Origin of the sequence: Nostoc sp. T09 (assembly GCF_002154695.1) — a bacterium.
In the GTDB taxonomy this organism is placed as follows: Bacteria; Cyanobacteriota; Cyanobacteriia; order Cyanobacteriales; family Nostocaceae; genus Aulosira.
This window is the reverse complement of record NZ_MTAV01000002.1, coordinates 288357-393020: the sequence shown is the minus strand read 5'-3', so window position 1 is coordinate 393020 and position 104664 is coordinate 288357. Positions and strand designations below refer to the sequence as shown.

88 protein-coding genes and 1 pseudogene (1 of these 89 cut by a window edge) are annotated in these 104664 nt (G+C 41.2%); 46 read left to right on the top strand and 43 right to left on the bottom strand.

What is annotated here, in order from left to right:
- Together BV372_RS35860 and BV372_RS02045 are read left to right on the top strand one after the other, a co-directional pair.
- Nucleotides 1-298: hypothetical protein (locus tag BV372_RS35860; RefSeq protein WP_179197942.1), on the top strand; the 298-nt coding region annotated here is incomplete at its 5' end.
- 366 nt (nucleotides 299-664) lie between these two features.
- The gene (locus BV372_RS02045; protein WP_306298937.1) at nucleotides 665-934 is read left to right on the top strand and encodes a DUF760 domain-containing protein; all 270 of its coding nucleotides are present in this window, start codon (nucleotides 665-667) and stop codon (nucleotides 932-934) included.
- A gap of 83 nt (nucleotides 935-1017) precedes the next feature.
- Here BV372_RS02045 and BV372_RS02040 read toward each other — a convergent pair whose 3' ends face one another.
- The 4 genes from BV372_RS02040 to pilM all read right to left on the bottom strand — a co-directional run bounded on the left by BV372_RS02040 (nucleotide 1018) and on the right by pilM (nucleotide 6373).
- Nucleotides 1018-3447, bottom strand: a complete 2430-nt coding sequence (locus BV372_RS02040) for a type IV pilus secretin family protein (protein ID WP_086682435.1) — start codon at nucleotides 3445-3447, stop codon at nucleotides 1018-1020.
- A 286-nt stretch (nucleotides 3448-3733) separates the two neighbouring features.
- Nucleotides 3734-4501, bottom strand: coding sequence for a pilus assembly protein PilO (locus BV372_RS02035; protein ID WP_086682432.1), 768 nt, complete (start codon nucleotides 4499-4501; stop codon nucleotides 3734-3736).
- A complete protein-coding gene (locus BV372_RS02030; RefSeq protein ID WP_086682427.1) occupies nucleotides 4498-5262 on the bottom strand; it encodes a PilN domain-containing protein in 765 nt (254 codons plus the stop codon). Before BV372_RS02030 ends, BV372_RS02035 begins: the two co-directional genes overlap by 4 nt.
- Before the next feature lie 4 nt (nucleotides 5263-5266).
- The gene (gene pilM, locus BV372_RS02025) at nucleotides 5267-6373 is read right to left on the bottom strand and encodes a type IV pilus assembly protein PilM (protein WP_086682424.1); all 1107 of its coding nucleotides are present in this window, start codon (nucleotides 6371-6373) and stop codon (nucleotides 5267-5269) included.
- A gap of 141 nt (nucleotides 6374-6514) precedes the next feature.
- On the opposite strand from pilM, the gene BV372_RS02020 reads away from it, so the two are divergent.
- On the top strand, nucleotides 6515-7813 hold the full coding sequence (locus BV372_RS02020) for a sugar ABC transporter substrate-binding protein (protein ID WP_086682422.1): 1299 nt from the start codon (nucleotides 6515-6517) through the stop codon (nucleotides 7811-7813).
- A gap of 584 nt (nucleotides 7814-8397) precedes the next feature.
- Here BV372_RS02020 and BV372_RS02015 read toward each other — a convergent pair.
- The 3 genes from BV372_RS02015 to BV372_RS02005 form a co-directional block, all read right to left on the bottom strand.
- Nucleotides 8398-9651, bottom strand: a complete 1254-nt coding sequence (locus BV372_RS02015) for a folylpolyglutamate synthase/dihydrofolate synthase family protein (RefSeq protein ID WP_086682419.1) — start codon at nucleotides 9649-9651, stop codon at nucleotides 8398-8400.
- 165 nt (nucleotides 9652-9816) lie between these two features.
- Entirely contained in the window at nucleotides 9817-9942 is a 126-nt protein-coding gene (locus tag BV372_RS02010) for a photosystem II protein Y (protein ID WP_086682415.1), read from the bottom strand.
- A 282-nt stretch (nucleotides 9943-10224) separates the two neighbouring features.
- Nucleotides 10225-10755 (bottom strand): gamma carbonic anhydrase family protein, encoded by a 531-nt coding sequence (locus BV372_RS02005; RefSeq protein WP_086682411.1) that lies wholly within the window; start codon nucleotides 10753-10755, stop codon nucleotides 10225-10227.
- Between the two features lie 239 nt (nucleotides 10756-10994).
- Between BV372_RS02005 and BV372_RS01995 the strand changes: the two genes are divergently transcribed.
- From BV372_RS01995 to map, 5 genes are all read left to right on the top strand, one after another.
- A complete protein-coding gene (locus tag BV372_RS01995) occupies nucleotides 10995-11510 on the top strand; it encodes a TIGR02652 family protein (protein ID WP_086682408.1) in 516 nt (171 codons plus the stop codon).
- A gap of 122 nt (nucleotides 11511-11632) precedes the next feature.
- Nucleotides 11633-12058 carry a VOC family protein gene (locus BV372_RS01990; protein ID WP_086682505.1) on the top strand — a complete coding sequence of 142 codons (426 nt, stop codon included), beginning with the start codon at nucleotides 11633-11635 and terminating at the stop codon, nucleotides 12056-12058.
- 143 nt (nucleotides 12059-12201) lie between these two features.
- The gene (locus tag BV372_RS01985; protein ID WP_086682404.1) at nucleotides 12202-15099 is read left to right on the top strand and encodes a pitrilysin family protein; all 2898 of its coding nucleotides are present in this window, start codon (nucleotides 12202-12204) and stop codon (nucleotides 15097-15099) included.
- A gap of 207 nt (nucleotides 15100-15306) precedes the next feature.
- Nucleotides 15307-15726 (top strand): cupredoxin domain-containing protein, encoded by a 420-nt coding sequence (locus BV372_RS01980; RefSeq protein ID WP_373270735.1) that lies wholly within the window; start codon nucleotides 15307-15309, stop codon nucleotides 15724-15726.
- Between the two features lie 237 nt (nucleotides 15727-15963).
- Entirely contained in the window at nucleotides 15964-16791 is an 828-nt protein-coding gene (gene map, locus BV372_RS01975) for a type I methionyl aminopeptidase (RefSeq protein WP_086682397.1), read from the top strand.
- A 72-nt stretch (nucleotides 16792-16863) separates the two neighbouring features.
- On the opposite strand, the gene BV372_RS01970 is transcribed toward map, so the two are convergent.
- Nucleotides 16864-18966: an amylo-alpha-1,6-glucosidase gene (locus tag BV372_RS01970; RefSeq protein WP_086682394.1), complete on the bottom strand. Its 2103-nt coding sequence runs from the start codon at nucleotides 18964-18966 to the stop codon at nucleotides 16864-16866.
- A gap of 193 nt (nucleotides 18967-19159) precedes the next feature.
- On the opposite strand from BV372_RS01970, the gene BV372_RS01965 reads away from it, so the two are divergent.
- The 4 genes from BV372_RS01965 (at nucleotide 19160) to BV372_RS01950 (ending at nucleotide 22136) form a co-directional block, all read left to right on the top strand.
- Nucleotides 19160-19771: a peroxiredoxin gene (locus tag BV372_RS01965; RefSeq protein WP_086682391.1), complete on the top strand. Its 612-nt coding sequence runs from the start codon at nucleotides 19160-19162 to the stop codon at nucleotides 19769-19771.
- Between the two features lie 260 nt (nucleotides 19772-20031).
- Nucleotides 20032-20580, top strand: coding sequence for a redoxin domain-containing protein (locus tag BV372_RS01960; protein WP_086682502.1), 549 nt, complete (start codon nucleotides 20032-20034; stop codon nucleotides 20578-20580).
- Nucleotides 20581-20782: 202 nt separating this feature from the next.
- Nucleotides 20783-21439, top strand: coding sequence for a glutathione S-transferase family protein (locus tag BV372_RS01955; protein WP_086682388.1), 657 nt, complete (start codon nucleotides 20783-20785; stop codon nucleotides 21437-21439).
- Between the two features lie 40 nt (nucleotides 21440-21479).
- A complete protein-coding gene (locus BV372_RS01950; protein ID WP_086682384.1) occupies nucleotides 21480-22136 on the top strand; it encodes a glutathione S-transferase family protein in 657 nt (218 codons plus the stop codon).
- 160 nt (nucleotides 22137-22296) lie between these two features.
- Here the strand turns inward: BV372_RS01950 and BV372_RS01945 are convergent, their stop codons facing one another.
- The 4 genes from BV372_RS01945 to BV372_RS01930 all read right to left on the bottom strand — a co-directional run bounded on the left by BV372_RS01945 (nucleotide 22297) and on the right by BV372_RS01930 (nucleotide 26182).
- Nucleotides 22297-23289: a DnaJ C-terminal domain-containing protein gene (locus BV372_RS01945; RefSeq protein ID WP_086682381.1), complete on the bottom strand. Its 993-nt coding sequence runs from the start codon at nucleotides 23287-23289 to the stop codon at nucleotides 22297-22299.
- A 259-nt stretch (nucleotides 23290-23548) separates the two neighbouring features.
- Entirely contained in the window at nucleotides 23549-24118 is a 570-nt protein-coding gene (locus BV372_RS01940; protein ID WP_086682378.1) for an AAA family ATPase, read from the bottom strand.
- A 34-nt stretch (nucleotides 24119-24152) separates the two neighbouring features.
- The gene (locus tag BV372_RS01935) at nucleotides 24153-25442 is read right to left on the bottom strand and encodes a glucose-1-phosphate adenylyltransferase (protein WP_086682375.1); all 1290 of its coding nucleotides are present in this window, start codon (nucleotides 25440-25442) and stop codon (nucleotides 24153-24155) included.
- Nucleotides 25443-25882: 440 nt separating this feature from the next.
- Nucleotides 25883-26182 carry a hypothetical protein gene (locus tag BV372_RS01930; RefSeq protein WP_086682372.1) on the bottom strand — a complete coding sequence of 100 codons (300 nt, stop codon included), beginning with the start codon at nucleotides 26180-26182 and terminating at the stop codon, nucleotides 25883-25885.
- Between the two features lie 206 nt (nucleotides 26183-26388).
- Between BV372_RS01930 and BV372_RS01925 the strand changes: the two genes are divergently transcribed.
- The 5 genes from BV372_RS01925 to BV372_RS01905 all read left to right on the top strand — a co-directional run bounded on the left by BV372_RS01925 (nucleotide 26389) and on the right by BV372_RS01905 (nucleotide 30099).
- Complete coding sequence (locus BV372_RS01925; RefSeq protein WP_086682369.1) at nucleotides 26389-27264, top strand: sugar kinase; 876 nt, start codon at nucleotides 26389-26391, stop codon at nucleotides 27262-27264.
- A 29-nt stretch (nucleotides 27265-27293) separates the two neighbouring features.
- On the top strand, nucleotides 27294-28157 hold the full coding sequence (locus tag BV372_RS01920) for a 3'(2'),5'-bisphosphate nucleotidase CysQ (protein ID WP_086682366.1): 864 nt from the start codon (nucleotides 27294-27296) through the stop codon (nucleotides 28155-28157).
- 333 nt (nucleotides 28158-28490) lie between these two features.
- On the top strand, nucleotides 28491-28796 hold the full coding sequence (locus BV372_RS01915) for an RNA-binding protein (RefSeq protein ID WP_086682363.1): 306 nt from the start codon (nucleotides 28491-28493) through the stop codon (nucleotides 28794-28796).
- A gap of 104 nt (nucleotides 28797-28900) precedes the next feature.
- On the top strand, nucleotides 28901-29095 hold the full coding sequence (rpsU, locus tag BV372_RS01910; protein WP_086682360.1) for a 30S ribosomal protein S21: 195 nt from the start codon (nucleotides 28901-28903) through the stop codon (nucleotides 29093-29095).
- Nucleotides 29096-29361: 266 nt separating this feature from the next.
- Entirely contained in the window at nucleotides 29362-30099 is a 738-nt protein-coding gene (locus BV372_RS01905; RefSeq protein WP_086682358.1) for a hypothetical protein, read from the top strand.
- Nucleotides 30100-30117: 18 nt separating this feature from the next.
- On the opposite strand, the gene BV372_RS01900 is transcribed toward BV372_RS01905, so the two are convergent.
- The 4 genes from BV372_RS01900 to BV372_RS01885 form a co-directional block, all read right to left on the bottom strand.
- The gene (locus tag BV372_RS01900; protein WP_086682355.1) at nucleotides 30118-30645 is read right to left on the bottom strand and encodes a phosphatase PAP2 family protein; all 528 of its coding nucleotides are present in this window, start codon (nucleotides 30643-30645) and stop codon (nucleotides 30118-30120) included.
- A 228-nt stretch (nucleotides 30646-30873) separates the two neighbouring features.
- The gene (locus BV372_RS01895) at nucleotides 30874-31761 is read right to left on the bottom strand and encodes a hypothetical protein (RefSeq protein ID WP_086682352.1); all 888 of its coding nucleotides are present in this window, start codon (nucleotides 31759-31761) and stop codon (nucleotides 30874-30876) included.
- 48 nt (nucleotides 31762-31809) lie between these two features.
- A complete protein-coding gene (locus BV372_RS01890; RefSeq protein WP_086682349.1) occupies nucleotides 31810-32319 on the bottom strand; it encodes a hypothetical protein in 510 nt (169 codons plus the stop codon).
- A 156-nt stretch (nucleotides 32320-32475) separates the two neighbouring features.
- The gene (locus tag BV372_RS01885) at nucleotides 32476-33129 is read right to left on the bottom strand and encodes a class I SAM-dependent methyltransferase (RefSeq protein WP_086682346.1); all 654 of its coding nucleotides are present in this window, start codon (nucleotides 33127-33129) and stop codon (nucleotides 32476-32478) included.
- Nucleotides 33130-33282: 153 nt separating this feature from the next.
- On the opposite strand from BV372_RS01885, the gene BV372_RS01880 reads away from it, so the two are divergent.
- From BV372_RS01880 to BV372_RS01860, 5 genes are all read left to right on the top strand, one after another.
- Nucleotides 33283-34953, top strand: coding sequence for a glycosyltransferase family 39 protein (locus BV372_RS01880; RefSeq protein ID WP_086682343.1), 1671 nt, complete (start codon nucleotides 33283-33285; stop codon nucleotides 34951-34953).
- A 78-nt stretch (nucleotides 34954-35031) separates the two neighbouring features.
- The gene (locus BV372_RS01875) at nucleotides 35032-35499 is read left to right on the top strand and encodes a MarR family winged helix-turn-helix transcriptional regulator (RefSeq protein ID WP_086682340.1); all 468 of its coding nucleotides are present in this window, start codon (nucleotides 35032-35034) and stop codon (nucleotides 35497-35499) included.
- A 196-nt stretch (nucleotides 35500-35695) separates the two neighbouring features.
- Nucleotides 35696-37204: an HlyD family secretion protein gene (locus BV372_RS01870; RefSeq protein WP_086682337.1), complete on the top strand. Its 1509-nt coding sequence runs from the start codon at nucleotides 35696-35698 to the stop codon at nucleotides 37202-37204.
- 130 nt (nucleotides 37205-37334) lie between these two features.
- Nucleotides 37335-38594, top strand: coding sequence for an MFS transporter (locus BV372_RS01865; protein WP_086682334.1), 1260 nt, complete (start codon nucleotides 37335-37337; stop codon nucleotides 38592-38594).
- Nucleotides 38595-38827: 233 nt separating this feature from the next.
- Entirely contained in the window at nucleotides 38828-40414 is a 1587-nt protein-coding gene (locus BV372_RS01860; RefSeq protein WP_086682330.1) for a DHA2 family efflux MFS transporter permease subunit, read from the top strand.
- A 133-nt stretch (nucleotides 40415-40547) separates the two neighbouring features.
- Here the strand turns inward: BV372_RS01860 and BV372_RS01855 are convergent, their stop codons facing one another.
- The 4 genes from BV372_RS01855 to BV372_RS01840 all read right to left on the bottom strand — a co-directional run bounded on the left by BV372_RS01855 (nucleotide 40548) and on the right by BV372_RS01840 (nucleotide 45221).
- Entirely contained in the window at nucleotides 40548-41492 is a 945-nt protein-coding gene (locus BV372_RS01855; protein WP_086682327.1) for a GDP-L-fucose synthase, read from the bottom strand.
- Between the two features lie 23 nt (nucleotides 41493-41515).
- Nucleotides 41516-42595, bottom strand: coding sequence for a GDP-mannose 4,6-dehydratase (gmd, locus tag BV372_RS01850; protein WP_086682324.1), 1080 nt, complete (start codon nucleotides 42593-42595; stop codon nucleotides 41516-41518).
- Between the two features lie 613 nt (nucleotides 42596-43208).
- The gene (locus BV372_RS01845) at nucleotides 43209-43967 is read right to left on the bottom strand and encodes a sugar transferase (RefSeq protein WP_086682321.1); all 759 of its coding nucleotides are present in this window, start codon (nucleotides 43965-43967) and stop codon (nucleotides 43209-43211) included.
- A gap of 111 nt (nucleotides 43968-44078) precedes the next feature.
- Nucleotides 44079-45221 carry a glycosyltransferase gene (locus BV372_RS01840; RefSeq protein ID WP_086682318.1) on the bottom strand — a complete coding sequence of 381 codons (1143 nt, stop codon included), beginning with the start codon at nucleotides 45219-45221 and terminating at the stop codon, nucleotides 44079-44081.
- A gap of 272 nt (nucleotides 45222-45493) precedes the next feature.
- Here BV372_RS01840 and BV372_RS01835 point away from each other — a divergent pair, with 272 nt between their 5' ends.
- The 6 genes from BV372_RS01835 (at nucleotide 45494) to BV372_RS01810 (ending at nucleotide 50862) form a co-directional block, all read left to right on the top strand.
- Nucleotides 45494-46432, top strand: a complete 939-nt coding sequence (locus BV372_RS01835) for an NAD-dependent epimerase/dehydratase family protein (protein WP_086682315.1) — start codon at nucleotides 45494-45496, stop codon at nucleotides 46430-46432.
- A 104-nt stretch (nucleotides 46433-46536) separates the two neighbouring features.
- On the top strand, nucleotides 46537-47607 hold the full coding sequence (gene rfbB, locus BV372_RS01830) for a dTDP-glucose 4,6-dehydratase (protein ID WP_086682312.1): 1071 nt from the start codon (nucleotides 46537-46539) through the stop codon (nucleotides 47605-47607).
- A gap of 84 nt (nucleotides 47608-47691) precedes the next feature.
- On the top strand, nucleotides 47692-48678 hold the full coding sequence (gene rfbA / locus BV372_RS01825; RefSeq protein WP_086682499.1) for a glucose-1-phosphate thymidylyltransferase RfbA: 987 nt from the start codon (nucleotides 47692-47694) through the stop codon (nucleotides 48676-48678).
- 79 nt (nucleotides 48679-48757) lie between these two features.
- The gene (gene rfbC / locus BV372_RS01820) at nucleotides 48758-49303 is read left to right on the top strand and encodes a dTDP-4-dehydrorhamnose 3,5-epimerase (RefSeq protein WP_086682496.1); all 546 of its coding nucleotides are present in this window, start codon (nucleotides 48758-48760) and stop codon (nucleotides 49301-49303) included.
- Nucleotides 49300-50208, top strand: coding sequence for a dTDP-4-dehydrorhamnose reductase (rfbD, locus tag BV372_RS01815; RefSeq protein ID WP_086682309.1), 909 nt, complete (start codon nucleotides 49300-49302; stop codon nucleotides 50206-50208). The genes rfbC and rfbD overlap by 4 nt, the downstream gene beginning before the upstream one ends.
- Before the next feature lie 87 nt (nucleotides 50209-50295).
- Entirely contained in the window at nucleotides 50296-50862 is a 567-nt protein-coding gene (locus BV372_RS01810) for a YdcF family protein (protein ID WP_086682307.1), read from the top strand.
- 21 nt (nucleotides 50863-50883) lie between these two features.
- Here the strand turns inward: BV372_RS01810 and BV372_RS01805 are convergent, their stop codons facing one another.
- From BV372_RS01805 to BV372_RS01745, 13 genes and pseudogenes are all read right to left on the bottom strand, one after another.
- Nucleotides 50884-52986 carry a right-handed parallel beta-helix repeat-containing protein gene (locus BV372_RS01805; protein WP_086682304.1) on the bottom strand — a complete coding sequence of 701 codons (2103 nt, stop codon included), beginning with the start codon at nucleotides 52984-52986 and terminating at the stop codon, nucleotides 50884-50886.
- A gap of 208 nt (nucleotides 52987-53194) precedes the next feature.
- Nucleotides 53195-54439, bottom strand: coding sequence for a glycosyltransferase family 4 protein (locus BV372_RS01800; protein ID WP_086682301.1), 1245 nt, complete (start codon nucleotides 54437-54439; stop codon nucleotides 53195-53197).
- Nucleotides 54440-54485: 46 nt separating this feature from the next.
- Nucleotides 54486-55217 (bottom strand): glycosyltransferase family 2 protein, encoded by a 732-nt coding sequence (locus tag BV372_RS01795; protein ID WP_086682298.1) that lies wholly within the window; start codon nucleotides 55215-55217, stop codon nucleotides 54486-54488.
- A gap of 7 nt (nucleotides 55218-55224) precedes the next feature.
- Nucleotides 55225-56586 (bottom strand): O-antigen polymerase, encoded by a 1362-nt coding sequence (locus BV372_RS01790; protein ID WP_086682295.1) that lies wholly within the window; start codon nucleotides 56584-56586, stop codon nucleotides 55225-55227.
- Between the two features lie 17 nt (nucleotides 56587-56603).
- On the bottom strand, nucleotides 56604-57506 hold the full coding sequence (locus tag BV372_RS01785; protein WP_086682292.1) for a glycosyltransferase: 903 nt from the start codon (nucleotides 57504-57506) through the stop codon (nucleotides 56604-56606).
- Complete coding sequence (locus BV372_RS01780; RefSeq protein ID WP_086682289.1) at nucleotides 57475-58290, bottom strand: glycosyltransferase family 2 protein; 816 nt, start codon at nucleotides 58288-58290, stop codon at nucleotides 57475-57477. The genes BV372_RS01785 and BV372_RS01780 overlap by 32 nt, the downstream gene beginning before the upstream one ends.
- Before the next feature lie 70 nt (nucleotides 58291-58360).
- Entirely contained in the window at nucleotides 58361-59143 is a 783-nt protein-coding gene (locus tag BV372_RS01775) for a methyltransferase domain-containing protein (RefSeq protein WP_218776663.1), read from the bottom strand.
- Nucleotides 59144-59337: 194 nt separating this feature from the next.
- Nucleotides 59338-60498, bottom strand: coding sequence for a glycosyltransferase family 1 protein (locus BV372_RS01770; protein WP_086682286.1), 1161 nt, complete (start codon nucleotides 60496-60498; stop codon nucleotides 59338-59340).
- The gene (locus BV372_RS01765) at nucleotides 60495-61427 is read right to left on the bottom strand and encodes an NAD(P)-dependent oxidoreductase (protein WP_086682283.1); all 933 of its coding nucleotides are present in this window, start codon (nucleotides 61425-61427) and stop codon (nucleotides 60495-60497) included. Before BV372_RS01765 ends, BV372_RS01770 begins: the two co-directional genes overlap by 4 nt.
- A 79-nt stretch (nucleotides 61428-61506) precedes the next feature.
- A complete protein-coding gene (locus BV372_RS01760) occupies nucleotides 61507-62352 on the bottom strand; it encodes a class I SAM-dependent methyltransferase (protein ID WP_086682280.1) in 846 nt (281 codons plus the stop codon).
- Nucleotides 62348-62509, bottom strand: a pseudogene (locus tag BV372_RS38285) (DapH/DapD/GlmU-related protein); the annotation flags it as partial. The gene BV372_RS01760 and the pseudogene BV372_RS38285, both read right to left, overlap by 5 nt.
- A gap of 427 nt (nucleotides 62510-62936) precedes the next feature.
- Entirely contained in the window at nucleotides 62937-64298 is a 1362-nt protein-coding gene (locus BV372_RS01750; RefSeq protein ID WP_086682274.1) for an oligosaccharide flippase family protein, read from the bottom strand.
- 158 nt (nucleotides 64299-64456) lie between these two features.
- Nucleotides 64457-66652 (bottom strand): GumC family protein, encoded by a 2196-nt coding sequence (locus tag BV372_RS01745; protein WP_086682270.1) that lies wholly within the window; start codon nucleotides 66650-66652, stop codon nucleotides 64457-64459.
- A gap of 714 nt (nucleotides 66653-67366) precedes the next feature.
- On the opposite strand from BV372_RS01745, the gene BV372_RS01740 reads away from it, so the two are divergent.
- On the top strand, nucleotides 67367-68785 hold the full coding sequence (locus tag BV372_RS01740) for a sugar transferase (RefSeq protein ID WP_086682267.1): 1419 nt from the start codon (nucleotides 67367-67369) through the stop codon (nucleotides 68783-68785).
- The gene (gene galE, locus BV372_RS01735; RefSeq protein WP_086682265.1) at nucleotides 68782-69858 is read left to right on the top strand and encodes a UDP-glucose 4-epimerase GalE; all 1077 of its coding nucleotides are present in this window, start codon (nucleotides 68782-68784) and stop codon (nucleotides 69856-69858) included. Before BV372_RS01740 ends, galE begins: the two co-directional genes overlap by 4 nt.
- A gap of 34 nt (nucleotides 69859-69892) precedes the next feature.
- Here the strand turns inward: galE and pgsA are convergent, their stop codons facing one another.
- Nucleotides 69893-70399, bottom strand: a complete 507-nt coding sequence (gene pgsA, locus BV372_RS01730; protein WP_086682261.1) for a CDP-diacylglycerol--glycerol-3-phosphate 3-phosphatidyltransferase — start codon at nucleotides 70397-70399, stop codon at nucleotides 69893-69895.
- 38 nt (nucleotides 70400-70437) lie between these two features.
- Nucleotides 70438-71193, bottom strand: a complete 756-nt coding sequence (locus tag BV372_RS01725) for an ATP-grasp domain-containing protein (protein ID WP_086682258.1) — start codon at nucleotides 71191-71193, stop codon at nucleotides 70438-70440.
- A gap of 214 nt (nucleotides 71194-71407) precedes the next feature.
- Between BV372_RS01725 and BV372_RS01720 the strand changes: the two genes are divergently transcribed.
- From BV372_RS01720 to BV372_RS01695, 6 genes are all read left to right on the top strand, one after another.
- Complete coding sequence (locus BV372_RS01720) at nucleotides 71408-72844, top strand: aspartate ammonia-lyase (RefSeq protein ID WP_086682255.1); 1437 nt, start codon at nucleotides 71408-71410, stop codon at nucleotides 72842-72844.
- A 72-nt stretch (nucleotides 72845-72916) separates the two neighbouring features.
- A complete protein-coding gene (locus BV372_RS01715; protein ID WP_086682252.1) occupies nucleotides 72917-73888 on the top strand; it encodes a DUF362 domain-containing protein in 972 nt (323 codons plus the stop codon).
- An 877-nt stretch (nucleotides 73889-74765) separates the two neighbouring features.
- Complete coding sequence (locus tag BV372_RS01710; protein WP_086682249.1) at nucleotides 74766-74951, top strand: hypothetical protein; 186 nt, start codon at nucleotides 74766-74768, stop codon at nucleotides 74949-74951.
- A 390-nt stretch (nucleotides 74952-75341) separates the two neighbouring features.
- Nucleotides 75342-75854, top strand: a complete 513-nt coding sequence (locus BV372_RS01705) for an inorganic diphosphatase (RefSeq protein ID WP_086682246.1) — start codon at nucleotides 75342-75344, stop codon at nucleotides 75852-75854.
- 223 nt (nucleotides 75855-76077) lie between these two features.
- Nucleotides 76078-76461, top strand: a complete 384-nt coding sequence (gene panD / locus BV372_RS01700) for an aspartate 1-decarboxylase (protein ID WP_086682243.1) — start codon at nucleotides 76078-76080, stop codon at nucleotides 76459-76461.
- Nucleotides 76462-76473: 12 nt separating this feature from the next.
- A complete protein-coding gene (locus BV372_RS01695; RefSeq protein ID WP_086682240.1) occupies nucleotides 76474-77376 on the top strand; it encodes an MBL fold metallo-hydrolase in 903 nt (300 codons plus the stop codon).
- A 147-nt stretch (nucleotides 77377-77523) separates the two neighbouring features.
- On the opposite strand, the gene BV372_RS01690 is transcribed toward BV372_RS01695, so the two are convergent.
- From BV372_RS01690 to BV372_RS01670, 5 genes are all read right to left on the bottom strand, one after another.
- The gene (locus BV372_RS01690) at nucleotides 77524-78594 is read right to left on the bottom strand and encodes an anthranilate phosphoribosyltransferase family protein (protein WP_086682237.1); all 1071 of its coding nucleotides are present in this window, start codon (nucleotides 78592-78594) and stop codon (nucleotides 77524-77526) included.
- A 241-nt stretch (nucleotides 78595-78835) separates the two neighbouring features.
- Nucleotides 78836-79783, bottom strand: coding sequence for a LysR family transcriptional regulator (locus tag BV372_RS01685; protein ID WP_086682231.1), 948 nt, complete (start codon nucleotides 79781-79783; stop codon nucleotides 78836-78838).
- A gap of 234 nt (nucleotides 79784-80017) precedes the next feature.
- Nucleotides 80018-83926 (bottom strand): PAS domain S-box protein, encoded by a 3909-nt coding sequence (locus tag BV372_RS01680; protein ID WP_086682228.1) that lies wholly within the window; start codon nucleotides 83924-83926, stop codon nucleotides 80018-80020.
- A 536-nt stretch (nucleotides 83927-84462) separates the two neighbouring features.
- The gene (locus BV372_RS01675; protein WP_086682224.1) at nucleotides 84463-85764 is read right to left on the bottom strand and encodes a HEAT repeat domain-containing protein; all 1302 of its coding nucleotides are present in this window, start codon (nucleotides 85762-85764) and stop codon (nucleotides 84463-84465) included.
- Between the two features lie 327 nt (nucleotides 85765-86091).
- The gene (locus BV372_RS01670) at nucleotides 86092-86517 is read right to left on the bottom strand and encodes a ubiquinol-cytochrome c reductase iron-sulfur subunit (RefSeq protein ID WP_086682221.1); all 426 of its coding nucleotides are present in this window, start codon (nucleotides 86515-86517) and stop codon (nucleotides 86092-86094) included.
- A gap of 410 nt (nucleotides 86518-86927) precedes the next feature.
- Here BV372_RS01670 and BV372_RS01665 point away from each other — a divergent pair, with 410 nt between their 5' ends.
- From BV372_RS01665 to BV372_RS01615, 10 genes are all read left to right on the top strand, one after another.
- Nucleotides 86928-88496 (top strand): ferredoxin--nitrite reductase, encoded by a 1569-nt coding sequence (locus BV372_RS01665; RefSeq protein ID WP_086682218.1) that lies wholly within the window; start codon nucleotides 86928-86930, stop codon nucleotides 88494-88496.
- Nucleotides 88497-88555: 59 nt separating this feature from the next.
- Nucleotides 88556-89881 (top strand): CmpA/NrtA family ABC transporter substrate-binding protein, encoded by a 1326-nt coding sequence (locus BV372_RS01660; RefSeq protein ID WP_086682490.1) that lies wholly within the window; start codon nucleotides 88556-88558, stop codon nucleotides 89879-89881.
- Between the two features lie 58 nt (nucleotides 89882-89939).
- Nucleotides 89940-90779 (top strand): nitrate ABC transporter permease, encoded by an 840-nt coding sequence (ntrB, locus tag BV372_RS01655; protein WP_086682214.1) that lies wholly within the window; start codon nucleotides 89940-89942, stop codon nucleotides 90777-90779.
- Between the two features lie 139 nt (nucleotides 90780-90918).
- The gene (locus BV372_RS01650; RefSeq protein ID WP_086682211.1) at nucleotides 90919-92907 is read left to right on the top strand and encodes a nitrate ABC transporter ATP-binding protein; all 1989 of its coding nucleotides are present in this window, start codon (nucleotides 90919-90921) and stop codon (nucleotides 92905-92907) included.
- A gap of 110 nt (nucleotides 92908-93017) precedes the next feature.
- A complete protein-coding gene (locus BV372_RS01645) occupies nucleotides 93018-93857 on the top strand; it encodes a nitrate ABC transporter ATP-binding protein (RefSeq protein WP_086682208.1) in 840 nt (279 codons plus the stop codon).
- Nucleotides 93858-94162: 305 nt separating this feature from the next.
- Nucleotides 94163-95665: a NarK family nitrate/nitrite MFS transporter gene (locus tag BV372_RS01640; protein WP_086682205.1), complete on the top strand. Its 1503-nt coding sequence runs from the start codon at nucleotides 94163-94165 to the stop codon at nucleotides 95663-95665.
- A gap of 143 nt (nucleotides 95666-95808) precedes the next feature.
- Nucleotides 95809-98013: a molybdopterin oxidoreductase family protein gene (locus BV372_RS01635; protein ID WP_086682202.1), complete on the top strand. Its 2205-nt coding sequence runs from the start codon at nucleotides 95809-95811 to the stop codon at nucleotides 98011-98013.
- A gap of 156 nt (nucleotides 98014-98169) precedes the next feature.
- Nucleotides 98170-98622: a phosphate-starvation-inducible PsiE family protein gene (locus tag BV372_RS01630; protein WP_086682199.1), complete on the top strand. Its 453-nt coding sequence runs from the start codon at nucleotides 98170-98172 to the stop codon at nucleotides 98620-98622.
- Nucleotides 98623-98708: 86 nt separating this feature from the next.
- Complete coding sequence (locus tag BV372_RS01625) at nucleotides 98709-99161, top strand: nitrate reductase associated protein (RefSeq protein ID WP_086682487.1); 453 nt, start codon at nucleotides 98709-98711, stop codon at nucleotides 99159-99161.
- Nucleotides 99162-99878: 717 nt separating this feature from the next.
- Nucleotides 99879-101246: a PrsW family glutamic-type intramembrane protease gene (locus BV372_RS01615; protein WP_086682194.1), complete on the top strand. Its 1368-nt coding sequence runs from the start codon at nucleotides 99879-99881 to the stop codon at nucleotides 101244-101246.
- A gap of 269 nt (nucleotides 101247-101515) precedes the next feature.
- On the opposite strand, the gene BV372_RS01610 is transcribed toward BV372_RS01615, so the two are convergent.
- The 3 genes from BV372_RS01610 to BV372_RS01600 form a co-directional block, all read right to left on the bottom strand.
- Nucleotides 101516-102154 carry a hypothetical protein gene (locus BV372_RS01610; protein WP_086682191.1) on the bottom strand — a complete coding sequence of 213 codons (639 nt, stop codon included), beginning with the start codon at nucleotides 102152-102154 and terminating at the stop codon, nucleotides 101516-101518.
- A gap of 238 nt (nucleotides 102155-102392) precedes the next feature.
- Nucleotides 102393-103973 carry a CHAT domain-containing protein gene (locus BV372_RS01605; RefSeq protein WP_086682484.1) on the bottom strand — a complete coding sequence of 527 codons (1581 nt, stop codon included), beginning with the start codon at nucleotides 103971-103973 and terminating at the stop codon, nucleotides 102393-102395.
- A 201-nt stretch (nucleotides 103974-104174) separates the two neighbouring features.
- Nucleotides 104175-104664, bottom strand: the 3' portion of a protein-coding gene (locus tag BV372_RS01600) for a caspase family protein (protein WP_086682188.1). It continues 1682 nt past the right edge of the window; 490 of the gene's 2172 nt are visible here — the last part of the coding sequence; its start codon lies off the right edge, out of view; the stop codon is at nucleotides 104175-104177.

Sequence of the window (104664 nt, the reverse complement as noted above, 5' to 3'; positions counted from 1 at the left end):
CCCACACTCCCCCATCCCACCTAACGTTCGGATTTTGGCATTACTGAATCGGTGTTCTAGGGGTTATCGCAGAGTACCCCTACGGGGAACGCCAGTTCACGCTAGTCGCTACCCTGCGGGAAGCCGCTTCCGGCGTCTACAAGTCTGGCGACCGAACGCGTCGGCTCCTTTATGCCGACGGCACTTCCTACAAGTCGGGGAACCCGCCCAACGGAGTGCTTCGGGAAACCCGTCCACCGGACTGGCTCACCGCTACGCTAACATCAAGCAGTGCCTTGTCTTGGCGGTTCGATTTTAATCCCGACTGATCAAATGCCTAGGCGTAGCTCGTCGTAGACATCGCCCAGATATTTTGACTATCAAACCCCAAACTTGACTCCGTACATAGACTGTTAACGACAAACTGCTACGTGTTTAAACACAACTCACTTGTTAAGAACAAATTTTTTTAAATTGTTACTGAAATCTTCAAATAATTGCATTATCTCAAACGCTTTAGTAGAAGAAATCCCGCATTTAAAGTTCGGTTTCACTGACTTATGCTGCAATCATTAGCCCGATAAATTTATTGATAAGTAAAGCGCGAGCTAAAGTCAAAGCCATGAGTAACCTTTCCCATCGCCACTAAGATTATTTTGAATCTGAAGCAACGAACAGCAATAATTTGTGGCAATACGTACAATCTCTAAGCCCTGAAAAGGTTGCCCAACTTTCTCAACCTTCTTCACCTGAGATATTGCAGTTAATTCAACGTGCTATTGTTGGGATCTTGGGTAACTTGCCCCATGACAGATATCAGTCCGTAATTACCACCAGCCGCGATGAACTAGGCAGACTTTTAGGTTCTGCAATGGTAGACGGCTATTTCCTACGCAATGTCGAACAGCGACTAGAAATGGAAAAGTCATTACAACTTACAGGTGTTCAATTCTAAAACACTGAACAGTCGTAATGCTGGAACTAGTATTGGTTTAATAGAGATGAGAGAGCAGTAAGTCCCTCATCTCCCTGATCTTTTTACCGCTTGCCAGAAGGCTGCCAACCGCGACGCTCAAGAACTTGCCGCACCTCTGGGCTGGGATTATAGTTATAGCCATAGGAAGAGCGTTCTGAGTCATCCATAATTTGAGGTGTGAGCAATACAATTACCTCTCTGCGTTCATTGCTTCTATTTGTCTTTCTAAACAGCGAACCGATTAAAGGAATATCACCCAAGATAGGAATCTTAGAAACACTTGTTCGGTCTTGGTCTTGAATAATACCTGAGAGAATCAGCGTTTGACCATCTCGCAAGCGAATCATTCCAGAAGCAAGAGAGCGTTCAGACACTAAAATGATTTGTCCATTTCCTGTATTTTCTGCGGCTGTAGGTGCGCTGACAGTCGGAGCAACCGATAGAGAAACAAAGCCATTGTCATCAATCCGGTCAATTTTCACATTCAAGGTTAAGCCAACTTTTTGTTTTTCTATTTGTCTCTCTGTCCTAGAGCCACCCGAAGTATCCGTTGTTTGAATAGTGATGTTCCCTACCACTTCTTGAGTTAGGTTGACAAGAGCTTGCTGGCCTTCTTGCACAATTAACGTTGGATCGGTCAAAATCTTGGCATTGCCATTTGTTACTTGAGCCTGCAAACTAGCGAGTAATCGTTTGGGGAATTGGTATAAAGAGGGAAGAGATGCAACAGCTGTACCGAGAGTACCTCGTGAGACACTCGATGTACCATCAGCATTCCGCGTCACAATGGTATCCGTTGCTGGAGTAATATTAGAGAAACCTGGTTGTAGCGGATTGCTATTAGTAGGAGCAACAGGTTGATAAAAGGTTCCACTTCCCGGATTTTGGGTTACCGTGCTTGTACCATCTGGGTTTACTACTACAACACCTGGAGTAGTTCCGGGAATACTTACGCTGCTATTTGGATCAAGGAAAGGAGAGCCTGTAACTGGATTCTGAATAACTGGTGTACTAGTCACGCTACCTGCCGCTTCAGAAGCAGTAGCAGGTCTAGAGCCACCAAAATTCAGAGATGCTGCACCACCATCATTAGCAAAGAAGTTGTTCCCTACCCCAAAAGAAAAACTAGTGTTGTAATCCTGGGTTCCTGTAAGATTAACATCAACAATTTTGACGTTAACCACCACTTGACGACGGCGGATATCAAGCTGAGTCAGTTGAGCCATCGCAATATCAATTAGCCTCGGAGAACCAATCAAGGTAACGGAATTAGTACGCTCATCTCCTAATGCCTGTAAACCTCTAAGTAAGGGGTTAGAGTCTTTAAAATCAACCCGTTGAGTTTCTAGTTTGGTTTCTGTAGTTGTCTGAGTTTGGGTGACTGCGGCTGTTGAATTACCCACGGGTACAGCACTGACGCTGGTAACAAGTCGTTCCCGGCTAATGGCACTTTCTGCTCCCAAACCGACTAAAAAGTTGAGTGCGACTCCCACGGTTACCTGATTAAGTCGTAGGCTACGCATCACCGTATCACGCGTAGAAGTAGGCAGTTTCGATCCCACAAAAACGGTGCGACCACTACGGTTTGCTTCTAAACCACTCAAGCGCAAGACGTAATTAAACACATCTTGTACTGGTTCGTTTTCTATATCTAGGGAGATGGTTTGAGAGATTGCTTGTCCATTAGCAGCAGTACCACCTCCTGCTCCCTCTCCTCCAACATAAGCTAGGTTAAGCCCAGCAGCACGGGCTAGTAGTGATAAAACCTCCCGCACTGGTGCATCTCGCAGCACTAAGCGAGGGACACGTTCCTGAGTTGCTAGGTCAATGGTACTGGGAGAAGCATCAGTGTTGGAGATGGCAATATCTCCCACTGGTGGGGCCACAGCTCTAGGCAAGAAAGGTGGTCCCTGGTTCGGAGGTTGACCTGGACCAGCCGGTAATGCAGGTTTGCCGTCAATCGTGACTTCCGGGTTGGGGAGGAGAACATCTGGTTTTGTACTAGGTTGCGATGGGGCCGGAGTAGATGGGGTTGTTGCTATTGGTATTGGTGCTGTCGGTGTTGGTGTTGATGCTGTGGTACCTGCGGATGGGCTAAAGCCGAGAGTAATACCATTTTGCTGCCGTACCACAGGTTGATTGCTAGGGGCATTATTGCTTCCAGTTACCACCACCCGGATGCTATTGGCATCAAGCTGAAGAATTTCAACGGAGGCAATTCCCGAAGTCGGGTTGTCTTTGCGGAAATTATTGCCTTGTGGTAAACGTAGTTGAGTATTAATAAGATCTGTAACTAAAGCTTTGCCTCTTTTAGTTGTGAAAACTTGCGGGCGCGAGCCTGAAGATGTTTTCAAAACAAGATTAATTCCACCATTCACTGGATTTAGCTGTACGTCAGTAATTTGGGTAGTGTCTGCCCAAACTGGTTGCGCTGCCAAAAAGACAAAAGCGGCGGTACCCAATAATAAACTATTACCGTGAAGCTGTTTCACAGTTCATTCCTCACCTGATAAAATCTTGTTGACAAATAATTTTTGAGTAGATATGTTGCCACATTCAAAATGAGCAACCTTAGATGCCTAGAACTCAATTGCTAGGGCTAGTAGCTGAAGCCTACTCAGGTAGACTGAAAACTAAATCTGGAAAAAATTTAGACCTCTTAAGAGGACTTTCGCTATGCAGCCCTATGTTAATAACCTCTGCGTGTTATTAGGACTGGTGTAAGATCTAAGTTTAGAAGTGTTCTTGTTTCTACTCAGAACTCAGCATTATTTGCTATTACTTCTTAGGAGCAGCGGTAGCAGCAGATGCAGCTATTTCTTCGGGAGTAAGTGGCATTAATGCTTGTAACTGGAAATTTGTATTAATTGATGCAGGACCAACCTTCTGCACTCCTTTTTCTGATGACGAGTCAGCTGGTACTCTAGCCAATGTCGATTGATAATCTTTAACTATCAATAAAGGCTGTAAACGCTCAATATTACGAAGAATTGATTGTGTTTGTTCATAAGTACCCACAATTTCAATATTGATACTGCTGCGTTTTAGCTTGCCATCGACCAGTTTTCCAAGACTGCCATCATTAATCGCTTCTGATTTCTGTGAAGCTGGCACAAATCTTTTCAATTTAGCTGTCCCTAGATTGCCAGGAACTTTAGCATTGCCAGTTTCAACCAAGCGATTCAGATCAAGTAGCAATGTATCCAAGGTTTTTTCATTAGAAAATAAACTTAAAACTTGGACTTGTTGCAGTTTTGCCTGGTCTAGCTCTGCTTTTACCTGATCAATCTTTTTGATACTGGCTTTCTTTTGATCAACTTGTCCTTGCAGTTCGGTAATTTTTGCTTGCTTTTGTTGATAAGTATCCCAAGCTGGCATTAACAGATTAAGAACTATATACAAGGCTCCCGCAAGACCCACAACCCCTACCAAAATCCCAATGATTTTCGGTGTAAAGCTAATCCCAAACACCACGGGGTAGGCTGGAGATTCTAGACCAAATTCCCCATTTTGTTCTGCAAAATTTAAATCTTCACTCAGCGTCATTTTGAGATGACTCCTGTTTGTTGCAAACTACGAATTCGAGTCACCAGCCCCACGGTGCCTTTTTGCTCTAGCTCCCGGATTAATTCCGAAGCTGGAACATCGCTTAGGCTTGATTGAATAGTGTATTTAACAATTTGAATTGGCGGAATTTTTACGTCATTTTTAGCAGCACCTTCTGGTAATGGTGCATTGACCAACTCTGCTGTAATAATTTTGCTTTCTGACGACTTTAAAAATCGGGATTGTTGCAGAGTGAGCAAAAAATCATTGACATCGTTAAAAGAGCGAGCCAATCCGGTAATTTCTATTCCTCCAGCTGGATTGCCTGGTGGTTGCCCTGGGGCTGGAGCAACGGGTGGGATTTGCTTGACATTCTCAATTTGCACTCTTGCAGGTATGCGATCGCGCAAGTCTTGCAACATAGCTGACCACGGACGAATCTGGTCAAACACTGTGACTAAAGCTTGTGTTTCCCCTTTGATTTTGTTAGTCTGTTCTTTAATTTTGTTAATATTTCCTATTTCTGTATCTAGCCTCTTGTTTTCTTGATCTAGTTGTGCTACTTTTTGCTCTAATTCAACATTTTTTGCTTCTAACAACCACCAAGCGCCTGCCGCAACTGTCGGAAAGCAAATACCTATTGCTACTCCCAGATACATTGGTGTTAAGTTCCCAACAGGAAGTTTAATTCCTCCTTGTCTACTAGACTTTTTCTGGAAACTCGGACGGTCCTTAAGAAAGTTAATATCCAGACTGTACATTCTGTCACACCTCCCTAATTCCTAGACCCAGTACTGTCGCTAAGCCAGAGCGTTGCACTACAGGGTATTTCTCTTCGTTAACTTCTAAGGACAAAGATGCTATGGGATCGATTTGAGCGGTTGGCAAGCTCAATCTTTGGGTAAAAAACTCATCTAGCTGTTGTAGTCCACCTCCAGGACCAGCTAGGAAGATTTGGGCTACCTCCAAATTTTCACTTTGATTGAGGTAAAAATCGATAGAACGACGCAGTTCATCAGTGAGTTCTCCCAATACCCTTAATAGGGCTGCCATACCGGGATTAATTTCGGTCATACCAGTTTTCCCTCCATCGACAGGAGTTGCCATAATTGTCATTCCCTGCAACAATTCCATATCTCGTGATGTCGGTAAACTCATAGCTTTCGACAGAGCATGTTGCATTTGATAAGTGCCTATCGGCACAGTGCGCGAAAATTGTGGTACTCCGTTAACAATGATGGCAATTTCTGAACTATCAAACTCTATATCAACCAATACTGCTGCTTCTTGAGGACCGAATTGCCGCAGTTGATCGCGAATTGTCCGAATCAGCGCAAAACTGTTAATCTCTAAAACATCGATTTGCAATCCTGCTTGCTCAAATGTACTGATATATGCGTCCGTCACCTCCTTACGTGTAGCAACTAAGAGTACTTGTACTTTTTCAATACCATCCTCATCTACAAAGTACCCAAGTTTTTGGTAATCTACATCAGCTTCTTCACGAGGATAAGGTAAATACAAAGCTGCTTCATGGTTTAGTACCATCTCCCGCAGTTCTTTATCATCTAACTCTGCTGGTACAGGTATTAAACGTACAATTGAATCTCGTCCTGGTACAGCAGTAGCAACCCGAGAAGCTTTAATTTTACTTTCAGCTAGCGCCTGCTGAATTAACTGCGCCATTGCTGGAGGGTCGGTGATTTGACCATCGGTAATTAGTCCTTCGGGAACTGCTACTGATGTTAAGGCTTCTACTTTAAAGCCTTGACGCTGTTTGCGTAGTTGAACTATATTCACCCTTTCTGGTGCTAGTTCAATACCGACTCCTTTATTAGATTTGCCAAACAGACTATTGAAGCTTTTCACCACTTTGTTGCCCGTCGCACTGCTAAATTGAAAAGTTAAATGTTACTAAAAAACGATCTTGGTACTAGGTAATAGATTTAGCCTATAATCTCGACAATTCTGCATAACCTTTTCACTCTGAGCAAGCGTAAATATACTAGTAAAATGTTTAAAATTCACAAATTCAAACGACTGTCTGTATTTGTACTGCTCGGTTTATTGACCAGCTGGATTGTTAGTTGCAGCACAGGTAACGTTGGCACAGAAACAAAACAGACTTCTTCAGGAGCAGCCAATATTGAGTTTTGGACGATGCAACTCCAACCTCAATTTATTGGCTACTTCCAAAACCTAATTGCAACTTTTGAGTCGCAAAACAAAGGTATAAAGATTAACTGGGTTGACATACCCTGGGCTGCGATGGAGAACAAAATCTTAACAGCTGTCTCAGCAAAAACGCCACCTGATGTTGTAAACCTCAATCCGGATTTCGCTTCTCAACTTGCAGGACGAAATGCCTGGCTAGATTTAGATACGAAAGTTCCAAATGAAATTCGTTCCTCCTATCTGCCAAATATTTGGAAAGCTAGCACACTCAATGGTAAGAGTTTTGGTATTCCCTGGTACCTCACCACGCGGCTAACCATTTATAACACTGATTTATTAAAACAGGCAGGTATCAATAAATCACCTAGTAACTACGTAGAATTAGCACAAGCGGCACAACAAATTAAAGATAAAACTGGTAAATACGGTTTTTTTGTAACTTTTGTACCGCAAGATTCCGGTGAGGTGTTGGAATCATTTGTCCAAATGGGAGTTACCTTAGTAAATACCGAGGGTAAAGCAGCCTTTAACTCTCCACAAGGCAAAGCAGCTTTTCAGTATTGGGTAGATTTGTACAAGAAAGGATTGCTACCTAAAGAGGTATTAACCCAAGGTCATCGCCATGCTATCGATTTATACCAAGCCGGAGAAACAGCATTTCTGGCTTCGGGACCAGAATTCCTAAAAACGATCGCCAATAATGCTCCAAAAATTGCTCAAGCTTCAGCGATCGCACCGCAAATTACAGGTGAGACAGGTAAGAAAAATGTCGCTGTGATGAACGTAGTTATTCCCAAAGATAGCAAGCATCCGGATGCTGCTGTTAAATTTGCTTTATTTCTCACTAATGATCAAAACCAATTAGCTTTTGCTAAAGCTGCTAACGTTCTGCCATCTACAGTAAAAGCACTATCTGATAGCTACTTTAAAGATGTTCCTGCTACTGCTACAACAGTGGAGAAAGCGCGAGTTATTAGTGCCAAACAACTACAACAAGCAGAGATATTAACGCCCACCTTGAAAGATTTCAACAAATTGCAAAAGGCAGTTTATGAGAACTTGCAAGCAGCAATGTTAGGGCAAAAGACTGTAGATAAAGCTGTAGAAGATGCGGCACAACAGTGGGACAATAGATAGTTTTTAGCAATTGGGTATGAAAATAACCCTCAGTCTAGAAATTATTGTGATTACCGAGATTTTTGCAAGAGTCAAATTTTTGTATTGAAAACGATTCTGCTCAGGATTGAAGTTCTAGGCTATTAGTTCAAGTCAACTTAAGTAGGCTGAAATCATTAGGCTTCTTGCCTAAGTCTATTTTTTGCATATCAAACCACAGATAACCACAGATAGAAACTGATATTTATCTAGGTTTATTCGTGGTTATTTTTTAACTTATTCAGATTTTTTGATAGATTTATTAATCAGTGCTATTGATGAGCGGAATTTAACTATTAGCCTAAGAATTCAATTACCTAGTGGGATAGCAACGAAGTTAGAAAAGAAAAATATTTGATAAATCCGGGTAATGGGGAGCACTAAAAGTATGGGCATACAAAAACATAGAAGCGGATAGGCAACTCTACAAAAACACCCAAAGGCAAATACACAGGTTACATAAATAGGAGTAAAAATGTTTTTATAGATGTCAAACGACAAAAGTTAATACTTAAAATTAGTTTATAAGAATTGACAAATAACTATTATTTTCCATTGTCTATTTCCTAATTAATTTTTCCTAAAAAATGTCCAATTAAATACAGCGAACCACACAAAACAACCAAGTTCTCTGTAGAAGTAAAAGCTGCTTCCAATGCTGATGCTAAATCTGGAGAGGATTGGCAAAAACTTAATTCTGGACAAACATCAATAGCTAGGTTTGCTAATTCATTAGGAACAGCTGAAGAAGTATCCGGTACTGGTACAAGAAATAATCTATCCTCCTGCCTTAATAAGGCTTGGAAAATATCGGCATGGTCTTTATTTGCCATCATTCCCATCACCCAAGTTACTGTAGGAGTATTCAAGGTATTCACATAATCGCGTAATACTTGAGCACCCGCGGGATTATGGGCACCATCAAGCAATAATTTATGTTTTCTCCAAGTAACCCATTGAATACGCCCAGGCCATTTAGTTTTTGCCATGCCATTAATGATGGCTGCTTGAGTAATTTGCCATTTCTGTTTTTGGAGAATTTCTATAGCAGCTAATGCCAAGGCAGAATTAGTTAATTGAATTTGTCCTTGTAACGGTAGAGGATATTGAATTAATTTAGAATTTTCAATTGTTTGATATTCAGCCCATCCAGGAGATATTGGACGTGCAGGCTGAGGTGTAAACATTGGGCATTGTAATTCTTGAATCCGCGATCGCACCACTTCTAGGGCATCTTTTGGCAATGGCCCCAAAACAGCCGGACATCCGCTTTTGAGAATTCCAGCTTTTTCTTTAGCAATATCGGCAACAGTAGGGCCTAACTGCTGCCAGTGTTCGCGGCTGATAGAGGTAATTACTGTCACTAGAGGCTGAGAACAAACATTAGTAGCATCCAAGCGCCCTCCCAATCCAACTTCTACAACCGCCACATCGACTTGTTGCTGGGCAAAATACAACCAAGCCGCTGCGGTAATAACTTCAAACTGAGTTGGGTACTCGTCATCAGGAGCGTTCGCTGCTTGCACTTTTTGTAATAATTCGTACAATTCCTCTGAGGAAATTGGCTGTTCATTGAGACAAATACGTTCTGTCCAATCAACTAAATGAGGAGAAATATAACGTCCTGTACGATAACCAGCTTCAGTCAGAACCGATGAAAGATAGGCGCATACAGAACCTTTGCCATTAGTGCCAGCAACATGAACTACCGGGACTTGATGATGAGGATTCCCAAGATTTGCCAATAGTTTGACAATGCGTGAGAGTCCCAGATTGATGCCAAAAGGTTGAAAGGATTTTAGTAGAGAGTCAATATCCACAATTGGAGACGGGGATGAGTAGAGGGGGAAATGAAGGAGATCTAGAGGGCAAGGAGGACAAATAACTATTGACCCTTGACCCTTGACAAATGCCCTAATACCAATGAACCGACTGTTTCTTTTTACAGAAACAGTCGGTTAAAGTATGTTAATTTTTATTCGAGTTTAAGCTTCTCTGTTTAAAAAGTTTTGAACTTGTTGGATCGCAGCCGCGCCAATGTTAAATACAGCCCAACCAGCAGCAATAGCAATAGGTGCTAAAACGAGTGCTACACGAAAATCAATGTCCATATTTAGAACTCCTCTGTTAAATAAATTAAAGTTTTGTCAACTGCTCTCATTTTTATTGTTAGCTGAAGTGGGCAATTTTTCCAGCCCCATGTGTAAAGAATGTTTACAATTTTGTAATTGGTCATTTGTCCTTTGTCATTGGTCAAGAGAAGCCAGCGCCGTGGGCGGGTTTCCCGACTTGAGGCGACTGGCGTTCCAGAGTCAACGGTCAAGAGTCACAAGGCTATAGTAGTTTCTTCCTTGTCCCCCTTGTCCCCCTTGTCTCCCTGCTCCCCTGCTTCCTCACTGCGGCTTGGTAAATCCAATATCAGTTCCCTTACCAGCATGAACCAAAGCTAGCTTTTGGTAATGTTCAGCGTGTTCGATAAGTTCTGCGGCTTCGGTGTCTGTGATTTGGCGTAGTACTTTGCCAGGAATGCCCACGACTAAAGAAAATGGTGGTATATCCTTAGTTACTACTGCACCAGCACCAATAATGCTACTAGCTCCTACCCTTACTCCGTCTAAAATTATTGCCCCAATACCAATCAAACTGCCACGTTCAATATAGGCAGAATGTACCACAGCACGATGTCCTACGGTGACATGATCTTCTAAGATGGTAGGAAACCCAGGGTCACCGTGTAGAATAGCGCCATCTTGTATATTCGTGCATTCGCCAATTTCAATGCGTTCTACATCTGCCCTTACGACTGCTCCATACCAAATGCTTACCCCTGCGCTTATGTTTACCGAACCGATAACGATCGCATTGGCTGCAACAAAGGCAGCTTGAGAAAAATCAGGAGATGGCCAGTAAGAAGCTGTAGACACGATAGAATATGAATATGGTACCCAGGAACACTGGAGAAACTCCAACATTTAAGGCTGGTTGCAAAACCAGAATATCACAAGGTCAAGCTTCTATCCTGAGGAAGACACTAGTGAATACTATTCCTGCAACAAGTCAGTGACCGTGTAGCAGTGAGCAGGTAACCCCAAGTGGTGGAGCCGAAGTGTAAAATCCAAACCACTGGTGCTGGTGAAGACAAAATTATGTTTCTACGCACTTCATGATGAATCCAGGCTTGCAGTACCCAATATTTGGTCCCGAAATTCAGTGTCCCCACTGTCGCCAAACCATTCCGGCGTTGACACTAACAGATACCTACTTGTGTCCGCGTCACGGGGCGTTTGAGGCTAATCCCAAAACTGGTGAATTAATCCATTTACAGTCGGGGCGTCATTGGCGAAAGTGGAATAGTGAATGGTACAGACAACATACCCATCCCGATGGTATTCGGTTTGAAATTCACGAAGCACTAGATAAGCTGTATACCCAAGGTTACCGAGCCACGCGGGTGATTATTGCTCGCCGTTATCAAGAATTGATGAGTGGCTATTTAGAACGCAGCACGCCTTGGCGTTCTGGACAACAGCCCGAAAATTCATCTGCACGACTGTACGGTTTACCTGTGGAGTTTAGCCCCGATCCCGCAGACGAACCCTGCTGGGAAGTGATTAATTTCGATTTGGAAAAAGAGCCTGGTGTCCCTGTGCGCTATCCTTATTTCCGATTATTTGAGTAAATGGTTGTTAGTCATTAGTCAAGAGTTAACAGTCAAGAGTCAACAGTCATTATGAGTAGCAAATAACTAATGGTAAAAGACAAATGACTAATGACAAAGGACAAATGACTAATGACAAAATTATGCACCACGCTTCTATTCGGACTGCGAATATTCATCGAGCGATCGCCTTCTATGAACAATTGGGGTTTACAGTTTGTGAACGCTTCACTACAGGCTACACCCTAGCTTGTTGGATGGAAGGATTGGGTGGCAGAATTGAACTAATCCAAATTCCTGAACCGAAACCAGCCCCAGATGCTTTTGCAGACGAACATTATGTGGGCTACTATCATCTCTCGTTCGATTTAACGGAAGTAACACCAGATTTACCAACTTGGTTAAACAGTTTACAAGAACGATTGGCAACAGCGGCTCTACAACCGCTAAAAGTGCTTTTAGAACCAACACAGCAGCAAATAGGCGATCGCATCTTTGAGGTTGCTTTCATTGCAGATACTGATGGCTTACCTCTGGAATTCATTCGGATTTTAGCAAAACTCAACTAATTTCGCTTTTCTATTGATTATTTCTGCTGGTAGAATAGCTTATCTCGGTAGTTTTGCTTAGGTGACAAAGGGATCGCAAGGATTAGACTATAGTCATCAAGACAAATAAATGTAACTTAGTTTACAGAGTATCTGCAAAATCCATGTCTCTGTTTTCCACCTTGTATAGATATCGTTTTCCTTTATTACTGCTAAGTCTATGGATGATTGCAGTGTTTTTATTTGGTGGTAAACCTGCTGATAGCCAACACATGGTGGTGTCCCAGCAGATACATGCTCAATCTACAGTATATGCACAAAAAATCATAGCCCAAACAGTGACAGAAAACGTCCGCAAGACATTGCTAGAGAATGGCCTCACGGTACTGACAAAAGAAGTGCATACTGCCCCAGTAGTAACTGTACAGGTTTGGTACAAGGTAGGTTCGCGCAACGAAGAACCTGGAGTGAATGGCATTGCTCACCAGTTGGAACACATGATGTTTAAAGGCACGCAAAATCGTCCAGTTCAATTTGGACGATTGTTTAGTGCTTTAGGTAGTGACTCAAACGCTTTCACCAGCTACGATCAAACGGCATATTATGCTACTGCGGAACGGAATAAGCTCAAAGCGCTGCTCATCTTAGAAGCAGATCGGATGCAAAATTCGCTAATTGATACCGACCAACTAGGAAGTGAGAAGCGAGTAGTAATTTCTGAGTTACAAGGTTACGAAAATAGCCCGGAATATCGTCTTAACCGCGCTGTGATGCGTGCAGCTTTTCCTAATCATGCTTACGGATTGCCTGTGGGTGGCACAAAAGCTGATGTGGAAAACTTTACAGTTGAGCAAGTGCGGCATTACTACCGCAAATTTTACAGTCCCGACAATGCCATTTTAGTGATTGTGGGAGATTTTCAAACTGCCTCAACTATAGAAACAGTTAAAGAGATATTTGGGAAATTACCAAAAAACAGTACTGAGAAACCAGTGGCGAGTGGCGAGTCAAAACCACTCAGCAACGCCAGTCCGCTCAAGTCGGGAGACCCGCCCACGCGGCTGGCTCCTCAGCACGGGCTAAACGCCCCGCTACCGCTAACAGCACTCACCACTCCCATCGTGCTGCGCGAAGCAGGAGCAGGGGAAATGTTGCAAGCAGTGTATCCTCTACCTGATGTGAATCACCCAGATGTGCCAGCCTTGAATGTGATGGATTACATTTTGACAGAAGGACGAAGTTCTCGGCTTTATCAGGCATTAGTAGAATCAGGTTTAGCTAGTGAAATTACAGCTGCTGTCGCTAGCTTACAGGAATTTGGTTGGTACGAGATCTTAGTGACAGCAGCTCCTCATAAAAATTTGACAAAAATTGACTCCGTGCTGAAGAAAGCGATCGCTGACTTAGTAAAAAAAGGAGTGACACCAGAAGAAGTAAATCGAGCTAAGGCTCAATTAGAAGCAGCGATAATTTTAGCTAACCGCGATATCACTGACCAAGCAATGCAATTGGGCAATGATGAAACAACTACTGGTGATTATCGCCATACAGAACGCTTCTTAGCAAATGTTCGCAAGGTGAATTCGGCTGATGTTGTGGCTGTAGTAAACAAATACCTCAAACCAGAAGCACGTGTAGTCGGCTTGTTTGAACCAAGCCAAAAACAGACAAAAACAGGTACAGGCAAACCACACTCCACACAAACTACAGAAAATTTCTCTCTAGGGGCACCTGTAGCGCCAACTGAGCTATTAAAGTACCTGCCTCCTGTGGATGAAGTAATAGATATAGCGAAGCGAGAATTACCACAACAATTTAAGTTTGCCAATGGTTTGCAGTTATTACTACTGCCCGACCGTAGTACTCCCACAGTTACCCTGAGCGGTCATATCAACGCAGGTATGGAATTTGACCCAGAGGATAAAGCTGGATTAGCATCTTTGGTGGCAGATAACTTAATGAATGGGACTAAAACCAAAGATTTTTTAGCAATTGCCAAAACATTGGAAGACCGCGGGGCCAGTCTGGAGTTTAGAGCATACCGTGAAGGCGTACGGATTGAAGGTGATAGTTTAGCTGGGGACTTACCCATACTCTTGGAAACTTTAGCAGACGTAGTTAAAAATAGTACATTTCCAGCAAAAGAATTGGAACTCGATCGGCAACAATCTTTGACTGCTCTAAAAATAGAATTGGATGATCCAGATGAAGTAGCAATCAGAACATTTGTTCAGTCAATTTATCCGAAAAAGCATCCATTGCATACATTTCCTACCGAGAAGAGTCTACGGCAGATTAAGCGTAAGGATGTAATTGCTTTCAAGACCAAACATTATCGTCCAGACACGACAGTGTTAGCTTTGGTAGGAGATTTTGATCTAGCAAAAGTGCGATCGCTCATTCAAAGTGAGTTTGGTGGCTGGGAAGTTAGCGGTCAACCGCCGAAATTAAAATATCCTCAAGTGTCCATGCCAGCAGGAGTAGTACGTGTAAACTCAATCCTTCCAGGTAAAGCCCAAGCTAGTACTTATATGGGTTGTACGGGCATTAACCGTCAAGATCCCCGATTTTATGCAGCCTCAGTATTGAATCAGATTTTGGGAGGCGATACCCTATCTAGTAGACTCGGCGCAGAAGTCCGCGATCGCCAAGGTCTGACTTATGGAATTTATAGCTATTTTAAAGTCGGAAAAAATGCTGGGACTTTTTGGATTGAAATGCAAACCAGCCCAGAAGACACTAGTAAAGCGATCGCCAGCACTCACAAGCTATTAAAACAAATCCATCAGCAAGGCGTAATTGCATCAGAAGTTGAAGCAGCTAAAAAAACTCTCATCAGTAATTACAATGTTTCTTTGGCAAACCCAGAGGAATTAACAAAAAGTATTTTGATGAATCAGGTATATGGATTGGATGAAGTCGAATTGCGCTCTTTTACAAAAAAAATTCAGCAAGTTACCTTGGCTCAAGTCAATCAAGCTGCGCGTGAGTTACTCCATCCAGATAAAATTGTGGTAGTGACTGCTGGTCCTGCTGTATTAGCAGACCAAAACATTAAGTAAAAATAGTTTGGGAATGGATAATAATAAAGAATAGATTGAGTGCTTTTTTTCTAGATTCATTAGTTTTCAATTGCCACCATTAGTTTTTTAGGACTACCCAGAGAAATGATTTGGTTAGTTACAAAAATTATTATTAAAATCTTGAATTTGCATACTTATTTTCTTGGAATGCAAGCAATCAAGCGGATTTACATTATCCTCTTATTAATGCTGTGCTTTGGTGTCAGCAATATTCAGCCGACATTAGCAGCGAATGTATCTGGCGATTTACTTAAGCAAGCCGCTATCGAAATTCCAGTTAGCTTAGGGAATGCAGCTAACGAAATCAAATTTGAGCCGAATAACTTGGAATTTGTGACTGGTAAACGCTACAATCTGCGGCTCACCAATCCTAGTCAACTAAAGCACTATTTTACCGCCAAGGACTTTGCCGATAGCATCTGGACGCAAAAAGTTGAAGCAGGTAAAGTAGAAGTCAAAGGAGCGATCCACGAAGTAGAACTGAAGCCAGGTGCTACAGCAGAATGGGTATTTGTACCATTGAAGCCAGGAAAATACACCCTACGCTGCTCAGTACCAGGACACACAGAAGCAGGGATGACGGGAGAGATTACCGTCAACAATTAACTATTCCACATTCAGGAATTTTGCCAGTGGGCAGTAACAAAAAATCTATATACTGTCAATCAAGGGACGAGAGATTAGACTCGATCCAAAAAATAACTAACAGCTAACAACTGACACCTGACACCTGACACGCGAAGCGTAGTAAAAAATAAGCTAATTTAAATATAGATATTATTTCTCAACTACCTAGAAAAAATTAACTTTCTGCGTTCCAGCGCCCATCACTTTTAATTTCCCATGAACATTCTCAGTAACTTACTTGCTCAAACAACTCAGCCAACATCGCCAAAAAAGCAGCGCCGAGGTATCGAAATTAAATCGCCGCGAGAAATTGACATTATGCGGCAATCAGCAAAAATTGTAGCAACTGTACTTAAAGAAATTTCTGAGCTAGTACAACCAGGAATGACTACGGCTGACTTGGATGCTCACGCGGAAAAACGTATTCGAGAAATGGGTGCAACACCAAGCTTTAAGGGCTATCACGGTTTTCCTGCTTCTATCTGCTCTAGTATTAACAATGAAGTTGTACATGGGATTCCTAGTTCAAAGAAAGTAATTCGCACTGGGGATGTATTAAAAGTAGATACGGGCGCTTATTATCAAGGCTTTCATGGCGACTCTTGCATTACAATTGCCGTGGGTGAAGTTACCCCAGACGCCGCTAAACTAATTCGTGTAGCTGAGGAAGCTCTGTATAAGGGAATTGAACAAGTAAAGGCGGGTGTATACTTGCTGGATATTGCTGGGGCAATTGAAGACCATGTAAAAGTCAACGGTTTTACTGTGGTCGAAGAATTTACCGGACACGGCGTTGGACGTAACCTGCACGAAGAACCTTCAGTGTTTAACTTCCGCACCAGAGAGATGCCAAATGTGAAACTACGTGCGGGAATGACATTGGCAATTGAACCAATTTTAAATGCAGGTTCTAAGCATACACGAACTTTAGCCGATCGCTGGACAGCCGTAACTGTGGATAATGCTTTGTCGGCGCAGTTTGAGCATACCGTTTTGGTAACTGAGACTGGCTATGAGATTTTGACCGATCGCACGAAAATTTAACAATCAAGAGTCAATAGTCCATAGTCAAAACCATTGACCCTTGACCATTGACTCTGGACTTGGCTTCTCAATCTAAGATTTAGGTAAATAGCGTATAACTTCGGCAACTGACCAAGCCTGAGCGATCGCGCCTTTGGGTTGGTGGGGTGCGTCGCCATCAAAAATCTCAGAAATAGACCCAAGACAAGCATCATGTAAGAAGTGTTCCAGTAGGGGTTGCCAATCAAAAGGCAGTGGTTCTTCTGGATAAAAACGCTCCCAAGCACGAATAAACGCGCCAATCAGCCAACTCCAAACAGTACCCTGGTGGTAGGCGCGATCGCGCTCCTCTGGAGTTCCTTGGTATTTCCCAATATATTGCGGATCGGCTGGATCGAGGCTCCGCAGTCCATAGGGTGTAAGCAAACTAGAAGTTGCTACTGTAAGTACTTGACGTCCTTGTTCTTGTGGAAATCCACAATGGTGTAGGGACAGTGCTAAAACTGCATTGGGTCGAATTTGGCAATTACGGCGATCGTCTAGCTCGATGGTGTCGTACAAATAGCAGAGTTTGGGATTCCAAAACTTTTGTAAGGAAACTTGTACCTGTTGTGCTTGTTGGGCATAACGCTGTGCTTGCTTTGCCAGACGTTCTGAGGAATTGCTATCCTGAATTTGGCTTAATCGTTCTGCCCATTGGCTCAGCCAACACAAAGCAGAATACCACAGGGCGTTAATTTCCACTGGTTTACCAAGGCGAGGAGTCACAGGCTCCCCTCCAACCACAGCATCCATCCAGGTCAAAGCTACATTACGAGCATTCCAACTAACCAGCCAATCAGTAGCATCAACATGGATATTGTAGCGGGTGCCACCTACAAATGCTTTATGGATTTGCTGCACCACAGGGAATTGCTCTGCCAAAAACTGCCAGTCTTGCGTAGCTTCCAAGTATAGTCCTAGAGTTTCGATCCACAACAGCGCTGCATCAATACTGTTGTAAAAAGGCTCACCACCGACATCAGGAAATACATTCGGAATTAGACCTTGGCGACAGTAATACCCAAAAGTTCGCAATAGCCCTTTTGCCAGTTCAACGCGTTGTGGGACTAGTGCCAACCCTGGTAAAGCAATTAAAGTATCACGCCCCCAATCATTAAACCAATGATAACCAGCAATCACAGTCGGCCCGGTAATTGAGGCTCGATAAACAACAAAGCGATCGCTGGCTTTTAATAGTTGTTGCCAAATTGGGGATTGGGCATAAGACAAAGGAGGATTTTCTTTCCTATCTCCCTCATCCCTTCGCTCCCATCCAAAAATCTGAGACAGCCTTTCTTCCTCGGCCTCTATAGCTTCTGTAAAGGTTTCACAACTAAGGAGATCTGGGTGTGGTTCAGGAAAGCCTACTCGGACTTCTAAAGTTACGACATCTCCTGGTTTAAGAGTAACTATCAAGTAACCAGGGCTGTAAAGGTCTTCGCGATCGCCTAATCCCCGTTGGGTTTCTTCTGGCAATCGATAATCCCAGTACCATACTCCATCAGGTTGATAGTCTCCTTGTGTCCAGCGTAAATGCCAAGGTGTACCAAAGCGTCCGCCAATAATCGCTTGCAAGCAAACTTGCTGCGGCAATAGCACTTGTGAAAAGTGTAATTCTGGAGAAGCACTTTGTTGATGGTGAAAGTCGCGATCGCCAATCAACAATCGCAACCTTAAAATACCTACTTCCGTGCCTTCATAGCGATACTGAATCAAAAGGCGATGGCACAAGGTGGGGTGCGGTGTCGAAGAGGGGAGAGACAAGGGGGACAAGAAAGAAAATGCTCCCTTTTCTCCACCTTTCTCAGGCTCCACCAATCCATAGGGCATGACTAATTGTCTACTTAGTTGCCAATTATCATCGCCCCAAATCCATTTTGGAACTGGGTTAATATCAAAAGAGCGTAGCAGTTGATAGCCAGTAGGTTCTATTCGACCACTGCCCCAGTAATTCGTTCCCAATGCCACTACTTTCCCTTGGACTTCTAGGCTAGCTTCTAAGTGCGAAAGCAGCAGAGTACGCTCAGAAGGTGGGTTTGTAGCGGCAAATAACCAACCGTGATAAGTACGTGTACGGACATCTGAAACTGTCCCACTGGCAAAACTACCTAAGCCATTGGTCAGCAACCACTCTCTTTGATCTAAATCTGCCATTTGCTACTCAAAATCGTTATGACTATGATATAGTCGTAACAGATCGTAATTAAACTGTGAGATAGCCCTGAAGGAGGGTTTCCCTCCGTAGGGGACTACGAACCCGAAGGGTGACAGCGTGGATGGGTAAGTTTTTACTGACCCGAATCCCAACGCTAATAAATGGATATAAGTTGAAGGAGAATTTAGGTTAATGTCCCTCACTTACGGAACAGAAGGAAGCCTCCGCGTTGGTCAACAGGCTCCAGAATTTACAGCAACAGCTGTAGTGGATCAGGAATTTAAGACCATCAAACTTTCCGACTATCGCGGTAAGTATGTTGTTCTATTCTTTTATCCCCTAGACTTTACCTTTGTTTGTCCCACTGAGATCACAGCATTTAGCGATCGCTACGAAGAATTCAAGAAAATTAACACGGAAATCCTTGGTGTTTCCGTTGATAGCGAGTTCTCTCACCTAGCTTGGATTCAAACTGACCGCAAATCTGGTGGTGTCGGCGACCTGAATTATCCCTTAGTTTCCGACATTAAGAAAGAAGTAAGTGCAGCTTACAACGTTCTTGATCCAGCAGCAGGTATTGCTCTGCGCGGTTTGTTCATCATCGATAAAGATGGTGTTATCCAGCACGCTACCATAAACAACCTAGCTTTTGGTCGTAGCGTTGATGAAACCCTGCGGACATTACAAGCAATTCAGTACGTTCAGTCTCACCCCGACGAAGTTTGCCCAGCTGGTTGGCAACCTGGGGATAAAACCATGAATCCCGATCCAGTCAAATCTAAAGTTTACTTCTCTGCTGTCTAGCTTTCTCTTGCCAGAAAATAGCAACGCAGTATACTGGATTTAAGAGCAGTATCATTTATAACCACAGATAACCACGGATGAACACAGATACAGATGAATCGGTGTCAACTTCAGTGCCTATCTGTGGTTTTTTCATTGTGCTTCGCGTGTCATTGGTCATTTGTCATTTTTCATTTTTCATTGGTCATTAAATTTTGGATTCTTGATCTATGGACTATGGACTCTTGACTATTGCCTTTAAACAATCAAGGATTAAAAATATGCTAACTTCAACTGATTTTAGCGGCTTATTAAATGAGCGTTTCTTTCGCAATTTTCTGCCAATTCCAGCTATAAATCAGTTAAGGCTGGAAGTAGGAACACCAGACTTTCAACTACCGGATATTACCAACGGTAGTTTGGTAAAATTGTCAGATTTTCGAGGTAAGCAACCAGTCTTACTGGCTTTTACCCGGATATTTACAGAAAAGCAATATTGTCCATTGTGCTATCCTCACATCAAAGCTTTGAATGAAAACTACGAGCAATTTAAAGAGCGTGATATAGAAGTTTTGATGATCAGTAGCACTGACGAAAGACAAAGCCAAATAGTTGTGAGAGATTTAGGCTTAAAAATGCCGTTATTGAGCGATCCTATTTGTCGAGTCTTTCGTAAATATCGAGTAGGACAAGCTTTAGGAGCGCCTTTACCAGCACAGTTTGTATTAGATAAAGAAGGCAAACTTCGCTACTTCCATTTATTTTCTTTTTTGGATCATAACGCCAGTGTTGAGACATTGTTAGAACAATTCAATTTATCAGTTAAGTAGATAAGGCTCATAAAACTAAGTTTTTACTAAGAGGAATGGGGAAAGGAATCAAGGCAAAACTCTTACCTGGTATCTTTTTCCCTTGTTATTTTTAAATTTTTATAAACAAAAGTTTACTTGACTTAATTAGATTTTGCTGAATTACTTATAAGGTATAAAATTAACATCTGTTTGCATACTTGTAAGGCTTTGAGGTTTGCTCATGCTGAAGCTTTATCACTCTCCAATGTCTCCTAACTCCCGCCGAGTCTGGATTACACTGCTAGAAAAAGAACTAGAGTTTGAATTAGTAGAGGTAAAACTGGATGGAGAGCAGTTTAAACCAGATTTTTTGACAATTAGCCCTTTTCATCACGTTCCGGTTTTAGAAGATGAAGGGTTTCATATAGTAGAATCCTTAGCTATTTTGGACTATTTAGAGGCAAAGTACTCTACCCCTACAATGCTGCCCAAAGATGCCCAGGATTTGGCGATCGCGCGGATGGTACAAATGGTAACGGTAAATGAGTTGTTATCTGCCATCATGCCGTTGACCCCCCAGATGCTAGGCTTACCTGGAGGAGATCCGGAAAAAATTGAGCAGGCAAAGCAGAAAGCCTCAACAGTGCTGAAGTTTTTCGAGAATTTGCTAGACGATCGCCCTTACTTTGGTAGTGAACACATCACTCTAGCTGAGCCTGTTGCTGGCACTTTAGTACCCTGGTTGCCAAGAGGAGGTGTCTCCTTAAACGACTATCCGAAACTGAGTGCTTGGTGCGATCGCTTGCTTGCACGTCCAACATGGCAAGCTACTGAGGTTCCGCTGGAAATTATGAAGGCGCGCATGGCCGCAAGAATGGCGCAGCATAATGCAGGTTAAAGGATTAAGCTCATATTGATGAAAGCTGAGAAATTTTCTGATGCTCAAACTTTACCACCAGCCTATTTCGGTAAACTCCCGTCGCCCCTGGATTGCCTTACTAGAAAAGGGACTGGATTTTGAACTAATAGAAATGAAACTGGATGGCGATCAGTTTCAACCAGAGTTTGTGGCGCTCAATCCCTTCCATCATATTCCCGTGTTAGTTGATGATGACTTTAGGGTAGTAGAATCCTTAGCAATTCTGGACTATCTAGAGGCCAAGTATCCCACGCCTGCTTTGTTGCCCAAAGAAGCGAAGGCTCTAGGCACGGTGCGGATGGTGGAAATGGTGACGATAAATGAGCTACTACCTGCAATGAATCCACTGTTTCGCCAAATGATTGGCTTTGACGACGATCCCCAGAAGGTAGAGGAGGCAAAGCAGAAATCAGCTACCGCACTGGCTTTCTTTGAAGAACTACTAGGCGATCGCTCATACTTTGGTAGTGAGCAATTAACTCTTGCTGATATCGTTGCTGGTTGTAGCATTCCCTGGCTACCGCAAATGGGAGTAGCTTTAAATCCTAAACTCCAAGCTTGGTGCGATCGCTTGATGCAACGTCCATCCTGGCAAACTACCCAACCTACCCCAGAGACAATTGAAGCGTTTAAGTCTCGGATAAAAGTTTTAATGGCAAAAAATCAACCCCAATAAAGGATTTCCAAATAAAAAAATATCCATCGCGTTTAGAGCAGGGAAGCAGAAAATCAGCGGGAGAAACAGTCGTGTTGAGTCCAGAAATGGAGTTCCCTAAAAAATTAACATAGCTTCGCGCCTCAGACGCCATGAAATTCTGGGCGCGAAACATGATTTTTTATAGCTTGACCTGTTGCAAATGACTGCGGGGATTGTAAGTACGTATAGCCCGGATTTTTTCATAGTATTCCCGCTCTTGTTGGCTAAGGTCTTTTGGTGGGACAATCGCCACCTTCACCAACTGATCGCCACGTCCACCTTTGGCTAGGGGCCAGCCTTTGCCACGTAAACGTAGGGATTGACCAGAACGCACTCCCGCAGGCAGCTTGACGTTCACTGAACCATCGGGTGTGGGAACATCAATTGAAGCTCCGAGAGTGGCTTCATCTGGTGTGATCGGAAGTTCACAGACAAGATTGTCGCCTTCAATTTGGAAAAACGAGTGGGGCTGAAGTTCTACCTTTAAGAACAGATCACCCCGTTGTTGAGTCATAGGGTTCACTTGACCTTTGCCCCGCACACGCAGGCGAGTACCGGATTTAGCGCCAGCCGGGATACGGACCTCTATCGTTTCGTTGCCAAGGCTGAAGCGCTTTTGCACACCAGCAAATGCTTCGGCAAAACTGAGAGCGATCGCGGCTTCACTATCTTGAGTTGCACCTGCACCCGCACCTACATCTTGAAAACCAAAATCATTAAAACCGCCAAAACCACCTGGTCTACCTGTGGAAGTACGATAAGAAGAGCTTTGGCGACTACTGCGAGGGCCAGCACCACCAAATAACTCATTGAGGAAATCATTAAAGCTGCCGTATTGGCTGAAGTCAAAGCCGCCCATATCAACCCCAGCACCACCGGACGGGAAGCCTTCACCAACTTGTTTCCAATATTGACCAAATTGGTCATACTTTTTGCGCTTGTCTGGGTCTGACAAAACCTCATAGGCTTCGTTCACTTCTTTGAAACGCGCCTCTGCTTGTTTATTGCCTGGGTTGACATCGGGATGAAACTTACGGGCTAATTTACGAAAAGCTTGTTTAATTTCCTCTGGAGTGGCAGTCTTACTAACTCCCAAAATTGTGTAATAGTCTTTGAAGTCGGTTGCAGCCATCTACCAGCCTCCTCTAGAAATTTCTGTTATGTTATTCTTACAAAGTTCTGAGCGGAGGTTTCCTCCGATCAACGCCAGTTCGTTCAAGTCGGGAGACCCTTTCGGCAGTTCCTCCTGGGGGGAACCCCCAAGATCGGACTGCCTCACCACACGACTGGCTCGACTTTGCGCTTTTTCTAAGATATGAGATTTGTGATTTGCCAGGTATAATACCGAGCAATATAGATTCTGATTTTAAATTAACAAACATCATAGAAAATCATGTGGGGTTCTCGCTCGCATGATGAGCGCAATTTCCGTACTTCCGCAATTGGGAAAAGCGAATTAGGCAGTCAAGTCCTTCTTCTAAGTTTGGTGGGGCATCCCGGAGTTGACAATGCATTCTCAAGATGATTTCTTCAGGAACCCGGCGATCGCGTTTTTGATTACGTGCCAAACACAGCCACAATGGAGTATCTGCCCAAATCCCAATAATTTTACTAAAGCCCACGTCGCGGGCTAGAGCAACGATCTCCCGGCGATGGCGGCGTTGGGCGTTAGTAGCGTCATAAATCGTTGTTTTCCCTGAGATACTAGCCTGCTGTAGTTGCCGCTGAATTTCTCGCCAAATGAGCAGCCACGGTCCTTGAATGGCTTCATTCCCAAACAAAAGCCCCCGAATCGCATCTGTAGAAATCAGCTGCATCTGGGGGCATTCTACTAACAATTTTTTTGCCCAGGTTGATTTACCACTACCCGGAAGACCAATCAGTAATAAAAGTGCTGAGTTTTGAGTAGCGATTGCTGAGTCCGGAATTAAGACTGAAGAGTGATTAGAAGTTTTAATCATAAACTCATAACTCAGCACTCAGCACTCAGCACTGTTAAATGATTGTGCCATCGGGAATGACAGCATTTTTTAACACGACCACAATGCCACTGCGGATATAGAAGCCCTGATTTTCGCGATCGGCTTCTTGTACATTGTCTTTATTGATAATTTTGACATCTCTACCGATGCGGGCATTTTTATCAATAATTGCACGGCGAATAATGGTATCTGCACAAATGCCTACGGAAACTTCATCTGTGAACAAGTTACATTGCCGTTCTACAGAAGCTTGGTAATAGTCGGCACCCATAATTAGGGATTCTTCGATGATGCTGCCAGATTCAATGCGCGATCGCACTCCCAACACCGAGTGTTCAATGCGGCAATTTTTCAGAATACAACCTTCACCGATGATTGATTGGGTGATATTACAATCTAACAGCTTCGTGGGAGGCAAGTACCGAGCACGGGTATAAATTGGCGCTTCTTCATCATAAAAGCTAAAGGGCGGTTGGGGTTGCTGAGTCAGCGCTAAGTTGGCATTATAAAACGCTTCGATGGTTCCAATATCTTCCCAGTAACCATCAAATAAGTAAGCTTGAACGTTGTGATCTTTAGCAGCATCAGGAATGATTTCTTTACCAAAATCCGTACTTTCTAAAGATTCTCGCAATAACTTGATCAAAACATCTTTTTTAAAGACATAAATCCCCATCGAAGCGATGTAGGGTTGGAGTTGAGCTTGTTCTTTGCTCAATCCGAGTATGGTGGTATCGACCTGCATTTGAGCTAAAGCTTCGCCTTTGGGTTTTTCGCTAAAATCAACAACCCTACCAGATTCATCAATTTTCATCAAGCCAAAATCGGAGGCGCGGCGATCGTCGATGGGAATAACAGAGAGAGTAATATCCGCACCTGTTTCTCTATGGCGTTGGACAAACTGGCGGTAATCCATCCGATAAAGGTGATCCCCTGAGAGGATCAAATATTCCTCTGCATCCCATTCTTCCAACAACCAGATGTACTGACGCACAGCATCAGCTGTACCTTGGAACCAGTTGGGGTTTTCTGGTGTTTGCTGTGCTGCCAAGACTTCAACAAAGCCTTCGCTGAAGCCACTAAAATTGTAGGCACGAGCAATGTGGCGATTCAGAGACGCTGAGTTGAATTGTGTCAGGACGTAGATTTTAAATATTTCAGAATTTATGCAGTTGCTGACAGGGATATCGATTAAGCGGTACTTTCCTGCAACTGGTACGGCTGGTTTTGCCCGTAGTTTAGTTAGCGGGTAAAGGCGAGTACCTGCACCACCACCGAGAATGATTGCTAAAACTTTTTTCACAAAATGTCTCCCGACTGCCTTTCAACTCTCACCTTCAGTTTAGGACTGTATGTGGCAGCTGATAAGAGGGGATCGCAGATTCTGCTTAGTGAATTTTACAGAATGCTATCGGTAATCAATGTCGCTGCCAATAACTATATCCTTAAGAATTGTGTATTATTAAGCACTCAATAAATTGAAGCGATCGCTACACCAGTTTGACAACTAAGCAATCTATAAACGTAAAATCTCAGCTTATTTTCACAAAGCAGCATTTTGTAGGCAGTAGCAAATACTGTGAACAAGGTTCTACAAACAACAGGCGCATACTTATAAAATTAGGAATAATTCTCAAAGTCTGTTCACAATTTTTTTGCTTGCTGGCTGTCAACCCTCGCTGACAGTTTTGGTTAAAGGAATTTGAGATTGTGGTTACACAAGAGATGCGATCGCCAAATCTATTAAACGCTCAATCTCCTAGAATTTAACCTTGCATTAACTAAATGCAATTTCTGCGATAACTTGAGATATTGTACCCAAGGTTGCTCAGATAACTGGGTAATGGCATTTGCGGAAAGGGTTGCCGTAAAAACATCTTTTCCAGCAGTGACGCCACTGACACCTAAATTTTCTAGAACAGCAGTTGCAGTCAAGTCTAAAACAGGTTCAGTATGGATAAAAACTGCCAAACTCGGTGTTTCTGGGTCATGCACTTCCTTGAGTGCTGTCACCAGGGCTGCGTCTAGCTTCTGATAATTCATAAGCAATTCCTTGGAGATCGGGGCAGGTATTTTCAATCCACCCTATCACCAAGCTATCAAATTTATCGATCTTGATTACCTATCTTGGTACAGACCTAATTTACAGGTTTCTACGCCTAATTACAGATTTAACGCCTAAAACCTCATTGGCTATCAAAAATTAGTAGAGGTTGATCGGAAATAAACAGAACAAACACAAATGACTAATGACCAATAAAAAATTCCATCACGGTTTATTTGTGGGTTTAGTAACCTTGGATTTTATTTATCTGGCTGAGTCTGCCCCACAGAATAATCAGAAGATAGTGGCAAGTGACTATACTGTAGCCGCAGGTGGCCCGGCGACAAATGCGGCTGTTACTTTCAGTTATTTAGGAAACCAAACCACAGTTATGGGTGTACTGGGTTCGCACCCAATGACGCAGCTAATTCGCACAGATTTAGCAAGTTACAAAGTAGCGATCGCAGATCTTGACCCTAGCACTACCGCCGTCGTACCAGTCTCTTCGATCATTGTCACCCAATCTACAGGTGAACGGGCTGTCGTTTCCATCAATGCAGTCAAAACTCAAGCAAGTATTTCATCTCTGCCATCAGATATTTTACAAAATATTGATATAGTCCTGATTGATGGGCATCAAATGGAAGTTGGGATTGCGATCGCCCAAATGGCTAAAGCCAAGAATATCGCAATTGCAATTGATGGTGGCAGTTGGAAGCCTGGTTTTGATCAACTCTTACCTTTTGTGGATTACGCTATTTGTTCTAGTAATTTTTATCCCCCTAACTGTCACACAGCAGCAGAAGTTTTTGCCTATCTCAGTTCTTTGGCAATTCCCCACATCGCCATCACTCACGGAGAACAGCCAATTAAATACTTAAATTGTGGTAATACTGGTATCTTAGATGTGCCACGCATTTCAGCAGTTGATACACTGGGGGCTGGAGATATTTTTCACGGTGCCTTCTGCCATTACATCTTACAAGAAAGTTTCACGGATGCGCTGGCTCAGGCAGCTAAGGTAGCCGCTAAAGCTTGCCAATTTTTCGGCACTCGCCGTTGGATGGATTCACAGCAGTGATTTAGATGAACTCACAGAAGGCTGAATCAATGAAAGATTTACAAGAAATATTAGCGATCGCCCGTCAGGTAGGATGGGAAGCAGCAGATATACTCCGGTCTTATTACCACGGGACTGTTAAAGACTCTAATCTCGAAGTGCAATATAAACAAAATGAGCCTGTTACCGTTGCAGATATAACTGTCAGCCAACACATTTTAGATTGCTTACAAACCGCTTTGGGTAATGAAGACTTTACCTATATCAGCGAAGAAACCTATAAATTACAACCGAATTACAATAACTCTACCTGGGTATGGATCATTGACCCCTTAGATGGCACGCGAGACTTTATCGATAAAACTGGGGACTATGCAATTCATATTGCTTTAGTCAAAGAAACACGCCCAGTACTTGCAGTTGTAGCAGTACCAGAGGCAGAAAAGTTGTATTTTGCTACCAAAGGCGGAGGTACATTTGTCGAAACCCGTAATGGTTCTGCGCCCTTACAGATGTCGTTAGGTTTAGGCAAAAAGCGCCTTGAGGATTTAACTCTAGTTGTTAGTCGCTCTCACCGCAATCAAAGATTAAATTACCTGCTACAAAATTTACCTTGTAAGAATCAAAAAGCGATTGGTAGTGTAGGTTGCAAAGTTGGAGCTATTGTTGAACAACAGGCAGATGTTTATATTTCTCTGTCTGGTAAATCTGCTCCTAAAGATTGGGATATAGCAGCACCAGAATTAATTTTGACAGAAGCTGGTGGTAAGTTCACACACTTTGATGGCTCACCCTTGCAGTACAACACCCATGATATTAATCAGTGGGGTGGATTGCTTGCCAGTAATGGTCAGTATCACGAAATGCTCTGTAAAGAAGCGGAAAGTATTTTAGCCCAATTCCTTAATAGCTAAAGACTTGGAGAATTTAGTGAATAATTATATCCAGTTTAGTAGCTATTCATTTTTTATCGGAGGTAATTACTATTTGCCAAAAATTTTATGTTGAAAAATGCAACAACCGTGCAATAATTAGATACGAGCAAAAATATAGCCGTAAATAGCAGATTTTGCTGCTTGGCTTATAATTTATACCTTTGAAATCCAACTCCGTGGGAGTTAATTTTCAAATGCTGTGGTATACTAGTGGATATAAAGATTATTTTCGGTTGAGTTATTCGTTTTGATTTCTCAAAAGCGTCTCTCCGAATTTAACTCTCTACAACTTTCTGAATTCGGAGACAGAATATGTCGATTTACGTTGGGAACTTGTCTTATCAGGTTACTGAGGAAGACCTGAAGAGGGCTTTTGCAGAATATGGAACGGTTAATCGCGTTCAACTTCCTACTGACCGAGAGACAGGTCGGCCACGTGGTTTTGCATTTGTAGAAATGGAAACCGATGCTCAAGAAACAGCTGCAATTGATGCACTTGATGGTGCTGAGTGGATGGGACGCGATCTAAAAGTGAACAAGGCTAAGCCTCGTGAAGAAAGAAGTTCTTCTCCCCGTGGTAACTGGGGCAATAATAACCGCAACAATCGCCGCTACTAAGCCTTAAACTGAAAATTTAAAAATCTAGAGTCTCCAGCAGATCAGGCCAAAGGCTCATCTCTGCTGGAATTTTGTCTATTCATCCAGATTTAGGAGGAATGAGAATGACACAAGTAGTACTAGGAGAGAATGAAGGTATTGAATCGGCTTTAAGAAGATTTAAACGCGAAGTTTCCAAAGCAGGGATTTTTCAAGATATGCGTAAGAAGCGTCACTTTGAGACGCCTTTAGAAAAAGAAAAGCGCAAGGCAGTTGCTAGACACAAGCAAAGTCGTAGACAACGTTCTCGCTACAGATAAAATTTCTTAGAAATTTGCTCTTCGACTTGCTCGCCATGTTTTAACTACCATACTTAGTGGCTTTACCTTTGGAAAGTGCAAATAAGTAGGCAGACATAAATAACAATTGTTGTAGTAGCACTAAGAGCAAAGACAGTGCTACTACAAATTTATGTGCTAAATTCAAATGGCTATAAAAGTGGCCTTTGCGGAACTACCAAATATTTTGATATATCTTCTTTGTCTACCTTCATCCCGCAATCTCTGACTCTAGATTTTCAGAAAACATGTTGCGTCTTTATCATCTATTAATTGGTGCTACCTTAGTAGCATTAATACCAGTGGGGGTTAAATATGGTTCCCACCTAATTTCTGCCAATAATACCGAGCAGAAAACTCCAGTTGTACAAACATTGAAACAACCTAACCCTACTCCTACTGAGGGTAGTATTTGGCAGAATCTCCTGGGTAACACCTCAGCACCCAGCGATTGGCAAGTAGCACCTTGTAAGGGTAATGCGCCGCTTTTATGTGTCTCCAGCAAAGGAAAAATTTTAGGTACGGTTGAGATTGGGGTTTACCCATTGGAAAAAAATCCGGCTTTCCAAAAGCAGCTAGAAGCCGCTGGTATTCCGCCAGGTACTAAAGTGGATTACCAAAGTCCTCAGTATCAAACCCAGCTATTGACAGCACTGAAGGCTTGGGTAACAGAGTACTACAGTACGATCGCAAAAGATCGTCAGGTGAGCTATGGAAAGGAGATTATTTTCTCAACCCACCCCCCACAGCCAGTAACAATTGGTAAACTCCCAGGAATCCGCTATGGATTTGCTGGACTTAAGCAGCAAGGTGGAGTACAGGAGCAACACATCGGGCATGTTACCTTCGATGGTACTGCACTTTACGTCATTAGTAGTGCCTTTGATCCAGCTTCAGAAACAGGCAAATTTGACAAGTTAGAAGATTGGATTATTTTCCAACCTTACCTATATGCGATCGCAACTGATCTGCGTTTGCCCAAGTAAATCTGTGTTGGTATTTTCTCAAAAAGAGCCAACTACCTGTAGTCCTACAAGCGATCCGCCCGCATTATCACTGCTAATGATCGGGAATAATATCAGCCCATGCTTTTGGCTCAACTCCAATTTCGCTGTCAGATATCCCAGTGCAGCCCCAGCCAGCACTTCCGTGAGACGATGACGATTAAGGTTTACCCGTGAATAGGCGATAAGAGATGCGCCAGAGTACCAGAGGATAGCAGAACCAGGATGGTAGTGACTTTGTACAGTTGCGATCGCAAATGCTGCTGTAGCATGACAACTAGGGAAACTATCGCGGGAGTCGGAATCGGGGCGCTTAACATCAGTTACTTCTTTTAAAGCAATACAAAGTAGAGTACTTGTACCGAGGGAGTCTAGCGCCCGTAAAGAATGTTGTCCGCCTTGTTTACCATCTAGCAACAGCGGTAGGGCGACACCAGCACCTAAATAAAGTGCAGTACCACCTCCAGAGATAAAATCGGACACGTCTTTGTCAAAAGTATCAGCGATCGCCTTGGGTGCAAACATCATGCAGTATAAGGCAATGAAGGCGGGCCATGCTGTTTTGAACCAACATACAAAAAGCCTATTCTGCATTTAATTAATGGATAGCAATTTGCCAGATTTACTCATTATTTTCCTTAAATAAAAGCTCAAGAATAATACTATTTTTTAAACATTCACCAAACCATATATAGCGGTTTTGGTAATGGATAATTGCAAGTATTACCCATTACTTATTCTTAGATACCGAGAAGCTTAAATTTCAGCTATAGCTCGTTCAATCAAGCGACGCGCTAAAGTTTGCGTACCAGTATGTTCATAGTAATTGGTTGACACGTCCAAAAATGCTGCTAGGTAGTCTAATTTGCTATCAGAAAATTCGACAAAATTTTGCAAATGACCGACAACTTTCTGTGGGGTTAAATTATTCGAGGCAACAAGACCACTCATCCAACCTTTCACAGAATCAAAGCTTTCACCGATAAAGTTCAGTTTGCTGCCAGCATTGTTGCCGGGGATGACATCTTTGATGCTTTGAAAAGTCGAGTTTTGTTCTAACTCTTGGGGATTGGTTTGACTTATCCCAGATATGGCTTTGCTGATGAAGTCAGGTCCTAAAGGGATTAAACCATCAACGCAGACTAAAGCCACCATCCGAATCAAAGACTCACCGCTATACTCACCCAAAGAGGCAACAAAATCTCCAATGCTGTCTCCAGGAATGCCGTTGATTTGGCAGAAGGCTACCAACTCAGCCACTAATTTTAAAGTCAAGTCAATGGTTTGGGCTTTGTCAGGTTTAGGAGTAACAGCATTTAAAAAACCTAACAAGGGAACTTTCTCTCCCACCTTATTAGCTAAAGCTGCTGCACCCAGGGCTTTATCTGTGCCATCAACGGTTTGATAAAGCCACAAAGCTGTTTGGTATCCTTGGGATTTATCATTGAAAAGATAAATTGCTCGTTCGCCAATTTGTTGAATTAAGTCTTCGTCAGTTTCGCCAGTCACAGTCTTAATAGTATTGACAAAACCCACAGTATTTTGCCACTGGCCTGGAGCCACAAAATCCAGGGCATTCAACAGAGAAACTGTCAAACCACTAGTTGGGAGTTGATCCACCAACTCAAAAATCGATTTGCTCAAAACAATCTCCTAATTTAGCTGTTGTAATTTTTATTTCTGTCGTGCAGCTTATTTGAGTTTAGCCAGACCATCAAGATTGAATTTCTCTATCCAAGCTTCCCTGTCTGTTGCTGTAAATGTTGGATCTTTGGATATCGCTTTTACTTGGTATTTACCTACCAAAATCGAAGTTTGAGTGTTACCAAGGGTGACTGCGGGGTAACCGCCAACTTTTTTGGTGCTTTTGGAGAATTTGGCCGCAGCGCTAGGAGTACTGGTAGTGTCCGAAATAGCCAGTTGTGCTATGACTTTGCCACCTTTTTTCAAGTTTGCTTCCGAAAAGCCTTTTTTCTCTTGAGTATAGACACGCTGGTAGCCATCTCCCCCAGCCGGAAAGAATTTGTTCAATTTGCTACCTTGAGTTGCATCTTTAGCAACTGCTTGACCACTTTTTTGGCGACTGCTTTCTTGCTGTGCTTGGTCAAAACGTCCAGGTGTTTTTGGTGTACATGCTGAAGTCAGCAATAATACTGAGATTAACACAGCAGCTAAAATCCTATGCCCACGAGGGAAAGTCATATTTTGTGTCTCCTTATGCTTGAGCTTTGAGGCAATTATCAGCGCTTGTGTCTTCTTTCGCCACAAAATTTACTTTTTGATAACTATTGCTGGGTATTTAGAATTACAGATGTTGTCAGCCGGTGGCTGATTACTAATCAGTGAACAGCAAATAGACTATTGTGCTTCAGTCCGATAAGCTATGACAGCATAGAACGGATCTCCTCCGGGTGCGCCCAACCATTGAAGCACAGTCGGGATGGTTGACTTACTGACAATAACTTCTGGAGTAGAAAACCCTGGGACTGAGGCAAAATAGTTTTTGACTAACTCCACTCTGGTTTCTTCTGATGCATCGCGCCAAGCTTGAATCGCTTTTTGAAAAAACATGCGGTTAGAAAAGCTGATAATAGCTATACCACCGGGTTTAAGAATGCGATGTATTTCGGAAAAGACTGCCTCTGGATATTGCACATACTGTATTGAGACGCAGTTGAGAACGGCATCAAAATTTTGCTCTTGTAAAGACAACTGCGGACTATTATTTATATCTTGTACAAAGTAATGATTTAATCGAGGATTACGCGCTAATTCTTCAGCATTGAGTCCGTGTCCCTCAACGTGAGCAAATTGCATTTCTTCAGGCAGATGGGATACCCAACTGCTCATCATATCTAAAATACGTGTGTTAGCTTTGAGCCGCTCGCGATATACATCTGTTAGCTGCTTAATAAACGCTTCATCAACATGGGTAACAAAGCGTGGTTGATTATAAAAGAGTTTGTCATTTGTGTCATCTAACTTTAGGCGTTCATTTGGTCGAAGTATCATAGCTTAAATGTCTATTTGGGAGGATTTTTTTTCTAACTGAGTTAATTTCAGTTAGGATTTTAATCAAGTAATTTGTAAGCTGCTCTACATATTTTAAAAGCGGGAGTACAAATACATAAAATTTACTTCGCAACATTCAATTCGTACTAATTAATGTTGTACAAAACCCGAGTATTGCCGAGTTTATGGCGGCAAATCTACGTTTTTGCGAGATTACCCTATGTCACTTTGTTAATTTGGCTACTTCCTTTATTGCTATGCAATTCTGGGCAAAATAGCTTGATGGCTCATGATGAAGGCTATTATGCTGGGCGAGCACGCCAGATGTTTGAATCTGGTGATTGGATAGCTCCTTGGGGTAATGCCCACCATAAAACTCCTGGTCCCTATTGGTTGATTGCTAGTTCTTATCAGTTATTTGGTGTCAGTGAATTTAGTGCGCGAATTCCAAGTGCGATCGCCGGAATATTTTGCCTTGTGACTATATATGAAATCGGCAAAATTCTTTTGGGTAAAAAAGTAGCATGGCTAGCAGCTACTATCTTGAGTGTGGAATTTCTCTGGCTACAATCATGTCGATTAGCTGCACCAGATATTCCCATGATTCTCTTGGTACTTTTAGCTATTTTATCTTTTTTAAAAGCTGAAATCCATCATAAATATAGCTATTATTGGCTTTTTATTGCCGGGTTAAGTTTCGGTTTGGGCTTCTTAATGAGAAGCTTGATGATTTTTTTGCCAATGATAGCTTTATTACCTTATTTAATTGGGGAGCATCGCCGTCATCATCATCTTGCTAACCCAATGTTGTATTTAGGATTGGCAGTTGGTTTGATTCCTACATTAGCTTGGCTTTGGTTAAGCTGGTCGCGCTATGGTTATGAAAGTTTTAATCGCTTGTTAGGATTTGTGGTAGAGCTAGGTTCTGAAGACCGCAACCATAATGGAGTGCTATTCTATTTCTGGAATATTCCTTTAAAATCCTTTCCTTGGGGTTTTTTCAGTCTTATAGGATTGGCTGTAGTGCTGCATCGTCCTATCGCTCGCTACCAGTTGATTTTAGTCGGAGTTCCCTTAGTTTGGTTTACTGAACTGAGTATTTTCTCCACACGTCTTTCTCACTATGCTCTTGGTCTTTATCCTTTCATAGCTTTGCTAGCTGCTTTAGGTTTAGACTGGTTGGGCAGAATTTACCAAAGAGGATTTACACACTCAACAACTTCCCAGCAAAAGCATAAAGGAAATATATTACTCTCATTGATGAGAGAGACTAGGGAAAAACTTCCTCGGAACCTCAGTTACGCCTTTGGCGTACTAGGTATTGTACTTTTGCTAGTAAGTACATTTGCTTTAATTTCGGATGACTTTGATATTGACCAGCAGGCAACCTTAGGCTTGATTTTAGGATTAGGTTGGCTAATTTTACCTTTAGTGTGGATCGGTCGTTATCACTTTGGCAAAAAGTTCTTGACAGATAATTATTGGATAGCTTGTTGGTTACTTCCCTGTTGGCTAACTTTAGCTATGACTGGTAGCTTAGGCTTGTTAAGCGACTACAACCCAACTTTTAAAGCTTTTTTCCAACAACCAGCGATCGCCTCTATTCTCCAAAATCATCCTGTCTCTTTTGCTCAAGTAGAAGATAAAAATTCTGTACTGCTGAATTTCTACACTCCAATTCCTGGTCCAAGGGTAGATGCAATTTCCCAATTACCAGCTTTGAGCTATGCTTGGATATCTGCACCAGAGCAGCCGCAATTATCCACGCCTTACCAGGTTATTGCTACACTACAAGAGTACCAGCTGATTCAAGTCCTTCCCTAAGAGAGATGGCAATCAGCTATTGCCAAGAAAGCATTGCTTAGTTAGAATAATATTACGCACCCTAAATAATTGCTCTCAATGGTTTCTACATCTAATGATTTTGAAGTTTTAGAGTCGTGGCAGCAAGTTGTGGCACCATATAGTGTTGGCTATAGAATCAAGTTGCTTTCACAACTGCTAACTCGCAAGTTTACTGAGAAACTAGAGCCGTTTGGATTGACGCCATTTCACTGGTTAGTGTTGTGCTGTTTGTGGCAAGAAGATGGTTTACCTACTTCCAGTATTGGCGACAAGCTCAAACAAGTGGGAGGAACTTTAACTGGGGTTTTAGATCGCATGGAAGAACGCGGTTTAGTGCGTCGAGAACGGGACGCTCACGATCGCCGTATCTGGCGGATTTGGCTAACAGATGCTGGTAAGGAGCTAGAAACAGTTTTGCCGCCATTAGCAGTAGAATTGCGCGATGAAGCAATGTCCGGTATTTCCCACGCTGAACGAGAAATATTCTCCCAATTATTGAATCGGGCGATCGCTAACTTGAGTTGAGAACAGGCTAGTTAAGGCAAAGTCTATCTATAGAAGAAGCTACGATCACCCAATTGGGTGAAGTAGTATGAAGTTTTGTTTTGCGATAATAATACTACGCATACGAACGGAACGCTATATAAAAGCTAGCAATTAAATAATACGTACTCTAAGTAAAAATATTAATTTAATCATCGAGTTAGGGGAGTTAACAATCATGGGCGCTAATACTGAGAACGGACGCAAAAAAGGCAATACCTCTGTTATAGACAAAGAACTAATTACTGATGTAGAGAGTTTAGAGGCTGTTACTGCCAAGACTGCCGCAAGTCCAGAAGCAACCGTTGTAACTCCCGAAGCTCCTACACAACCAGAAACCGATGTCCATCCTCAGCCAGAAACAGAGAAAAAGGCTGACAAGAAACGTAAGAAACCGATTGGTTTGATTTTAGCTGGCGTGGGTGTAGGTGCGATCGCCGCTGGTGGTTTTGGTTATAACTACTGGCAATATGCTTCTGCCCACGAACAAACAGATAACGCCACTGTGGTAGGAAATATTCACCAAGTGAGTAGCCGGATTCCCGGAACTGTCAGCCAGGTGCTAGTCAACGACAACCAACTTGTGCAACCAGGACAGTTATTAGTGACACTCGATCCAAAGGATTATCAAAGTAAAGTACAGCAAGCGCAAGCAGCGCTACAAAATGCTCGTGGTCAGGCGCAAGCTGCACAAGCCAATATTGCTTTAGCTTCACAAACCTCTAGTGGTAAAACAACTCAAGCGCAAGGAGATGTCAGCAGTGCTGTTGCAGCAATTTCCACAGCGCAAGCCGCAGTTAAAGAAGCACAAGCCGGGATACCCGCCGCCCAAGCTGAAGTACAACTAGCGCAAGCCGGGATACCCGCCGCCCAAGCCCAGGTAGCGCAGGCTAATGCAAATTTGGCAAAAGCTCAAGCAGACTACAACCGTTACAACAGTTTGTTTAAAGAAGGCGCAATTCCTCGGCAACAGCTAGATACAGCCAGGGCAGCTTATGATGTGGCTGTAGCACAAAAAAATGCTGCACTTCAGGGAGTCGAACAAGCCCAAGCCAGATTAGCCTCTGCCAGAGTGGGTGTAGCGAAAGCGCAGTCTCAACTTGCACAAGCACAACAAGGTGTAACCAGCGCCCAAGCGAAACTAGCTGCATCTAAGGGAGGATTGCAACAAGCCACCGCCACTGGACAAGATACTGCTGTCAAACAAAGTCAGTACGAAGCAGCAAAAGCAGCGATCGCGCAAGCTGAAGCTTCCCTCAAAGATGCACAGTTGCAGCTTTCTTACACCAACATTACCGCTCCTAGCGCTGGACGGGTAGGTAGGAAAAACGTGGAAGTTGGTAACCGGGTGCAAGTGGGAACACCGTTAATGGCGATCGTAGATAACGGCTATTGGGTAGTAGCGAACTTCAAAGAAACCCAATTGAATAAAATGCAACCAGGAGAACCAGTAGAAATCAAGCTAGATGCTTTTCCTAATCACCCCTTTAAAGGTCGAGTTGACAGTATATCCCCAGCCTCCGGTGCTCAATTTGCTTTATTACCACCAGATAACGCCACCGGTAACTTCACCAAAATCGTTCAACGTATTCCAGTAAAAGTAGTTTTCGACCAAAAGAGTATCCAAGGATATAACTCACGGATTACACCTGGGATGTCTGCGGAAGTTAATGTAGAGGTTAAGTAAGTTATTTGTCATTAGTCCTTTGTCATTTGTCATTTGTCAGTTGTTCTTTGTGAAAAACCAATAACTAATGACCAATGACTATTGACTCTTGACTATTAACCAATGACTAATAACCAATGAATAATGACTAATGGCTAAGATAAAGCTGCCGCAACTACCTGCATTAACATCAAAAAACTACCGTTTGTTTTTTGCCGGACAAGGTATTTCCCTGATTGGGACTTGGATGACACAACTTGCTACAGTCTGGCTAGTTTATAGTTTAACTAACTCTGCATTAATGTTGGGAGTTGTGGGATTTACTAGCCAAATTCCTAGTTTCTTTCTTGCTCCTTTTGGGGGCGTTTTTGTAGACCGCTTTTCTCGGTATCGTACCTTAATTGCTACACAAATCATGGCGATGATTCAGTCGTTAGCATTGGCGGTACTTGCGCTAACAGGTGTAATTCAGGTATGGCATATCATCGCTTTAAGCTTGTTTCAAGGATTTATTAACGCCTTGGATGCACCAGCTAGGCAAGCATTTGTGCCAGAACTAGTAGAACGACGAGAAGATTTAGCCAATGCGATCGCTATCAACTCAACAATGATTAATGGTGCGCGATTAATTGGTCCGGCAGTTGGTGGTTTAATCATTGCTAGAATTGGCGCTGCTTACTGTTTTTTAATTGATGGTTTGAGTTACATTGCAGTAATTGCCGCTTTATTGGCGATGACAATTAAACCTTGGAAAGTTGCAGTGATTGCTGGTAATCCTCTCCAACAAGTTAAAGAAGGATTTGTGTATGCTTTTAGCTTTCCACCAATCCGAGCTATCTTGTTGCTATCAACTTTAGTTAGTTTAATGGGATTACAAAATACTATTCTTGTACCCATTTTTGCCGAAGAAATTCTTAAAGGAGGAGCAGAAGCATTAGGCTTTTTGATGGCTGCCTCCGGAGTAGGAGCCTTAGCGGGTGGCATTTATCTAGCTACAAGACGAACAATATTAGGAATTGGTAAATTAATTGCTATAGCTCCAGCAATTTTAGGAGTAGGTTTAATTGGTTTTTCGCTATCTCGATTTTTACCACTTTCTTTATTTACAATGTTGTTTGTTGGCTTGGGCACAATTCTCCAAATTGCCGCCAGTAATACATTTTTACAAACAATTGTAGAAGAAGACAAACGTGGTAGATTGATGAGCCTGTATACGATGTCATTTTTAGGAATGATACCTGTAGGCAATTTATTAGGAGGATTCTTAGCTAGTCGTATTGGCGCTCCTAATACATTAATTATTGATGGCATCGCTTGTATTATCGGTTCTATTATTTTTGGCAGACAACTACCTGGATTGAGACGACTAGTTATGCCACTCTATGAGCAAAAGGGCATTATAAAAGTCTAGAATCTTCAAGATAGATAGGCTGCTATGCACGGATATAGAACTCCTAAAGCATTCGTAATAAACAAGATTACCGACTTCCTTAAGAAGTCGGTAATCTGAGCTTTTTAATCCTCAATTACCGATAAGAACTATTTCTTTTATCTGTTTTGCGTCACGGACATTTTGCTTTAAAGTTGAAAAATAGATAGATATTCCCCTTTGCGCGCCTCAAATCTGAAACTGGAGCAATTTTTATGGCTAACACAGGTGCTATCCAGCAGAATACTGCCCTACCACCAGAAAATATACCTTTAAGAACTTGGATTGGTGTATTAGCCAGTATGCTTGGCGCATTCATGGCGGTTTTAGATATTCAAATTACTAATGCTTCATTGCAAGAAATTCAAGCAAGTTTAGGCGCAACTTTAGAAGAGGGGTCTTGGATTTCTACTGCTTATCTAGTAGCAGAAATTGTAGTTATTCCACTTACCGGATGGTTATCGCGGGTGTTTTCACTGCGACGCTATCTAATAGTAAATACCATACTATTTATCTTCTTTTCTATATGCTGTGCTTGGTCATGGAATCTCAATTCTATGATAGTCTTCCGGGCTTTACAAGGCTTCAGCGGTGGGATTTTAATTCCTTCGGCGATGACAGTTGTACTGACGACTTTACCGCCATCCAAGCAATCAGTAGGACTAGCCGCATTTGCTATTACAGCAGTGTTTGCTCCCTCAATTGGCCCCACATTAGGAGGTTGGTTAACAGAAAATTTTAGTTGGCAATATAACTTTTATATAAATGTATTTCCTGGGGTGTTAATGCTTGCCGGAGTATGGTATGGCATTAAACAAGATCAACTCCAATTACAATTGCTTAAACAAGGCGATTGGTGGGGAATTATTTCAATGGCTATTGGCTTAGGTTCCCTACAAGTTGTATTAGAAGAAGGTAGCCGCAAAGATTGGTTTGGTTCGGCTTTGATTGTCCGCTTAAGTGTGATAGCGGCAATTTTTATAGCATTATTTTTATTTATAGAATTGACTCGCAAGCAACCATTTATTAATTTAAGATTGGTGCTACGGCGTAATTTTGGTTTAGCCAGTATTGTTAACGTCTCCCTAGGGGTGGGATTATATGGTTCAATTTATGTTTTGCCCTTATATCTTGCCCAAATTCAACAATATAATGCGCTACAAATTGGTGAAGTATTAATTTGGGCAGGTATTCCCCAATTATTTATCATTCCCTTTATACCTAAATTGATGCAACGTATTGATGTACGGTTAATGGTGGGAGTAGGGGCGTCCCTGTTTGCTGTAAGTGCGTTTATGAACGCTGGGATGACTTCTCAAACAGGATTAGATCAATTAAGATGGTCGCAACTTGTCCGCGCAATGGGACAACCATTAATTATGGTTCCACTAAGTAGTATCGCTACAGCTGGATTGAATCCCAAAGAAGCAGGTTCGGCAAGTGGTTTATTTAATATGATGCGTAATATGGGCGGTTCTTTAGGTATTGCAGCCTTAGCAACTTTATTAACTAACAGAGAGCAATTTCACTCTAATAGATTAGGTGATAGCGTATCTTTATATAATCCCGAAACTCAACAGCGAATCGATCAGATGACTCAATATTTCATCAGTCGAGGAGCAGATTTGAGTACAGCGCAAAATCAGGCGATCGCATCCATATCTAATATTGTTCGTAGAGAAGCTTTTGTCATGGCTTTCAATGACTGCTTTTATTTTATCGGGATTGCTTTATTATTAAGCGGTCTTGCTATTGTTTTTATTAAAAAAGTAAAAGCTACTGGTGGTGCTGTTGCTCATTAACCTTCCCTTGAAAGCTGTCTTATAGGCGACTGCCTTAAAATGGGGCTGGAGTCTTTACAGGGAAATTAAGAGTTCTGCTTAAGAAGTTAAAACCAAAACACAAATAAGTAGGGCATTTGCCCTACTTAAATATTTATGCCGCGTTTTGCCGATACCAATCAATAGTATTTTTTAACCCCTGCTGAAAGCTGACTTGGGCAGTGAAATTAAAAGCTTGCTTTGCCCGTTCAGTATCCAAACAACGGCGAGGTTGACCATTAGGCTGATCTGTTTCCCAGACAATTTCACCGTCAAACTCCATGAGTTCGCAAATCAGAGTGATTAAATCCCGAATCGAGATTTCATAACCTGTTCCCAGATTTACTGGTTCGGAATCGTTGTAAAATTGAGTTCCCATGACAATTCCCCTGGCCGCATCCTGAGAATAAAGGAACTCACGGGTAGGACTGCCATCACCCCAAACAGGAAGTTGCTTTTGTTTTTTAATTTGGGCTTCGTGAACTTTGCGAATTAACGCCGGAATGACATGGGAGCTTCTGGTATCAAAATTGTCTTCCGGTCCGTATAAATTGACGGGTAGGAGGTAAATACCGTTAAAGTTATACTGCTGACGGTAAGCTTGCAGCTGGACTAAAAGTGCTTTTTTGGCAACTCCGTAGGGAGCATTGGTTTCTTCTGGATAACCATTCCAAAGGTCATCCTCTTTGAAAGGCACAGGGGTAAATTTGGGATAAGCGCAGATAGTGCCAACACAGACGAATTTTTCTACTCCAGCTTGATAGGCAGCATGAATTAGCTGAGTTCCCATGATCAAGTTGTCGTAGAACAACTCTGCTGGTTTTTCGCGATTGAGGCCGATACCACCGACGTGAGCTGCTAAGTGGATGATGATATCTTGCTGGTCAACTACGCGTTGGTTATTTTCCCAAACGCGTAGATCGCAGTCACGCGATCGCGGTACTGTAATTTTCGCAATATCAGCCCCTGCCTGACACAGCTGATCGATCACCTGACGACCTAGGAAACCCGATCCACCAGTAACGAGAATCCGTTTATTTTTTAGTTCTAAGGCAGTCATATTTTTATCCTCAGCAGTGTGAATCAAAAGTGGAGAGCGCCTAGTTGTTGCCGAACAGTCGCAATATCATTCAGTACTGATGAACCACTTCCATTCGCAGCAGTAACGCCGAGTGCTTGTAGGTCTGCTTCCACCATCAGCGCTACTAGTCCCTCAAAGGTTACCGATGGTGTCCAACCTAACTTTTGGCGTGCCTTAGTAGCATCACCAATTAATAACTCTACTTCAGCAGGACGAAGATAGCGCTCATCAAACTCTACATAATCTTGCCAACGGAGATTCACATAACTAAATGCTAACTCCAGAAACTCCTTGACTGAATGGGTTTCACCAGTCGCAATCACGTAATCATCTGGTTGCTCTTGCTGTAACATCAGCCACATGGCTCTGACATAATCTTTGGCATAACCCCAATCTCGCTTGGCATCAAGATTGCCCATATAAAGCTTTTTCTGTTTACCAGCAACAATTTGAGCAACTGCCCTAGTAATTTTACGCGTTACAAAAGTTTCACCGCGTCGAGGCGATTCGTGGTTAAAAAGTATGCCATTACAGGCAAACAAAGAATAAGATTCACGGTAATTTACCGTCTGCCAATGGGCATAAACTTTAGCACAAGCATAAGGGCTACGGGGATAAAAGGGCGTTGTCTCAGTTTGAGGTACTGCTTGAACTAAACCATACATCTCAGAAGAACCAGCTTGGTAGAACCGCACCTGAATTCCAGTGCGTTGCTGGTAATCCCGAATTGCTTCTAACAAACGTAGTGTTCCCATTCCTACAGCATCCACTGTGTATTCTGGTGAATCAAAGCTCACTCTTACATGGGATTGAGCACCTAGATTGTAGATTTCTTGTGGCTGTACTTCTTCTAAAATCCGGCGTAGCGTCGTACCATCCGTCAGATCGCCATAGTGAAGAAATAACCTCACACCCTCTTTGTGAGGATCTTCATACATGTGATCGATACGGTCTGTGTTAAAGGTAGAAGTCCGGCGGATGATACCATGAACCTCGTAACCTTGCTCTAGCAAAAACTCACTCAGATATGAACCATCTTGACCAGTAATACCGGTAATCAATGCTCGTTTCTGTTGCGTCATGCTTAGTGATTCCTTTGTTATCTTCGGTAAAAAAAAGTTACAGCCTAACTGATACAAGCTAGCAGTTAATCGCTAAATTGCCTAATGGGAAACCTACCAATCTTCGCTGTTACGGCAAATTTAAAGTCAAAAAATATACTTTTATAAATATACTTAATAAGTTTTGACTTGGTTAGAATTAAAATTATGCGTTTTTTATCCTACATTCCGCTGGTTTTGTTTTCTTTCCAAATATTTTTGGTAGTTTAAAACCTAAAGTCTTTATTGGGCAAGGGATATCGTCGTTTAGTTTTGAGTTTTGTTTTCAGACATTGTTGACACTATTCTCAATTATTTGACGCGCGCTCAACCTCTGTAGGCTAAAACGAGTGAAAATTCATTAAAGCGATCGCCTACCTGCGGAATGTCGGTTTTATTTAAAATTTATATATATTTACAAAAACTTTATCTAACGCAGAATTATATTAAGTGTGGATAAATTTTTTTCAAGATTATTCTACTTTTAAAGAAAAATATTTAGGATAATTTGTTTTGATTTTTGGTTACAGATAGCTAAGTGATTTTTATTTGGGGGCATTAACTGCCCCATAGAATCTACTCTTTAAGTATTTTTTCAGTAGGCTCCGTTATTTTTGGGCATAATGACGACATCAATGGTTTTCAAGATAATCCATAAATCAAGCCAAAAAGTTCTAAATTTGACATAATGCAGGTCTATTTGGACTCTTCGAGGATAGGGAATATCATTACGCCCAGAAACTTGCCACAATCCTGTGATACCCGGCCGGATAGTTAAAATCCGATCGATATGATAACCATATTTTGGAAGTTCTTCCTCTACTAAGGGTCGGGGACCAACAACACTCATATCTCCTTTTAAAACATTCCAGAACTGGGGAAATTCGTCTAAGCTAGTAATTCGCAAAAATTGCCCAATTTTAGTGATTCTAGGGTCTTGTTTGAGTTTAAAGCTGCTTTCAAATTCTTGCCGCATCTGGGGGGATGTTTCCATCATTTGTACAAGAATTTCATCAGCATTGCTCACCATTGTGCGAAATTTAATACAATTAAAGGGCTTGTAGTTTTTACCTACCCTTTCTTGGACATAAAAAATCGGGCCTTCTGAACTGAAAGCAATCAGCAAGGCCAAGATTAAGTAAACAGGGAAAAATACAATCAAAACAAACAGCGAAAACACAATGTCAAACAGTCGCTTGGCAAACTCTCCGTTTAAACCTTGAAAAGACAATCCTTTGGGTTTTACCCGAGGAGTCTTTTTTTGTTGACCGCGTTTTAACAAAGTACGCGCAGACGCGCTAGCATCTTGCCGTAGTCCTCGCTTGCCGGAGAGGAGTGAGCTCTGGGCAGTCATCATACTCCTTAACAATCCACACCACACATAGTCCCAATCTTAAAGCTAAAAGGAGGTGCTTCTGGGTTTAAATTTCCAAAAGCTACAAAACAATTACAAAAATTCTGACCATTATTCCAAGGATGGCCTTTTTTTGCTGCACTTATCTAAAAAATTTAGATAGCGATCGCTAAAAACCTGACGAGAAAACTGGCTAGCGTGCGATCGCAAATACTCAGGATTAAATGCATTCTGATACATTTCAAACTTTTCTACCGCTTCTACTAAAGCAGCCTCTATTTGTGCCTTGAAGAAAATGCCTGTTCCTGTATCAATATAGGAACGAATATCTTGTACAGTTTCTAACGCTCCCCCTGCGCCATAGGCAATTACAGGTGTACCACAAGCTTGTGCCTCAACTAAGGCAATACCAAAATCTTCACAAGCCGCATACACAAATGCCTTGGCTCTAGCCATATATTTTTTTACTACATCATCAGGTTGCCATCCCAGTATTTGGATATGAGAATTCGCCATCTTGCGAAGATATTTCATCTGTGGACCTGTACCAATTACTACTAATGGTTTTTGCAGTTGATTAAAAGCTCTGACAATTAAGGATACTTGCTTGTAACTCACTAACCGGGAAACTATCAGATAAAAATCTTCTTTTTGAGCTAAAAAAGGCATTGCTTCGACATTAACTGGCGGATAAATTACTGTTGATTTTCGTCGATAGCAACGCCAAATTCGGCGAGCTGTATGCTCTGAGTTGGCAATGAAATAATCAACGCGATTAGCTGTTAATACATCCCACTGACGCAAACGATGCAATAAATACCGCGTTACCCATCCAGCTACACCATTTCCCAACTGACTTTGTTGCAGATAATCAAAAGTCAAGTCCCAAGCATAGCGCATCGGGCTGTGGCAATAACAAATATGTAATTGTTCGGGAGTAGTAATAACTCCTTTTGCTACAGCGTGAGATGAAGATAGAATTACGTCGTATTGCCGTAAATCCAATTGTTCAATGGCTAACGGCAACAAAGGTAAGTATTTTTGTATACCATTGCGAGCATAGGGCAAGTTCTGCAGAAAAGTTGTGCCAATCTGACGCTGATATAAATAGCTTTTAGGATTGCTGGATTCAAAGTCAATCAGGGCGTATAAATCCGCATTTATATGATTCAGAATCTCTTGTACAACTAGTTCTGAACCGCCAGTGGCTTTAGGTGTCAGCCATTCATGAATCAGAGCATATTTCAAGGGCACAGCTAACGTAAATAAGTGGAAAATACAGCAAGCAAATTGTCAGGTTAACTGAAAAGTTTCTCTTTGTGATCAAGGAATGGAAAGCAACCCAGATTTCACTGAAGACGCAATTCTCCCAAAACAGGTTCCAGAGGGATACTACAACCTGATAACCTCAAACATGGGATTAAATACTGGGTAGTAAGTATTAGGTATTAAGTATTAGGTAATAGTTTTTCCCTGATCCTAGTCCCCAATCCCTTGACAACAACTGACATAGGAAGTAGTAATTTATGCGAATTTTGATTATAGGCGGCACTCGGTTCATCGGTATTTACCTAACTCAACTGCTAGTAGAACAAGGACATGAGGTGGTGCTATTCAATCGTGGTAATCGACCTGCACCTTCCTTACAGGGAGTAGGACAAATTATAGGCGATCGCACTGACGCTACCCAGTTAAAAGCAAAGTTATCACAGGAAAATTTTGATGTCGTTTTTGACAATAATGGACGAGAACTTACTGATACTCAACCACTGGCAGAAATTTTTCAAGACCGCGTACAACATTTTGTCTATATGAGTTCTGCTGGAGTATATCTTAAATCTGACCAAATGCCTCATGTAGAAGGCGATCCTGTAGATCCAAAAAGCCGTCATCGGGGTAAGCATGAAACAGAAGCTTACCTAGCTCAAATCGGAATACCTTTTACCTCAATCCGTCCCACTTACATTTATGGGCCACGTAACTATAACGATTTAGAAAGCTGGTTTTTTGATAGAATTGTCCACGATCGCCCCATTCCCATTCCTGGAAATGGCTTGTATATTACGCAGCTAGGTCATGTAAAAGACTTAGCGAAAGCTATGACTCAAGTTTTAGGCAATCAGCAGGCAGTAGGGCAGATTTACAATGTATCAGGCGATCGCTTTGTCACTTTTGATGGTTTAGCTCGTGCTTGTGGACAAGCAGCAGGCAAGTCACCCGATGCTGTAAAAATTGTCCATTACGACCCGAAAAAATTTGATTTCGGTAAGCGTAAAGCTTTTCCAATGCGGGGGCAGCATTTCTTTGCATCTGTGAATAAGGCTCAAACCGAATTAGGCTGGCAACCTGAGTATGATTTGATATCTGGGCTGACTGATGCTTTTGAAAATGATTATCTAGCATCTGGGCGAGACAAAGCTGAGATTGATTTTTCTGTGGATGAAGAGATTTTACAAGCTTTGTGAGCAACAGAAAAATTTCAACTTACGTAAAGACGTAAGCTCAAACTAGCGCGTCTTTACGTATAAATTCTCATATAAGATGTATTAAACAAATAATTATAGGCAATATGCAAACAATCTTGGTTACCGGGGGAGCCGGATTTATTGGGGCTAATTTTATTCTCCAAGCTAGAAAGGCACAATGGGCTAATGTAATTAATATAGATAAGTTGACTTACGCTAGTAACCTTCAAACCTTAGCAGAACTCCAAAGCGACCCAAACTATCATTTTATTCAAGGCGACATTGGCAATGTAGAGTTAGTCAGCTACCTTTTAGAGCAGTATCAACCAGATGCAATTATTAATTTCGCTGCGGAAAGTCATGTTGACCGTTCTATAATTAGCCCCCATGACTTTATCCAAACTAATGTAGTCGGAACATTTCAACTCCTAGAAGCAAGTAGACTCTACTGGCAAAAACTATCATCGCCAAAACAGCAGCAATTTCGCTTTTTGCATGTGTCTACAGATGAAGTATACGGCTCACTCAAACCCCAAGACCCAGCTTTCCGCGAAGATACTCCCTACGCACCCAATAGCCCTTACGCAGCATCGAAAGCAGCATCGGATCATTTTGTTAGAGCCTACTATCACACCTATGGATTGCCTACGTTAACAACTAATTGCTCAAACAACTACGGGCCTTGTCAGTTTCCCGAAAAACTAATTCCTTTAACTATTCTCAATGCTCTAGATAGTAAACCACTACCTATATATGGGGATGGGCAAAATGTTCGCGATTGGCTTTATGTTATAGACCACTGCGAGGCTATATATCTTGTTCTTCAACAAGGTGAAGTTGGTGAAACTTATAATATTGGCGGTCTTAATGAACAAGCTAATTTAACAGTTGTGGAGAAACTTTGTGCTATTTTAGATGACTTGGCTCCTAAACCTGATTTTCATCACTCTTCTTTAATTACTTTTGTGAAAGACCGTCCTGGTCACGATCGAAGATATGCAATTGATTGTAGTAAAATCAACCATGATTTAGGTTGGCAACCTCAAGAAAATTTTGACAGTGGGTTATTAAAAACAGTTAAATGGTATCTCAATAACTCTACTTGGGTAAATCAAGTGCGCTCAGGTGCTTACCAAAACTGGTTAAAACAAAACTATGAAAATCGGAAATCTTAGTAATTTAGGTTTGGCTATCTAAAATCATTTGTAGTTTCGCACAAATGACTAATGACTAATGACCAATGACAAATGGCAAATATTATGAAAGGTATTATTCTGGCAGGTGGCTCTGGTACACGTCTTTATCCTCTAACCTATGCTGTTAGCAAACAGTTAATGCCCGTGTATGATAAGCCAATGATTTACTATCCGTTATCTATATTAATGCTGGCAGGTATTCGGGAGATTTTGATTATTTCCACTCCTAATGATTTACCATTATTTGAGAAAATTTTAAAAGATGGTAGTCAGTGGGGTTTGCAGTTTAGCTATATTGAGCAGCCGCGACCAGAAGGATTAGCACAAGCTTTTATTCTGGGCAAAGATTTTATTGCTAACGAGCCAGTATGCTTAATTTTAGGTGATAACATTTTTTATGGGCATGGTTTAACAGAAGTGTTAGCTAGGGCTGCCACTCTGAAAGAAGGTGGATTAGTATTTGGCTATCAAGTCAAAGATCCCAGGCAATATGGAGTAATTGAATTTGATAACAATGGACGAGCAATTAGTATAGAAGAAAAACCTTTAATTCCCAAGTCTAAATATGCTGTACCTGGTATCTACTTTTATGATTCTCAAGTAGTAGAAATCGCTGCCCAACTTCAGCCTTCTGCTCGCAATGAACTAGAAATTACTGATTTAAATATAGCTTATTTGAATCAAGGTCAACTGCAAGTAGAAATTTTGGGTCGTGGATATGCCTGGTTAGATACTGGTACTCATGAATCCTTACATCAGGCTGGTAACTTTATCCAAACACTAGAAGAACGCCAAGGTCTAAAAATAGCTTGTATTGAAGAAATTGCCTACAGCCAAGGATATATTGACTCATCCCAACTGCGTCAATTAGCTGAATCTATGTCGAAGAGTAGCTATGGTCTTTACCTGATGTCAACTTTAGAGAACGATCAAATATCTGCAACCATAGAACAAAATAACGGAATGGGAAAATCCTCTCTTAATCAACAATCATCTGACTGGGATTTATTGGCTGTACAAACGCCAACAACTATACCAGACTCTAAATAAATGTCTGCATGATCTATCTTTAAAGTTTGGGAATCCACTGTAATCAAGCAGCAATTTTTATATTAATAAGGATATGACAATGCAAGTAAAACACACAGAAATTACTGATGTAATAGTGATTGAACCGCAGATATTTGGAGATGAACGCGGTTTTTTTTATGAAAGTTATAATGAAAAAGTTTTGTTAGAAAAGGCAGGTATTACTGAACATTTTGTCCAAGACAATCATTCTCGTTCTGCCAAAAATATCTTGCGTGGTTTGCACTATCAAATTCAGCAGCCTCAAGGAAAACTTGTGAGAGTGGTAGTAGGAGAAGTATTTGATGTGGCTGTAGATTTAAGGAAAAGCTCTAGAACTTTTGGTCAATGGGTTGGTACGGACTTGACAGCCGAAAATAAACGGCAACTTTGGATACCAGCAGGTTTTGCCCACGGTTTTGTAGTAGTTTCTGAATATGCAGAATTTTTGTATAAAACTACGAATTACTACGCACCCCAATATGAACGCACGCTTTTGTGGAATGACCCGGATTTAGCGATCGCTTGGCCAATTCAAGCAGAACCAATCTTATCTGCGAAAGATAAAGCTGGAAAATTACTGCGAGATGCAGAGGTATATGCATGAGAATTTTATTGACAGGTGTAACTGGACAAGTAGGCTGGGAATTGCAACGCACACTCATGACTATAGGTGAAGTTATACCTGTAGGACGCAGCGTTAATAACCCAAATTTGCAAATGGATCTAGCTCAACTAGATACTATTCGCCGCACTATTAGAGAAGTAAGACCAAACTTAATTATCAATCCGGCGGCTTACACAGCAGTAGATAAAGCAGAAAAAGAGCCAGAATTAGCAATGGCGATTAATGGTATTGCTCCAGGTGCGATCGCAGAAGAAGCCAAGCGATTAGGTGCAGCCGTCATTCACTATTCAACAGATTATGTATTTGATGGCAGCAAAAATACTACATATACAGAGCAAGACCAACCTAACCCACAAAACATTTACGGTAAAACAAAACTCGCAGGTGAGCAGGCGATCGCATCTGTAGGTGTACCGTATTTAATTTTACGTACCAGTTGGGTTTATAGCTTACAAGGTAAGAATTTCTTACTCACGATGTTAAAGCTGGCTCAGGAACGTGAAGAAATCAAAGTTGTTGATGACCAAATAGGCGCACCTACTTGGAGTCGCATGATAGCCGAAGTTACAGCCCAAATTTTATCTCAAGCTCCAGAGAATATCTCTGATTTTTTAGTAAGTAAAGGTGGGTTATATCACTTAACCGCCAGTGGACAGACTAGCTGGTATGGATTTGCCAAAGCAATTTTTGAGCTTGACGATAGAAAGAGCGATCGCAAGTTGCAAAGGTTGACTGCGATTACTTCAAAAGAGTATCCCACACCAGCCAGCAGACCAGCTTATTCTCTATTAGACAATCAGAAATTATCTACAACATTTGGATTGGTTTTGCCAGATTGGGAAAGGAGTTTAAAGTTGGTGATGGCTAACAATAATCAGGAGTAATCAGAGTTTTGGAATAGCAATCAAGTAATTTGAAGCGAGGCACAAAACGTACTGCATAAATAACTGATGTAGTTGAATCTTGAACGCATGGTTTCTCGGCGTAAGCTTTTAAAATTGATAGGGCTAGTTTTAGCTGTCTGGATTAGTATTATTCCTGCTAAGATAGCGATCGCTTCTTACCAAGCACCAATACCACAGGCAATTTTTGTACTAGGAGGCGATTTTGCCAGGATAGAGTTCGCTGCGAAGTTTGGCCAGTCTCACAGTAATTTAGATATTTGGATTTCTGATGTCACCTCGAATTTAGAATATAATCGGTTAATTTTTCACAAATTTGGTGTTGTAGATCAAAGGTTGCGCTTGGATGGTCGGGCCACAGATACAGTGACTAATTTCACGACACTGGCAGCAGATTTTGTTAACCAGAAGTTACAACATATCTATCTGATTACATCGGATTATCACATGAGAAGGGCAAAGGCGGTAGCAACCATTGTTTTGGGTAGCCAGGGAATTGCAGTTACACCCGTCATAGTTCCTTCACGAGGAGATAAATCAGAATCTCCGGTAAGAGTATTGCGAGATTGTGGGCGATCAATTTTCTGGATTTTAAGTGGTCGGAGTGGTGCGAGTTTTAACCCTCGTCTCAACTGAGACTGTACAAGTAATGATATCTCAATCTTTGTTGTAATCAGTCTGTTTGAACCCTAATTTCAAGGCAGGGGAATTCGGCTTTAACCGAAAATCATCGCGATCGGAAGCAACAAATAGTGGGTTAGCAATCAGAGAATTTTTATCTCTACCTTTTTGCTGCCATTCTTGCCATGAAAGTTTACCAAAGCGAAAATTGCCTTTACCTGTATACCAATAAAGATTACGGTCTAATACATAATTAGAGTCGTCCCAATTACCTTGGCTATCTAAAAGTTGCCCTTGATTCCAGTAAATAATATTGCGTTCAAACGTAAAGCTTAAATGGCCTTCTGGTCTCGATCTGCGAATTTGTGCGAACCGACCAAAAGCAAAGATATTATTACGAATTAAATTATTTTTACCGTAGTGTAGATGAAATCCTGCGTCTCTAGTACGGTAAACCAAGTTATTTTCTACCAGAATTTGTGAACTACCTTCATCTAAATAGATACCCCAAGCGCCAAACCTGTAAGCATCAATGTCATGAATAATATTGCCACGAATTACTGTTCCTGGTTGTACACCTAATGTATAAATACCACCTTTATCATTTAGCAGCGGACCATCACTATTCGAGAGCCGACCGATATGATGTATGTGGTTAAATTCAATAACATTGTTTTTAGTCGGGCTAGTTTGATAACCCCAAGTCCAGCCAACCGAAATTCCTGTGTAGTAAAAATCATGAATGTGATTGCGGCTGATCAAGTTATTTGGTGCATTCATCACTAAAATGCCTACTGCGCTATGAAAAATCTTGCCTCCATTGTGAATATGTGAATTAATAACTTGAATACTGCTAGCTCCTTGAGTGACTTTGACTCCGCCAGCTCCTAAATCGGAAATTCGGCAACGAATTAATGAATTATTTGTACAGCCGTTAGCAAACTCAATGCCATAATTACTGACATTCTTAATCTCACAGTTTTGCCAAGTACAGTATCTTAACCCTTGTGCATAAATTGCTCCAGGAACGCCTTCTGCTGCCTGACCAAAGCCACTGGCATCTGAATTGTTATAGTACCATTCCGCATGAGCAAAAGTTAGATTTTGAAATGATAGATAATCTATGAATTTACTATTTTCAGGACTACCTTGCAAATCAACTAAGCGGGATAAACGAGGAACAATTGCCTCTATTCTAGTTATATTTTCCCCTGCTAAAGGCATGTAATAAAGTTTGCCGGACTTCTTATCTAAATACCATTCACCAGGATTGTCTAAAACCTCTAAGGCATTTTCTAAGTAATAGTTTGTAGCAGCAGAAGACTGGGAATTACCAGGTTCCATGCTATGAAGGCTAGGTTTAGCAAAGGCGACTATTCTTTGTTTTTCGTCTAAGCCGACAACTGGTAGCCGAGACTCTACCCATCGGGTCATAACTACTATCTCAGCGTTACTTATGGTACTCCAGTTTTTGAGATCACCCTGACGATATTTAAAGCGTGATTGACCAGGAGCTACAGGTTGGTTGGGTGTAGCATCTGGTACTTCCGCAACTGGTAAGTAGCCCTTTTTCGGGTAACGAGCACGAGTTCGCCGTTGGTTTCCTACCCAAAGCTGTCGAAAGAACCATTGACCTTGGCGAACTTGCGGAATTTCCAGCATCCATAACCGTTTACCGTTGATAACTACCTCTTGCCATCCTTGAAGACGCTGACCGCCACTGATTATCGGCTTCTCATTTTGATAGGCTGTGTAGGTAATGGGACATTTCTGTGTACCAGAATCTTCTGAGTTGAATACCAATGGTTGGGCTAAAAAGTATGTACCACCTCTGATGAAAACGGTAACGGGTTGTTTGAGGATACCGCCTTGTTGAAGCTTGAGTTCGCGAATAGCATTGCGTGCTCGTTCTAGAGTTGCAAATGGCCCATCGGTTTGAGTTTTATTCCGATTTACTTGTTTGCCTGTCCAAGCATCATTACCATCAGGGGCAACATAAAAAATAGTATTTTTTATACCATTAGAATTGTTTGCAAATACTAGTTGCTCCTGAAGTTTAGTAATTCTAGACCCAATAAATAACGGAGAAGCGGTTAACCAGCCCAATCCCATCCAACTCAGAAAAGAGCGGCGATCCATATTTTTTTCCTTCGATAATAAATACTTGAAGAATTTGTTATAAGTATGGCTGGTTTTGGTGATTGCTTTTGTATTAGCTAATCTTAATTCCTGCTAAACTAGCGATGTCTCATAACAAATTGCTGTGTATATTTGCCTATTAGTAAGAGTTTAAACTTTATAGCGATCGCATTAAGTAATTTAGGAAAGTTAGCAAAACTTAAGAAAATTAAGAAGAAAATACTTCTTTAAACAATTCTTTATAAGCTTGGTTAGTTTGAGCAAAATTATACTTATTTTTAGCTACTTCTGCGGCTCTTAATCCCATTTGAGTGCATAAATCGCGATTATTTGCTGCAAATTGAATTGTCCAAACCAATTCTTGAATGTTCCCTGGTTTAATTACCCATCCTATATTTTCTTCTCGCACAACTTCAGCTAGTTCAGACCAATCATCTGCAACAGCAATGATAGGTTTACCAGCTGCCATTTGATTATACATACGACTGGGCACAGAAACACCCGCCATACCCGGAAGGTAGGAAATTAAAGCAACATCGCCAGCATTTAGAGATACTGATTGTTCAGAACGAGGTCGAGCAGATAGAGGGATAATATTAATATTTTGTAGGTTATATGATTTTACATACTCTTCTAACCACTTTTTCTTTGCGCCAAAGCCTACAACCACAAAATGAATATTACTGTCAACTTGCAGGATATTAGCTACCTCTCCTAAGTCTTCGATACCATGAGTTTTTCCCATGTTACCTGCATATAAAACCACAAAGCGATCGCAACATCCTAACTCTTGTAATAATAGATTATTGTTGCGATCGCTAGGTTTAACAGTTTCGTGCTCAGCCCAGTTGGGAATTAAATAAATTTTTGAACTAATATTTTCTTTATTAAGATTATTAGATAATTTATCTTTAACTATCTTAGCCATGTCTCTACCCAAGGTAATTATTTTACTAGCTTGGGTATATAGTAAAGCACTTACTATACGACCTATTCTCGCTATCAATGACGATGAACTGCATAGTCCAGTAGCAACAAGAACTTCAGGGTAAACATCATGAATCAATAAGACAAACTGACAATTTTTCAGCCATTTCAAAACTAGTGCTACGAATGGCAATAAAGGCGGATTTGTGACAACTAAAATAATATCTTTTCTCTGACAAAGTTTTCCAGCTTTCCATAAAATTGATGTTGATTGAACCACTAAATTAACTAGTCTTCCCCAGAAAAAATCTTTATTAAATCCAGTACTTTGACATCGAAATATTTCAACACCATTTTTAATTTCATAATCTGGATAAGCATCGCGATGCAAAAAATTAGTTGCAGGTCCGGTAATTACTTTAACTTCATATTCTTCAGCTAAACCTTCAGCAATATAGGTTAGAATATAACCAGTGGAAGTTTCCTCTGGGAAGTATAACTCACTTAAAATCCAGATTCGTTGCATATAAAAAATATTTGAATTAGTAGATTTTTATAGCTAGATTTAATTGCTAATATTTCGATGTTTGTTTTAAAAGTAAACTTATAATGTTTTTAGCTAAAACTAATCGCCAATTTACCATTTGTAAAATTCCAGCATGGTTAAAAATTCCTCGTCCAGTGTTACTGGTATGTCTGCGATGCTGTATTAGTGGTTCATCTATATAAAAAGCTTTACCGTAAATGCCATTAACTATGCCAATCCATATATCATGCATCGGAGTATCAGCAGGAAAGGGTAGAAATAACTTTAGCATTTCTCTTCTAAAAGCTAGAGTACAACCATGATGTTTACTTTTAATCCAGTTAGAAAGAGGATTAGCAACAAATTCTCCCCGAATTTTGAAAAAGGAATCTGCTGTAATTTGACCTTTTTCATCAATAATTTGTGCATCGCTAAGTACTAGTGTTACATCAGGGTATGCTTCAAAAACTGATAAAAATTTTTGGACTTTACATGCAAGCCAAATGTCATCTTGGTCACTAAGAAAGATGATGTCACCACTTGCATGATTTATCGACTTTTCAAATGTTTTTACTACACCTAAATTAATCTTATTTTCTATTAATTTTATTCGGGAGTCTTGAAAATTATTGATAATAGATACAGTGCGATCGCTAGAAGCATCATCGACAATTACAACTTCATCATTCTGCTGTAGCTGTTTTAAAATAGACTGTAATTGATCTTGTAAATATTCTTGACCGTTGTATACCGCCATGCATACTGAAACATTCATCATTTAATCTTTATTTTCCTGCTTGGTTAACAGAAGTTGATTTTGAGGCAAAAAATAGTTGAACATACATAAAAATAGGCGTGCCAATAATAACTGTACTATATAAAGACTCTAGGAATAAACTTGAATCAACTGGTAGTTTGAGAACTTGGTAAGCACAGATCATATATAACAATAAATTTAATTGATGCGGTTTTTTGAGCACAAACAAAAGCAGCCGAGTTCTCATTACAGAAACTATATAACCAATTGTCAAACTATAAATCCAAGACCCAGCAAAGCCAAAATAAATTAAACCTTCAATAGGATGCTGAGGATTGGCTCCAAACCCTCCTGTTGTCAAGCCGATTGATTCTGAAATTATGCGTTCTCCAAGAGCAGTGCTGTACTCACTCAATCTCAGTAGACTCAAGAGTGGATTGATGCTATTTATTAAATAATCTATAGGGTTATAATCAAATAGATTTAGTAAATCATAAGTGTAGAAATAGTAAAATACATCTCCAGACCCAACAAGACGAACTAACAAAGCTTCAAATAGATTTAAATATTGAACTGCAATTGAAGCTCTCCAAAAAATGAATAATACAACACTGATTCCTAAAATAAATAATAGTGAAATATAAAAATTTATTTTATTGCTATATTTAGTATCAAACTGTTTATTGATTAAATAAATATAAAAAATCAAATTTATAATCAGTAAAATTGCTCCTTTACTACCACCAGACAAAGCCAAAAATATCAGAATTAACAGACAAAATATCAAAACCAAATATTGGTATTTACCAATTTTAATTTTAGGATTAATAATTTTAATAAGAATTATCCCAATTGCACCAGGTAAAAGTGCATCATTTATTCTATAAATAAAACCAAAGCCGTTAGTACGAAACTCAACTTTTGCTACCTCAGCATTTTCAGAAAATAATGGAACTGATCCATATTGGAAAAATAATATTGTATTCGCAACCACAAGAATAAATACAGAAATGTATAAAATAATATTTAATTGTTTAGAATATTTTTTAAATACGAAAATATAATTAGTTTCCTGTTCTTCATTTTCTTGGATTATTGGCTCAAAAAAATTCTTTCTACCTGAACTAATTTTTCTATATCCTAATATTAGACCAGCTAAAAAAAATATGTTCGATAATATAAATGTTATCAAATAGACAAAATATATCTGATTATCAAAAAATAAATATATAACAAATGCTATGCTAAATGAATTAAAAACTAAATAAGTGAAGAGTGGGTCATACCAAGCAAACACCAGCTTTTTTAAAATTAATACTTGTGCCGCTAATGCCAAAATCACAAGAGGTACATAAAGATAAAAATTTATTGATAATATATACTCTGTCATAATGAACTTTAACCTGATTAAGGTAATTTATTGATTTTGAAGCTTAGATTTTTAAAATACGACTGTATGAGATTAATAAAAAATATATAAAAAAATTTATAATCCTTAAACTTAACTGCTAATTTACAGGCGCGAACAAAAGCAAAAAATAAAAGTATAAATGCATCTACATGAATTTTAGTTAGTACTTGTATACTTTCACAGTACCTAGAGAATCTACTTAATGCTGCTTCAATGCTATCTTGTTGAGATGAAAAGCCGTGAATACATTTAGTATTAATAATAATAAAAGAAGTATTAATTTGTTTATATCTGTCTATAAATTCAAAGTCACTAAAATCAAGTTTTAATTTCTCGTTGTAACCACCTATTTTTCCAAAAATATCTATACTTATCAATAGACCACTATTCAATAGTGAGATATTTTTAGTGTTATGCAACCCTGGTACAATATTTTTGAGAGGAAATCCTCTTCTAAATGCATATTTACAAGGTGAATAAAGTTCACCCATATCCGAAGTCAGAATAGGTGCAAACAAAAATGAGTTACAATTGCTCTTTACTGTTTGGTAGTACTTTAGTAAAGCATCTGGTTCAAATTTAGTATCTTGATCTAGCAGCAACAGCCACTGCTTATTCATTTGTCTACCAATTTTATATCCTACATTATATGCTTTACCAACACCTGGATTTGTTTCATCATAAACATAATTAATATGCCAATTTTGATAATCCATTTGCTTTTGATTTAGCATTGGCAATGGGCTATTGTCGTAAATAAGAATATCTAGCGTAGAAGAGTTTTTTTCTAAGCAACAGCTTAATGATTTAAATGAATCGGAATTATTGATATCGGTTTTATAAAGTACTAAAACAGCTAAAGTCTCTTTAAGAAAATATTGAAATTCTGCGAAATCCATATTTTATGCCTTGATAGAGGTAGTAAATTGCAGCCAAAACTTTCCAAAGAATTCCGAAATTTTTCTCGATAATACTTAAGCATTCCTGAACATATAACTGACTAGTTAAGCCATCTGGCAAAGCATATGCAAAGAATGATTCAGAAAATACAAAATTTATACCCTTATTAAAAAGCCTTGCATTGAAATCATAATCTGCATAAACTTTATATTGCGTATTAAATGGAGGCTCATTACAAAGCGATTTATGAATCAACAATCCTTGGTGGTGCAGAGTATTTCCTAATTTAAGTTTCCAATCGGATGTTGATTTAAAGAAACCATTATTCCCCATACTTACTTTGCCAAAAATAGCTTTATTAGAACGCAGTTGATTGACCGCTGGTAAGCTCAATATCAAATCTCCTGCACCTAAGAACAGAATATGACTGTTATTATCTGCTACAGCCCATCCCTTATTCATTGCATCATAAATACCTTTATCTGGTTCACTAATCCAATATTCAATATGGGCTTCATATTTCCTAATTATTTCTAAAGTCCCATCATTACTTCCACCATCTATCACTATATATTCTATATTTTCATATTTTTGTTCAAGAACATTCTTAATAGTACTCTCTATATATTCTCCTCCATTAAATACAACTGTTATAATAGTAATTAAGGGCTGATTAGGTGGATTTTTTTTATGATAATTATAATTGCGTCTCAATCCACCTTCTAAGCGCTGTGGATAAGGTTCTTTGCTCGCATATTCTTCTGTTGTTGTAGGGATTTCCATAAGAGATTTATCAACACCTCATTAGTTATTAAAATATTCAAATCTCATCTATAAGCATGAGTGCTTACAATCAAAGTTTTTTGATAATTATAATAAATTCTGTACCATTTTCCTGTGAAAATTCTATTTTGAAAGGCAATAATAAAGTGCGTTGACAGTATAACAGCATTTCTAAAAATTCTACTTTAGTCCATACATGAAAGTGAATGCTGTAGTCAATTGAAATTAAATGTTGAACTGATGCTGATAAATCTTCTTCAGAAACTTTTTCTACTAACCTACTCCACTCTTCAAAATGGGATAATTTTGACCATTGAGGTCCCTCAGTATAGTCACGAATTAGATGTTCTAGTGATGTTACAGGGCGACTAACATCAAAGGTGTAACGTTTGTCTGGTACAGCCATATATAATATTCCACCTGATTTCAGCACCCTCAAATGCTGTTTGATTGTACCAATGGGATTTTGACAATGTTCAATCATGTGATTTGCGATGACAAAATCAAGAGAACAATCTGCTATTGAGAAAAGGGTTTCTCCATCATCAATAATATCAACTTCTACTAATTGAGAATCTGCTAACTCTGGGTACTGCTTTCTTAGTTCAGCAACGGACATGCGGTCAACATAACGAACTTTAGCGTTAGCAGGAACTTCTAAGGGAGAATGTAAAGCCCCAATCTCTATTCCTTCTCCGGCTAAATAGCGAGAAGAAATGTCCCTACGTAGGGTCTTATCCTTTGATGCGATACGTCGAGATAAAACCTGAATAGCTCCTTTTAAACCTTGGTTTTTCGCTATTGAATTGAGTTGTTCAACCTTTTTAAAAAATTTCATAATATTTGGTTTCATAATAGTAGGATGTGATAGTTTAAATTCATATCTAAACTTTTAGCTAAGTCTTTACAAAATTTATAAATAAATATATTTGGTTTTTTCCATCTGCCTGAAGTACAAAATTATCAGTATTCATCTGTGGTTAATTACTTCTTCTTTCTCATACCTCATTCAAGTGATATTTTTTATATAAAAAAACTCTTGAAAACTTACTTTGATACTTCGTTCATAACTATTTCAATAAATTGCCTACCATAAGCTAAACTAGCCTCATAGCTTTTTTGTCTAGCTATATTTTCTGCTAAGATGTCTGGACCTGGTGTTAAGTTAGATAATGCTTCAGCGATCATTGATGCCAATTGTTCTGGATTTTGTCTTTCAAAAAACCATGCTTGAGGCGGGTTTTGTTCTAAATGAACTGGGAAATCAGAAACCAGCATTGGCTTACCTAAAGCCCGCGCATCTTCAATAACAGTACTCCATCCCTCAAACAAAGAAGGCTGAATAACAGCTAAACATCTCCTCATTAGTTGGATTTGTTCAGTCCGAGAAATTAATCCTAAAATTATCACTTGCTGATCAAGCCCTAATTTTTCAATTCTAGAAACTAATTGGCTAAAATTTTCAGAATTTTTGTTAAAACTGCCTGTCAAAACAATTGTTGGATAAATATTATTTTGTTTTAAAATCCCTAAAGCCTCGATTACCAAAGCATGGTTTTTATGTTTCCAAAATTGATTACTAATTATAAAGAACTTATCTGGTAGGTTATACTTAACCTGAGTTAGTTGCGGGTTAAGATAAAAATAATCTGGCTCTAGGTAACTGACAAAATTCATAACTTTAGTTCGTGATATTGCATGGGGATAAAGACGATGAAAATCCGATTCTGCCATTTTGCTGCTCAGGATGATAACAGGAGCAGTGTCAGCCATATTTTTATGGATAGCATTGCGTATATTAATATCTTGTTGGGAAAAAAATTCAGGAAAATAGTGATGCTGGAAATCAGGAATCCAAGCTCCCCATCTGTATGGACATTTTCTACTTAATACAGAAGTTTGCATTGGATAAAGAAAATTAATTTTTAGAGGATTTAATAATTGAAAAGGAAGGAAAAATAGGCTATTGGACAATTTATCAAAAATTTTCAGATATAGTCTACCATAAACGTAAATTTGGTCAACACAAGAACGGATAGGGAGAACCAATTTTAAATTATCAGGAGAACAAGCAACACTGAGTTTGATATTAGCTCTTTCCACCGTTGGTAAGCTGGCAATAGCACGAGCTAAATTTTGGATATAAATAGCCCCTCCCATCCATTGAGAATTGACTTCCATATGAAGACAAATATGAAAATTTTTCATAACCCTATAAGCTCCGCTCTACTCCAGGTTGCAAATGTTTTTATACCCGATTTTAAAGGTACAGAAGCACTAAACCCTAAAGCAGCTAACTTAGAGACATCCGCCTGCCAGTGTAAGGGTATACCAATTGGGAGAATGCCATCAAACTGAGCAGCGCCCTCATACTCGAGAGCATCCAAAACCATATTGGCTAATTCAGAAATCTTTACTTCTGTACCGGAAGCTAAGTTATAAGCTTCACCTTGCATCGGTGCAGAATTTGCGACTACTATTAGGGCTTTAGCAATGTCGAGAGCATGGATAAAATCACGACTTTCCTGTCCAGTTCCTTGCAGTCTAACAGAGTTTTGAGTGATGGCTTTTTGGCAAATATCCCAAATAACTTGACGGCGTAAACCAGGCCCATAAGCAGAGAAGATTCGCACACTAGCAGTTGGTAAACCATAGACTTTGGCAAACTCTAGACATAGCTGCTCGCACTGCAATTTATGAAAGCCATAAGGAGAAAGGGGAGCTAATGATTGATTTTCGCTGACTGGAAGTGAGTTTGGGTTGCCATAAACTGCTGCACTAGAGAGGAAAATGAATCTACAGTGAGGTACCTGGAGGCGCAAGGTATTGAGAATTTCAAAGGTAAGTGCTGTATTAGTATAGAAATCAGCTACAGGGTCGGTAATAGATAGACCGACAGAAGCACGACCAGCACAATGAATACAAACTTGGGGAGAAATTTCTTTTAGTAAAGTACTGAAAGCAGTATCAGGTAATTTAAGGTAGTAATAAGCTGACAAATAGGCAATAGGTGCATTTTCATGAGGGGAGTTATCAACACCAATTACAGACCAGCCTTGCTCTGAGCAATAGCGAGCAACGTAGCGACCAATGAAACCAGCAACTCCAGTTATGAGAATTGATTTAGGCTGAGTCATCAATAGACCTCTTACATAAGTGGCTTTTATCAGCGTTTATTAGTGGTTAATTATTTATTTTTGGAATTTTGCGCGAAGCCTAATATTTAACCGCTAGAAATGTGTAAAGGCGACCAGGAACATTTGATATTCGAGATTTATACCAGCCAGCTAACTGCTGCACAGTTATATTAGCGGCTAGCCCAGTAGCTAATTTTTTGCCTAAAATATAGCTCAATACAGATACTATTGCAGATTCAAATTCCTTTTGAGTTATAGGTGCGTAATTAATAACGCTTTCATAAGAAGCAAGGACTTTTTCTAGCTTTAGTTCTGCAGCTTTAATCGCTTGTTTATACTCCTGTACTCGGTAAGCATTTTCTCCACCATAAAGGAAATGTAGAGGATGAGAGTCTAAAAATTTAGGTAAGTCTTCTTTTTGAGAAATAACGTGTTCGCGAGTAGCAATAAATATACCACCAGGTTTTAAAACTCGTGCTGCCTCTTTACAGAATTGTTTGAGGTCGCAGGCATGATGTAGAACAGCTCGTCCGTATACAATATCAAAACTATTTTCTGGAAATGGTAATATTTCACCATATTCTTGAACTATTTGGATTGGTAAATTAGTGCTATTAAATAAAGATTGGATTGCTTGAGAACCTACGATGGGACTAGGATCAGGTTCTAGCGCGGTTACTAAACATTTAGATTTAGCAAACGCATAACTGGAAATTCCTCTACCAGCACCCAAGTCTAAGACCTGTCCAGGAATGTATTTTTTCAATAGATTTTTAACAGCTAGCCATTCTTCGCTATTACTAAAACGTTCTGCTGATAATTGTAAAGGCTCATCATAGTAACATTGTCTTACTAATTCTTGTTTATCTGGTTGGTTGATTAACCATTGGACAGCTTCTTCCCAAGTTAACAGTTTAACGCTCATTTTCTGGAATTTCCCGAATTACACGAGATGGATTACCACCAACAATTGTCCATGCTGGCACATCTTTTGTAACAACTGAACCTGCTGCAACAACAGCACCTTCACCAATGGTGACACCTTTAAGAACAATTGAATTAAAGCCAATCCATACTTTGTTACATATTTTAATAGGTGCAACTTTTACATGAGTCCAATCCTTTTTACCTAATTGCCAATTCATAACATCTTTTGAGCGCTGTGAAAAAGATACAGCATGAGAATTATGATCTACAATTGTTACGCTCCAAGATATCATTACATCATCACCTATTTCAATGCTTTTAGCAGCAATAAGATTACCATTCATAAATACTCTTTTGCCAATAGAAATAGTAGCATTTTCTCTATCAAAAATTAGAGAACCTGGTACTTGGCTATGTTCGTCAATATTTACTGAACAGCCAGGTTTAAAAACTAAATTAGGTAAGACAAATTCGGAGCTTGGGTGAACTTTGACATTAGATGGTAACCGAATTGTGTAAGACAATAAATGTTTAATTTTTTTTTTACTTTATCAATAAACATTGTCATACTTCCTGCTACATTTAGCTAAATTTTTCGTGCTTAGATAGCGAATTAAAATTTTTTATTCTTTTGATAATAGAGCTTACATATATCAATAGAGTGAGTGCGATCGTCACAGAAGTACCTATACTTATACCCGCAAGCCCTAACCAATGACCTAATATAATTGAAAGTATTAAATTTACAATTCCTGAAGGTAGTCCTAATAGAGCTTGTATTTTTACTTCTCCTAGCCCATTTAAAAGCATGGTTAATGACTGTGCAAATCCTATAATAACTGTAGTTAAAGACATAGCTAACAATAAATTTATGTCTGGAACAATCTCCTGATTAGTGAGTATTTTGATAATCTCCTGGCCGAATATGACTAAAAATCCACTAGCTGCAACTACCCAGATCATACTGATCCAAAGAGAATATTTAAATGTTTTAACCACCCATTGAAAATCTTGTCGAGCAATGGCTTCAGTGTAGGCTGCCCATAGTGGTAACAAAAATGACATTTGTACTAGACTAATTAATCCAAATAACTTGAGTGTTACCCCATACTTAGCTACATCTACAGCACCAAAAATCTGGGCAACTAAAATTAAGTCTGTTTGAAGTAGAAGAATAGCTGAAATTTGAGCTAGCCAGAAATGAAAACCAATTTTCAGCAATGAATAGGCTTGATTCCATCTAAAATAAGTTATTTTCGGCATTAGCCAGGATCGTTTCCAAACAAAAATATGAAGAGCAGAAAAAATGTTTCCTATCAGAGGTGTACCAAAACCTGCAATTATCAGGACTGGTAAGTTTGCTTTCCAACTAATAGCAATTAATATTGAACTTATAGATATAATATTTGATATAACATCCCAGATATTATATAAATATCCTTCTTGATAAGCATAGTAAATATGTGATGGTATTGAAAGTACTAATCGAACTAAAAATAAAATAGAAATAAATATAACAGCTATGTTAGCTTCAGATTTAGCTAGAGGAGACGTGACATTAAAAACTTTTGACCAAGAAATAGTGGGATAAGCAACAGAAAATACTATACCTAAAAGAAAGGCTATACCAATTGTCATCCAAAATACACTTGACACAGCTATTTTAGCTTTTTCTTGTTCCTGCTCTCCATCAGCAGCAGCCAAGGCATTCTTTAAACTATTCGCTAGACCAAAATCTGCCATGCCAATCCAATTTAGAAATGTGTTCAAAATTAGCCATAAACCAAAGCGTTCTGTACCTAGATAGTTAGCTGTCAATGGTATCAAAAATAATCCAATTCCCATTGATAAAAGTTTAATTAATAAACTAGATAAGCCAGTCAATCCTACTTTTAATAAGCGGATTTTTCCTCGACTATTATCTTTATTGTGAATAAAAGGCACTATTTTTACATTATCCTATTCTTTATTTGTATTAGGGTTAAATCCTAACACAAATAATGTTCAAATATGAGTTCCCAATTACTTTAAGTAAAAGATGAAACTGAGTTTTAAGGTTGAAATGTTTGAATTAATGAAATTACTCTAGCTAATCAACAAAATTAGGAAATATGAATTTTGGGCATCTGTTTATTCACTTTTCCATTTTTAGAGTGCCCATTTTGATGGTAGTAACCCTTGGAATAGTAGCCACCATAGCTGCTAGTAGAAGTAATGCCGTTGACTACCATTCCTAAAACCTTCTGTCCAGACTGCGCTAACAGGGTATTTGTAGCACTAGCAGCAGCAGAATCAACTACACCAGGACGCACCACTAGCAAAATTCCATCCGCTAGCTTGCCTAATATCTGCGCATCAGCAACCGCAGTCAACGGTGGAGCATCAATAATTACAAAGTCATAGTCATTGGTAGCCTCTTGGATTAAAGCAGCCATGCGTTTTGACTCTAGAAGTCCCGCAGGATTGGGTGGAATCGTACCAGAACTAACAAAGTCTAAAGTCATAAGTGCTTCTTTCGTAGTTGTTGGTAACTCAGCCTGACCCACTAAAATATTGCTCAGCCCTATCAGGTTGGATTGTTCCCAAATTTTGTGTTGACGAGGGCGACGCATATCTGCATCTACCAACAGCACTCTATGCCCAATTTGTGCTGCTGCTACTGCCAAGTTAGCTGCCACAAAAGATTTACCTTCGCCTGGAACTGAACTGCTGACAACAATTACTTTGAGCTTCTTATCAGAAATGCTAAAACTCAGGTTAGCCTGAAGCATCTCAAACGCTGAAGATTCAGGGGAGTAGGGATTGTTGAGTACGGGTAATTCTGTACTCCCCTCACCATCACTTCCCTTTGCTTTTTCAGCTAACGGAATTATACCTAGCAAAGGATAATCTAATAGATGCTTAACTTCCTCAATAGTCTTCAAAGAAGTATCCATCGCTTCCAGCAGTAGCCCTGTGCCCACGCCTAGCAAAATGCCCAAAAATCCACCTAAAGCTAAGTTTAGGGGAATTACCGGAGAAACAGGCCTCTCAGGAACTAAAGCTTCAGAGATTACTCGCGCATTACCGATATTCTGGTTTTCTATGACCTCAACTTCCTGTAACTGCTTTGACAGTTGTTCATAGGTAAGTCGCGCTACCTGCAACTGTCTCTGTAGCTGTAGCTGTTGTTGTTCGAGCCGGGGTAAAATATCCAAGCGTCTTTGATTAACTATGTATACTTGCCGCAACTCGGCTAATCGGTTTGTTATTGCCAACCGATTTACTTCTGACTTGACTAATTCCTCGGTCAAATTCTGCTTGAGTTTTCCTATCTGCAAATTTTGCTCTGGTACAAATTCGGAATTACCTATGGTTTGGGAAACTCTCCCTTCTAGTTGGCTTCTTAAAGCTGCTGCTTTCTTATCCAGATTAATAACGGTAGGGTGCTCATCACTGAAGCGAGTGCGTGCCACTGCTAACTCATCTTCTGTTTTCTGATAGTCGGTAAGTACCTGCTGTATCCCAGGAGATTGACTTAAGGTGCTGAGTTCTACAGCCTGTTGCGTGTTTAATGCCATTTGGCTTTGCAACGCTCTAGTGCGAGTATTAGCATCAGCTAATTCTGCTTGGGCTGTAGTAATTTCCTCCAATAAATCTTTAAGGCCTTCTACCCCGGCTTTTGCTTCTATATCTAGAGCTACTACCCTGTTTTTCTCTTTAAACCGACGCAGGGCCATTTCTGCTTTTAATACTCTTTTCTCAACCTCAGGCAATTGCCGATTCAAAAATTCTCTTGCAGACCTGGCCTCAGCACTGTTAGTGCGAACATTGCTTTCTAAGTAATAGTTCATCAGGGAATTAATTACAGATGCTGCTTCTTGCGGATTTGTGCTGCGGTAGGAGAGTTGCATCACATCCGTTCCCCGAATAGTCTTCAGTTTCAGAACTTTGAGAAATCTTTCGATCGAAACTAGTTTACCTGATTTATCTTTCAGGTTAAGGCTGGTAATGGTTTTTTGAACAATAGGATTTGAGCGGATGACTTCGGCTTCTGTATCCACTGGGTTGCTAAGGTTGGTCAAACCGCTCAGTTCTCCTACTTGTGAAGACAGACCACTGAGTGATGAAACTCCACTCTGTTTGTTAAACAACAGCTTGGCTTGTGATTCGTAAACTGGTTTTTGGAGGAAAGTGACTAACGCTGTCAGTCCAAACACAGAGCCAATCACAACTGTTGTCACCGGCCAACGCCTTTTTAGTATCGGCCAGTACTGGTGGAAATCAATAAGGTCACGGTCGTCTCGCTTAGTAGGCATAAATAATGTACCGAAAAACCAAAAATAATGTGCGATGGTGCTGCTTTGTATGCAAACACAATTATCGCTCCAACAAAATTAACCGGGGATAGCTAGTCCTGCTATTTATCAGAAATTTTCCTTAAAATATCTTGATCCCAAAACGTCCCGACCATTTTATACTAATTTTTGTTCTTTAGCTCACCAAAAATACTACCTTTGACTTTGTCAAAGGTAATTATAAACGTGATTTATCTAAATTTAAAAAAATATAGATATTTTTTATAGCTTTTTGAGCTTTGTTATGAAGCTTCACGAAAAACTAATACTAAGTAACTTGTTTAATCCCCTTTGTTTGTGTACAGCCCACTGAGGTGGTAATGTACCAATAAAACAGTGTATTCCTGTCTAAGCTCTAGATATGTACGCTTGATTAAAATCTCCAAAAATCATCTACTGGGAAATAACAAGTCATGTAAAGCACTTGTTACGAAAATAACTGTCGCTATGTTAATTTTTTTGTGATAAAAGGGACTAATTATTATCGCAGAAACACTTAAAATACTCTTAAACTGAAACTGAGCTAATTAAATTTGCTTCATTTCCAGCCAAAAATTGGCAAACTGAAATACATACTTAAGGTAATAAAACTTTAGAGTTAAGCATTTTAAAGCACAAAAATTCTACTACCTACAGATCGTTTATCTCGGAATTTAAGAGTAGTATAAAATACTTATGTTCAATATACCATTTCACGGTTACAGGGGAAGCATTCAGTTACTCAAAATCCCACGCTTCATGCCTGTATTACTTTTGGTAGGAGATATTTTTGGCTTATTTGTCTGTTTAGGGGTTGCCTTTTGGTTACGCCTAGGTCAGATCTTTGAGGGTTTTGATACGGTTGTTTGTGGATTTATACTACTGGTTCTGGCAGGCCTTTATCTGGCAGATACTTATCATCCAGATACGCAAATAGCAGGTTTGCGTGCTCCGGCTCGTATCGTAGTTAGTACTTTAATAGCTGGTGGAATCACCTCTGCCCTAATTTACTTATCTGGCACTTGGGGACAATACCCATTTCTGGGGCGAGGAATTTTGCTAGTAAGCCTGGGAATATTTACAATCTGGGCTGTGTTCTCACGGTTATTGGCAGTCAAGTGGTTGCGATCGCACGCCGAGCAAAGTCTTTGGTTAATGCTAGGTGCTGGCAAAAGTGGTATAAAATTTGCACAAATGTTCCTCGAACAGAACCCATTGGGGCGGTTGGTAGTTCTTGCAGAAGCCGATCCAGAACTCACCGAATTAGCAAAAACAGCATCTAATCTGAGTTACATAACTGGCTCAAACGACTTGTCTGCTTGGAGTCAGCAATCTTGGTCAGGGGTAGTAGTGGCAAGCCCAAAGGATTTTTCTGATATCCAGGTGCAGCAGTTGATGCAATTACGGTTGCAAGGTATCCCAATTTACAGGCTACCGGATATTTGCGAAACCTTATGGTACAAACTTCCGTCCTCTCTACTGGAGGATAGCTGGTTAGCTTTTAGTGCTGGTTTTAACTTAGTACCTGGTGGTATTAGTCTGAAGTTGAAGCGGTTGGTAGACCTAATACTGACAGGGCTATTACTAATATTTTTATTTCCACTGATGCTATTAGCAATGGTGGCAATTAAGTTGGACAGTCGAGGTTCCGTATTCTATAGTCAAGTACGCACAGGGTTGTATGGTAAGCCATTTAGGGTTTACAAATTTCGGTCCATGTATCAGGATGCAGAGAAACGGGGGGCACAATGGGCAAGTCAACGCGATCCGCGAATCACTAGAGTGGGATACTGGCTACGAGTGTTGCGAATTGATGAACTACCGCAGATTTTAAATGTATTGCGGGGAGATATGAGTCTGATTGGCCCCCGGCCGGAGCGACCGGAGTTTGATGTCAAGCTCAAAGAAACAATTCCGTACTACGAGCTGCGTTATTTAGTCAAACCGGGAATCACTGGCTGGGCACAAGTACTTTATCCCTACGGTGCTTCAGTTGAGGATGCTTACGAAAAGCTAGCTTATGACCTCTACTACATCAAAAATTATTCCTTATGGTTGGATATAGCGATCGCCTTTAAAACTGTCAGGGTTGTTTTGTTAGGAAAAGGTAGATGAAAACAAAAGTATTGGTAACAGGCGGCGCAGGTTACATTGGTTCCCATGTGGTGCGCCAATTAGGTGAAGCTGGTTATGATGTGGTGGTTTACGACAATTGCTCTACAGGTTGCCCTCAAGCTGTACTGTACGGTGAGTTAATTATTGGTGATTTAGCAGATACAGACCGTCTTTACCAAGTCTTTGCCAAACATCGATTTAGTGCGGTGCTACACTTTGCCGCTAGTTTAGTTGTACCGGAATCAGTTGCCAATCCCCTTGACTACTACGCCAACAACACGCGCAATACCTTGAATTTGCTCCGATGCTGTAATGTGCTGGATGTTAACCAATTCATTTTTTCTAGCACCGCGGCAGTTTATGGCGAACCTGAAGAAAATCCGGTTACGGAGTCTACCCCTACTTTACCTATTAACCCCTATGGACGCTCAAAGCTGATGAGTGAATGGCTGATTCAAGACTACAGTTTCGCGTCTCGTCTCAGGTATGTAACTCTGCGCTACTTCAATGTTGGGGGAGCTGACCCTTGTAGACGATTGGGGCAAAGTTTGCGTAATGTAACACACTTAATTGCAGCTGCTTGTAATACTGCATTGCAGCGCCATTCAGAATTGCGAATTTTTGGCACAGATTTTCCTACTCCAGATGGTACTGGAATTCGGGACTATATTCATGTTGAAGATTTGGCTGCTGCCCATGTCGATGCTTTACGCTACTTAGAACAGGGTGGAGAAAGCCAAACGCTCAATTGCGGTTATGGGCAAGGTTATAGCGTCCGACAAGTGATTGAACGGGTTAAAGCAATATCTGGGGTAGATTTCCCTGTGATTGAAGCCGACCGTCGTCCTGGTGACCCAGCTTGTGTCACGGCTTGTGCAGATAAAATCTGCAAGGTATTAGGCTGGCAACCTAAATATAACGATTTGGATGCGATCGTTTACACGACCCTAGCTTGGGAATTGCATCAGGAAAAACTACGGACTAAAAGAGCAGCTAGACAAAAACTAGTGTCAATCAATCAGGAAAGATCTGTCAGATCTAAAATAACGGAAATTGCCTATAAACTACCTTAATAAAGCTTTGGCTAAATTCAAAGAGGTAATTTCATCATTCAGATGATGGTAAAAGATAAATTCCCCCAGAGATTAATGTCAGGATGACAGAAACCCAAAAAGCAATCAAGGCTGGGATTTGCCACTCTTGTGAGAGGGGTGCAATCAGAAGTGCGATCGCTAGTATTTGACTCACGGTTTTGAGTTTACCCCAAATATTCGCCCCAGTAATTTGAGTTTGATTCACCCGCCAACCAGCGATCGCTAATTCCCGCGCTAAGATCAGAAACACTCCCCAAGCTGGAACTTTGCCTAATTCAATCAACACCATCAACGGCGCAAGCACTAAAAATTTATCTACTAAAGGGTCAAGAAACTTTCCTAAATCGCTAATTTGGTTGAGTTTCCGGGCTAAGTAGCCGTCTAACCAATCAGTTAATGCCGCCACTAAAAAAATTGCTAAACATATCCACTTAGCTTGATTTGTGGGATTGTATAAACCATAAAGTAGAAATGGTATCCCTAATAAACGCGAAAAAGTAATCCAGTTGGGTAGGGTCATAAGCAATTCTAAATTTAAAAATACAATCTGTCCGCCTGTTATGCCACACGCTGAGATAAAAGCTCCTCCCATCTTGCTAAAATCATGTCTGTGTAGTCTTTGCGATTAATTTTGTATGCTCCTAGAGCAAAACCATCGTTCATCTCTACAAGAGCAGTTTCTCCAGAATCTAAAACTCCAAAATCAATTGCATACCCTGCATAGGATTGTCCCGCATTATCCAGAGTTTTAATAGCGCACCGAATTTTTTCGAGATCTAGCAGAATATTGGCATTCCCATCATAATGATCGATACTTCTAATTTCTGAGTGCACAACATAGACGCGATACTCACTCAGCCAAGACACTACTTCTGAACACAGCAACTTTTCCTGACGCGACACTCCATAAACTCGGTATAAATCATATTCTGATTCAAAGACACAACCTGTAAAGCGTTTGCGGCGTACAGCAGGTTTAGCAAATGTTGGAGGATATTTGCCGTTCCGAAGCCCTTGTTCCAACTCTAAAAGCGTAGATGTCCATATCCGGCGATGCATGAAGTTGCTCATAGAGTTGGGATAATCATTCGGTAAAGGTTCTGGGATACCAAGCTGTTTTAATGCGCCCAAAACACATGGCATATCGCCAACTACTAAAGACTGTTCATCAAGTAAAAGTTGTCGCCTCTGAATTCGCTTTTGAGTATAAAAAGTGATTGGTATACCTTGTTGCCTAAGTTCTTCGGTAACAAGTTGCTCCTCATATCGGAGTTTTCCATTACCCTGTTCTTGAATGAAAGCTTGAGAAATCAATGCCAGCTCAAAAATTTAATCCTAAATTGTTCAACTCTGATAACCTCAAAGCAAGACCCCACCAAAATAATACAGAGAGTAAAGATCCAAACTTTGCTATAAATACCTAAATTATTACGTAAAAAATGATTTAGCTTACAGATTTTAGATCTCCACATCTCTGCCTAGGCGTGGGATGATCTGTGTTTTGAGATTCTCTGAAATTATCCAAACTATGACTCAACAAACAGACTCCCAATTTCGCATCGAACGCGATTCAATGGGCGATCGCCAAATCTCTAGTAGCGCTTATTACGGTATTCAAACGTTGCGGGCGATAGAAAATTTCCCAATCAGCGGACTTAAGCCTTTATCTACTTACGTAGATGCCTGTTTATTAATCAAAAAAGCTACAGCAATTGTTAACGGCGAACTAGGTTGTATTTCCCAAGATATAAGTCGGGCAGTTGTGCAAGCATCCGAAGAGATACTTGCAGGAAAGTTCCGCGATCAATTTGTTGTCGATGTTTATCAAGCTGGTGCAGGTACTTCGCACCATATGAATGTCAACGAAGTTTTGGCAAATCGTGCTCTAGAAATTCTGGGTGATGAAAAAGGCAACTACAAACGTGTGAGTCCTAATGACCATGTTAATTATGGGCAGTCTACCAATGATGTAATTCCCACAGCAATTCGCATTGGTGGTTTATTGGCACTTTCGCATACATTACACCCAGCGTTAGATCATGCGATCGCAGCCTTAGAAGCTAAAGCTACAGAATTTCAAGATATCGTCAAGTCTGGTAGAACACATTTGCAAGATGCTGTACCTGTGCGTTTGGGTGAGAATTTCCGGGCTTGGGCACACATTCTTGCAGAACATCAAAACCGCATTTACACCGCCTCAGGAGATTTGATGGTGCTGGGTTTGGGTGGAAGTGCAGCTGGTACGGGTATGAATACTCATCCCCTGTATCGGGCGCGGGTGGTGGAAGTTCTCTCCCAATTACTCAACTCACCTTTGGAACCTGCACCTCACCTGATGGCGGCAATGCAGAGTATGGCACCATTTGTAAATGTTTCCGGGGCGGTACGCAATTTAGCTCAGGATTTAGTGAAAATCTCCCACGACTTGCGGCTGATGGATTCTGGGCCAAAAACTGGATTCAAAGAAATTCAACTACCGCCAGTGCAACCCGGTTCCTCGATTATGCCAGGAAAGTATAATCCGGTGATGGCAGAGATGACATCGATGGTGTGCTTTCAAGTTATAGGTTACGACAATGCGATCGCACTGGCAGCGCAAGCCGGACAATTGGAATTAAATGTGATGATGCCGCTAATTGCCTATGACTTGATTCACAGCATCGAAATTTTGGGTAATACTATCGCCGCCCTCACAGAACGCTGCATCAAAGGCATTACCGCCAACCAAGAACGGTGTTTGGCATACGCTGAAGGTAGTTTAGCTTTAGTTACAGCCCTCAATCCTCACATCGGTTATCTCAATGCTGCGGCTGTAGCTAAGGAATCATTGGAAACGGGCAAATCCTTAAGGCAGATTGTTTTGGAAAGAGGGCTGATGAGTGAGGCAGAATTAGCCACAGTATTAAATCTAGAACAAATGAGTGGTATCTTACCCCTCACTACAGAATCAGACAAAGTGGATTAGAAAGATAGTAGGAAGATATAAGAAAGAAGAAGTTCTTCTTTCTGTTATCTTTACTAATTTTCATTATTATCCATGCAGACCCAAAAACCATCGGTCAGTTTAATCCGTGCTACTTCTTACGAACGAGAGACTTTACGGGAGTCTTTACTAACGCTGCTGGAACCTTTCGGGGGAATGGCAGCTTTTGTTAATAAAGGCGATCGCGTCTTACTCAAGCCTAATCTCCTCACAGGGGCGCGTCCTGGTAAAGAGTGTACCACTCGCCCCGAACTGGTTTACGAAGTTGCCCAGATGGTAATTGAAGCTGGCGGTAAGCCATTTTTAGGGGATAGCCCAGCGTTTGGTAGTGCGAAGGGAGTAGCTATAGCAAATGGCTATGCATCGATTTTAGAAGAACTTAAACTGCCAATAGTAGATTTTCACGGGCAGCGTTACCAAACAGTCAGCGAAAATTTTAACCACCTGTTGTTATCTAAAGAAGCAATGGCAGCGGATGTGGTAATTAACCTACCCAAAGTCAAATCCCATGCCCAACTGACTTTAACTTTAGGCGTTAAAAATCTTTTTGGTTGTGTCCCCGGCAAGATGAAAGCTTGGTGGCATATGGAAGCGGGCAAAGACGCTAACCGATTTGGCGAAATGTTAGTAGAAACTGCCAAGGCTATTAACCCCAACTTAACCATTTTAGATGGCATCATCGGTCATGATGGCAATGGCCCTAGTAATGGAGAACCTCGTGCCTTGGGTATTTTAGCAGCAGCATCAAATGTATTTGCCCTAGATCGGGCAATGGTGGAAATTCTCAACGTCCCACCCCAGCAAGTGCCCACCGTCGCAGCTTCCCAAAGATTAGGTGTATGTCCAGAATTGGCTGATATTGATTTTCCTCAGTTAGAACCTGACTTACTAAAATTAGAAGATTGGCGGTTACCAGACAAGTTAATTCCCATCGATTTTGCTATGCCGCGTGTGATTAAATCCACGTTTAAACACCTTTACATTCGATTTATTAAAGAACCGATGATTGCTTATGGTAGACGTTAGTTGAACAATTGCGAACTTGGTTACAACAACTTGCATTCTTAGCAGATTCAGCTATAACTAACATCCGATTTCTTAACCAGACCGCCCTAGTTTAGCGGCGGTTTTATCATTGAGAAATTTATTATAAAATTGTTGATCAAACTCTGACATTAACGCTAGATATCGTTGCTACAATATTTGAGAAATATCTGTAGAGATATAGTATTCTACATTTCTAAAAATATACCTATTTATAGATTGACAAAATAGGAAATATTACTAATGCTAGGTAATCTAAGCTTGGCAATATTTCTAGCATAGGCACTGAATTAATACTGCCAAGCCAGGTAAATATGTCTGTATTTATTCGGTCTGAATTCATGGTTAAAAAAATCAACACTATTCGTTAATGCGAAAAGGTGAAGCTATTTAAGTATAACTACTGTTGAAGTATCAGTAACCGTAATGGATAATCAGTGTGTTTTTGGGATAAATTTTAGGTAACACAAATTAACTAAATATCATTAAAAGTACCTTAGACAAAGCATTTTCAGATGTTATACTAATGCAGTGAAGCCCAAAAGAATTTGAGAATTGCATCTACAACCAAGTGCAAGAAATGTAATTTATATTGCTTTAATCTAAATCTGAGGAATTCAAAAATGATACTGGAGAACAAGTGAAATTTAATATTAGTCACCAGATGAAAGACAAAAATGTTGGTGTGAAACTTTGTATCAAAAGTCTTTTGTAGCAAAGAAATATTATGACACTTGTAAAACTGGATAATATTCCGACTGTATCCACAAGTTACATCTAAAAAATAGTTAAAATAGAATCAAGACTCTCTCGACGAGAGTAAATCTGAAAGCGAATAGGTGAATTTCAAATTTTTTGTATGAATTCAAATAGCCAGTCTGCCAATAACGATATATATCCCCATAGGTTGGCAGACATTGTGGGAACTGCGATCGCTCTACTAACTCTGACATTACCTGTATTTGTCATTGCTCATTATTCTTCAACGAATGTGCCTAATAACCAGCAACCTCTGAGTTATAATCTGCCAATGCCAATGAAGTGAAAATTAGACAGTCTCATCAGTGAATATAGAAAAGAAATCATCCAAAGTGTAATAAACTGTAACCCAGCACAAATACTCAGCAAAACACAGAGTTGGATCAACTCTCTTGTGACTGTGTGAAGACATAACTTGGATACTATCGACTCTATTTAAACACTTAAGAATCCCACCTGCTTCTAGCAGGGGGAAATCACAATAGTGACAGGCGGCGCGGTGAATTCTAAAGAATTGCCGCCTTTTTTTTCAGGAGAACAGGAGACTGTTGCTCTCACCTGTTCCCTTTTGTTAAAAGAATACCTTGGGAAGAAGTCCATCTTGGCCCTAAAATTCTACACGGGGAGCCTATATCGATGCACCCAAAATCTACTGTGTTACAGGAGGCGCTTTTTTGTGGACTTAACCCTTATACCAGCCCAACCAAAACCGGGACTAATCAACGTTCTAATTGAAATTCCCGGCGGGAGTAAAAATAAATACGAATATGACAAAGATCTTCAGGCCTTTGCCTTAGATCGAGTCCTTTATTCTTCGGTACAATATCCTTACGACTACGGCTTTGTACCCAATACTTTAGCTGATGACGGCGATCCGTTAGATGGTATGGTCATCATTGATGAACCAACCTTTCCAGGTTGTATAATTGCTGCACGACCGATTGGCTTGTTAGAGATGATTGATGGTGGCGATCGCGATGAAAAAATCCTTTGCGTTCCTGACAAAGACCCGCGCTACGCTCAAATAAAATCTTTAAAAGACCTACCATCACACCGTTTGGATGAAATTGCTGAATTTTTCCGCACTTATAAAAATCTGGAAAAAAAGGTGACTGAAATTCTCGGTTGGCAGGATGTTGAGCAGGTAAATGCATTGGTAGAAAAGTCTATTAAAGCTGCTCAAGGATAATCGGTTATGGTAATGGGTAATATTTCAGTTGTCAGTAATTCAGAAGTTGGCTTTTGTCTTGTTGACTATTGATTAACCCATTACCAATTTTGTTTAATCATGATTTCATAATTTGATTGGCACAACCTAGTTAAAAACCTAGTCACCAGAGTCAAGAAACAAAAAAATCAAAACCTTTTGCTGTTTGCCGCGCGCAAAAATTGCTACATAAACCCTAAATCAAATGCAGCGAACTCTCCTTTCAGCCAAAATTCACAACTGTACCCTTACAGGGGCAAATGTCAACTATGTGGGTAGTATCAGTATAGATAACATTCTGTTGCAAAAAGCTGGCATTTTACCCTACGAACAGGTACAAGTAGTGAATAAAGCTAATGGCGAGCGTTTTATTACCTATGCAATACCTGCTCCAGATTACTCAGGAGTAATTGAGTTAAATGGGGCTGCCGCACGTCTAGGCATTATAGGCGATCGCCTGATTATAATGGCCTACGGGCAGTTTACTCCGGAAGAGTTACAAAATTACTCGCCTACGGTTGTCATTGTAGACGAAAAAAACCAACTGTTGGAAGTACGGCACTACGATGACCTGCTCAGTAAGGTCTAAAATTCGAGGAAAATGTCAAATTTTGAGCTGTCGGGTTCCCAAAGCTACTTAACTGAGAAGCAAACTACCCCACTCAGTAGTCCAGCCGCAGAATTTTTAGTGCAATTCTGGGGTGTTAGAGGTTTGATTCCTACCCCAGGGAGCAGCACCAACCGCTATGGTGGAAATACTGCTTGTGTAGAAATTCGTGTAGCGGGAAAAGAGTTGATTTTTGATGGGGGTACTGGCTTACGAGTACTGGGTAAAACTTGGCAGCACCTGCAACAGCCAATAGAAGCCCATTTATTTTTCACTAACTCCCAATCAAATCGCATTCTCGGGTTTCCTTTTTTTGCCCCCGCATTTATTGACCAAAATTGCTTTCATATCTACGGCACAGCAGCCTCGAATAGCGCCTCGATTAAGCAATGCCTGTATGACCAAATGCTCCAGCCACACTTTCCTTATCCTTTACAGGTAATGCAGTCGGAATTGCATTTCCACAATCTCAACTCAGGTAGCGAGGTCAAGCTGGAGGATGTCACAATTAAAACAGCATTGATCAATAAACACCAGCGATCGATTGGCTACCGAGTTACTTGGCAAGAGTTTAGCGTTGCCTACGTTACAGATTTACCCAAGAGTCCTGAGAAACTAGAGCAAGAGCGGATTTTACAGCTAATTAAAGGGGTCGATTTATTGATTGCTAACGGTACCTACAATCCCCCTACCGCTCACAACCATGATTTAGCTGATTTGCAATGGCAAACTGCTGCGGATTTAGCTAATGATGCGGCTGTTAAAAGCTTAGTCATATCTCATTATCATCCAGATGATGACGATGATTTTCTAGATCGGGTTCAAACTGAAGTTAAGTCTGTATTTCCCAAAGCACTCTTAGCCTGTGAAGGTATGATTTTATCTGTGGCTAAGTAGGGCCAAAGGCTTAAGGGAAGAGAGTCTTCCCAAACATCACACATAGTCAAAATTAGCAACAAAGGCAGAAGGGAGCAAGAATTTAAGACCCATACAAAATCAGTATAGATCTGAAGCTGACACGCTCATTGCAACCTTCTACCTTCTTCACGCTGGCTGAAATGCTGTTTTTGATATTGAATTTACTACCTGGCTGAGTTGTTGAAGTTTGTCAGCTACCACACCATTCATCAATAATTCTTCCGCTTTCGCTATACCCGATCGCATATCTGGACAAACGCCACTTGAAAAGAGATAAAATCCACCATTGCACAAGGCTGTTTGTGTTAATTCTGTAGGATTACCAGCCAAAACCTCATGCATTTGGGTAAGTAGTTCTTCTGTAGTGTTAAGGGGGACATTCTTAGTAGTAAAACCATAATCACGCGGCACGAGGTGCAGCCTTTCTAGCTGTCCTGAGGGTGTTGATAAACCAATAATCGCCGTGCGATCGCGTGGCAAATCACAACTACCTTCCAATCCCTTCACTAATGTATATTTTGTAATATTTTGCAAAGCCAGAGTTAGCTGAAACAGCGTTTCTGTAGGTGGATGGACAAATCCCGGAATCATGTGCACATCCCCAGCGTAGGGGCACCAAATTAGCTCCATTGTTGCCAAGGGTGGACGTTTCCCCAGTTGATCCCGGTATTCCCAAATACTTTGAGTCAATGGGAAATGCTGAGGCGTATAAACAAAGCCAATTCCTGTTTGCTCTAATATCTGCTGGGTTTTTGCTAGTGACAAGTTTGTCCAATCAACGCCTAACCCCTGCCAAATTTCTACTAAGGGTAGTCCATACTTTGTTGGGAAGCGATCGCCACCGTGCATCACCACTGGTTGACCAACAGCAGCTAATATTAAAGCGATGAGCGGGCTAATTGGTGCAGTGCGCGTTCTGCCATCATAAGGGATGCCAAAAACTATGACTGGTCGTTCTGAAGCGATGGGTTGGAGTTTTGGCCCTAGTTCATTGTAAGCATCTAACATTCCTGCTAACTCGTCTGGGATAGGACGTTTGATGCGGTGGGCAATCAGAAACGCCCCGATTTGGGCAGGAGTTGCTTCACCTAGCAACATCATTTTGGTAGCTGTTGCGGCTTCAGCACGAGTTAAATTTTCTCCTGTGTGATTTCCACTCCCTACCTTTTGCAGAAATTGCCTAAATAGATTGCTCATATGTTCTTTGTCCTCTCTTACAAAGTTCTGATCGCCGGAAATCGGCGCTCCGACGCCAGATGCTTTCCGACGCGAGGCGACAGGAACGCACTGGCTCGACTTTGCGCTTTGTCATTTGTCATTCGTCTTTTGTCCCTACCCCGTCTTTGCGTTAGCCTCAATCATTCCATTATTCAACAACGCTGTCCTTTGTTAATTATGGACAATGACCAATGACTAATGACTAATGACTAATTGACTGTTAAGAAGCCGATCGCTGTTGGTTAATTTGCGGTGGGATATTGTCTCGCACCAGTTGCCAAAAGTGCTTGATCGGAGGAATTTGCAGGCGATCGCCAGTTGTAACCATGACTACTCGACGTGTCAAACTAGAAGTGTCAGGCACAGTAACATTATTATTAGTGGCTAAAGGGCGCACTGCCAAAGTTGGGTCTAGCTGCGCTTCCATTAATGCGGAATGAGGTAGCAAAGCGATCAGTTCTCCTTGACGCACTACTCCTCGGAAAGCATCTAAAGTGTTGACCTCTAAAGCTGCTTGTAATGTCGCTTCCAGTCGCTCAAATCGATCTTGGATTAAGCGTTGCATCCCATAACCATCTTTAAACACCACCTGGGGATAGCGAATTAACTCAGACCAAGGGATACATTCATATTGGGCTAATGGATGTTTGGCAGATGTGAGAACTTCTATAGGTTCTTCATACAGTACTTCTACTACCATTTCTCGGCCAGTAGTTAAAAAGCGATTATTCATTACAATTGCCAGATCCACCAATCCATCCTTGAGGACTTTTAAAGCGCGATCGCTACCCAAGGACGTTACCCGTAATTGTACTTCTGGATAATCGCGACAAAATTGTTGCAATACTGGTGGTAAGTAGGAGGCGCACAGCGAGTGAATGGCTGCAATGCACAATTCTGGCTGCTTACCTGCGATTAAATCTGTTAATTCCTCTGTGGCTGTTTGCCACTCTTGACAAATTTTTCGCACTCGGGGTAGCAACCTCTCACCCCCCAGCGTCAGCTTGGCGTGAGTGGTTCTATGAAACAGTTCTATCCCCAAATCTGCTTCCAATGCCTGGATTTGGCGGCTAATGGTAGATTGAGTGACCCCACATTTTCGTGCTGCTTGTTGAAAGCTACCGGTGTCCGCGATCGCTAAAAAAGCTTGCAACTGCTCTAGTCGCATTTTTATGTAGCCTGAATTACATTTATGGCTTTCATTAAGTTAACGGATTCTTTGACTCATTTTGGTACAGTTTGTTACAAGTGGTTGGTTATGCAATATTTTAATTCAAATTTTTTTGATGCGCCTTGTACAGCTTTTCTCATCAATATTCATGCTTATGCTGTATTTTTCGCCAAATCTCCCATACAAAAATCTTGAATTTTTTTTTGCTATATCTAAATATCAAGATAAAATTTATGGTTCATCAGATTTTGCACCAGATGAGTGGCCTGCTTGCGCTCTCTCTAGAGCCTGCAATAATTCATTGATAGTGTAGGGCTTGCTCAAAAATGTATTGATGCCATGAACTTCGGCAAGCTGACTTGTGGCATTGACACCACTCATGACAATAATCTTGACCTGTGGATTCATTTGTTGCAAAACGCGGATGGTAGTTAATCCATCCATTGATGGCATCATCATATCTAGCAATACCAAGCTAATTTCATTTTGGTGGTGACTATATAATGCGATCGCCTCAATACCGTTGCTAGCTGTCAGAGCTTTGTAGTTGTAGTCTTCTAATGAGGTTTTGATAATTTCCAGGATGGCGGATTCATCATCTACAACTAAAATCGTTTCTCCTTTGCCATTGTGTAATTCTAGAGTTTCTGGTTGCTGGATTGCCCGTTGGGAGCCAGCTGGCAAGTACACCTGAAATTGCGTGCCTTTGCCGAGTTCGCTAGAGACATTAACAAAACCACCGTGGTTTTTGACAATGCCAATCACTGTTGACAGACCTAGCCCTGTGCCTTTGCCCTGTTCCTTAGTTGTAAAAAATGGCTCAAAAATGCGATCCAATATATGGCGAGGAATACCCACTCCCGTATCCGAGACAGCGATCGCTACATATTCACCCACCTGAGCATCTAAATGCATTTTGGCATAAGCGTCATCAATGAGGATATTTTCTGCTGTCAGATCCAAATTGCCACCATTGGGCATAGCATCGCGAGCGTTTACACAGAGATTCATTAACACCTGATGCAATTGCGTGGACTCTGCCAAGACAGTCCAAAGGTTTGTTGTCGGTAGATTAGTATTGATAATAATGGATTTCGGAAATGTGCTGTTGGTAATATGTTGAATTTCCGCAAGCAGATGTTCTATTTGTAATGGAAAGCGCTTGCCCTCAGAACCACGAGCAAAGGTGAGAATTTGCTTAACTAAATCAGCACCGCGTTTGGAATTATTTTCGATTATTTTCAATAATTGTTGATTTCGTGGATCGAGATTGCTGAGTTTGAGCACCAACAATTGAGATGAAGTAAGAATAGGCGTAAGAATATTGTTGAGATCGTGGGCAATGCCACTGGCGAGGGTGCCGAGACTCTCTAAGCGCTGGGCACGGAGAAATTGAGCTTCAAGTTGTTTTTTCTCGGTGATGTCAGTGTTAACAATCAAGATTGATTTGGGATTTCCGGTTTCATCGCGCACCAGTGTCCAACGCCCTTGAACGATGATATCCACACCATGTTTTGTGACTTGATGCAATTCACCATGCCACTCGCCTTGCTCAACAACAGTCGTAAAAATCTCTGCAAATTGTGGAGGGATTTTTTTGTACACTAACTCATTGGCATTTTTTCCTAATGCTTCCTCTGCTGACCAACCATATAAGCGTTCGGCTCCTCTGTTCCAAAATAAGATTTTGTGTGATAAATTGCGGACTATGATTGCATCGGTAGCGATATCAAGCAAAGCAGCTTGTTCGCGGATTTTCTGTTCCGCTTGCTTGCGATCGCTAATGTCCATATCTACCCCAATCATTCGTACAGCTTTGCCAGTTTTGTCGTAAAAAACTTGACCTTTAGTGGCTGCCCAGCGAATGTTACCATCGGGGAAGACAATCCGGAATTCGATGTCGTAGGTTGCTCCCTCTTGCATTGATCGCATGACTGCGTTACTCACGAATTCTCGGTCTTGTGGATGAACTTGATTGATAAAGGTTTCATAAGCCCCATCAAACTTATCTGGGGGAAGACCAAACATCGCAGGCAAGTTCTTAGACCAAGTAATCTTGTTATCCAGAATGTTCCAATCCCAAATTCCTGTTTGGGCAGCTTCCAAGGCTAACTTCAGTTGCGCTTCACTCTTGCGTAATGCCTCTTCTGTTTGCCTGCGCTCGATTAGTTCAGCTTGTATTTTCTGATACAGCTCCGATTGCTGGATGGCAATGCCTACCTGAGTTGACAATTGATTCATTAAATCTATTTCCCACTGCTGCCACAATCGGGGTGCAGAACATTGGTTAACCACTAACAATCCCCACAAATGTTCTCCTTGCAATATCGGGACTGCTAAGTTTGCTCTCACCTGAAATTGAGCAAGTATATCGCAGTGACATTGGGTAAGACCTGCTGTATAAATATCTGGTACAGCTTGAATACGGCCCTGTCTGTATTCCTCGCCGCGAGTTTCCATAAAATAAGTATCTGCAACTTTGGCATTTAGAGCAGAAATCCAACCTTTACCAATAGCTTCCACTACTATCGTGCCACTGTAGTCTGGTTGAAAGCGATAAATAAAAACTCGGTCAGCCTGGAGAAACTGGCGCACTTCAGCCACAGTGGTATTTAAAACCTCGTCCAAGTTCAAAGAGGCGCGGATACGCTGGGCAATTGCTGTCACTAGTCGCTGCTGTTCTGTGTGCTGGTTGCGATCGCTAATGTCTCGCAAAATTGAGAGATGGCGGTGAGGCAGAAAGTTAGCCGTAGCCCCATATTCCACCTCGCAGATAGTACCATCGGGACGTAGAAGGCGAAATTCTCCAGTCTTTTGCCCACTTACTTGAAATTCTTGCCATGCTTTGACGAAATCAAAACCAGGCTCGGCAAATTCTACAATAGTGCGACCTAACAGATCTGTCGTTGATAAGCCAAAAAGTCGCGCGGCGGCGGGGTTAGCGTCTACATACCTACCTTCATCATCCGCAATCACCATTGCGTCATTCGCCCCATTAAATAATGCTCGCAGTTGCAACTCGCTAGTTCTTAGTGCAGATTCTGTCTGCTGGAGTTCCCGAAATCCAAGTTCGCGATCGCTAATTTCTTGTTGCAAAAGTGCATTAGCTTGGGAAAGTTCAATGGTACGTTCCGCTACTCGTTTTTCTAACTCATCAGTAACTCGGCGTAACTCCTCCTCCACTTGCTGGCGTTGCACAATCTCTTGCTGTAAATGCTTGTTGGCTTTTCTCAATTCATCTGTCTGTTGTTCTACCTGTTGTTGGAGTGCGGCAATTACAGCAGACATTTCTAAGCGTTCAAGAACCTGCAAAAAGCTTGTTTGAGTGACAATTCCTAGCAATTCCCCTTGCTCCCCAGCCACAACTAATCGCCGCACATGGCGATGCTGCATTTCTTGATGGGCAACTAATAGGGAATCTTTGGGACTCAGGCAAAATAAGGGTGTACTCATCACGCTTTCCGTCTGGATTTGCGCTAGATCTAAACCCAATACCTGAAATTGCAAAATGTCTCGCTCGGTAATAATTCCTACAGGAAGTAGGAGAGCATGGGTGCCCAACTGTTCTTCTGCCTCTTCCACTATCACCACACAACTAACTTGATGTTCAGCCATAAGTCTGGCTATGTTCAGCACAGTTGCAGTTCGCGGCGCATGAATAATCTGTGTAGTCATCAGCTCGTTAACATATCGCAGCTTCAGGAAATTGGCAGGTTGCAGCGCTTGACGAATAGTCTCAGGTGTAATTTTACCGATCAATTGACCATTGTCATTCAATACAGGTAGATGGCGAATCTGATGCTGATGTAATAGCGACACGACACTGAAGAGATCCTGAGCATCAGATTGCTTCAGGGTAAGAACTTGACGCGTCATTACTTCTGCAATTTTCACCCCAGATAGATTAACTCCAGAGGCAGTTAGTCTAACTACATCTCTTTCTGTAAAAGTTCCTAGTACCTGGGACTCTTCAACTACAAAGGCACTACTGGTTCGGTGCTGACTCATCAAGACAATGGCATCGACTACCGCAATATTTGCGGTAACCGTCAAGGGAGAGTAGTCTATACAATCCTTTAAACTTGGTAAATGAAGTAGCTGAGGGCTAAATTCATGATTATTTTGGATGGTAAATGACATAATCCCTCCCTCTTGTGTTGGCTTTTAACGACTAGCTGCAATCCAGTTTCTAGATTTGATATTGTCTAATATTACGTATGCTTACAAAAATTAGATTTAAAGTATTTCAGCCATCTTAAATTAATGAGCTGAATTGATTTATTACCCGACTATGCCAGGATGCATGATTAAAGAAATTAGAAATGTTTAATTGTTCTCAGTTGGTTTTAATCGATTTCTGTAACCGCCTTTAGATTATTCAAGAAAGCGTCAAAATTAAAATTCAGTTTTGGCGATGTTTTTGTTAGTAAAAAAAGCAAAAAAACTATGTAATTGTTAATAAATTTAGAATTTTTTTAACAAGCGGTTTTACAGACATCAGTTTATCACTTCCAACAGCAAAATTAGCATCTCCGGTTTTGATGCTTGTTAGCTAGCTTGGGAATTTATACCTATAATGATTAGGTTGATCGGATTCCCGACTTCTACCCTCCGGGAATCTCACAGCCTCTGAAAATTAATGATCTGAACCACTAGCCTTATCGACTTGGAGATGATCACCATTCTGTTAAGGCGATCGCTATTCCTTGTTGCAAGTCGAGTGTGAGTGTGGTGTCTTGTGCTAACTGTTGCAACTGTTGGTATGCAGCGTCCGGTGCTAGATTCTTGAGCGCAGCGATCGCGTGCAGTCTCACCGATTTATTTGGATCTGCCAGTAGTAAAATTAAGGGATCAATTGCCTGTATCTGACCTAACTGGCCTAAAGACAGAGCGATCGCACTTTTAATATTGGCAATTTCTGTGGCTGGATGCTTTGATTGCAGCATTTTCAGCAAAATTTCTGTAGCTATTGGAGTTAGTTCGGGCTGTTGTACTCTTCCTAAAACTGTGACAATTTCCTGCCACAGTGTTTCTGAGGTGATTTGATTGAGTGCTTGTTGGAGATATTCCAAACTAGAATGCGTCCCTAACCAGCTAAGGGAGCGAATGGTTTCCAATTGCAATTTTATTGATTTATTGGGTGAAATCAGTCCCTCAAATAAGAACTTAGCAGCATTGTCACCACCCATGCGAGCCAGAGCAATTGCTGCTGCACAAGCAACGTCTTCGTTCAAGTCATCAAGTCTGGATTGGAGTTGGGTTACCAAATCTAATGTTTCGCATAAATCAGAGCGAAAACCTAAACCCTGCACTGCGGCGAGTCTCACTGGAGTAGCAAAATCGTCTAAAGCCTCGATTAACAAAGGGGGTACACGTTGATCATGGAAACTGCTGAGGGCTGCAATTGCTGCGGCTCTGACTGCGGCCTGGGGATCTTGTACCACACTCAATAAAGGCGCAATTACCTCAGTTCGCCGGATGTAAGAGAGCGATCGCACAGCCAAAAGCCGTGTATGATCATCACTTAAAAGTTCCGAAAGTGCTGCGATCGCTCTAGTATCCATTTCCCCTAATGCTGTGGCTGCCATTGCCTTAAGTTCTTGACTGTGGCTACTTTTTAACAACTGCACTAAAGGAGCGATCGTATCCGGGTGCTTAAACTCTCCTAATATCCGTGCTGCATACCAGCGAACTTCTTCATCTGCGTCTTCATCTTCTAAGATTTCAATTAATCGCGGGATAGCAATATTCCCCAACTGGATAAAAATTTTGGTAATTTCCCAGCGCTGTTGAAAATCTCCCAGTTCTAAAATCGAGAGTGCTAATTCCAGCATTTGCTCTCGATGCTTCACTATTTCTGGATGTGTAGGGTCTTGTTTCAGAATCAACTTTTGTAAATATTGAATCAACGATGACCAATCAGCTGCATCATTTGCTACCTGTGCCTGCACCAAAAGCTGGTTGATGTTATTCACGATCCAGAGAAACCCCTACACTGCTAATTTGAATCTTCTCATAGCCTACTACCGACGGACGCATTAAACCTGCTGGCTGCTTTTATGTTGTTTTGATTGTTCGCCAGTTCAAAACCCAAGTATATCAAAGCTAATTGAGCGATTATCACATCAAGGCTGGTATTTAGCGAGGTATCACTTACAGCAGATTGTAAAGGAGTGAGTTACAGATTAAGGAAAAATCCTATAAATATCTTTACGATGTGCGACTCGAAAGATTCTCACGAAAGGGGTTTTGCTAGGCTTTCCAAATACCACCACTACAAGTATTGACTCCTTTGCGATGAACCACTAGCTTTGCTTCACCACTACAGAGTCGCCCTCAATTTTAGCAGCATAAGTTTTGAGCGGTTTCTCAGCTGGACCTTTGACTACCTTACCATCAGTCCCAAATTCTGAGCCATGACAGGGACAAGCGAATTTTTTAGCTTGGTCTTTCCATGCCACCGTGCAACCTTTATGAGTACAGGTAGGGTCAACAGCAATTAGATTTTCAGATTTACCCACTACCAAGACAGACCCAACAGGTGAGTCATTAGCAACCAACTGACCAGTCTTATCTAATTCTGCTGAAGTGCCAACCTTTTGCCAATCTCCAGATGCAGAAGATGTTGGTTTTGGTGTTGTTGTCTCGGAAGAACAAGCAGCAATTGCTATCGGTAAAGAACTTGCTATCCAGCCTAAACCAACCCAACTAATGAAGTCACGACGTTTCATAGGCTACTTTATCTCAAATAACTTTCCAGTTTGGATTAACAGCGATCGCCTTTCTCAAGGGATTTATGTCACTTTAGGAAAGCATCTAATGCAGAAATTGCATCATAGTAATACATTTTTGGACAGTAACCTAAAATTTCGTAGCGATTTATACGATTTTAGCGAAAATCCGCCTTTAATCTTAAGAGTATGTAAATCGTTACACTTTCAGTACCACAACAGGCCTTACACATTTCCCAAATGGATACACGGAAATATTTTTCCTGAAGCAATAATTTCAGCACCAAATATACATTATGAATGCATTTGCCCTAGTAGACAAAAGAAATCATCGAACTACGGGTTAATTGATACTGGGCAATAACTCTAGAGGTTCTCCGGGATTAAAAATTTGCAATGAGAGTCAGCTCATGACAGACACAGCAACTACCACTACAGCCAGCCTCAACAAGTTCGAGAAATTCAAGGCAGAAAAAGACGGACTTGTCATTAAGGAAGAAATCGAAAAATTTGCCTCCTTAGGCTGGGAAGCAATGGATGAAACAGACCGCGATCATCGGCTCAAGTGGGTGGGTGTATTTTTTCGCCCAGTTACCCCTGGTAAGTTTATGATGCGGATGCGGATACCTAACGGAATTATCACCAGTGCCCAGATGGGTACTTTGGCAGAAGTGGTACAGCGTTACGGTGATGATGGCAGCGCCGATATTACCACTAGGCAAAATATCCAACTGCGAGGGATCGCCATTGAAGACTTGCCTGATATCTTTAATAGATTTCATGCAGTGGGTTTAACCACCATCCAATCGGGGATGGACAACATCCGCAATATTACAGGCGACCCAATAGCGGGGTTAGATGCGGATGAGTTGTTTGATACGCGAGAGTTGGTGCAACAAATTCAGGATATGTTAACCAACAAAGGCGAAGGTAATCCAGAGTTTACTAACCTTCCGCGCAAATTTAACATTGCAATTACTGGTGGACGGGACAATTCAGTTCACGCCGAAATCAACGACCTGGCTTTTGTTCCAGCCTTTAAGGAAGTAGGGGCGCAAAAAGTTTTCGGTTTCAACATCCTCGTCGGTGGCTTTTTCTCAGGTAAACGTTGTGAGGCGGCGATCCCCTTGAATGCGTGGGTGCCTCCTGAAGATGTGGTTGCAGTGTGTAGAGCGATTGTGGAAGTTTTTCGTGACCACGGCTTACGTGCTAATCGCCAGAAATCTCGCTTGATGTGGTTGATTGACGAGTGGGGTTTAGCAAAATTCCGCTTGGAAGTAGAAAAGCGTTTGGGTAAGTCATTTTTATCCGCAGCGCCAAAAGATGAAATCGACTGGGAAAAACGCGACCATATCGGCGTATACAAGCAAAAACAACCAGGATTAAACTACGTAGGTTTGCACATTCCTGTGGGTCGGTTGTATGCGGGGGATATGTTTGAAATTTCTCGTTTGGCTGAGGTTTACGGCAGTGGCGAAATTCGACTAACAGTTGAACAAAACATCATTATCCCGAATATTCCTGAATCAAGATTGGCAACATTTTTAGCTGAACCTTTATTAGAAAGGTTTGCTGTAGATCCTGGTTTACTGACGCGATCGCTAGTTTCTTGCACAGGCGCACAATTTTGCAACTTTGCCCTCATTGAAACTAAAAACCGTGCTTTGGCAATGATTCAAGCTTTGGAATCGGAGTTAATCCTAACTCGCCCTGTGCGAATTCATTGGACTGGTTGCCCTAACTCCTGCGGACAACCACAAGTTGCAGACATTGGCTTGATGGGAACTAAAACCCGCAAGAACGGCAAAACCTTGGAAGGGGTAGACATCTACATGGGCGGTAAAGTCGGTAAAGATGCTCATTTGGGAACTTGCGTCACTAAAGGCATTCCCTGCGAAGACTTGCAGCCAGTCTTACAAGATTTACTCATCCAACACTTTGGGGCAAAACTTAAGCAAGAAGCCTTGGTCACACATTAAATAAGTGGTGAGTGGATAAAAAGCAACAACCAATAACAGATACAACTAACAAAGGAAAAATGACAAATCTCTCGCGTAGAAAATTTATTTTCACCACCACTGCTGCGGCTGCTGCTTCTATCTTGGCTCATGGTTGCTCTTCTAGTAATTCCAATTCAGCTACAACAGGTGAACAAGCACCCTCGGCTGCTTCGGCTGCTAATGTCTCTACAGCAGCTAACGCACCCAAAGTAGAAACAACCAAAGCTAAGCTAGGATTTATTCCACTCACTGACGCTGCACCTCTAATCATTGCTAAAGAAAAGGGCTTCTTTGCCAAGTACGGCATGACAAATGTCGAGGTGATCAAGCAAAAATCTTGGCCTGTTACCCGTGACAACCTAAAAATCGGCTCAGCTGGTGATGGCATTGATGGCGCGCACATCCTCAGCCCCATGCCTTACCTGATGACTATCAACGATAAGGTGCCCATGTATCTCTTGGCTCGGTTAAATACCAACGGACAGGCTATCTCTGTCGCTAATAAATTAAAAGACCTAAAAGTTGGTTTAGAGAGTAAGGGATTGAAAGAGGCTGCGGTAAAAGCCAAAGCTGACAAAAAGGCCATGAAACTGGCAATAACTTTTCCTGGTGGCACCCACGATTTATGGATGCGTTATTGGCTAGCGGCTGGCGGGATTAATCCCGATCAAGATGTGGTTTTGGAACCTGTACCACCACCACAAATGGTGGCGAATATGAAAGTTGGTACAATCGATGCTTTTTGTGTGGGAGAGCCTTGGAATGCCCAATTGGTAAACCAAAAATTAGGTTATTCAGCTCTAGTTACAGGTGAGTTGTGGAAAGATCATCCAGAAAAAGCCTTTACTATGCGCAAAGATTGGGTTGATAAAAATCCCAACGCCGCACAGGCACTATTGATGGCAGTTCTAGAAGCTCAACAGTGGTGCGATAAACCAGAAAATAAAGAGGAGATGTGCAAAATCTGCTCTGACCGCAAATACTTTAACATTGCTGCGGCAGACATTTTAGAGAGGGCTAAGGGCAATATAGACTACGGCGATGGACGCAAGCAGCAAAACTTCAGCGATCGCATGAAGTACTGGGCAGATAATGCTTCCTATCCTTACAAGAGCCACGATACTTGGTTTTTAACTGAAGAAATTCGTTGGGGCTATCTGCCAAAAGATACCAAAGTTAAGGAAATTGTCAATCAAGTAAACAAAGAAGACTTGTGGAAACAAGCAGCTAAAGCAATTGGTGTACCTGCTGCCGAAATTCCAACTAGTACTTCTCGTGGTGTTGAGACCTTCTTTGATGGGGTGAAATTTGACCCAGAGCAACCCGAAGCTTATCTCAATAGTTTGAAGATTAAAAAAGTTTAATAATGGCTGCGATCGCTTCTTTTTAATTTAACTAAACTGTAACAGGAGAAAGAAGAACATGACAGCTATTGCGGGAAGCCATTTTAGTAGAAAAAAGTCTCAAAAGGCTCTCAATAAATTATTTTGGAAAAAAATTGTGCCACCACTAGTAGCATTAGCTCTTTTTCTAGTGATTTGGCAACTACTTTGTTTAAATCCCAACTTTAAGTTACCTGGTCCAATCGAAACATTTTCTGAAACTTGGGACCCTTTTATTGTTCATCCATTTTTTGATAATGGCGAAAGTGATAAAGGTTTAGGCTGGCAAATACTTAGTAGTTTAGGAAGAGTTGGTTTAGGCTTTTCCTTAGCAACAATTGTCGGAATTGCATTGGGAATTCTCATTGGTGCAAATCAATTAGTTTATAACGCTGTCGATCCCATCTTTCAAGTATTGCGAACTGTACCGCCTCTAGCATGGCTACCAATTTCGCTGGCAGCATTTCAACAAGCTAATCCATCAGCGATTTTCGTAATTTTCATTACATCAATTTGGCCGATTATTATTAACACCACAGTTGGCGTGCAACAAATTCCTCAAGACTACATTAATGTTGCGCGGGTGTTACGCCTCAAAGGTGCAAAATATTTTTTTAAAATTGTGTTTCCTGCCACTGTTCCTTATATATTTACAGGGTTACGCATTGGCATTGGTTTATCTTGGTTAGCAATTGTTGCGGCGGAAATGTTAGTTGGTGGTGTAGGTATTGGTTCGTTTATTTGGGATGCCTACAACACAACTACAGAAACAAACCTGAGCGAGATTATTTTAGCTCTCATCTACGTTGGTTTGGTTGGCTTACTGCTAGATAGATTGGTGGGTTTTATCGCTAGCAAAGTTGTAGCAGAACAGAAGTAAACAGAAAGCAGAAGGCAGAAGGCAGAGGGCAGAAGTATGAAGCTTTAGTCCTACAAATGACCAAGCGCAAAGTCTGAGCGCCGGCTTCCGGCGAACAGAACTTTGTAAGAGATGATGAATGACCAAGGACTAATCACAAATGACTACTTTTGTAGAAGTTGATCACATTGACCGGATATTTGACCTACCAAATGGTGGCAAATATATCGCCCTCAAAAATATTGAATTAAAAATCCAACAAGGGGAATTTGTTTCCTTGATTGGACACTCTGGTTGTGGTAAATCTACTCTGCTCAATATCATTGCAGGTCTAGATAGAGCCAGTATTGGCGGTGTGACTTTAGAAGGGCGAGAAGTCAGAGATCCTAGTCCTGATCGCATGGTAGTGTTTCAAAACTACTCGTTGCTTCCCTGGTTAACAGTCAGGGAAAACATTGCCCTAGCTGTGGATGAAGTCTATAAGGATCAGCCCAAAGGTCAACGTCGGGGGATTGTTGAAGAACATATCGACATGGTGGGGCTGCGGCTAGCAGCGAATAAACGTCCGAGTGAGTTATCAGGGGGGATGAAACAACGGGTAGCGATCGCTCGCGCCTTGGCTACCCGTCCGAAGTTGTTACTGTTAGACGAACCTTTTGGGGCGTTGGATGCCTTAACCAGGGGGAGTTTGCAAGAACAACTGATGAAAATCTGCAACGAACACAACGTTACCTGTGTGATGGTGACACATGATGTGGACGAGGCATTATTGTTGAGCGATCGCATCGTTATGCTCACCAATGGTCCAGAAGCACACATCGGGCAAATTCTCGAAGTCCCGATCCCCCGCCCTCGTCAGCGTCTAGAAGTAGTAAATCATCCCAGTTATTACAATCTGCGGAACGAAATGATTTACTTCCTTAACCAGCAAAAACAGGCTAAGAAACGCCAGGCTGCACAGACTCAAGCACCCGTCATCGTCTCCCGCAACGGCTTAGAAAAGGTTAATTTAGACATTGGCTTTTTACCCCTTACCGATGCTGCACCGTTAATCGTTGCTCAAGAAAAAGGCTTATTTACTCAGTACGGCTTAGAACAAGTCACCCTCAACCGCGAAACTAGTTGGAAGGAAATCGCTAAGGGTGTTGGTACTGGCAGATTAGACGCAGCTCAGATGGTCGCCGGAATGCCCCTCGCCCTAACTTTAGGTGCTGGTGGTAAACCGTCAATTCCGGTAGTCAATGCCTTAAATCTTTCCCGCAACGCTAACGCCATCACCTTAAGTAAAAGATTGTATACCCAAGGCGTGAGAAACCTAGCTGACTTAAAAACAGCAATTAACGCTTCTCCCGACCAAATTCTGACTTTGGGAATCGTGCATCCCACATCAATGCAGAACTTAATCCTGCGTTACTGGCTGGCGGCTGGTGGGATCGATCCCGACAGAGATATCAGTCTGACAGTGATCCCACCAACAGAAATGGTTTCCCAACTTAAAGCTGGCAATATTGACGGTTACTGTGCTGGCGAACCTTGGAACTACCGCGCTGTTCATGAAGATATCGGTTTCGTTGCTGCTACCGCCTTAGAAATTTGGTCAGGACAGCCGAAAAAAGTTCTGGGAGTGCGGGAAGAGTGGGCGCAGAAATATCCAGAAACTTATCTGGCTTTGGTAAAAGCACTCTTAGAAGCCTGCAAATACTGCGACGACTTCCGCAACCGCGAAGAAATTGTGGAATTAATCTGTCGTCCTCAGTACCTCGATACGAATCCTGCATACGTCCGTCCTGGTTTTATCGATCCCTACGATCGCGGCGATGGTACAGAACCCCAAGAACTAGCAAGATACAACCAGTTTTATCTCAATCAAACTAACTATCCCAACCGTACTGAACTTTTGTGGATGGTGACTCAGCTAGCACGTTGGGGTTTAGTAACCTTCCCCAAAAACTGGGTGGAGGTAATTGACAGAGTTTGCCGCACAGACGTATTTGGCGCTGCTGCACGAGACCTCGGCATCCTCGATATCGGACAGGATGACCCGATTCATTTATTTGATGGTAAAGTTTTTAACCCTTCTGAGCCAATAGAGTACCTCAAAAGCTTGGAAATTAAGCGACAGATACGTATTGAAGAGGTATTTATTTAGTCCTTGGTCATTTGTCATTTGTCATTGGTTATTTCTCCGAGTCCCTCTCTGCGTCTGTGCGCCTCTGCGTGAGTAAATCATAAATTCATACAGCAAAGCTCAAAAATATTATGCAAATAGTCAATAGAACTAATCAAATCGAGAAATTACAAACCCAGAAAGCAGAGAATTTTCTGGTGATTGAAGGTGTAAGCAAAATTTATCCAACTCCCGAAGGTCCCTACCCAGTACTGGATGGAATTGACCTCAAAGTTCGTGAGGGCGAATTTGTCTGTTTAATTGGTCACTCTGGCTGTGGTAAATCAACTCTGCTGAATATGGTGTCTGGATTTAACACTCCTACCGATGGTGTTGTGCTACTCCAAGACCAACCCATCACCGAACCAGGTCCAGACCGGATGATGGTCTTCCAAAACTACTGCCTACTGCCTTGGCTGAGTGTGTTTGATAATGTTTATTTGGCTGTGGATGCAGTATTTCCCAAAAAGACCCAAGCAGAAAAACGAGCGATCGCCAGAGAACATTTAGCAATGGTGGGGCTAACAGAAGCTGCTGATAAAAAACCAAGTCAGATTTCTGGAGGGATGAAGCAGCGAGTTGCGATCGCCCGCGCCCTCTCTATCCGTCCGCAAGTTCTGATTCTTGATGAACCTTTTGGTGCATTAGATGCGATCACTAAAGAAGAATTACAAGAAGAATTACTGCAAATCTGGCGCGAACACCAAGTCACCGTATTGATGATTACTCATGATATTGATGAGGCACTTTTCTTAGCCGACAGAGTTGTGATGATGACAAACGGGCCTGCTGCTCAAGTTGGTGAAATCTTAGATATTCCTTTTTCTCGTCCTCGGAATCGTCGCCGCATCATGGAAGATCCTGAATACTATAACTTGCGGAACTACGCCCTAGACTTTCTCTATCGCCGCTTTGCTCATGAAGATGAGTAAACACAATTAGCAGAATTGTTTGGCATCTAATTTTGAAAATATGATTTTTGACGCATAGCTATGATGCCATTTTTACATTTATACCAGCAAAATGTAATTGCAGATACAAATCAACTTGCTAGGTAATTCTAACTTTAGTTATTAGCAATTATTGAAACACTCCCTGGAGGCCCACTAATAAGGGAGTAAGAATTACAGTCTTAGATTCAGCACCAATAAATAACAAGAAATATCTGATTTGAGCAGGGTAATTAAGCATTATCCCTGTGTGGATCCATGCACTTTTTGAATTGAGGAAAGTTTGAATGCTCAAGGGATTATTTTCATTCAGGGATCGCTATCGTATCCTTCATCAGACTTGGTTTGCCTTTTTTCTCACCTTTGTCTGTTGGTTTAACTTTGCTCCCTTTGCAACCACAATTGGCAAGCAACTAGATTTAGCACCTGAGCAAATTAAAACTTTGGGCATCTGTAACCTTGCCCTAACAATTCCAGCACGCTTAATTATTGGGATGTTGCTGGATCGTTTCGGCCCCAGGATTACTTACTCAATGCTGTTAATGTTCGCTGCTGTTCCTTGTTTGGCAACAGCGCTATCACAAGACTTTAATCAACTAGTCATCAGCCGCCTGTTGATGGGAATTGTTGGTTCTGGGTTCGTTGTGGGTATCCGCATGGTAGCCGAATGGTTCCCGCCCAAAGAGATGGGAAGTGCCCAAGGTATTTATGGCGGTTGGGGTAATTTTGGTGCTTTTGGTGCAGAGTTTGCCCTGCCAATGATTGCCGTTGCTACAAGCTTTCTGGCTGGTGGTGCTTCTAACTGGCGGTTGGCGATCGCTCTTACAGGTATCATTGCTGCTATCTACGGCGTGATTTATTTCAACAGCGTCCAAGATACACCCACTGGCAAAGTCTATAAGAAACCTAAGAAAAATGGCGCTTTGGAAGTAACCAGCGTTAAAAGCTTCTGGGCAATGATTCTTTCCAATTTTGGATTAATTTTTGCCTTGGGTTTATTAGCTTGGCGTTTGGAACAAAAGAATATTCACTTCCTCAATCAAACCCAAATGTATTTCACCTGGGCGGCGTTGGCAGGATTGTTTGCTTACCAAACCTATAAAGCTTATCAAGTTAACAAAGAATTACTAATTGGGAAGAAAACTTACCCACTTGCACAGCGTTATCAGTTTAGTCAAGTTGCTTTACTCGAATTCACTTACGTAACTAACTTTGGTAGCGAGTTAGCAGCAGTTTCCATGCTCCCAGCCTTCTTTGAAAAAACTTTTGGTTTAGAACACGTAGTAGCCGGAATGATCGCCGCCACCTACCCCTTCTTAAACTTAATTTCTCGCCCCAGTGGTGGCGTAATTTCTGATAAATTTGGCTCACGCAAATGGACAATGACAATTATCAGTGCAGGTATTGGTGTTGGCTATTTGATGGCACATTTTATTAATAGTAGCTGGCCAATTCCCTTAGCGATCGCAGTCACTATGTTTGCTGCTTACTTTGCCCAAGCTGGCTGTGGTGCGACCTACGGTATTGTACCCCTCATTAAAAAAGAAGCTACTGGGCAAATCGCCGGTAATGTGGGAGCTTACGGTAATTTTGGTGGTGTAGTATACCTCACAATTTTCAGCTTAACTGACGCATCAACACTCTTTAGCACAATGGCTATAGCAGCAATAATTTGTGCTTTTATGTGTGCTTTCTTCCTCAAAGAACCGAAAGGATCTTTTGCAGGCGCACCTGAAGATGAATTATCAGAAACGGTAACACAAAAGCCTTCTGTTCTAGCTGAAGAATAATTTTATGAAAATGAAACCACAGATAAACACTGTTGAGTTGTCTGTGGTTTTAATTCCCTCAATATCGGATTGATGTGCACCATACGCATTTTTCCAACTGGCGCTGCGGTCGGTGTTGCAAAATCCACAATAGGATAATTGCCATGAGTGAATTTACCAAAACCCAATGTCCTTACTGTGGTGTTGGCTGTGGGCTAGAAGTTTCGCCCCCAGCCCAATACGGCAAAGCGACTCATCGGGATAGTCAAGGAACTCCAATTTGGCGGGTGCGGGGCGACAAAGCTCACCCATCTAGTCAGGGTATGGTTTGTGTTAAAGGTGCAACAATCGCTGAGTCTTTAGATAAAAACAGATTGCATTACCCAATGGTACGGGACTCTTTAGATCAGGAGTTCCGACGCGTGAGTTGGGATGAAGCTTTTGATCTGATCGCCAAGCGCCTTCAAACAGTACGTTTCACCCAGGGACCAGAAGCTATATGTATGTATGGTTCTGGACAGTTTCAAACCGAGGATTATTACATCGCCCAGAAACTCATGAAAGGATGTCTGGGCAGTAATAATTTTGATGCCAATTCACGTTTATGTATGTCTAGCGCTGTATCTGGATATATTCAAAGCTTTGGCGCAGATGGTCCCCCTTGTTGTTACGAAGATTTAGAGTTAACCGACTGTGCATTTTTAATTGGTACAAATACAGCTGAATGTCACCCGATAGTTTTCAATCGCTTGGCAAAGTACCACAAAAAAAATCGCAAAGTCAAAATGGTTGTGGTTGATCCCCGACGCACACCAACCGCAGAAGCAGCTGATTTGCACTTAGCCATACGTCCAGGTACAGATATCGATTTGTTGAATGGTATTGCTCACTTGTTGATGCGCTGGAACTATATTGAGCCTAGCTTCATCGAAGACTGCACCAGCAACTTTCCTGCCTATGCAGAAGTGATTCGCCATTACGCTCCAGATATAGTGGCAAATCGTTGTGGGATCAGCGTTGCAGATTTAGAAACAGCAGCTCGTTATTGGGGCCAATCTCAGCGGGTACTGTCTTTATGGTCAATGGGTGTGAATCAATCATCAGAAGGTACGGCTAAGGTAAGAACTATTATTAACCTGCACCTGATGACTGGACAGATTGGTAAGCCGGGATCAGGGCCTTTTTCTTTGACTGGTCAACCGAATGCGATGGGAGGAAGGGAAGCTGGCGGTTTAGCGCACTTATTACCTGGTTATCGCTTGGTGAAAAATTCTCAGCACCGCGCCGAAGTTGAGCAGTTGTGGGGATTGAAGCCAGGGCAGATTTCACCCCAGCCTGGTCTGACGGCTTGGGATATGATTACTGGCTTAGAAGATGGCGCAGTTGGTTTATTATGGATAGCCGCCACCAATCCAGCCGTTAGTATGCCTGATTTGGAGCGGACTAAGAAGGCATTATTGCGATCGCCTTTCACTATTTACCAAGACGCTTATTACCCTACAGAAACTGCTGCTTACGCCCACGTCCTGTTACCTGCTGCTCAGTGGGGCGAGAAAACTGGAGTGATGACCAATTCGGAGCGCACGGTTACTCTGTGTCAAGCATTCCGTGAACCACCAAGAGAAGCGAAACCAGATTGGGAAATTTTTGCCGAAGTTGGTCGGAGATTAGGCTTTGTCAAAGAATTTACCTTTGCCAACTCCGCAGAAGTCTATGCTGAATTTGTGCAATTAACTCGTCACCGCCCTTGCAATATGACTGGTATTAGTCATGAAAAATTACAAGCACAAGGCCCCACCCAATGGCCTCATCCAGAACAGAACACGGGGACGCGGGAACACGCATCTTCCCCTTCAGGAAAGCGCCTCTACACCGATCTCCGCTTTCCTACACCTGATGGTCGGGCGCGGTTTGGAGCCTATCACTCACGAGGGCTGGCAGAACCTCCAGATCCGAATTATCCTTTTGTGCTGACGACTGGGCGGTTGTACGGACATTGGCACACCCAAACGCGTACTGGTCGAATTGACAAAATTCGGCAAATGCACCCCGAACCATTTATCGAGATTCATCCCCGTGATGCTGCTAGGTTGAATATTACAGATAATCAGTGGCTAGAAGTGCGATCGCGTCGAGGTAAAGCCAAATTTCCGGCAAAAGTCACAAAAGCGATCGCCCCCGGGACAGTTTTTGTCCCCATGCATTGGGGAGCGCTGTGGGCAAACGAGGCTGAAGCTAATGCCCTCACCCATCCAGAATCTTGCCCCGATTCATTGCAACCAGAATTAAAAGCTTGTGCTGTACAACTGATACCAATTTCTGCGGAAGTTACACTCAAAAATTATCAACTCCAATCCTCACAATGGTAAGCTGCTAAGTAGATTACTAAATAGTAAATTGAAAATTTAACCCATAGTTAATAGTCAATAGTTACGATTATTTTTTCTAATCCTATAGATTTATCTATGGGATTTTTATTGTATGTTTTGACTCTTGACTTTGGATTATAGAATAGGGTGCAGCAAATGAGAAAGCTACTCAGACGAATGATAGATACCACCAAAGATGAGCAATTTATGGACCTCATTGAAAAAGTAGAGGTGATAGTTTCTAAGGTACTATCTTTGTTTATGGTATTGGTAATTTTGGTTGCAATTTGGGATTTAGCTATCTTTCTGCTCAGAGAATTATTTACCGCACCATACGGAAAATTTAATAGTATATTATTTAAAGTTTTTGGTTTATTTTTAAACATTTTAATTGCTTTAGAAATTTTAGAAAATATTACTGCTTACCTGCGAAAACACGTTGTTCAGGTTGAATTAGTTATTGTTACCTCTTTAATTGCTGTCGCCAGAAAAATTATCATTCTTGACTTAGAAAAGGTGTCAGGAATTGATATCATTGGTTTAGGAATTGCCGTTTTAGCTTTATCAATTAGTTATTTAATAATTCGTTTTAGTAATTCACGAAATTAGCATTAATAATCTAGCCAAATTTTGCTTTTAAACTTGCATTTATTAGCCCAAAAATTTGAGGTTACTATTCTATTAAATTAATGATTATGGCAATCTTTTTTGAATTCGAGGCAGATTTCGTTGAATCCCTGCGTTGCATACCCATGCAAGTACGCTACAAACTAGATACCAGTGGTATCAAGCTCAAGTTGTCTGATTGGCATCAAATGTCTCAAGCTGAACGTGAAGCGTTAGTTGAATTACCTTGCAATACGGAAACGGAAATTCAATCTTATCGACAGCATCTCGAACTGTTAATTGTAACCCTTACAGGTCTACCAGCCAAACAATTACCGATTGATGCCAATCCTGCATGGATGGACTCTAATAATATTCCCGTTACAGTTCAAGAACAAGCTCAAGAACTAGGTATCACTATCACAACTCAACAATGGCAATCGTTAACTTCTTTACAACGGTTTGCACTAATTAAACTCAGCCGTTCAGGACATGAAAATAAAAACTTTCCTAAAGCAATGGAAGAATTTCGCCTGCTTTAAGCTGCTAGGTTAAGCTCAGGCACATTTAGTTTGCACAATCAATCATCTGTCTTCCTGCATATCCCGTTTTTGGCGTCTGGTTTGTCTGACTTCAAGACAGTCAATCACGGGACAATTTTACAACCAAGCATAACAGATACCCAAGACAAGCGCTTTCTGATGCTAGTTTACAAGCTGGGCAATTGTCAGCAATCTGCCAACAAACATCAATTATATAAAATATCTGAAAAAAAACTATTAATAACTCTATATTTTTGGTATTCAAATAAATGTGGTTAAGACTACTAAATTATGTAATTAATTAACGTACATTAAATTTGCACTAGTACAGCGCGGCAAAAATAAAGACCCCATTAAAAACAGTGCAAGATTAAGATAAAAGTTTTTTGACTTCTGAGTTTTAATTGACTCGGCAGCAGTACCAATACAACCCAGTGGAATTAAGATACCATTCAAACCTTGCCAGCAGCAGATCATACAATTTTAATTTTTACGCAGCCAATTTCGGATTCTTGAGCAGAGAGTAAAGCTATAGTGTATTTAGCCATGCCGCAGTTACAGCAGTCCGAAATAGTATATGAACAAGTCTAAAGTCGAAATTCAGGTACGGCAGATAACTTTTGTGCAACACCCAAAAGAGATTGCTGTAAATTGGCTAAGCTTAAGTTCTAATGCCAAAGTATTTTAATAATTAGTTGAGACACGCACTCTAACTCGATGACAGGCAAAAACGCAAGACATAATGCATTTCTGCGGCTAGTGTCTGGTAATGGAGCACCTTTTAGGTCAGAATTCCGCTACTCGCTGCTCCCCAGTAAAGAGATGATAATTGGACGCGACCCCAGCTGCCAAATTGTCTTGGATGCCATGATGTACCGGATGGTATCTCGTCGTCATGCTGTGATTCGTCCCCTCTCTTCATCTCCAGATAACAAATTCAGCTGGCTCATTTGTGATTTGAATAGTGCTAATGGAACTTATTTAAACGGACAGCGCTTGCAAGGTTGTCAGGAATTACACGCAGGCGATCGCATTTCTCTGGGTGCTGATGGGCCGCAATTTGTGTTCGAGCATGAATATGTTTCCCAAGCTACGATCATGACTAGGCCAGCCACACCGCTTCCATCCGCTGGTAGTTACCAAGTCCCATCCAAATCTGATTCGGTGAGCTTTACCCAACTGTTCCCGATTATTTCCACTGGTAAAGATTTAACTCGTAAAGCTTACCTAGTACCAGGAATTCTCACAGTAGTCTTTGTGGTATTGATGTTTGCTACGGTAGGTCGGCCCCAAGCCAATCAAGTTATTGTAGCGAGTTATATAGCATTTGCTGCCTATTATTTTGTTTACCAACTTTGCGGCAAACAAAAGCCTTGGTGGGTGCTTGCGTCCGTAGCATTGGGTACGGCCTTTATTTTGAAAAGTCCCCTATTAGATTTCTTTATTTTCGTTTTTCGCGGGATTTTGCCTGGTAACTTGCCTTCATCTCAGGATTCGATTACCTTCACCGAATTGCTGATCCGGATGTTTTTTGGTGCTGGGTTGATGGAGGAATTACTTAAGGCATTACCTGTATTGGCAGCGCTGATATTCGGTATGACTTTACCTTCACCTTGGCGAGAACGTATAGGTATCTGGGAACCTCTAGATGGCATTCTCTTGGGAACTGCTTCTGCTGTGGGTTTTACTCTATTGGAAACTCTTGGACAATATGTACCAGTTATTACTCAAAATGTCGCTCAACAATCAGGAGTAGGAACTGGTCAACTAGTGGGTTTGCAATTACTAATTCCGCGCATTTTAGGCTCTGTAGCAGGACACATGGCTTACAGTGGCTATCTGGGGTATTTTATCGGCTTGGCTGTTCTCAAACCGCGTCTAATTTGGCAAATTCTCCCGATTGGTTATGTTAGCGCTGCTGCACTCCATGCTTTATGGAATGCTACTGGTTCTATTAATGCTTTGCTGTTGGTGGTTGTTGGGGTATTATCTTATGCCTTTTTGATGGCGGCAATTCTCAAGGCACGTGCTCTTTCACCAACGCGATCGCAGAATTTTGCTACTCGCTTTCTTGGCCCCAAGTAAATGATGGAGAGCTAGGGGGACAAGGGGAAATACTAATGACCCTTAACTGTTGACTGTTGACAAATCCCCAATATTTTCAAATAACTTTTTATGTCTTGGGATAGATAGCGCTGCTTTGTGAATCAGCCTATAGTCTGAATCATGGTGGTTTAACCATGCTTAACAATCACAAGCAATAAGTTATAGGACCCGCAATACAAGCGCCGAGTGCGGGCAAAGCTAAAAGCAACCTGAAGTATCTCCAAATTAGGGATATAAGGCAACTGAATTTAGGATTCTGACTGAAAGCTATTGAGTTGTGTAAGGGCGTAGTAAGAAATCGCTAAACTAACCTTTGCTTGCTCGACTTCCGATAAAGTTGTCCATTCTCGATTGCCTAACTTAGTCATTACAGCTTGTGGGTTTTGTGCTTCGCCGCTGCGCATAGCGTAAGCATAAGGACGGGCTAAAACTAAAAGGTCTTCTGCACCCCAACTAGGTAGTACATCTTGAACGCACTGAACTAATTGCTCGCCAATTGACTGTTGGGTAATAAAAATCTCAGTAGCTTTCTGGGCAATTCTATTTAGCCAGCCTTGAGGTACTGCTGAAGCAAAAGCTGCTTGAAGATTTTCCATCATTATTCGGCTGATATGGCTTTTGGAATCTGAAGCAATGGCAGTTTCAGTCCAAAGTGTGTCGAGTTGGCTATAAAAATCTTGCGATCGCCTTGTAAGTTCTTCTTCTGCCCATAAATCATCGCTAAGGAATTGCTGTTCTAATTCGCCAAAATAAGCTTCTGATTCCTCATCAGCAGGATTCCAGGGATAAGTTGCATCTTCAGGTTCTAGTAAAGCGGCTAGAAAATCTAATTCCACTTGAGATGGTAAAGAAGTCAAAGTATCTGAATTGTTAATTTTGTTAATCATTTGTCGCCTTCCGATTGATTATTTAGCGGTATTGACAGCTACAGCGCTCAGAATCTCATTTCCGCAAAAAGAAGATAATTTTGCTTAGGGTAGGAATAGTTGTGTCAGGCTGTTGCTATTAACAGAAATTTCATTAATGTAATAGCTCATACTAACGTGGTATTTGACAGCTACAAATTATTCTTGCCTGCTGTGCTGCTATTCATTTGTACTCACTTTGAAAGTGAAATCCTAAAAGTTAGGAGTCTTCAATAATAAACTCCCATATCTCACCTCTAGAACTACCAAACTTTAACTGCATTCCCGATACTAAAGGTACTTCCTCGCGGAGGATTTGTTGCCAACCATTAGAACCTAAAACCCAAGTTGTGCCGTAGGTAGATAAATCTTGCAAGTAATAAGTTCTGACTGGAGTCGTACCACTAAATGTATTCCGACATAAAATTTCGGCATGGCGTTTGGAAACTGAAGGTTCTGGGATGACAATATCGTTGTCTTTTGTCCGGCCAATACGCGTCACTCCAGAACGTAACAACCAGGCTTTACCTCCTGGCGACAGCGATCGCAATGAGGCTGTAAGCACCGAGGAAATTATACTTGGAATAGTCGTGTCTGGTAGTTCTGTAACTCCTTCATCAAAACTTTTAATCAGTTCGCCATTAAAGTCTGGATGCAGGTAAAGGACGGGTAAAGTCCATGCAGGTTGATTGAACTTATATAGTGTTAACAGTTCTTGCCTTGCCTCTGCCACTGCTTCATCAATTGGCTTGCGCGATCGCAAAGCTTCAGTAAAAACTTGAATAAAACTGTGGCTTTCGGAGTCAGCAATCTCATCGCGCATTCCCAAAACCGCAGGTACACCATGACGGATCAGCACTTCTGCCAAACTACTAGAAGGTATAGCTTGGTGATTGACAGCAGCTGGTTGTGCACCCCAACAAGCGTTGAAAAGTGCTAGTTTGACACCAGTACGGGTCAACACTTGAGCCAATTCTATGCCATTGAGCGTCATTCCCGGACGTAAAAATAGTAAACCTCCGTCTGGGTCTGGTAAACCGTGACCGGCGTAGAAAAAGACGTTGTATGCTTTAGTTTCTAATTCTTCAATCAACTCCTGTGGTCTTGGTTGCAGCAGTGTATGTACCATACAAGGTGCATATCCCTGAGAATTGCTACCTAAAGGCCCAGCTTTAGTCAGAGTTTGTGTTAAGATTTCTGCTTCTTTTTCCAGTTGCAGATTTTCATCTTCTCCTAAAACCAACAGAATGTTGAGAGCCTGATCTGTTCGCAAAGATGGCAATGATTCAACTTCACTGGTAGTACGGCTAAATAGTAAATCTTGAGACAGCGACATTGCCGATTGACCAGGTTCACGCTGCATAATTTCCCAAGGTAGGGCAATCAAATCCGGATCGCGAATTTCCAAACGAAAGCGCAAACGTGTATGCTGACCCATAGCCATGCCACGACTGCGTTCTAGACTGCCGAGAATTTGTCCGTCAAATAACCAACGCCACAGACTAATTCCCAAATATTGCATCAGGCGACTACTGTAGCCTGCTGTCTGACCTGAAGCGGATGAAACCAAGTTGATTGGTAAGGGAGGTATTTGTGGCGGCGTTGAGCGTGAAGAAATATCTAAGCGACTGTGACCTGCAAACATCTCCTGCCATTCTTGCCAAACTTGAGAGAGTTCAATCGGCCATATACAGTCATGCAAAACATAGCCACTAGGATAAGGAGCCTTAACCACCCAAATGGCAAAGTTATCAGTGCCAGTGTTGGTCAAACGAGCGATCGCCAGGTTCAGGCATGGCAATGGAGTCATTAAACTAAAGGGGGAAAACAAATTATTTCAAATAACAATTTTTCAAGGTAAAAATCTCTACCTTGTAAGTTTTTTATTTTCGTTCCTACCTGTATTATTTCAGGTTTTACCAGTTTATGGAGTATTACACTAAGTTGGATTACCTTCAGCTTGTGGAGTTGGTGCAGGCGTTTGGTTAACTGGTGGTGAGACTTAATCGCATGGGCTGGCTTGACCTGCTTGTAAGACAGAAACCTTAAACTTTTTCAGCTGGGCCTGGGAGAATTCAATTCTCTTTGGTTGCTGTACGTTTGGAGAATCGTCCTTTACTGGAGTGGACGCGTCTTTATTAGGACATTCCTGTAGTTCCACCAAAAATTCCTGATTAGCAGATTGAGGATTTGGTTTTGTTTCAATAACTTGCAAAAAATTTCTAGGAGCTAACGATTCTTTGTTAGCTAGGGGTATTGCGGCTGTAGTTTGAATCACCCACCCAGTATTGATGTTATCAATAGTTCTTTTTGTGGGTGAATTCTCAGGAGTTGGCTGCACAGTTGTAGTTGGACTGGGGGGATTTTGAACTGTTGCTACTTGCGATTGCTGTTCCTTAAACCAGTATCCAATAGCAGCAGCAGCAACTAAAATTAATGGAACTATAAACTGTAGCGGTAGTCTAGCAATGCTACCACGCTGCTTATTTTCT

What these genes read in the sequence shown, in the direction of transcription:
- BV372_RS02035 (WP_086682432.1), bottom strand. Translation starts at nt 4,501, where the DNA reads ATGACGCTGAGTGAAGATTTAAATTTTGCAGAACAAAATGGGGAATTT.
- BV372_RS02030 (WP_086682427.1), bottom strand. Translation starts at nt 5,262, where the DNA reads ATGTACAGTCTGGATATTAACTTTCTTAAGGACCGTCCGAGTTTCCAG.
- BV372_RS02020 (WP_086682422.1), top strand. Translation starts at nt 6,515, where the DNA reads ATGTTTAAAATTCACAAATTCAAACGACTGTCTGTATTTGTACTGCTC.
- BV372_RS02010 (WP_086682415.1), bottom strand. Translation starts at nt 9,942, where the DNA reads ATGGACATTGATTTTCGTGTAGCACTCGTTTTAGCACCTATTGCTATT.
- BV372_RS01995 (WP_086682408.1), top strand. Translation starts at nt 10,995, where the DNA reads ATGATGAATCCAGGCTTGCAGTACCCAATATTTGGTCCCGAAATTCAG.
- BV372_RS01990 (WP_086682505.1), top strand. Translation starts at nt 11,633, where the DNA reads ATGCACCACGCTTCTATTCGGACTGCGAATATTCATCGAGCGATCGCC.
- BV372_RS01985 (WP_086682404.1), top strand. Translation starts at nt 12,202, where the DNA reads ATGTCTCTGTTTTCCACCTTGTATAGATATCGTTTTCCTTTATTACTG.
- BV372_RS01980 (WP_373270735.1), top strand. Translation starts at nt 15,307, where the DNA reads ATGCTGTGCTTTGGTGTCAGCAATATTCAGCCGACATTAGCAGCGAAT.
- map (WP_086682397.1), top strand. Translation starts at nt 15,964, where the DNA reads ATGAACATTCTCAGTAACTTACTTGCTCAAACAACTCAGCCAACATCG.
- BV372_RS01970 (WP_086682394.1), bottom strand. Translation starts at nt 18,966, where the DNA reads ATGGCAGATTTAGATCAAAGAGAGTGGTTGCTGACCAATGGCTTAGGT.
- BV372_RS01965 (WP_086682391.1), top strand. Translation starts at nt 19,160, where the DNA reads ATGTCCCTCACTTACGGAACAGAAGGAAGCCTCCGCGTTGGTCAACAG.
- BV372_RS01960 (WP_086682502.1), top strand. Translation starts at nt 20,032, where the DNA reads ATGCTAACTTCAACTGATTTTAGCGGCTTATTAAATGAGCGTTTCTTT.
- BV372_RS01955 (WP_086682388.1), top strand. Translation starts at nt 20,783, where the DNA reads ATGCTGAAGCTTTATCACTCTCCAATGTCTCCTAACTCCCGCCGAGTC.
- BV372_RS01950 (WP_086682384.1), top strand. Translation starts at nt 21,480, where the DNA reads ATGCTCAAACTTTACCACCAGCCTATTTCGGTAAACTCCCGTCGCCCC.
- BV372_RS01945 (WP_086682381.1), bottom strand. Translation starts at nt 23,289, where the DNA reads ATGGCTGCAACCGACTTCAAAGACTATTACACAATTTTGGGAGTTAGT.
- BV372_RS01940 (WP_086682378.1), bottom strand. Translation starts at nt 24,118, where the DNA reads ATGATTAAAACTTCTAATCACTCTTCAGTCTTAATTCCGGACTCAGCA.
- BV372_RS01930 (WP_086682372.1), bottom strand. Translation starts at nt 26,182, where the DNA reads ATGAATTATCAGAAGCTAGACGCAGCCCTGGTGACAGCACTCAAGGAA.
- BV372_RS01925 (WP_086682369.1), top strand. Translation starts at nt 26,389, where the DNA reads ATGACCAATAAAAAATTCCATCACGGTTTATTTGTGGGTTTAGTAACC.
- BV372_RS01920 (WP_086682366.1), top strand. Translation starts at nt 27,294, where the DNA reads ATGAAAGATTTACAAGAAATATTAGCGATCGCCCGTCAGGTAGGATGG.
- BV372_RS01915 (WP_086682363.1), top strand. Translation starts at nt 28,491, where the DNA reads ATGTCGATTTACGTTGGGAACTTGTCTTATCAGGTTACTGAGGAAGAC.
- rpsU (WP_086682360.1), top strand. Translation starts at nt 28,901, where the DNA reads ATGACACAAGTAGTACTAGGAGAGAATGAAGGTATTGAATCGGCTTTA.
- BV372_RS01905 (WP_086682358.1), top strand. Translation starts at nt 29,362, where the DNA reads ATGTTGCGTCTTTATCATCTATTAATTGGTGCTACCTTAGTAGCATTA.
- BV372_RS01900 (WP_086682355.1), bottom strand. Translation starts at nt 30,645, where the DNA reads ATGATGTTTGCACCCAAGGCGATCGCTGATACTTTTGACAAAGACGTG.
- BV372_RS01890 (WP_086682349.1), bottom strand. Translation starts at nt 32,319, where the DNA reads ATGACTTTCCCTCGTGGGCATAGGATTTTAGCTGCTGTGTTAATCTCA.
- BV372_RS01885 (WP_086682346.1), bottom strand. Translation starts at nt 33,129, where the DNA reads ATGATACTTCGACCAAATGAACGCCTAAAGTTAGATGACACAAATGAC.
- BV372_RS01880 (WP_086682343.1), top strand. Translation starts at nt 33,283, where the DNA reads ATGTTGTACAAAACCCGAGTATTGCCGAGTTTATGGCGGCAAATCTAC.
- BV372_RS01875 (WP_086682340.1), top strand. Translation starts at nt 35,032, where the DNA reads ATGGTTTCTACATCTAATGATTTTGAAGTTTTAGAGTCGTGGCAGCAA.
- BV372_RS01870 (WP_086682337.1), top strand. Translation starts at nt 35,696, where the DNA reads ATGGGCGCTAATACTGAGAACGGACGCAAAAAAGGCAATACCTCTGTT.
- BV372_RS01865 (WP_086682334.1), top strand. Translation starts at nt 37,335, where the DNA reads ATGGCTAAGATAAAGCTGCCGCAACTACCTGCATTAACATCAAAAAAC.
- BV372_RS01860 (WP_086682330.1), top strand. Translation starts at nt 38,828, where the DNA reads ATGGCTAACACAGGTGCTATCCAGCAGAATACTGCCCTACCACCAGAA.
- BV372_RS01855 (WP_086682327.1), bottom strand. Translation starts at nt 41,492, where the DNA reads ATGACTGCCTTAGAACTAAAAAATAAACGGATTCTCGTTACTGGTGGA.
- gmd (WP_086682324.1), bottom strand. Translation starts at nt 42,595, where the DNA reads ATGACGCAACAGAAACGAGCATTGATTACCGGTATTACTGGTCAAGAT.
- BV372_RS01845 (WP_086682321.1), bottom strand. Translation starts at nt 43,967, where the DNA reads ATGACTGCCCAGAGCTCACTCCTCTCCGGCAAGCGAGGACTACGGCAA.
- BV372_RS01835 (WP_086682315.1), top strand. Translation starts at nt 45,494, where the DNA reads ATGCGAATTTTGATTATAGGCGGCACTCGGTTCATCGGTATTTACCTA.
- rfbB (WP_086682312.1), top strand. Translation starts at nt 46,537, where the DNA reads ATGCAAACAATCTTGGTTACCGGGGGAGCCGGATTTATTGGGGCTAAT.
- rfbA (WP_086682499.1), top strand. Translation starts at nt 47,692, where the DNA reads ATGAAAGGTATTATTCTGGCAGGTGGCTCTGGTACACGTCTTTATCCT.
- rfbC (WP_086682496.1), top strand. Translation starts at nt 48,758, where the DNA reads ATGCAAGTAAAACACACAGAAATTACTGATGTAATAGTGATTGAACCG.
- rfbD (WP_086682309.1), top strand. Translation starts at nt 49,300, where the DNA reads ATGAGAATTTTATTGACAGGTGTAACTGGACAAGTAGGCTGGGAATTG.
- BV372_RS01810 (WP_086682307.1), top strand. Translation starts at nt 50,296, where the DNA reads ATGGTTTCTCGGCGTAAGCTTTTAAAATTGATAGGGCTAGTTTTAGCT.
- BV372_RS01805 (WP_086682304.1), bottom strand. Translation starts at nt 52,986, where the DNA reads ATGGATCGCCGCTCTTTTCTGAGTTGGATGGGATTGGGCTGGTTAACC.
- BV372_RS01800 (WP_086682301.1), bottom strand. Translation starts at nt 54,439, where the DNA reads ATGCAACGAATCTGGATTTTAAGTGAGTTATACTTCCCAGAGGAAACT.
- BV372_RS01795 (WP_086682298.1), bottom strand. Translation starts at nt 55,217, where the DNA reads ATGATGAATGTTTCAGTATGCATGGCGGTATACAACGGTCAAGAATAT.
- BV372_RS01790 (WP_086682295.1), bottom strand. Translation starts at nt 56,586, where the DNA reads ATGACAGAGTATATATTATCAATAAATTTTTATCTTTATGTACCTCTT.
- BV372_RS01785 (WP_086682292.1), bottom strand. Translation starts at nt 57,506, where the DNA reads ATGGATTTCGCAGAATTTCAATATTTTCTTAAAGAGACTTTAGCTGTT.
- BV372_RS01780 (WP_086682289.1), bottom strand. Translation starts at nt 58,290, where the DNA reads ATGGAAATCCCTACAACAACAGAAGAATATGCGAGCAAAGAACCTTAT.
- BV372_RS01775 (WP_218776663.1), bottom strand. Translation starts at nt 59,143, where the DNA reads ATGAAACCAAATATTATGAAATTTTTTAAAAAGGTTGAACAACTCAAT.
- BV372_RS01770 (WP_086682286.1), bottom strand. Translation starts at nt 60,498, where the DNA reads ATGAAAAATTTTCATATTTGTCTTCATATGGAAGTCAATTCTCAATGG.
- BV372_RS01765 (WP_086682283.1), bottom strand. Translation starts at nt 61,427, where the DNA reads ATGACTCAGCCTAAATCAATTCTCATAACTGGAGTTGCTGGTTTCATT.
- BV372_RS01760 (WP_086682280.1), bottom strand. Translation starts at nt 62,352, where the DNA reads ATGAGCGTTAAACTGTTAACTTGGGAAGAAGCTGTCCAATGGTTAATC.
- BV372_RS01745 (WP_086682270.1), bottom strand. Translation starts at nt 66,652, where the DNA reads ATGCCTACTAAGCGAGACGACCGTGACCTTATTGATTTCCACCAGTAC.
- BV372_RS01740 (WP_086682267.1), top strand. Translation starts at nt 67,367, where the DNA reads ATGTTCAATATACCATTTCACGGTTACAGGGGAAGCATTCAGTTACTC.
- galE (WP_086682265.1), top strand. Translation starts at nt 68,782, where the DNA reads ATGAAAACAAAAGTATTGGTAACAGGCGGCGCAGGTTACATTGGTTCC.
- pgsA (WP_086682261.1), bottom strand. Translation starts at nt 70,399, where the DNA reads ATGACCCTACCCAACTGGATTACTTTTTCGCGTTTATTAGGGATACCA.
- BV372_RS01720 (WP_086682255.1), top strand. Translation starts at nt 71,408, where the DNA reads ATGACTCAACAAACAGACTCCCAATTTCGCATCGAACGCGATTCAATG.
- BV372_RS01715 (WP_086682252.1), top strand. Translation starts at nt 72,917, where the DNA reads ATGCAGACCCAAAAACCATCGGTCAGTTTAATCCGTGCTACTTCTTAC.
- BV372_RS01710 (WP_086682249.1), top strand. Translation starts at nt 74,766, where the DNA reads ATGAATTCAAATAGCCAGTCTGCCAATAACGATATATATCCCCATAGG.
- panD (WP_086682243.1), top strand. Translation starts at nt 76,078, where the DNA reads ATGCAGCGAACTCTCCTTTCAGCCAAAATTCACAACTGTACCCTTACA.
- BV372_RS01695 (WP_086682240.1), top strand. Translation starts at nt 76,474, where the DNA reads ATGTCAAATTTTGAGCTGTCGGGTTCCCAAAGCTACTTAACTGAGAAG.
- BV372_RS01690 (WP_086682237.1), bottom strand. Translation starts at nt 78,594, where the DNA reads ATGAGCAATCTATTTAGGCAATTTCTGCAAAAGGTAGGGAGTGGAAAT.
- BV372_RS01685 (WP_086682231.1), bottom strand. Translation starts at nt 79,783, where the DNA reads ATGCGACTAGAGCAGTTGCAAGCTTTTTTAGCGATCGCGGACACCGGT.
- BV372_RS01680 (WP_086682228.1), bottom strand. Translation starts at nt 83,926, where the DNA reads ATGTCATTTACCATCCAAAATAATCATGAATTTAGCCCTCAGCTACTT.
- BV372_RS01670 (WP_086682221.1), bottom strand. Translation starts at nt 86,517, where the DNA reads ATGAAACGTCGTGACTTCATTAGTTGGGTTGGTTTAGGCTGGATAGCA.
- BV372_RS01665 (WP_086682218.1), top strand. Translation starts at nt 86,928, where the DNA reads ATGACAGACACAGCAACTACCACTACAGCCAGCCTCAACAAGTTCGAG.
- BV372_RS01660 (WP_086682490.1), top strand. Translation starts at nt 88,556, where the DNA reads ATGACAAATCTCTCGCGTAGAAAATTTATTTTCACCACCACTGCTGCG.
- ntrB (WP_086682214.1), top strand. Translation starts at nt 89,940, where the DNA reads ATGACAGCTATTGCGGGAAGCCATTTTAGTAGAAAAAAGTCTCAAAAG.
- BV372_RS01650 (WP_086682211.1), top strand. Translation starts at nt 90,919, where the DNA reads ATGACTACTTTTGTAGAAGTTGATCACATTGACCGGATATTTGACCTA.
- BV372_RS01645 (WP_086682208.1), top strand. Translation starts at nt 93,018, where the DNA reads ATGCAAATAGTCAATAGAACTAATCAAATCGAGAAATTACAAACCCAG.
- BV372_RS01640 (WP_086682205.1), top strand. Translation starts at nt 94,163, where the DNA reads ATGCTCAAGGGATTATTTTCATTCAGGGATCGCTATCGTATCCTTCAT.
- BV372_RS01635 (WP_086682202.1), top strand. Translation starts at nt 95,809, where the DNA reads ATGAGTGAATTTACCAAAACCCAATGTCCTTACTGTGGTGTTGGCTGT.
- BV372_RS01630 (WP_086682199.1), top strand. Translation starts at nt 98,170, where the DNA reads ATGAGAAAGCTACTCAGACGAATGATAGATACCACCAAAGATGAGCAA.
- BV372_RS01625 (WP_086682487.1), top strand. Translation starts at nt 98,709, where the DNA reads ATGGCAATCTTTTTTGAATTCGAGGCAGATTTCGTTGAATCCCTGCGT.
- BV372_RS01615 (WP_086682194.1), top strand. Translation starts at nt 99,879, where the DNA reads ATGACAGGCAAAAACGCAAGACATAATGCATTTCTGCGGCTAGTGTCT.
- BV372_RS01610 (WP_086682191.1), bottom strand. Translation starts at nt 102,154, where the DNA reads ATGATTAACAAAATTAACAATTCAGATACTTTGACTTCTTTACCATCT.